Raw genomic sequence first — 111,385 nt, forward strand, 5'->3', positions numbered from 1 at the left:
GGGTTCCGGGCCGCGCCGGGGCATCGCTCCCGCTACGTCCCGCCGTCCTGCGCGTCGACCTCGCCGATGGCGAGTACGCGTACGGGGACACCGTCGAGCGTGTCCGGAACCACGTCTTCGTCACGGAGGCGGTCACGGGGCACCCGGTGGGTCACAAAGACGACGATCACGTCCTGACCCGAGTGCTCGTCCCTTCCGATGCCGACTCCGGTGACATTGGCCAGCCTCATCAGCCGGCTCTCATGGAGGCTGCGTGCCTGATGTGCGTCCACTCGGCTCGCCTCCCCGTGCGGGTGGTGCAGCTCTGCACGTGGTGATGTCTATTGCGGTGTGCATCGCGGGTCAAGGTGTTTCGCGGTGATTCTTCGCTTTGCGGGCGATCCGCCCCTGTTGACCTTGTCATGCAAGGAGGCAGGAAGGAGGCGCCTCGGCGTCGTGCGGTGTTCAACCGCCGTTTATGCGGGGGCGGGACGGTGGCGCCGACAGCAGCCCGGTCGTACGTACCGCCTTCGCGTCCTCAGGAGAAACGATGTCGCTCACCCGCAGGGATTTCGCCAGACGCTCCGCGCTCACCGGTGCGGGAGTCGCCCTGGCCGGCAGCGTCGGCGCGCTCGCCACCGCGCCCGGTGCCCTCGCCGCGACGGAGGTCGAGGAGGCGGACACCGCGGGCCACGGCCACGGCGGCCACCGCGGCCCCGGCTACGGCCCCCTCCTGCCCGACCCCGAGGGCCTCCTCGCGCTGCCCGCCGGATTCTCGTACCGCGTCCTCACCCACAGCGGGAAGACCAAGCTGGAGAGCGGAGAGTTCACGCCGTCGAACCACGACGGCACCGCCACCTTCCGCGGCCCGCGCGGCACGACGCTCCTCGTCAACAACCACGAGCTCGGCGGCCCCCGCAGCAAGTGGAAGCACCCCGTACCGCTCACCGAGGGCCTCGTCTACGACCCCGCGGCGGCCGGCGGCTGCACCGTCGTCGAGGTCCGCCCCGACGGGCGGGTCGCCGAGTGGGTCGGCATCGCGGGCACCGCCACCAACTGCGCGGGCGGCAGCACTCCTTGGGGCACCTGGCTCACCTGCGAGGAGACCGAGGACAGGGCCGGCCAGAACGGCATGACCAAGGACCACGGCTACGTCTTCGAGGTCGATCCCCTGGACCGGCGTGCCAACCGCGCCCCCAAGCCCATCAAGGCGCTGGGCCGCTACGCCCACGAGGCCGTCGTCGTCGACCCCAAGCGCGGCCACCTCTACCTCACCGAGGACGCCTCCAGGCCGAACGGCCTCCTCTACCGCTGGACCCCGCCGCACGGCTTCGTCCACGGCCGCGGCAGGCTGCGCACCCTCGCCGACGACGCGGGCGTCCTCAAGGCCCCCAAGTGCTACGACTCCGGCGGCCGCTTCGTCGACGACCTGTCCCGCGCCACGAAGATCGGCACGGTCTACGGCGTCGACTGGGTCGAGGTCCCCGACCGCGACGCGCGGACCGTGCCCGTGCGCGAGCAGTTCGACGACGGCGACATCACGCGCGCCCGTAAGCTCGAAGGCATGTGGTGGGGCGACGGCGGCGTCTACATCGTCGCCTCCTTCGCCCGCGACGAGAGCCCCGTCCCGCACGACGGACAGGTGTGGTTCTACCACCCCGGCCGCCGCACCCTGACCCTGAAGGTGCTGCTCGGCGTCAACAAGGACCCCGACAAGGACGGCGCCTTCGACGGCCCCGACAACATCACCGTCTCGCCCTACGGCGGCCTCGTCATCGCGGAGGACGGCGACGGCGTCCAGCATCTCTTCGGGGCGACGGAGAGCGGCCGCACGTACCCGATCGCCCGCAACGAACTCAACGCGGGCACCGAGGAGGAGCCGGAGTACAGCGAGTTCACCGGCGTCACGTTCTCGCCCGACGGCAGGACCCTGTACGCCAGCATCCAGACGCCCGGCATCCTGCTCGCCATCACGGGCCCGTGGAAGCGGCAGCGGCGCTGATGGCTCGTGCCATGACCGGCGTCACGCGTTCCGTGGCGCGTTGACCGCCCGGAGGGACGAGGTCCCGACCCTGGCGTACCAGCCGTCGGCGTCGGCCGCGAGCCAGGTGACGGCCTCGTCCACCGGCCACTCTGCCAGCGTCCTGCCCGTCCGCAGACTCAGCGCCCGGCACACCTGCCCGGCGGTCACATAGGCCGTGCCGCCGCCGATGGCGGGCGGGCAGCGCGCGATGGCGTCGAACGACGTCCGCCACAGCTGCCGCCCCCCACGGCCGTCACCACCACCGCTGCCACCGCCGTCGCCGTCGGTGAGGTCGATGGCCTGCAGGGTTCTGGCGTCCAGCCAGTTCAACAAGGTGCCGTCCCGGGCGACCGGGCCGCGCCGGCCGCCGCCGGGCAGCGTCGGCCAGCCGGTGTCGAGCCCGGCGGTGGGATGGCTCCACAGCCGCTTGCCGCTCTCGGGACTGAACCCGATCAGGTCCTCCCCCGCGGCGAGCAGCAGCCCCGTGCCGGAGGCGTACCCGAGGGCCGTGGCACCGCTCCCCGCGGTCAGCCCGAGCGGCTCCTTGCGCAGCCGCTCGCCGGTCCGTACGTCGATGAGGTGGAGCTCGTCCGTCTCGCTCAGCAGAGCGAAACGGTCGCCGGTGTGGCCGGTGTTGCCGCTGCGGTTGCCCGGCGCGGGCAGTGTGACCGGCGCCGTGCGCGCCTGCTCGTCCTTGCCGAACGCGGTGTACGTCCACGGTTCGCGGCCCGTCGCCGCGTCGAGGCAGAACACGCGGGGGTCCTGGGCGCCGGTGTCCGGTACGAGGAACACTCTGCCGCCCGAGACCGCGGGCGCCCGCCAGTCGCGGGTCTCTTCCTTCCCGCGCGTGCGAGGGGAGCCGCCCGAGGACAGCGCACGAACGTGCAACACCCGGTCCTGCGACGACCCGCCGCCGTCGTCCAGTGTGACGAGCCGCCCGTCCGCGACGGCGAACCACTTCACGGCACCGCGCCACGGCTGCTCGGGCCGCACGGGATCACCGGACCCCAACTCGTACACCTGCCCCATGAGTTCGGGGGCGATCACCCATCCGCTCACGACACCCCAGAGCGGTTCACGGGCGGCGCCCGCGGGAGCGTTGTCGTACTGCCAGCGGCTCGTCCCGTCAGCGGCGTCGACGGCGCGCACCAGCCCCTGCGTGGTATAGCCGCTCCTCGGCCCGTGCACCAGGACGGTGTCCCCGACGAGCAGGGCGGCCTCGATACCGCCCGAACCGCCCTCCGCACCACTCAACCGCCACCGCTCACGCCCGGCCCGCGCCGACCCCTCCCGCAACACGGGCCCGTCCTCCTCCGCGCCCTCACCCGGAGCCTTCGGCGCCCGGGCAGCGGCCCAGCCGGCGACCCCCGCGAGCCCGGCGCCGCCGGCGGTGAGGAGGGTGCGGCGGGCGAGGGTGCGGTGGCGTTCGGTGAAGGGGGACGCGGGTCGGGGTGCGGGGCGCCGAACGGGTTCGGTCCGGCGGCCGGTGCCGCTGCCGGTGCCGTTGCCGGCGGTGGTGCTGTCGCCGTCGGTGGTTGTGGTGTCGCGGCCGTTCCCGCTACCGGCGGGTGCACCGGCGCGGCCGTGCTCGCGCCGGCCGGCGGTCGGACCGGCGTCGTCGTCCCCGCCGTGACCGTCGGTCGGGCCGGTACGGCTGCCGTCGGCCTGGCCACCGGTTGCGCCGGCGCCGCCGTTCTCGCCGTCCTCGCCGGTCGCGGCGGCGGCGCTCCTGTCGCCCGCGATCAGGGAACGCAGTGGTTCCTCCCGCCACCACAGGGGCCCGTCCGGGGTGGTGGTGAGGGTCAGGATGTGGGGCGGGGACGGGCGGCGGTGGGGGGTTTTGTGCAGGCAGGCGGCGACGAGTGCGCGCAGGCCTGCCGACTCCGGGACACCGGCGAGCTGTGGCTCCTCGTGCGTGACGCGGTACAGCAGTACCGCGGCGGGGCCCGAGCCGAAGGGCTGCTCGCCCGTTGCGGCGAAGGCGAGCACCGCGCCCAGCGCGAACACGTCCGCGGCGGGCCCGACATCGCCCCCGGCGACCTGCTCCGGCGCCATGTACCCGGGCGTGCCGAGCATCGATCCGGCCCGGGTGAGACCGAGGTCCCCGGCGGCACGGGCGATGCCGAAGTCGATGACGCGCGGCCCGTCGGCGGTCACCAGCACGTTGGACGGCTTGAGGTCGCGGTGCACGATGCCCGCCGCGTGGATGCTCGCCAGGGCCTCGGCGAGGCACGCCCCGAGCGACCGCACGGCCGCCGCGCCCAACGGCCGGCCCGCGGCGACCGCGCGGCGCAGGGTGACCCCCGGCAGGAACGCCGTGGCGAGCCAGGGCACGGGGGAGTCCGGGTCGGCGTCGAGCACGGCGGCGGTGTGCGCGCCCGTGACGGCACGTGCCGCGGTCGCCTCGCGCCGGAACCGCTCGCGGTAGACCGGGTCGGCGGCGAGGTGCTCGTGCACGGTCTTGACGGCGACGAGCCGCCCACCGGGACTGCGCCCCAGATAGACCTGCCCCATCCCCCCGGCCCCGAGCCGCCGTACGATCCGGTGCCCGCCGAGCCGCCGGGGATCACCGTCGAGCAGCGGGGTGCCCGGCATGGGGGCCGCCCCGCTCATACGGCACCGCCGCTGTGGGGCGGGCGGGCCGTGGGGGCGGAGGACGGGACGACGCCGGGCGGGGTCATGTCCGGGTGGCCTTCGGGCCGCGGAGTGTGTGCAGGGTGCGGCCCGCGCAGACGTGGAACAGGCCGTCGTGCGCGGCCGCCAGCTTCATGTCGGACGCGGGGTCGACAGGCGCCGCCCAGGAGGCGTCCCCCGTCCGTACGTCCAGTGCGTACACCCCCCACACGGCATCGCCCGAGCTACCCGGCTCCGGCCCCGAGACCAGCACCAGGCCGTCCGACACCACCGGCACCCCCTCCTCGACGTCCCGGAACCCGGGACGCGACCACCGCCTCCGGCCCGTACGGGCGTCCAGCGCCTCGACGCCGTCCGACGACGAGGCGAGCACGAGACCGGCCGTGGCCCGCGCCGCGACATTCGTGACCGCACCCGCGGGCCGGTCCCACAGGGTGCGGCGGGTCGCCAGGTCGACCGCCTCGATCCGCTCCTCCGACACGAAGTAGCCGACCCCCTCGGCGCCGGGGTGGGCCTGCGGGCGGCGGGCGCCGTTCGTGACCTCCCGCTCCACCGTGCCGTCGGACGCCTTGAGGACGACCAACGGATCGTGCCGCGCGTACCGGTCCGTGCCGGGGGGACCCGAGCTCCGGGACGCCGTGGCCACCGCTATCCGGCCGCCCGCGTCGTCCACGCCGATCACCCCCGCCGCGCGCCCTTCGTGGAACCACAGCTCGTCCCCCGTACGCGCGTCGAACCCGTACGCCCGCCAGGGCCGTTCCAGCGTGCCGCGCCGCTCCTGCAGGGTGTCGTACGAGGCGTAGGTGAGGAGGCAGGCGACGTCGTCCGTGAGCGTGAACGCGCCGTTGGTGCCCTCCAGTTCGCTCGGGGGCGGGTCGAGAGGGCGGGGCGGCCGGTGCGGGTTGCGCATCAGGGTGCCCGAGGTCCACGCCTCCCGGCCGTCGGCGACGCGCAGCGCGATCAGATGGGGTTCGAAGAGGCTGTCCCGGAGTACGTAGACGAGGTCACCGCGCGTGTCGATGCTCCGCAGCTGCTCCTCCGGGTAGGTCCAGCGGAGCGTGTTGGTCTCCGCCTCCAGCCGGACGAGCCCTTTGTCGTCCAGTACGTAGAGATCCTTGCCGCTGCGCAACAGGGCGCCGCCGTACTCCACTTCACCGATCTCACGGCTCCAGACCACCTCGCCGGCAGCGGGGCGGGGCCCGCCGCGCCGCCCGCCACCGGCCGTGCCGCCGGCGCCACCCCCTTCGCCATTGAGCAGGACGGCCGCCGTCGTACCACCGACGGCCGCGACCACCCCACCACCCCAGACGAGAAACCGCCGCCGGGAGGTACGGCGCGGCGGCGGCGACGATTCGGTGGGGCCGGACCCGTCGCCGGGGTCAGGGGGCAGCGACTCGTCGCCGTCGCCGTCGGAAGGATCGGAAGGATCCGAAGGATCGGAAGGATCGGAAGGAGAAGAACCGTCACCCGCCGGGCCCACCAGCCCCGCGACCTCGTCCTCCTGGCGGCGGATCAGGCCGGCCACCGGTTCCTGTTCCCACCAGGGCTCGGCCGGGGCGCGGTCGGCGCACCAGGTGAGTATCTCCGCGACCGACGGGCGGTCCGCCGGGGTCCGGGTCAGGCAGCGGGCGAGGAAGGCCTCCCACTCCTCGTCCGGCACGCCCAGCAGGTCCGGGTCCTCGTGCAGCGTGCGGTGGAGGACCTCGGGGGCGCCGCCCGAACCGAAGGGGCCGCGACCGGTCGCCGCCACCGCGAGGACCGCGCCGAGTGCGAACACGTCGGCGGCGGGCCCCGGCGGCCGGGCGTCCGACGCAAGCTGCTCGGGGGCGATGAAGCCGGGCGAGCCGATGGCCTCGCCACTCGCGGTGAGGCTCTCCTCGGCCGCGCTCTTGGCGATGCCGAAGTCGATGACCTTGGGGCCGTCGCGCGTGACGACGACGTTGGACGGCTTCACGTCACGGTGCACGAGTCCCGCCGCGTGCACCGCCGCCAGCGCCTCGGCGAGGGCCGCGCCCAGCGCGGCGAGCTCGGCGGGCCCGAGCGGGCCGTGCGCGGCCACCGCCTTCGGCAGGGTGGGGCCCGCGCAGAACTCGATGGCGAGCCAGGGCTGTTCGGCGTCCGGGTCGGCGTCGAGCACCGCGGCGGTGTACGGACCGGTGACCGCACGCACGGCGGCCGTCTCACGGCGGAAGCGCTCGCGGAACTCCGGCTCCGCGGCGAGGTGCGCGTGGACCGTCTTGACGGCGACGGGCCGCCCGGACGCGGACCGCGCGAGGTGGACGCGGCCCATGCCGCCCTCGCCGAGCAGCGCGACGATCCTGTACCCGCCGACCTCCACGAACGCTCCTTCCGGCGGCCCCCGCGGGCCCTCGGCACGACAGGACGAGCTGACGGACTGTGCGACGCCTGTGAGGCATCGTACGGTTGCGGCCGCCGGGAGATCAGAGGGCGTGAAAAACCTTTGGCGCCCCGCCGGTTCACTCTCCTAAAGTGATGCACGTCCAGGTGCGAAGGCAGGACCTACTTCCACTCCTAATGGGGAGGCCGCGGGTTCGATTCCCGCCGCCGGCACCGACAGGCCGGCGTAGCTCAGTGGCAGAGCACCATCGTCGGTTCCGCCGAAATGAACTCTGGACATCACAATTTCATGCGTTTTCCTGCACCTCCCGGTGCGCAGGCAATGGCTACTTCCTTTCAAGAAATGACGCCACCGCCACTTCGATCTCGGGAGGCAGCAGCTGGTGTGTGCCCGGTGCGCAGGCAACGGTTACTTCATGGATCAGACGGTTGCGGGTTCGAGTCCCGTCATCGACTTCGGGTCGGTGTAGCTCAATCGGGTAGAGCATCCGACACAAGTCCGTCGCCGCTTCTGAACTCGGGCACACTCCTGCCGTCTGCCTCCCCCCTTCTCTTTGTGCGCACGCATGCATAAGCGTGCGCATGCGTACGCAATGAATTCGGGGGAATTCTCATGGCACGTTTCAACACCAAGTCCGTCAAGGCGGCGGTGACTTCTCCGGTGAAGTCGACCGGCCGCACCACCCGTACACACCAGGGCGGCCGCGGACATCTCCGCGACGCACGCTCCGAGCTTTTCCTGCTCGCGGTCGCGAACTTCGTCTCCCAGCAGACCTTCTACGAGACCGGCGACCGCCGTGACGACCGCTTCGCCGCGCTCGTCCGCCGCCTCGCCGTCGAGGACCCGCAGTGGACCGCGGGCCTGCTCGGCTGGCTGCGCGGCGACGGCAACATGCGGACGGCCTCGATCGTCGGTGCCGCCGAGTACGTGAAGGCGCGCCTCGACGCGCACGCCACCGACGGCCCCACGGGCCGCCAGGTCGTCGCGTCCGTCCTGCGCCGGCCCGACGAGCCCGGCGAGCTCCTCGGCTACTGGACGTCGACGTACGGCCGCGCGATCCCCAAGCCCGTCAAGCGCGGCATCGCCGACGCCGTGCGCCGCCTCTACAACGAGAAGGCCCTGCTGAAGTACGACACGGCGGCCAAGGGCTACCGCTTCGGCGACATCCTCAACCTCGTGCACGCGGCGCCCCACCCGGCCAAGCCCTGGCAGGGCCCCCTCTTCCGGTACGCGCTCGACCGCCGCCACCACCCGGAGACCGCGGTGCCGCCCGAGGGTGCGCGCGTCCTCGCCGCGCACCGCGAGCTGATGGCGCTGCCCGTCGCGGAGCGGCGCGCGGTGATCACCGGCGAAGGCGGCGCCGAGCGGCTCGCCGCCGCGGGCATCACCTGGGAGGCGCTCGCGGGATGGCTCCAGGGGCCCATGGACAAGGCGGCCTGGGAGGCCGTGATCCCGTCGATGGGCGCCATGGCCCTCGTCCGCAACCTGCGGAACTTCGACGAGGCGGGCGTCTCGGACGAGGTCGCGGCGACCGTCGCGGCGCGGCTCGCCGACCCGGAAGCCGTCGCGAAGTCGCGGCAGTTTCCCTTCCGCTACCTCGCGGCGTACCAGCACGCGCCGTCGCTGCGCTGGTCGTACCCGCTGGAGCAGGCCCTCGGCCACTCCCTCGGGAACGTGCCGTCGCTGCCGGGCCGGACGCTGATCCTGGTCGACCGGTCCGGTTCGATGTGGTCGCCGCTGTCCGACCGCTCGCAGCTCAACCGCGCCGACGCGGCCGCGATCTTCGGCACCGCGCTCGCGCTGCGCGCCGCCGACGCGGACCTGGTCCAGTTCGGCAGCAGCAGCGCACGGGTGAAGTACCGCGCGGGCGAGTCCGTCCTGAAGATCCTCGGCCGCTTCGGCGACCTCGGCGGCACGAACACCACCGAGGCGGTGCGCCGCTTCTACAAGAAGCACGACCGGGTGCTGATCGTCACCGACGAGCAGGCGGCGTACCACTACCACGGCGACCCGACCGAGCAGGTGCCGGCGGGCGTCCCCGTCTACACCTGGAACCTGGCGGGCTACCGCGCGGGCCACGGCGCCTCCGGAGAGGGCAACCGGCACGTCTTCGGCGGCCTCTCGGACGCGGCGTTCCGCACGGTGGGGCTGCTGGAGGCGGGAGCCGACGCCGACTGGCCGTGGGCGGCGGTCTGAAAGCGTCACCGTACGTTTCCGTAAGGGTGCGGGCCGTCACGACCGTACCCCGTTCGGGTCGTCCGTGGCCGGGCCTTGTGTGTCTGTTCCATACCGATGTGAAAGCGGTGTGAGCTCAGAGCATGGTGCGTCGGGTGTCCGGGGGCGCATACTTCAGATATGACGAGGCCCGCCGGCTCGCGCCGCCACCTGCCGAACAGTCCCTTCAATGTGCCCGCTCCGCCCGCCCCACCCGTTGAGCAGTTCGCCGTGGGTGACCGTGTCTCCCACGACCAGTACGGCCTCGGGAGGATCGTCGGCGTCGAGGGAGAGGACGCGGTCGTCATCGACTTCGCGGGCCGTCAGGGACGGTTCCTGAGTCCCTACCCGAAGCTGGCCAAGCTCTGACACCCGGCATCCTGACCTGACACAGCTGAGGGGCGGCGGACCGCACACGCGGTCCGCCGCCCCTCACTCATCCCTGCTCACTCCCGCTCAGCCCGCATCCGCCGCGCCTACAGCGCCTGCGCTGCGGGCTTCACCATGCCACGCACCGTCCGGGACTTGACGAACTGCCCCATTCCGGTCATTTCCCACTCGCCGGTGAACTGCTTGATCAGCTTCGCCATCATGACGCCGGTCTGCGCCTCGGCGTTGGTCAGGTCGAAGCGGACCAGCTCCTCGCCGGTCGCCGCGTCCATCAGGCGGCAGTAGGCCTTCGCGACCTCCGTGAACTTCTGGCCGGAGAACGAGTTCACCGTGAAGACCAGGCCCGTGACGTCCTGCGGGAGGCGGCCGAGGTCCACGACGATCACCTCGTCGTCACCGCCGCCCTCGCCCGTGAGGTTGTCGCCGGAGTGCTTGATCGCGCCGTTCACGATCGAGAGCTTGCCGAAGTAGCAGCTGTCGACGTGGTTGCGCTGCGGGCCGTACGCGATGACGGAGGCGTCCAGGTCGATGTCCTTGCCGCGGAACGCCGGCTCCCAGCCGAGACCCATCTTGACCTGCGAGAGCAGCGGCTTGCCGCCCTTGACCAGGGACACCGTCTGGTTCTTCTGGAGGCTGACGCGGCCCTTGTCCAGGTTGATCTTCCCGGCGCCGGGCGCGGGGGCGGCGGGCGCGGCCGGGGCGGCGGCCGGCGGGGGCGGACCCTGCACCGGCTGCCCCACCGGAGGCGCCATCGGAGCGGCAGGCGCCGCGGGGGCGACCGGACCCGCGGGGGCCGCTGCGGGCGCGGCAGGGGCCGGGGCGGGCTCCTCCACCGAGACGCCGAAGTCCGTTGCGATGCCCGCGAGGCCGTTGGAGTACCCCTGGCCGACCGCGCGGGCCTTCCAGGCGCCGTTGCGCAGATAGATCTCGACGATCACCAGGGCCGTCTCGGAGCCGAGCTGCGGGGGCGTGAAGGTGGCGAGGACCGAGCCGTCGTCGGCGTTGCGGATCGTGGCGGTGGGCTCGATGCCCTGGAAGGTCTGGCCCGCCGCGTCCGGGCTCGCGGTCACGACGATCTTCTCGATGCCGGGCGGCACGGCGGCCGTGTCGACGGTGACCTTGTCGGGGGTCGTACCGCCACCCGACTGATAGGTCACACCGGGGCCGGAGGGCTGGTTGAAGAAGATGAAGTCGTCGTCGGAGCGCACCTTGCCGTCGGCGGTGAGCAGCAGGCCCGATACGTCGAGCCGCACCGGTGCGGCGACGTCCACCGCCACGCGGGCGGCGGTCAGCGGGATGTTCGAGCCGGGGGTCATAGCTGTCATGCCAGGGGTAACGAACGATCCCGCTTTGCCGTTCCCTTACCCGGGCAGGGATTTTCCAGGTCCGCTGCGCGAGGGTGTCAGCCGCGGTTGCGCGGATGGGCGCGGGCGGCGCGTTCGTTGCCGCGCTTGTAGTTGCCGGTCCAGCGGGCCATCACCAGCTGCGGGTCGCCGCTCGCCACCTCGGCGAGGAACTGTTCGGCGCGGGCGGCGCGGAGCGTGCCCGCGGCGCGTCCGCCGTGGGTGATCACGAGGGTGCCGTCCGCGCGCTGTTCGTAGGTGAATCCATGAGGTCTCGGCATGGCCGGAGCGTACGTCCGGCCATGCCGCGCCGGTACCGAATTACGGCACCGCCGTCACGGCACCACGACGATCTTCCGGCCCTTCCCCGCGGCGAACCGGTCGAGCGCCTGCGGGTACTCCGCGAGCGGCAGCCGGTCGCTGATGAACACGTCCGGGTCGAGCACGCCGCCGGCGAACAGTTCCGCGGCCCGTTCGTAGCTGTGCAGGACCGCCATCGAACCGGTGATGGTGATCTCCTGGTTGTAGATCCGGTACGGGTCGATGTTCACGCGCGTGGCGTAGTCGGCGACGCCGAACTGGAGGAACGTGCCCGCCTTGGCGACCCGTTCGATGCCGTCCTGGATCGCCGCGGCGTTGCCCGTCGCGTCGATGACGACGTCCCAGCCCCGCGGCCGGTCCAGTTCGTCCGCGTTCGCCGCCGAACCGGAGACGCCGAGGAGCCGCGCGGTGGCGAGCCGGTCCGCGTTCAGGTCCACGACGTCGACGCTCGCCGCGCCGGTACGTTTGGCGAGCTCCAGCATCATCAGGCCCATCGTCCCCGAGCCGTAGATCAGCACGTGCGCGCCGAGCCGCGTCCGCAGCACGTCGTAGCCGCGCACGGCGCAGGACAGCGGTTCGATGAGTGCGGCGTCCTCGGTGCGTACGTGGTCGGGGAGGCGTACGCAGTTGGCGGCGGGCGCCACCGCGTACTGGGCGGCGCCGCCCGCGGTGGTCACGCCGATCGCCGCCCACCGTTCGCAGAGGTTGCCCCGGCCGTCGCGGCAGTAGCGGCACTCGTGGCAGTGCAGCGAGGGGTCGACGGCGACCCGGTCGCCGACGGCGAGCGTACGCACGTCACCGCCGAGCGCGACGACCTCACCGGCGAACTCGTGGCCCGGCACGACCGGCAGGGTCGGCGCGAACTCGCCCTGGAGGATGTGCAGATCGGTTCCGCACAGGCCGCACGCCGCGACCTCGACGACGACGTCGCGGGGGCCGGGGGCGGGGTCGGGCAGCTCCCCGACGACGGCCTTGCCGACGGACTCGATGATGGCGGCCTTCACTTGGTGGCTCCCTGGTTCATTTGACGGCTCCCAACGACAGGCCCTGGACCAGCTTGTCCTGGGCGGCGAACCCCGCGGCGAGCACCGGCAGGGAGATCACGAGCGACGCGGCGCACACCTTCGCCAGGAACAGGCCCTGGCTGGTGATGAAGCCGGTCAGGAAGACGGGCGCGGTCTGGGCGACGACGCCCGTGAGCACCCGCGCGAAGAGGAGTTCGTTCCAGCTGAAGATGAAGCAGATCAGGGAGGTCGCGGCGATCCCGGGAAGCGCGATCGGCGCCACCACGCGCGTGAGGATCGTCGGCAGCCGTGCCCCGTCGATCTGCGCGGCCTCGATGACCGGTTTCGGCACCTCGGCGAGGAACGACTGCATCATCCACACCGCGATCGGCAGGTTCATCGAGGTGTAGAGGAGGACGAGCAGCCAGATGTTGTCCAGGAGGCCGGTGTTCTTGGCGAAGAGGTAGATCGGGAGGAGACCCGCCACGACCGGCAGCATCTTCGTGGACAGAAAGAAGAAGAGCACATCCGTCCACTTCTTCACGGGCCTGATGGACAGGGCGTAGGCGGCCGGAAGCGCGAGGACCAGCACGCACAGGGTCGAGACGACCGACGCCACCGTCGAGTTGACGAGCGAGGGCCAGGGGCTGGCGCCGCCGCCGGAGCCGAAGAACTCGCGGTAGCCGTCGAGGGTGAGCGAGGCGGCGAGCGACGGCGGGTTGGTCGCCGCGTCCTCCTCCGAGTGGAAGGAGGTCAGCGCCATCCAGGCGATGGGCAGGAAGAACAGGATCCCGGCGAGCCAGGCGACGAGCCCCAGACCTATGCCCCTGGCTCCCTTGGCGGGCTTGGTGCGTACGGTGCTCATCAGCGGGACGCCTCCTCACGGAACAGGGACGAGACGACTCGCAGGGCGAAGGTCGCGATGACGAGCGAGCCGATGACGACGAGCACGCCCGCCGCGGAGGCCAGGCCGTTCTCGAGAAGCTCTGGTAGACGGTGTAGGGCAGGTTTGCCGTGCCGAGGCCGCCCGAGGTGATGGTGAAGACGGCGTCGAAGTTCTGCACGATGTAGATCGAGCCGAGCAGCGCGCCGAGTTCGAGGTAGCGGCGCAGGTGCGGCAGTGTCAGATGGCGGAAGACCTGCCAGTTGCTCGCGCCGTCCATGCGGGCCGCCTCGATCAGTTCGGGGTCGCGGCTCTGCAGCCCCGCGAGCAGGATCAGCATCATGAAGGGCGTCCACTGCCACACCAGGGAGGCCTCGATGGCGAGGAGCGGGGTGTTGGAGATCCAGTCCGGCTGCGCCGCGGAGTCCCCGCCGACCCAGTGCAGCAGGCCGTTGAAGAGGCCGTACTCGGGGTTGTAGAGCACGTGCTTCCACAGCAGCGCGGCGGCCACGGGGACGAGCAGGAACGGCGCGATGAGGAGGGTGCGGACGAGTCCGCGCCCCCGGAACTTCCGGTTCAGGAGCAGCGCGAGAGCAAGGCCCGCGACCAGGCTGGCGAGGACGACGGAGGCCGTCAGGAGGATCGTGGTCAGGACGGACTTGCGCAGGTCGGGGTCGGTGAGGACCTCGGTGTAGTTGGCGAAGCCGGTGAAGCTGCGGGCGTCCGGATAGAGGGCGTTCCAGTCGAAGAAGGAGATCACCAGGGTGGCCACGAAGGGCAGTTGGGTCACGGCGATCATGAAGATGAGGGCGGGCAGCAGGGGCGCCCTGGTCGCCCAGGCGCGCAGCCGTCCCGTTCCCGGTGGCTGTGCGGCGGGCACGCGCGTGTGCCCCACGGGTGTGGTGGTGCTCGCGGTGGCGGTCATCGTCCCTCGTACTCCTCGGAGATCTTCTCGGCGAGGTCCTGCGACGTGTCCAGGGCCGCGTCGACGGACTGGCGTCCTGCGATGGCCGCGCTGATCTCCTGGGAGACCTTGGTGCCGAGGTCGGTGAACTCGGGGATGCCGACGAACTGGATGCCGGGCGCGGGGCGGGGCTGCACGCCGGGGTCGCGGGGGCGCGCGCCCTCGATGGCGGCGCGGGTGACGTCCTGGAAGGCGGCGGCTTCCTTGCGGTAGGCGGGGTTCGCGTAGGTGGAGGCGCGCTTGCCCGCGGGCACGTTCGACCAGCCGATCTTCTCGCCGACGAGCTTCTCGTACTCCTTGCCCGACGCCCAGGAGATGAACTTCCAGGCCCGGTCGGGGTTGCGCGATGCCTTCTGCAGGCCCCAGGCCCACGTGTACAGCCACCCGGAGCTCTCCGTCCGCGCCACCGGGGCGGGTACGTAGCCGATCTTCCCCTTGACCGGGGACTTGGCGGACTCCAGTGAACCCGCCGCGGCCGTCGCGTCGTACCACATGGCGGTCTTGCCCTGGGTGAGGTTGTTGAGGCACTCGGCATAGCCGGACTGCGCGGCCCCCGACTGGCCGTGCTCGCGCACGAGGTCTACGTAGAAGCGGGTTGCCTTTTCGAACTCGGGGGAGTCCAGGCGGGCCTTCCAGTCCTTGTCGAACCAGGTGCCCCCGAAGGTGTTGACGACGGTCGTCAGCGGCGCCATCACCTCGCCCCAGCCGGGCAGTCCGCGCAGACAGATGCCCTTCATCCCGGACTCCGCGCCGTCCACACGGGCGGCGAGGTCCGCCACCTGCTGCCAGGTGGGGCGGTCGGGCATGGTCAGGCCGGCCTTCTTGAAGACGTCCTTGCGGTACATCAGGAAGGACGACTCTCCGTAGAAGGGCTGTCCGTAGAGCTTGCCGTCGTCGCCGGTGAGGGACTGGCGCATGGGCGGCAGGATGTCCTTCTCGTCGTACGCCGTGTCCTTGCGCGCGTACGAACCGACCTCGTGCAGCCAGCCGTTCCTTGCGTAGATCGGTATCTCGTAGTTGCTGAGCGTCGCGACGTCGTACTGGCCCGCCTGGTTGGCGAAGTCCTGGCTGATCTTGTCGCGGACGTCGTTCTCCGGCAGGACGGTGAAGTTCACCTCGATGCCGGTCTTCTTGGTGAAGTGGTCGGCGGTGAGCTTGCGCAACTCCACCATCTGCGGGTTGTTCACCATCAGGACGTTGATGGAGTCGCCGCCTGAACCGGCCCCGCCGGCACCGGCCCAGCAGCCGGCGAGCAGCGGGGCGAGCAGCGCCCCTGCGGCGGCCGCGGCGAGCGCGCGCGGCCTCGGCCTCCGTCGGCTCGGGGTTCGCATGAGAGCTCCTGGACGTAGAGGGTCATATCGGGGTGATTGGGGTGCCGCAGGGTGTGCGGAAGCCCGCGTCGGCCGTGCGCGGGGTGTGCCGCGGTGGGGAGGCGGTGGCCGTCAGACGCGGAGGACCTGTGGCCCCAGGAGGGAGTAGCGGTGTGCTTCGGACGCGGGCAGGCGGCTGCTCGTGACGATCGTGTCGAGGTCGCCGATCCCCGCGAACCGGCAGAAGCTCGTCGCCCCGAACTTGGTGTGCACGCCCGGGAACACCGTGCGCCGGGACGCCCTGATGGCCTGCGCCTTCACCTCGCTGACCGCGGGGTCGGGCGTCGTGAGGCCGTGTTCGCGGGAGATGCCGTTGGCGCCGATGTACGCCAGGTCGATGACGAACCCGGCCAGCATGCGGGTCGTCCAGTGGTCGACGGTGGCGAGGGTGCCGGGGCGCACCCGGCCGCCGAGCAGCAGGACGGTGACGTTCTCGGCCTCGGCGAGGGTGCCCGCGGTGGCCAGTGAGGCGGTGACGACGGTCAGCGGGCGGCCCGCCGCGGCCTCCGGCAGCGCCTCGGCGATCAGCTGGGGCGTGAAGCCCTCGTCGACGAAGACGGTCTCGGCGTCGCCGAGCAGTTCGGCGGCGGCGGCCGCGATGCGCCGCTTCTCGGGGACGTGCATGGTCGTGCGGAAGGCGAGGGTGGTCTCGAAGCCCGCGCTCTCCACGGGGTAGGCGCCGCCGTGGGTGCGGCGGACCAGGCCGTGGTCCTCCAGGGCGCGCAGGTCGCGGCGGACGGTCTCCTTGGCGACGCCGAGCTCGTCGGCGAGCGCCGTCACGTCGACGGAGCCGGCGTTGCGGGCCGCGTGGACGATCCGCCGCTGACGTTCCTCCGCGGTCATCGGCGTCACCTGCTTCCCCTGGGTCTGGCGGTGCCCGTTCGGGCCCTGTGGGGAAGTTCTACAGCGCGGGCAAGGGGGTGACCAGGGTGGCAGCGCGCGCGATGCTGCCCGTATGTGCCCGCTTGGCGGGGCGACGGCCTGTGCGGCGGGCCGCGGGCGTGCCCGTTTCGGGGGTCGGGGCCGCCCGTTCGGTGCCCGGTCGCGGTGGGCGGGAGGTCAGTACGGCCACACGGGCGGGTTCGTGCAGAAGTGGCCGCCCAGGTGCGCGTGGTCCGGGTTGGCCGGGTCCAGTTCGCCCTGTTCGGCGATCAGCTTCTCCGCGTACGCCTCGGAGTCGTCCCGTGGGTCGTAGCCGAGCGCCCGCGCCGACGAGAGGTCCCACCAGATGCGGGTGTTGGCGGACGAGCCGTAGACCACGGTGTGCCGCACGTCCTCGGCGGTGAGGGCGGCGTGGAAGAGCCGGGCCCCGTCGTCGGGGCTCATCCAGACCGACAGCATCCGCACGCTCGACGGTTCGGGGAAGCACGATCCGATGCGGACCGACACGGTCTCGACGCCGTGCTTGTCCCAGTAGAGCTGGGCGAGGTCCTCGCCGAAGGACTTCGAGAGCCCGTAGAAGGTGTCGGGGCGGCGCGGGGTGTCGACGGGGATCAACGGGTCGTCGCCCCGGGGGCGCGGGGTGAAGCCCACCGCGTGGTTGGAGGACGCGGAGACGATCCGCCGGACGCCTTCCTCGCGGGCCGCCTCGTAGAGGTTGTACGTCCCTTCGATGTTGGCCTTGAGGATCTTGTCGAAGGTGGACTCCAGGGAGATGCCCGCGAGATGGAGGACCGCGTCGACCCCGCGCACGGCCTCGCGCAGCGCGTCCCTGTCGGCGAGGTCGGCGGTGACGGCGTCCGGCTCGTCCGGGACCGGGCGCAGGTCGAGCAGGCGCAGGTCGTAGCCGTACGCGGGCAGGAGCCCGCGCATCAGCGTGCCGAGTCCGCCGGCGGCGCCGGTGAGCAGGACGGTGCGGGGAGCGGGCATGCGGGTCTCCTCGGGCGGGCGTATGCATCCACGTATCTGTATCTGTATCTGTCCACGTACAGGATTCACATCCGTGGAAACGCTAGGGATCACCGTCGCGTCGCGTCAAGCGTTCGGGAGGCGTGCGGACGCGGTAAATCCGCTCGTGGGCGGGGAGTTCGCGTGCTTGACCCGGCCCGAGAGGGCGCCTTAGCGTGGTCGCGTTCAGGGATATGGACATGGATCAGAAACGTGCACGCTTAGGGAGAGCCCGTGACGTCAGCCCCCCTCGCTTCCCGACTCCGCGTCCCCAGCGGGCCGCTGTTCTTCCCGGTCACGGCGTACGGGCCGGACGGCGCTCTCGACCTGGACACCTTCCGCGCCCATGTGCGCGGCGGCATCGAGGCGGGCGCGGCCGCGGTGTTCGCCTGCTGCGGCACGGGCGAGTTCCACGCCCTGACGCCCGAGGAGTTCCAGGAGTGCGTCGCCGCCGCGGTCGAGGAGACGGCGGGCCGGGTGCCGGTGGTCGCGGGCGCCGGATACGGCACCGCGCTCGCCGTGCGGTACGCGCGCCTCGCCGAGGAGGCGGGCGCCGACGGGCTGCTCGCCATGCCCCCCTACCTCGTCGTCGCCGAGCAGGAGGGACTGCTCAGGCACTACACCGAACTCGCCGCCGCCACCTCCCTGGACGTCATCGTCTACCAGCGCGACAACGCCGTCCTCACCCCCGAGACGGTCGTCGAACTCGCCCGCACGGAAGGCGTCATCGGCTTCAAGGACGGCCTCGGCGACATGGACCTGATGCAGCGCACCGTCAGCGCCGTGCGCGGCGGGGCGCCGGGCGACTTCCTGTACTTCAACGGTCTGCCGACCGCCGAGCTGACCGCTCTCGCCTACCGCGGCATCGGCGTGACCCTCTACTCCTCGGCGGTCTTCTGCTTCGCGCCCGACATCGCGCTCGCCTTCCACCGCGCGTTCAACTCCGGTACGCCGGAGGGAGACGCCACCGTCGACCGCCTCGTCGACGGCTTCTACCGGCCCTTCGTGGAGCTGCGCGCCCTCGGCCGGGGATACGCCGTCTCCCTCGTCAAGGCGGGCGTCCGGCTCGGCGGTCTGGACGTGGGCCCCGTGCGGCCGCCGCTGCACGAACCCGCGGGCGAACACGTCAAGCGGCTCGCCGAACTCGTCGAACGCGGGCGTGAGCTGATCGGCAGCGCGCACCCCGGAGCGGGCGCGTGAAGGCCGCCGCGTTCCTCTACCCCTGGGACGTCGTCGGCGACCCCGAGGCGCCCGCCCGCCTCGCCGCCCTCGGCATTCGCCAGGTCACCCTGGCCTCCGCCTACCACTCCACGCGCGCGCTGACCCCGCGCCACCCGCGCCACCGCGTCGTGACGGCCGCGCACGCCGCCGTGCTCTACCCGCCGGGCGACCACTGGCGGGGCCGCGAGCTGCGGCCGTACGCCGCCGGGGCGTGGGCGCCGGGCGATGCCTACGGAGAGGCGGCACAGGCCCTGACCGACGCCGGGCTCGAGGTGCACAGCTGGGTCGTCCTCGCCCACAACTCCCGGCTGGGCGACGACCACCCGGCGACCTCCGTGGTCAACGCCTACGGAGACCGCTACCCCTGGGCGCCCTGCATCGCACAGCCCGCCACGCGCGCGTACCTCACCGACCTGGCCGCGGAATCCGCCGTACGCCCAGGAACCGGGACACGCGGCACCGAACTGGAGTCCTGCGGCTGGTACGGCCTCGCGCACCTGCACGCCCACGACAAGATCGCGGGCGTCACGCCCGGCGAGGCCGGGCAGTACCTGATGTCGCTGTGCTTCTGCGCCTCCTGCCGGGAGGGGTACGCCGGACAGGGCCTCGACCCGGACGAGCTGGCGGCCGTCGTCCGCCGCGCACTGGAGCCCGTGTGGCGCGACGACGACACGGGCGAGGGCGGGGACGAGGTCGATGGCGAGGCCGCGGGCTGGGCGGGCGTCGAGAAGTTCATCGGCGCCGACCGGGCAGCCGCCACGCGCGCGTGGCGCGAGAAAACCGCCCGCACCCTCCAGGAGGCCACCGTCGACGCCGTCCGCGCGGCGGCGCCCACCGGATTCCAGGTGCTGCTCCACGCCGACCCGGTGACCTACCACTGCGGCGCGAACGCGGGCGTCGACCCGGCGCACATCCTCTCCGTGGCCGACGGCGTGGTCGTGCCCTGCACGGGCGGCGCCCACCTCCTGGAGCCGTTCGCCGCGCAGCGCAGGGACGGGGCGGTCCTCGCCGCCAACCTCACCGTGGTGAGCGGCATGGGCGGCAGCCCCGCCACCCTCGCCGCCGACGCGGCACGCGCCGCCCACCAGGGCGCCACCGAACTGCGGCTCTACCACGCGGGATTGGCCTCGGAAGCCGACCTCGCCCACGTCGCGGCAGCCCTGTCGCATCCGGAGTGATCACCGGTACGATCCGCGCACCACAACCGTCGCGCCCCTACCACGGACATCCCCTACCAGGGACACCCCCGGGCCAGGGGCAACAGACCCCCGAACCGGGGGACAGAGGGGGAACAAGGTGCGCCACAAGGGGATATCCGCGCTGGTCTGTGCCGGACTGATGGCGGGTGCCGCGGTGCTCGGCGGCGCGACGCCCGCCGCCGCGAGCGCGCCGGCCGGCGACGGCTCCGGGTCGGGACGACCGAGCGGAACGCCGTCCGACCTCCGCGAACGCCTGGAGCGAATACCGGGCATGACGGTGGTCTCCGTAGCGGACAAGGAGGGCCACCCCCTCTACACGCTGACGTACAAGCAGCCCGTCGACCACCGCAAGCCCCACGGCGCCACGTTCACGCAGCGCGCCACGCTCTGGCACAAGGCCACGGACAAGCCGACCGTCCTCTACACCAGCGGCTACACCCTCCCCGGCGGCACCGCCTCCCTCACCCGGCTGATCGACGCCAACCAGGTCGCCGTCGAGCACCGCTACTTCGCCGAGTCACGGCCCAAGGGCGCCGCGGGCGACGACTGGTCCAAGATGACCGTCCAGCAGGAGGCCGCCGACGAGCACCGCCTCACCCGCGCCCTGCGCACCGTCGAGAAGGGCAAGTGGCTGGGCACCGGCGCCAGCAAGGGCGGCATGACCGCGACGTACCACGAGCGCTTCTACCCCGACGACCTCGACGCCGTCGTCGCGTTCGTCGCGCCCAACGACGCGAACAACCGCGACGACTCCGGCTACGAACGCTTCTTCAAGACGGTCGGCACCAAGGAGTGCCGGACCGCGCTGAACGCCGTGCAGCGCGAGATGCTCGTACGCCGCGACGCGCTGCTCCCCAAGTTCGAGGCGGACGCGAAGGCCAACGGCGACACCTTCGAGGAGACCCTCGGCACCACCGACCGCGCCTACGAGTTCGCCGTCCTCGACCAGGTGTGGAACTTCTGGCAGTCCGGCACCGCCGCCGACTGCCCGACCGTGCCCGACGCGAAGAAGATCACCGACGACGAGCTCTACGACTGGTCGAAGAAGCACGGCTTCAGCGTCTACCAGGACGAGTCCCTCGGCACCAACGGCTCGGGCCCCTACTACCGCCAGGCCGCCACGCAACTCGGCTGGGCCGACCTCGAGTTCAAGCACCTCAAGGGCGTCCGCCACTACCCGGACATCTACCAGCCGAACTCGGTGCTGCCCGCCGCCATGCGCGGCACGTACGACAACAGCACCATCGCCGACGTCGACCGCTGGGTGAAGACCCGCGGCCGCCACATGATGTTCATCTACGGCGAGAACGACCCGTGGAGCGCCGAGAAGTTCACCCCCAGCCGCCACGACTCCTACCGCTACGTGGTCCCCGGCGCCAACCATGGCGCCTCGATCACGAAGCTGCCCGAACCCCAGCAGACACAGGCCGTCAAGACCATCAAGCGCTGGGCCGACGTGAAGTAACCCGCTCCCCGGACAGCGGACCCCCGGACCTCAGCAGGGGCGCGGCGATCAGGAGTCGTGCCCCTGCGAGGGCCGGGAGCAGCACGCGGAAGTCGACGCTCTCCACGAGCGCCGCGCCCGCCGCGATGCCGAGTGCTGTCGGCGTGAACATCAGGGTGTTGGCGGTGGCCGTCGCCCTGCCGACGAGTGCGTCGGGTGTTTCGCGCTGCACCGCCGTCAGCCCGGCGATCAGGGCACAGGGCAGGCCGATGCCGTTCGCGAGGCTTCCGGCGAGGACCGTGGCATCGTGTGGCAGTGCGGTCAGCGCGGCGGCTATCCCGGTCAGGGCGATGCCCGCGCCGGCGAACCGCCGTGCCCCGAACCGCCGCAGCAGTGTCCCCGATGCCACGCCCACCGCGACGGAACCGACGCCCTGTGCGACGTACAGCACCCCGGTGTACGCGGGGGAGCGGCCGAGTCCCTCGACGACCGCGTAGACCAGGGCGCCGCTGATCCCCGAGGTAAGCATCGTCAGTCCGGCCGCCAGCACTAGGGGCCGCAGCCGCTCGTGGCGCCACAGGTACCGCGCACCCTCCGCGGTCCGCTCCCGCAGTGGTGTGGGGTCGGGTGCCGGTGCGTTCTCCCGGACCCGCAGCAGCGCGAACATCCCGGCCGCCAGGACGAACGTCACCGCGTCCAGGAGTGCCACCCGCGCGCCCCCGTACGCGGCGAACAGGCCCGCCCCCGCGAGCGGCGCCACCAGCTTCATGCCCTCGTTCGCGGACATCCGCAGCCCGTTGAAGTCGCCCAGCAGGTCCTTGTCGACGGCCGTGGCGACCAGGGCGGCCTCCGCCGCGTCGGTGACGACGCCGCACGCCCCGTACACCAGGAGGACCGCGAAGAGGATCCACAGCCGTCCGGCGGTGTCGACGGTGAACAGGGACAGGAGGAGCGCGGCGAGCGCGAGGTTGGCGCTCACCAGGAGCGGTCTGCGGCGCGTGCGGTCGGCGAGCGTGCCGAGCAGCGGGCCGACGAGAGTGGGCCCCCAGAGCGCGAACTGGCAGAGCGCGGCGAGCCCGTCGGACCCGGTGAGCTCCTTCACCCAGATCCCGGAGACCAGCCACAGCGCGGAGCTCCCGAAGCCGGAGACCACCACTGCGCCCAGGAAGAGGCCCGCGTCGCGGTCCCGCAGGACACGCCCGATCGTCGATGTCATGCCTGGTGATGCTGGTTCCTGAGGCCCCCGCGCCGGTATCGGGCGCCTTCCCTATCGGCACGCGATGAGTTCGGGGCACGTGCGGAGTCCACAAGGGGAGACGTACCGACATCGCCCCCTCAGGAGGACCCCCATGACCGACATCCTCGACCTCGGCCCGCAGGCCCGGCTCGTGGCCCGGATCGCCGACCGCGTCACGGACGACCAGCTCGCGGCGCCCACGCCCTGCCCCGAGTACACGGTGCGCAACCTCCTGGGCCATGTGCTCGGCCTCTCCCTGGCCTTCGAACAGGCCGCGCGCAAGGAGTTCGGTCCCGGCCTCGACCAGGCGCCGGGAAGCGTCGTGCCGGACCTCGGGCCCGGCTGGCGCGGCGAGCTGCCGAAGGCGCTCGACGCCCTCGCCGAGGCCTGGCGCTCCCCGGCGGCCTGGCAGGGCATGACCCGGGCGGGCGGCGTCGACCTGCCGGGCGAGATCGCCGGCCTCGTCGCCCTCGACGAACTCGTCGTGCACGGCTGGGACCTGGCGCGCGCGACCGGTCAGGAGTACGCCCCCGACGAGGCGAGCCTGGAGGCCGCCAAGGCACTGCTCACGCCCGAGGGGGACGCCGACGAGGGTGCCGACGGCGACGGCGACGGCGACGGCGACGGTGACGGTGACGGTGACGGAGGTGGGGACGGGGGAGGGCTGTTCGGTGCGCCGGTGCCCGTGCCGGACGACGCGCCCCTCCTGGACCGGGTGATCGGCCTCAGCGGCCGTGACCCGGAATGGCGGGCGCAGGGTCAGAACTGAGCACCCCCCAGGCCGAGCCCGCCCTAGGGCCGAGCCCGCCCTAGGGCCGAGTCCGCCCCAGGGCCGAGTCCGCCCCAGGGCTGAGCCCGCCCCAGGTATGGATCAGGTAAAGGGTCGTCCCACAGTCTCCCCACACCCCGGTCGATGCGCGTAGACAGTCCTTGACCTGCCCGAACCCTGATGCGGAGACGCAACACATGCGGAAGTCCCTACGCGTGGCCGGCCTGGCCACCGCCTGCACCGTCGCCGGTGCCGCCCTCTACACCGCCGGTGCCGCCGGTGCCGACCAGGCCCCGCCGCGCGCCACCAAGGAGCCCCACAACATAGGTCTCCTCGTCGGCGAGATCGACGCCTACTACGGCGCGGCCAAGGGGGCGGACGGCGTGTGGAGGTCCTCGCCCGACAGCCCGTACGCCAAGGACCTGGCCCGCATCCAGGCCAAGGCGAAGAAGGACATCAGGAAGGCCGCGCACCACGCCCGGCACGGCAAGAAGCCGGCGATCGTCCTCGACGTCGACGACACGGCACTGCTCAGCTTCGACTACGAGAAGTCGACCAACTACACGTACGACAACGACAGTTGGTACGCCTACGTCAAGGAGGCCAAGCGCCCCGCCGTCTTCGGCATGCCGCAGCTCGTGAAGTACGCCAAGAGCAAGGGCGTCGAGGTCTTCTTCCTCACCGGCCTCGCCGAGTCGCTGCGCGAGGGCGCCGTCACCAACCTCGCCAGGGCGGGATACGACACGGCGCTCGACCGCACGCACGTCTTCACCAAGGACAAGACGAACCCGCCCGCCTACCTGAAGGACTGCGCGACGCCCGCCGCCTGGAACTGCACCACCGTCCAGTTCAAGGAAGGCACGCGCAAGTACATCGAGTCGACCGGCTACAACATCGTCGGCAGCTTCGGCGACCAGGTGAGCGACCTCGAAGGCGGCTACGCCGACAAGACGTACAAGCTCCCGAATCCGACGTACTACGTCGGATAGGGCAGGCCGACCAGGACCCCAGATGGCCAGCACCCCGATTGGTCAGCGCCCCGAGATAGGTTGCATTCCTGACTAGGTCGCCATACGGTCTAGGTAGCTCAGCCGCTCAGGGGTGGTGCGGCGTACGCCTGTGTGCGCCGCACCACCCCCTCGGGAAGGGGGATCCCATGACCATCACGACGGACTTCTCGCCGGACTTCTCGGCTCCGTCCACCGCCGTCGCCGCCGCGCTCGCCGCCTATCTGCTGCTCGGCGAGCCCTGGGTCGGCCGCCGCATGTACGCGTCGCTGGCCCGGCGCAGGGACACCGAACCCCGCGCCCTCGTCCGCTACTACGGCCTCGTGCTCGCCCTGTGGTGGGCGTTCGCCGCCCTCGCCGGCGCGGCCCTGCTCCTCTCGCCCGGCACCGCCGCCGCCGACCTCGGCCTCGCGCTGCCCGAGCGGCCCGCCTACACGATCGCCGCGATCCTCCTCACCGGCGCGGCCGCGGTCGCCTCCGGACGGAACTTCCGCGACCTCGCCGAGCGCGGCAGGAACGTGCCGGGGCTCGCCGCCATCGAGGCGATGCTGCCGCGCACACCCGTGGAGCGCAGGCTCGCGATCGCCGTCGCCGTGTCCGACGGCGTCTGCGCCGAACTGGTCTACCGCGGCCTGCTCATCGCCTTCGGCGTGGGAGCGCTCGGCCTCGACCTCTACGTGGCGGCGGCCCTGTCCGTCCTCGTCTTCGCGCTGGCCGGCTGGTACCAGGGCCGTCAGGGTGTCCTCGTCTTCGCCCTCTTCGGCGCGATGTTCACCGGGCTCTACCTCGCCACGGGCAGCCTGCTGCTCCCCGTCGCCCTGCACGTCTTCCTCTCCGTACGCGATCTGATGCTCCCCGCGCCCGAGAAGCCGCACCCGGCAACCGCCGTCTGAAAGGCAGACCCGCAGTGACGACCGACCGCCGCGCCAGCTGGTTCAAAGGCGTACTCGACCTCCTCGTGCTCGCCGGCCTCACCGACGGCGAGAGCTACGGCTACGAGATCGCCAAGATGCTCGGAGCCGCGGGCTTCGGCCAGATCAAGGGGGGCACGCTCTATCCGGTGCTGAACCGCCTGGAGGAGGCGGGCCTCGTCGCCGCGGAGTTCCGCGCCGCCGAGAAGGGGCCGGGGCGCCGCTACTACCGGCTCACCGACGCCGGCCGGGAAACCCTCGGCGAGCAGGGCGGGCTGTGGCTCGCCTTCGACGGATCCGTACGAGAAGTCCTCGCGAAGGCCGGAGTGGAAGCACGATGAAAGAACAGCACGCACAGCACGCACAGCATGCGGTGAACGCGCGGTACGGGCAGGACGGCTACCTCGCCGACCTCGCCGAGCGGCTGCGGGCACAGGGCCTGCCCGACGACCGCGTCGAGGCGACCGTCACGGACCTCGCCGCCCACCTGGAGGAGTCCGGGGCCGAGGACGCGGAGGCGGAGTTCGGGCCCGTCGAGGAGTTCGCCGCGCAGCTGGTGCCCGCCACGGGGGAGCGGGCACCGCAGGCGCCGGACGAGCGGGTGGAGACCTGGCGCTGGACCGCCGACACGTACGTCGACGAGGAGCTCCTGAACCGCTTCGGCGACGAGGGCTGGGAGGTCGAGCGGGTCGACGCCCTCGGCCGCTTCGTCAGCCACCGCGACATGACGCAGCCGCAGCGCTGGGAGTACCGGCGCGAGCTGGTCACGCGCGGCCGTGAGGGCCTGGACGAGCGGCTCGCCCCCGACGGCTGGGAGCTGTGCGGCGAGTGGATCGTCTACGCCTGGTACAAGCGCCCCAGGGCCGCGAGCATCGGCCCCGCCGCCCGGCTCACGGCCGCCCCGCCGGCCCCGGCCCGCTCCCGCTTCTTCAGCCGGAAGTTCTACGCCCTCCTTGCCGTCCTCGCGGTGGCCGTGGCGGTCGCGGGCGCGGCGGTGGCGGCCGACGAGAACGACGCGGCGTCCGGCGCGGGCTTCGCGGTGGGCCTGCTGACCGGCGCGGCGGCGGTCGTGGCGCTCGCGTGGGGAGTGTCGAGGTGGCGCGGGCGCCGGGGGTAGGACACGTCCGCCCCCGGGGCCGCCCGGCACCCGCCGTCAGCCCTTGAGCGCCGCCGCCATCATCGCCTTGGCGATGGGGGCCGCCAGGCCGTTGCCGCTGACCTCGTCGCGGGCCGCGCTCGACGACTCGATCATCACCGCGACCGCCACCTCCTTGCCGTCGCTGCCCTTGGCGTACGACGTGAACCAGGCGTACGGCGTCTTGCTGTTGTTCTCGCCGTGCTGGGCCGTGCCCGTCTTGCCGCCGACGGTGGCGCCGCTGATCTTCGCGTTCGAACCGGTGCCCTTCTCGACGACCGTCTGCATCGCGGACTGCAGGCCCTCGGCGGTGGACTCGTCCATGACGCGCTGGGAGTCGCCGTCGTCGTACTTCTCCAGGATGTTGCCGTCGGAGTCGCTGATCTGCGAGACCATGTGCGGCGCGGCGAGCACACCGCCGTTGGCGATGGCGGCCGACACCATCGACATCTGGAGCGGGGTCGCCGTCACGTCGAACTGGCCGATGCCGGTGAGCGCCGTCTGCGCCTTGTCCATGTCCGAGGGGTAGACGCTCTTCGCCGCGCGCACCGGCACGTCCAGCTTGTCGGCGTTGAAGCCCATCTTCTCCGCCATCGCCTTCACCTTGTCCTGGCCCAGGTCGACGGCCATCTTCGCGAAGACGTTGTTGCAGGAGTACTGGAGCGCCGTGCGGATGTCCGCGTTCTCGCAGGGGGCGGCCTGGTTCTCGTTCTTGAGGACTGTGCGCGTCCCGGGCAGCGTGTACGGATTCGGGCTGCTCGTCCGCGTGTCCACCGAGTCGTAGAGACCGTCCTCAAGGGCTGCCGCCGCCACGACCAGCTTGAACGTCGACCCGGGCGGCAGCGGCTGCCGCATCGCGCGGTTGACCATCGGCTTCTCCTTGTCGGTGGTCAGCTCCCGCCACGCCTTGGAGTCCGTGGAACCGCTGATCCTCGACGGGTCGTACGACGGCGTCGAGACCATGCCGAGGATCTTGCCGGTCTCGGGGTCGACGGCGACCGCCGCGCCCTTGGTGTCGCCCAGCGCCTTGTAGCCGGCCTTCTGCACCGCCGGGTCGATCGTCGTGACGACGTCGCCGGGGTCGGCCCGCTTGTTGGTGAGCGTGTCGAGGGGGTTCTTCAGACGGTTGTCGGTGCCGTCGAGCAGGTCTCCGTAGATCCCTTCGAGCTGGGTGGCGCCGTAGACCTGGGAGCTGTAGCCCGTGACGGGTGCGTAGAGGTCGCCGTTCTTGTAGGTCCGCTTGTACGCGAGGTCTCCCCCTGTCGTCCGCTCGGAGCCGGTGATGGCCTCACCGCCCACGATGATGTCGCCCAGCGGGGCCGCGTACTGCTCTATCGCGTTGCGCCGGTTGTGCTTGTCGTCCGCGAGCGCCTTCGAGTCGTGGAACTGCACCCATGTCGCCCGGACCAGCAGGGCGAGCACGAGCAGCAGTGCGAAGACCGAGGCGTGCCTGATCGTCTTGTTCATCCCGTGGGAGGACGAGCGGAGGGGAGGGTTTCGTTCCCTTGTGGCGTGCTTGCGACCGATTTCTCATCGAGCCTTCATGAAGCCCGCCTCGTACGCCGCGATCACCGCCTGCGTGCGGTCCCGCGCCCCCGTCTTGGCGAGGACCGACGCCACGTGCGTCTTCACCGTCGCCGCGCCCACCCCCATCCGCCCGGCGATCTCCGCGTTGGTCAGGCCCGCCGCCATCAGCCGCAGCACGTCGCTCTCCCGGCCGGTGAGCCGCGCCACCCAGGCGGGCGGCGCGGGCTCGGCGCGGCCGTACTCGGCGGCCAGGGCGCGGACGGCCGCGGGGAAGAGCAGCGATTCGCTGCGCGCCACGAGCCGGACCGCCTGGACGAGCTCGTCGGCGTCCGCCCGCTTGAGGAGGAACCCGGCGGCTCCGGCGCGCAGCGCCTCGTACACGTACGCGTCGTTCTCGAAGGTCGTCACGACGACGACGCGCGGCGGCCCGGACATCGTCCGCAGGATCTGCTCGGTCGCGCGTATCCCGTCGGTCTCCGGCATGCGCACGTCCATCAGGACGACGTCCGGCTTCAGATCGCGTACGACGGAGACCGCCTCGGCGCCCGTCGCCGCCTCGCCCACCACCTCGATGCCGGGCTCGGCGGAGAGGATCGCGCGCAGGGCGGTGCGCACCATGCGCTCGTCGTCCGCGAGGACGACCCGGATGTTGTCGTCGGCCGTCATGGCTGTCCCTTCGGGGGAAGTCGTACGTCAGGTCAGTTCAGGGGAAGGCGTACGTCGAGTCGCCACAGGCCGTCCGTGGGGCCGGCCTCGGCCGTGCCGCCGAGCAGCCTGGCCCGGTCCGCGATGCCGCGCAGGCCGTGGCCGCCGCCGGGCCGGGGCGCGGCGGGGGAGCGGTCCGGCAGCGGGTTCTCCGCGGTGACGGTGAGGTCGGGGCCGTCCAGGGCGACGCGGAGCGTCACGGAGGTGGCGTCGCCGCCGTGCCGCAGGGCGTTGCTCAGGGCCTCCTGCACGATGCGGTAGGCCTCGCGGGAGACCAGCGGCGGGAGGGACTCGGGGTCCGCGGCGACGGTGGCCGTCACCCGGAGTCCGGCCGCCCCGGTGCGGCGCAGCAGGCCGTCCAGGTCGGCGGCGAGCGTGGGCGCGGGAGCCGTCGGACCCGCGCTGTCGGCCTCCCGCAACACGCCCAGTACGGCGTCGAGTTCGCCTACCGTGCGGCGCGTGGTGTCCTCGATGGCGGCCAGCGCCTCACGGACGAACTCCGGGTCGTGGTCCAGGACGCGGCGGGCCGCGCTCGCCTGGAGGGTGACGGCGCTCAGGGCGTGTCCGACGGAGTCGTGCAGCTCGCGGGCGAGCCGGTTGCGCACGGCGAGGTCGGCGGCGCGCTGTTCGGCGGCGGCGAGCCGGTCGGCGGGCGTCGGCCCGAGCAGAGCGGGCGCCCGGCGCGCGAGCAGCCCGCCGGCCGTGGCGGCGCACGCCGCGAGCGCCACCAGCGACGCGCAGCCGATGACCGGGGAGAGGACCAACAGCCAGGGCTCGCCGAAGACTTCGGGCATCCCGATGCGGCTGTCCGCGAGGACGGCGCAGAAGGGCAGCGCGATCAGGACGCTCGCGAAGGGCGGCAGCGCGAGCGACATGCCGCTGATGACGCCGCCGAAGCCGAGGTGCAGCGTGAACCACGCGGCGGCGCGGGTGCGCGCGACCCGGGTGCGCGCGGGCCCCTCGGCGAGGGAGTCGGCCGGTACTCCGCACAGGGCCCGCACAGCGGCCACCGACATCGGCCGCGTCAGCGGGAACAGCGCGGTGACGGCGGCGAGCGGCAGCCCGACGGCGAACGCGCTGAGCTGGGCGCCGAGCGAGCCCAGGATCGCTTCGTCGTCGAAGAGCGGCCCGACGACGATGGAGCCGACGAGGACGTACGGCATGGCGAGGGCGCCGCCGAGGATCAGATGGACCCAGCGGCGGCGCGCCCGGCGCCCGAACAGGGTGGTGGCGAGTGTCTTCACGCGGTGACGCCGGTCCGCCGCGCGAGGAAGCAGCTCGTGTGGACGGCGACGATCCCCCCGATGATCATGCCGACAGCGTAGGTCGTGCGGGCGGGACGCGGAACGCGGCCCGGGGCGGACGGCGCCGGGGCGGGGGACGGTGTGTGCGGCATGTGTCCAAGATCGCGCCGGGGACGACGCGGCACCTCATACGCCGGGCCGATCCGCCTCCGCCGCACGGCGGAGACGGCGCCGAGCGGACTCAGTCCTCGCGCAGGACGAGGACCACCTCGTCGATCTCCTTGCCGCGCGCCGCGGCGTATCCCCGCTCGGTGACGGAGAGGCGGAAGCCGCACTTCTCCAGGACCCGGATCGAGCCCGCGTTGTCCGCCGTCGCCCGGGCGTAGAGCGGCCGGTCCGGTTCCAGTTCGAGCAGGCCGCGCAGGGCCGCGGTGGCCAGGCCCCGGCCCCAGTGGGCGCGGTCGATCCAGTACGTGACCTCCCGCTCGCCGGGGTCGCCGTACACCCCCGCGCTGCCCACCACGTCGCCGTCCGCGAGGACCGTGCGCACGGTGACGTCGGCGGAGCCGCGCAGTTTCGTCCAGTGCGCCTCGAAGGCGTCCCGGTCGGCCGGGTCCTCGGGGGTGAAGGCGGCCATGTGGCCGGCCACGGGATCGTTCATCTGCCGGTAGAAGACGGGCAGATCGCTGTCGTGGACTTCGCGCAGGCTGACATCCATGCGTCAGAGCCTACGAGTCGCCAGTGTCAGCCGGTCCCGGGCGTCGAAGAGGGCGTCCTTGACCATCTGTTCGTGCGCGGGCGTGAGCCGTGCCACCGGCACCGAGCAGCTGATCGCGTCGCGCGCGGGGGTGCGGTAGGGGATGGCGACGCCGAAGCAGCGCAGGCCGAGCGTGTTCTCCTCGCGGTCGACCGCGAAGCCCTGCTCGCGCACCGTGCGCAGCTCCTCGATGAGCTTCTCGCGGTCGGTGATGGTGTGCTCGGTGAGCGCGGGCAGCGTCTCCGGGAGCAGCGCGCGGACCTGCTCGTCGGTGTGCGTGGCGAGCAGCGCCTTGCCGAGCGAGGTGGAGTGTGCGGGGAGGCGGCGGCCCACGCGTGTGAACGGCCGGAGGTAGTGCTGCGACTGGCGGGTGGCGAGATAGACCACGTTCATCCCGTCGAGCCGGGCGAGGTGGATGGTCTCCGTGGTGTCGTCGGAGAGCCGGTCCAGGGTCTGGCGGGCGGCGGCCACGACCTCGTCGCCGTCGATGTACGAGGTGCCGACGAGCAGGGCGCGCACGCCGATGCCGTACCGCGTGCCGGTGGCGTCCGTCTCGACCCAGCCGAGCTCGACCAGGGTGCGGAGCAGCATGTACAGGCTCGACTTGGGATAGCCGACGGCCTCCTGGACCGCGGCCAGGGAGTGCATTCCGGGGCTGCCCGCGAAGTACTCGAGCAATTCCACCGTCCGCACCGCGGACTTGACCTGCGCACCGCCTCCGGTCTCGCCAGCCGACATCGCCCTTGACCCCTTTGAACGCCGAGAAATAGTCTCAAGTCCCCGCCGTTCATCAACGGAGACGGTGTTCAGCATATCGAACAGCCCTGGTGAGTGGCATACGTCTGGAAAGGGAATCCGCGGTGGCAGCAGCACCAGTCTGGAGTGTCGACCCCCGAACCGGGAAGCAGCGCGAGCAGGTTGCGGTGGAAGCCACAGCCGGGGAGGTCGACCGGGCGGTCCGCGCGGCCCGCGACGCGGCGCCCGCACTCGCCGACCGCGCGGTCCGCGCCGCCTTCCTGCGCACCGCGGCCGACCTCCTCGAAGAGGCGAAGGACGACCTCGTGGCGGCCGCGGACGCGGAGACCGCGCTCGGGCCCGTCCGGCTCACCGGTGAACTCGCCCGCACCTGCTACCAGTTGCGTTCCTTCGCGGACATCGTCGACGAGGGCGCCTTCCTCGGCGTCGTCATCGACCACCCCGACGCCACGGCGACCCCGCCCATACCGGACCTGCGCCGCTACAAGATCCCGCTCGGCGTCGTCGCGGTCTACTCCGCGTCCAACTTCCCCTTCGCCTTCTCCGTGCCCGGCGGCGACACCGCGAGCGCACTCGCCGCGGGCTGCCCGGTCGTGGTCAAGGCCCACCCGGACCACCCGGACACCTCCGAACGGGTCGCCGCCGTGCTGCGCAGGGCCGCCGCCGCGCACGACATCCCCGAGGGTGTCCTCGGCCTCCTGCACGGCTTCGAGGCGGGCGTCGAGCTGGTCAAGCACCCGCTGGTGTCCGGCGCCGGCTTCACCGGCTCCATCCGCGGCGGGCGCGCCCTCTTCGACGCGGCCGCCGCCCGGCCCGTCCCCATCCCCTTCCACGGCGAGCTCGGCTCCCTCAACCCCGTCGTCGTCACCGAGGCCGCCGCCGCCGAGCGCGGCGAGCAGATCGGCACCGGGCTCGCCGGGTCGATGACGCTCGGCGTCGGCCAGTTCTGCGTCAAGCCCGGCCTGGTCCTCGCCCCCGAGGGCGCGGGCGGCGACCGGCTCCTGAAGTCCCTGACCGAAGCGGTCGGCGCCACCGAGGACGGGGTGCTCCTGGACCACCGGATGCGGGACAACTTCGTCGCCGGGGTGCGCGAGCGCGCCGAACTGCCCGACGTCGAAGCCCCGGTGACCCCCGGTGCGGGTGGCGAGCACACCGTCAGCGCCGGCTTCCTGACCGTCCCGGCCGCGCGCCTCGCCGAAGAAGGGGCGTACGACCTGCTTCTGGAGGAGTGCTTCGGCCCGGTCACCGTCGTCGCGCGGTACACCGACGCGGCGGAGATCACCGCCGTCCTCTCCCGGCTGCCCGGCAACCTCACCGCCACCGTGCAGCTCTCCTCGGACGAGGCGGCGGGGGAGAGCGGCCGGGGCGCCGAGCTGCTCGCCGAGCTCACCCCGCTCGCGGGGCGCGTCCTCGTCGACGGCTGGCCCACCGGCGTCGCCGTCGCCCCCGCCCAGCACCACGGCGGCCCCTACCCCGCGACGACCTCGACCTCGACGTCCGTCGGCGGCACGGCCGTCGAGCGCTGGCTGCGCCCGGTCGCGTACCAGAACACCCCCGAGGCGCTGCTCCCGCCGGAGCTGCGCGACGACAACCCGCTGGGCCTGCCGCGGCGTTACGACGGGCGCCTGGAACACTGACCGCATGGACGTCACCATCGAGCAACTCCCGTTCTCCCTGCGCACGTACGGCCCCGACGGGCACTGGTCGTACGAGGACGGGGTGCTCACCGGCTGGGCGGGCGCCCGGCAGGACCGCTTCGTGCCGCCGACGGGCGAGGCGCTGGAGCCCGCCTCCGACGCGCCCCGCCTCCTCGGCGCCCCCGAGGGCGACTTCCAGCTGATCGCCCGCGTCACGGTCGGCTTCGCCGCCGCCTTCGACGCGGGCGTGCTGTATCTCCACGTGGGGGAGCGGGAGTGGGCCAAGCTGTGCCTGGAACGCTCCCCGGACGAGCCCACGATCTGCACGGTCGTCACCCGCGGCCGCTCCGACGACGCCAACGCCTTCGTGGTGGACGGCAGCAGCGCCTGGCTGCGCGTCAGCCGTACGGGGTCGGCGTTCGCGTTCCACGCGTCGACGGACGGCGAGCGGTGGACGTTCGTGCGGATCTTCTCGCTCGGCGACGAGGAGACGGCGGGCGCCGCACTCGTCGGCTTCATGGCGCAGTCACCCGTCGGCGAGGGCTGCGTGGTGACGTACGACCACATCGAGTTCCGCCCCAACTGGCCGCGGGGGCTGCGGGACGGCTCCTAGGTCCCGGGGCGGAGAGCGACGCGGGTGCCGGTGGCCGCCGCGTGTTCGATGGCGTCGAGCAGTCGCTGGCGCCGCACCGCGTGCGCGAAGTCCGGGACCGGGGCGCCGCCTTCGGCCGGGCCGGTGAGCATCCGGGCGTACTGCGCCCCTACGTTGTACGCGGGAAGTCCGCGCAGATCGTCCAGTTCGGGGACGTCGAAGTACCGTCCGGGCACGGGGAGTTCGCCGGCCGCCGGGTCCGTGCCGCGGGCGCCCCGCACGGTGAGCGCGGCCTGTTGCAGATGGCCGGAGTCGCCGGTGATCACCAGGTCGCCCTCCGTGCCGTTGATCTCCCAGTGGAAGTTCGTGCCACGGGACAGGCCGCCCCGGAAGTGCGCGGAGGCGACGGCCCCCGAGTCCAGCCGCCCGCTCACCGCGATCTGGTCGTCGACGGTCATGGCGGCCGGGCGGCCCGTGCCCTCCTCGCGCACGACGGGACGCCGGGTCGCCAGGGTCGCCGAGACCTCGGTGAACTCGCCGAGCACCATGGAGACGGCGTCGACGGTGTGCCCGAAGGGGATGGTCAGCATGGTCCCGCCGTTCCGCCTGTCCAGGAGGTACTCCCCGGACGGCTCGAAGACGGGACCCCAGCGCCGCCCCGACGCGACCAGGCTGGTCGACAGGACCTCGCCGACGTACCCGTCGGCGACGAGATCGCGGACGAACCGCACGGCGGGCGCCGAGCGCGCCTGCAGCCCCGCGAACGTCCGCACACCCGCCCGCTCCGCGGCCGCCGCCAGCTCCTCCGCCTCGGCGAGACCGTTGCCGAGCGGCCACTCCGACAGCACCGCCTTGCCCGCGCCGAGCGCGCCGAGGATGACCTCGCGGTGCAGCGGCACCCGCACGCTCACCACGACGAGGTCGACCTCGTCGCTGCGGACGAGCTCGGCGGCCGAGCCGAACGTCAGCGGCACCCCGTACTTCTCACCCGCGGCCCGCGCCGAGGCGTCGCTGGAGGCGGCGAGGGCGCGCAGTTCGTAGCCGTCGAGGCGGGCCAGCGCGGGGACGTGGGAGTGGGGGGCCCAGCCGCCGGTGGCGGAGAGACCGACGAGACCGACGCGGACGGGTGCGGTGGTGGATTCCATGAGCCGGACGCTAGGCGGGAGGCCCTGATCACCCGCAAGGGCCCCAACTATATTCTGGAAACCATGACTGGTCAGAGCCGTGAGGACACCCGCAGCCGGCACGACATCTACGGCCTGCTCTGCCCCGGCCGCGCGGTCTTCGAGCTGCTCGTCCACAAGTGGACGGGCCTCGCCATCACCGCCCTGGCGGACGGCCCGCGCCGCTTCGGGGAGCTGCGCCGCAAGCTGGAGGGCGTCAGCCCCAAGGTGCTCACCCAGACCCTGCGCCGCCTGGAGGAGAACGGCCTCGTGACGCGCACGGTCCACGCCGAGGTCCCGCCCCGCGTCGAGTACGAACTGACCGAGCTCGGCCGCGGCGCCCTGGAACCCCTCGCCCACCTGCGCACCTGGATCAGGGCGAACACGGGAAGGTTCGCGGCGGCGGAGTCCCTGGCAGGGGAGTGAGGTGTTTACCCTTGGCGGCGTTCATATGTACTCGAAAGGACGTGACACATGGCTAGGGCCACCGCGCGACACATCTTGGTCTCGACCGAGGCGGAAGCGCTTCAGCTGAAGCAGCAGATCGAGGGCGGAGCGGACTTCGCCGAGCTGGCCAAGCAGCACTCCTCGTGCCCCTCGTCGAGCGCCGGCGGCAACCTCGGCTCGTTCGGCCCGGGACAGATGGTCCCCGAGTTCGACCAGGTCGTCTTCTCGGCCCCGGTCGGCGAGGTCCAGGGCCCGGTGAAGACCCAGTTCGGGTCGCACCTCGTCGAGGTCACCAGCCGCCAGGACTGACGCGGCGCGCCGGGCCGTGCCGCTGAGGCACGGCCCGGTACCGGCGCGTCCGTGCCGGCACTTCCCCGTGGGGGAATGAGACGGTCTGCCCGTACGTTGACGGACTGAGCGGAGGCACCCTCCGCACCGACTGCTTCGTACCGTACGACCTGGAAAGAGCCACACATGCGCGTCGAGATCTGGAGCGACATCGCCTGCCCGTGAACCAACGCAACCACAGCTTAGCGCGGGGGTGTTGACCAGCGGGGATGGTCGCGAGAAGACCCCGCCCCACGCCTCGGGGGAGAGCGCAGAACGGGGCCCTTCTTCCTCGTGCCCGACCACGAGGGCTGATCCATCCTCAGCATGTCGCGGCGCCACGATCATGTTGAGGGTGGGACTAGGCATCCATGCCTCGGGCCACTATGAGCGCGACGACGACGACCCATGTGCACCATGCGAGCACGGCCAGCGCGCGGCTCATACGGGGCTCAAGTCGCCAGGGGCCGCTGTCCATTCGACGCCGCCGCCCTCGGGCCACACGAACGCGACCTTACGCGGTCGACGGTCGCCGGGCAGTTTGGTTGGGTCCTCCCACGCAGAGTCAATGGCCTTAAGGATGCCGACGCGGTAGCCGTCCGTGACCTTCGCACCAATGTCCTTCTGGGTGACCATCAGGCAAGCCACCCCATTTCTGCGGCAATTTGGTCCGCCTGAGCCTGCACGGCTACGTCCGCTGGGTCGGTGTACGCCCAGTCGCACTGTCCGGGATGGTCGTGGAAGATCAGGCACGACGTACCCAAAGGGCGGCCGAACGCCGGTTTGAGGCAAAGCACCACGTCTTCAATCCACTGAGTCGACGTGCCGTCTCGCCAACAGAGGAATACGTCACTGCACGGTTCCGCGCTGGCTCCGGTGCGGAGAAACGCCGTGTGGTGATCGTGCGGAACGTCGGCAACCTTGCATTGGAGGGCTTCTCCCAACGGCTCCGCGTACCACTCGATCTGGGGTACGGACTCGGGATCAACCGAGCCGATGCGAGGACATAGGCGTCCGGGACCGCCCGCGCCTCACAGCGGTACATCACGCCGACCCCTCCCGCTGTCGGCACAGCGCGCACGGAAACCGGCACGGGGGCGCGGCTCCAGGCGGAAACGCGATCACTCCGGACGCTGCGTCGCGGACTCCGCCGTACTCGACCCACCAGGGGGCCTGTACGTCCTTCTGCGGGTCCGTGGGGCCGTCCGCGAGGACGACTAGGTGCGGGGGCGGTAGAGGTCGCTGGCGACGAGTGTGCGGCTTTCTGGGGAAGTTCATGCGTGGCCTCCGCACCGATCAGTCCCCGATCCGAGCGCTGTTGCCATGTCAGATCCCCCAAAGAGAAGAGGCATTCGCCTTGGCTACATCGGCACTTATCGCGTCGGATTGCTGTGCGGGCTCGATGGTTTCCGGCTCTGCCTCCCATTCCTTTCCGCCATTCAGCGGGCGGAGCTGGTAGCGCGGCCCCTCGCGCCCCATCACTCGGCCTACGCGCCCCGTGCGGGTATCTCGGACGGTGTCGTTCGTCTGCGGCTCGTACGCAGGCTCTGGGGCCCGTTCGTGTGTCACTGCTCCGGTCACTCCCTCACCCCCATGGCGCTGGCGGTTCTGCAACAAGGCACAGCGAACCAACGGGAGTTGGAGCCGACCACGGCAGAAAGGCCGCAGTCCTGCCGCACCCTGGCCGCAGTGGCTACGCTGACCAGGGCAGACAGCGCAGAGCCAGAGAGGACCGGCCACGATGACCAGTAGGCGGCGGAGGTTCGCGGAGCGCCGGAAAGCATGTGGGCTCAATCAAGAGGAATTCGCGGAAGCAGTCGGCGTAGATCGTTCAACCGTCCAGCGGTGGGAGAACGGAAAGAACGATCCGCAACCCTGGCAACGGCCGAAGATCGCTAAAGCTCTTGGGGTGACGGCGAACGAGCTTGATGACTTGCTGATTCCGGACGCCTTCAAGCAGACTCCCCGCGAATGGATTGCCGTAGCCGAACCGGAGAGCGATGACGAATTCGATGCGCTGGAACTAGCTAGGCGCGTAGCGGCGAGCGATGTAGGAAAGGAGACATTGAGTCGACTCGAAAATGCCTTTGATGAGCTGGCCATGAAGTACCCAAAGTCTCCGCCGCAGGACTTGTTGGAGCGAGTTCGAAAGCACTCCGCCTACGTCGCACATCTCATGGATGCTCGGATGACCCTTGCGGAACAGCGACGCCTTTACGTGGTGGGCGGATGGTTTCAGCTATTGGGTGCCACGCTCCACATTGATCTCAATCAGGAACACGCCGCTACGGCCCGTTTGCAAACGGCCGCGACACTCGCCAAGCACGCGGAGCATCGAGAGATTGAGGCGTGGTGTTATGAGACTGACGCCTGGCGGGTTCTTACGGACGGCGAATATGGCCGCGCACTGGAACTCTCCCAGATCGCGCAGCGGCTAGCCCCCGGTGGAAGTTCGGTAGCCATTCAAGCCACAGCGCAAGAAGGCAGAGCGAGAGCGCGTCTCGGGGAAAGGAAGGAAACCTACGCGGCCATAGATCGCGTACAGCAAATGTCAGTGTCCCTCGTACCGCGAAAGGGAACCGAGCATCATTACCAGTACGACCCTGCAAAATCGCTGGCGTACACAGCGACCACGCTAGCTTGGGTGGGAGATCCCGCAGCCGAGGGGTACGCGCGAGAAGTGATTGCCCGACTGGCCCCGGCTGATGATGTTGAGAAATGGCCGCGCCGTGTGGCTTCCGCGAATATCGACCTAGCATTGGCGCTACTCGGTACCGACCGACTAGACGAAGCGTGCAACTCCGCACAGCGGGCCATACTGTCCGGCCGTATCGTCCCCTCGAATCACTGGCGCGCGCTGGAAGTCGTCGATGCCGTTGAAGCGCGACAGCTCCCGGAAGCCTCGGACCTTCGGGAGGCTTACCAAGGGCTGAAATCTTTGGAGGGCTGAGAGCAAACACGAAAGCCCCCGTGGTCAGCCCCAGCGAAGGAGCGGCCACGGGGGCTCGGGTTTGGGATCGAAGGCTGCGGAACCCTTGGGAATGCTGGGGCCAGGGTCGCAGCCGGCCGGGAAGTCGCCGAATTTCGAAGGCGGCCCGGCGAGACTGCGTGACAATCCGTGTTCAACTGCGGTCCAAGGGAGTTTGGGCGACGCCAAAACCTGTACACGGAGAGAGGTGCCAAGACCTTGCGGTGGGGAAAGGCTTAATTTCGGAGTACCTCCCCACCCCTACTGGCACAATGCGTGACCTTAGAAAGGCAGGGAAAGCACGAACCTGAAGCGAAACCAGAGATTTCGACGTGCGTTCACTATGCCGCCTCAACTGCCTCTCGGCGCTGCCGTCGTTCCTCGTTGAACTCCCGCTGAAAGTTCCTCAGTTGATCGGTCCCGCTGCCCTCTGTTGCGTTCCAGCGGACCAGGTACTCATCTCGCTTGGCCGCATCCTCGGCCGGTATCTCGACACCCCGGAACAGCGGGAGCGTCTGGCAGTGGCAACCCCGGTGGAATTGGTCGGGCTCCAAGTAATCGGAGTACGCGGCCCCTCGGCTGGCAATCATGGCGCAGAATCCGCACGGATCAGCGTCCGTCCTGCGGTACCAGCCGATCACCTCGGCGTCATTCTCTCGGGCCTCGGCCAGCGCATCACGACCGCCCGATTCAGAGAGTCGGCCAGCATCTAGCGCGAGGTTCCGTCCGGCGCTTTGCATCGTGCCCTCAAGGGACTTGAGGAATTCCGGGTCATCCAACCGGCCGCGCCGCATCTGCTCACGGAGCGGGGCAGTGTGCACGTAGTACGAGGTCTTGGCCTTACCGGCCTCGGCCGCTAGGTCTCGGCCGTCCCACACGGAATCCGGCGCAGGCTTACCGGTTGCCGCTTCCCGCGCTGCCTGGTGGTACCTCACGCCCTCGGCGTATGAGCGGCTACGCGAGGTACTGACGAGAGCCTGAAACTCCCGCACGACAGCGGACGATCCCTCGGCGGCTCGCTGCGGAGACAGGCCACGCCACCAGGACGCGACCCGCTCCAGTAGCGATTCGGAGATATCCACTTGCGCCAAGTAGTAAGCCTGTGCAGCCGAGTTGAATTCAGACTGCCGACTCACTAGAACTCCCGCGACTTCCGAAGAATCCGGCTAACGACTCCGTTGGAATTCTGGTCCGTCGGGTCAAGGCCACCAGCCCCCAGGGTCCCATAACTCGAACCAGCGAACTTGGACAGCGTGGCCGCTTCCGCCTCCAGGGCCTCAGCCGTCTCGCCTCGCAGGAACGCCATTAGCTCATCCGGCAGCCCATGACGACGGCCAACGCGTTCACGCTCTAGGGCGACCTCGGCGGCCTTCACGCGTGCCTCGGCATCGTCCAACTGCGCGTTGAGCTGGTGGCGTAGATCCTCGGACGTGCGGAGTGCCGTAGCGGCTTGGTCCACCTCGGCCCGCAGGTCGTCTAGGGACGGCTCAGAGACGGCCTGAGCGCCCGTGTCCGGCATGGAACCAGCCCCGGGGGACGCTTCCACCTCCGGGGCCTCAGAGACGCTTACAGCGGGCTCCTCCGGCGTCTCGGGCGCGTTCTCTACCGCAGCCACAATTGCCCCCTTACGCTCCGGCCGTCGCCAGCTTGAGGCCGATGGCGCGCTGTGCATCTAGAACCGTCGCGCCCACGAACGCTTCAACGACGCTCATCTCCGTACGGGTCTCCCCGTTGAAGGACACGAACCAAGTCATCGCATATCCCTGGCCGTCATCGTCCGTTGCCGATGCACCGGAAACCGATTCAGGCTTAGCAGGTGCCTTAATGGCCGCCGCGAACGCCTCACGGGTCATCGCGACAGCGCCATCCTTGATGAATGGCGACATGTAAACGTCGAACCCGTGCAAGCGACCCACAATTGCGTCCCGGAGTGCGGACGGGGAACCGGCCGAATCGACGTTGGACAGGTTGGGGTCCATGAGTAGCGCGCGCTTAACGTTCGGGCTCACCACCAGTGCGCGCGACTTAGCGCCCACCTTGCGGGAGTCAAGGATTTCGCCCGCCTTGGTAATCGCGTCACGGGGGTTGGCCGGATCAATCGTCAGCGTGGCAGCGGTAATAACCGGCTGCATCACGGTCCCGATCTCTGCCTCAATCATCTCCGCGACACCGGCAACCTGGGGCATGAGAACCTGCGCGCTGAAGTTCTCCACCTCTAGTGTCATGTCCTTAGCTGTCAGCTCTAGCGGCTGCATTGCGTGAGTGTTGAGCTTGACGGGAACCGTCTGCTCATTCAGCGGCGTACTGATAGCCGAGGTGGAGCCGGTGAACTTGGACGCCTGGAGAATGCGCGGAACGCGGACACTCACCGTGTCGCCCCGCCCGCCGATGAAATCGGACTCGGCGTCACGGAACACGAGACGACCTAGAACCAGCTCGGCCTTGAGTAGCGAAGCAGCGTTCTTGGCAACGACGTGACTTACGGCGAAGATGTTGGCCATTCTCAGACCTCCTCAGAAAGAACGGTGTTGATCGGGTGAGTCTTTCGGTAATCGGTCACGATGTTGAGCACAGCGATAAGGCCGTGAATCGATTCGCGCACGTCGTCGGCGGTTACCAGGCCATCGCAAAGCATCTCAACCGCGAATAGACGGTGAGCGTCGAGAACGGCGTAGGGGTCGGCCACGGCACCCGTGCGGTACTGGTTAAAGGCGAACTGCGCATCAGCCTTGAGGTCAGGAGACATAGTGAATTCCAATCAAAAGAGGACGCCCCCTAGCAGTCGAAATGACCGCCAGGGGGCGCAGAGGGAGAGGTCGAACTTTTCCGCTATCCGACAGGCCGGTTAACCACTCCCGGCCCGTATACGTAAGTAGCCGTCTACGCGGTCTTGGCGCGGTTGCGTCGTGCCCAATCCCGCTTACGGGCGCGCTCTCGCTCGACCTTGCAGCCGTCGCATATCTGCGGCCAGCGGCGAGACGAGACAGCGGGGCGAGTCACGCTGAACTCACGTGCGCACTCAAGGCAGTTGCCCATAAAGCGCTTCTGCCCGTGGCTCATCTCCACCCAACCGGCGGCCGTCGCCCATGACTTGGATATGGCAAGCGTCTGGGAGCGCTGCCGGACAGCGAGCCTCAGAAGGCGCTCAGCGCCCGCGTGAAGCTCCCACAGGGGCCGCCAAGGGTCATCCATCGCGTCACGCAGCGAACGGGCCGCAGAAGCCCGTACAGCGACCTCGGGGAACGGCTGCGGTATGTCAGCCTCACGACCCCGCGCACGATGCAACTCGGTCTCGGCCTCGGCGGTCAGGTCCCGAACGACGAATCCGGACTCCGCGATAGCGGCACGGGCCGACGTGGCCGACGGGTCATATTCGATGCCTAGCAGCGAAGCGGCGGCAGCCCAATCGTGGGCGCGGTGTAGAGACAAGAGAAACCCCCAAATGAGAAAACCCCCAGATTCCAGCCGGCTGGGGGGTAGTGGTTCGGATATTTGCGTCATCAGCGGGGCGTGTGTCGAGTGCTGTTCTTGAGGTCAACTTTCGGTCCCCTTGGAGTTTCCACGAGGTGACCTATTTCTATGTCGAGAATCAACACTCAACACAAAGAGAGAAAATCACTCCCCTCCCCGCTGTTCCTTTTCCCGCTTCTTTCGGTAGGCGGCCCGGTCGCGGCAACTCCGCCCGCAGTACGCGGCTGGACGGCCGGTGCCCTTGTACTCGATGGGGTTACGGCAGCTAGGCAGCGCGCATTCCTGCCCTGTGAGGACGGATTCCGCGATTTGCAGGGCGACTGTCACGTGATGATGTACGAGGGTGAGAGACCTAGCAGGGGTGCGCCTGCTATCCGGGTCTAGCCCGAAGTTCCCTTCCGTCTCGGCTGCGCGTAGGGCAGTGAGCAATTCAGTGAAGTTTGGTATTTCCATGAATTCTGTCTCCGTGTATCCGGTGCAACCCGCTTGGTGGGGTCCGTGTATCTGGTGTTAGTCGGCCTTGGCTACTCGTTCAGGTCCGCGTATCCGGTGCAACCTCTTGTGGGTGTGCGGCGTATCCGGTGAAACGAAGGCAGCAAAAAGGCCCGCCAGCGCCGACGGGCCCTCTCCTTCTACGAGTGCGCCGGTAAAGAGCCGCTGTGTGCCTGCGCGTGGGCATGAGAAAGCCCCGGCGGGGGGAAATCCCTCGCCGGGGCTCTCGATGGCTCTCAGGCGGCCCTACAGGGGCTTGCTGGCCGCTCGATCCTCTGCCTTCCTGCGCTGCCTACAGACCTTCACGAACTCAATCCCCGTGTCGATCGCTGTCAGCGCTTCCGGGTCCTTGGCGTCGCGCCAATCCACTACTAGCCGGTCAAGAATCGGGGTCCGGTCGCCTCGGTACTTGGCCGGTGCCAGCGTGATTCCCCTCGGGCCCAGCGTGGAGGCCAAAAGAGCGCGCTGTCCGCCGATGCCAGCGTTGACCCACAGTGTTGTAAGCGCCTCGGGGTCCATCAGCGGGGAAAGGTCCGCCTCGACAGAGAGAATGGCTAGCTCCTCCTTTAGTGCCTCAATCTGTGTGTTGAGTTGCCGCCAAAGGTATTCGTAGTCAGCCTCAGTCATGCGGCCAAGAACGAACCGTTCCTTCTTGAGGGACATTTCGCGACCGACCGCGTTTTCAAGTGCGGCGGCGACCTCGGCCTTACGTGCCTCTTTCTCGGGGTCCTTGTAGGAAAGCCAGTCCTTGGCGATTGCGTGCAGCGTGTCAGACTCGGGGGAGAGGGAGAGAACGTGATTGATCCACAGCGTTTCAACCGCAGCATCCGCGCGCTTACGGTCGGTCGAGACTCCCACGCAAACAGTCGGTCCCTCGTTCTGCCGGATGGAACAGCGGTAGTTGATTCCGCCGTTGGCTACTCCGGCACAGCAGTGAGGGCATCGCATAGCCCCGGAGAGCAGCGCGACGGTTTCCCGCTTGCCCCGGGTGCGGTCCCCGATGCTAGTCCCCTTCTGTGCGCGGCTGGCAAGAATGGCATTGATTTTGACGTGTTCCGCGAACGTGATAACGCCCTCGCCGCAGGAGACCGGGAATCCCTTCTTGTTGAGCAAAGGCTTACCGCCACGGTGGTATTTGCCGTTCCATCGCCCCTTGTCGTCCAAGATCCTGTCGCGCTGTGCCACGAGCCCCGCCCACGTGACAGCGTGAGCAAGGGCGATGATCCCGGTTGCCTGCCAGTTCTTACCCGTGCGGGTTTTCAGTCCCTCACTGTTCAGTTTGTTGGCAATCCAGTTGGGTGTTTTCCGGTCGAGGAGGTATACGGCGATTCGCCGCGCGAGAGGGTATTCCTTGGGGTTGCGGACCAGCCGCTTTCCGGCAGACATGAGGCCGAATGGTGCGACTCCACCCGTCCAACCTCCCTCGGCCTTATGGGCATCCATTCCCAGTTTCACGAACTCGGCGAGGTCTGAGACCTGTTCGCGTGCCTGTTCGCTGAGAATGGCGAGGAGCATACGGTTTCGGCGGGAGTCGATTCCCTCAGCGACCACGAGAATGCAGGCGGCCATTTCATCGAACGCGTCCAGCAGTAGACCGACCTGGCCCATACCTCGGCGGGAGAGTCGCGAGGTCTTGAAGACAAGCAGAGTCTTGGACAGAGCCAATTCCACGATTGCCGCACATGCCTTTTCGAACTCCTCGCGCCGCACATAGGACTTTGAGGCCGAACGCTGCTCGAACCATACGTGGCGAACAGCAAGTCCCTTGTCGCGTGACGCATTCGCCATGCGCCGGACCTGCTCCTTGAGCGCGCTGAGAGAGTCCTTTTTCTTGCTCCGCCGTACGTACATCTCGGCCAGGAATTCGGGGGCTATGCCCACCGGTGGAAGCCAAAGCCCAAGCTCTTTCAGTTCGTCATCATCGAACCCGAGAGCCTTGAGGGCGGGGTAGTCGTCTCGCTGCGTCATGGATCGTCCGTTCGCCGAAGGTTGCCGCTCCGGCGTGGGGGGCTCTACCGGTGTTCAGAGAGGGAGCCGGTAAAGCGAGAACCGAGGAAATCGGTGAAACCCCAGGTCAGAGCGGTATGGCTTCGTTGGTCCATGGCTGCCCCTGGTGCTATGTGGGCAAGGCCCGCTTCGAGAAGGCCCTCGCCGCCTTCCCGCACCGCGACGGCGTCGAGGTCGTGCACCGCTCCTTCGAGCTGGACCCCGGCCGCGCCAAGGGCGACACCGGCCTCGTGCTGCCGATGCTCATGGGCAAGTACGGCATGACCGAGGAGCAGGCCCGCGAGGGCGAGAGGCGGCTCGGGGAGAACGCGGCCGCCGAAGGCCTCGACTACCGCACCGAGGGCCGCGACCACGGCAACACCTTCGACATGCACCGCCTCCTGCACTTCGCCAAGGAGCAGGGCAGGCAGGACGAGCTGATCGGACTGCTGTACCGCGGGAACTTCGCCGAGGAGCGGTCCGTCTTCACGGACGACGAGCGCGTCGTCGAGCTCGCCGTCGAGGCGGGCCTGGACGAGGGAGAGGCGCGCGCCGTCCTCGCCGACCCCGAGCGGTACGCCGACGAGGTGCGCGCCGACGAGCGCGAGGCCGCCGAACTGGGCGCGAACGGCGTGCCGTTCTTCGTCCTCGACCGCAAGTACGGCATCTCCGGCGCCCAGCCCGCCGAGGTCTTCACCCAGGCCCTGGAGCAGGCGTGGGGCGAGCGCCCGCCGCTCACCACCCTGGCGCAGGCCGACGGCGGCGACGCGTGCGGACCTGACGGATGCGCGGTTCCGCAGGCCTGAGGCGCCGCATAGGTTGATCCCCATGGAGTCCCTGGGGATCAACAACGGCACCGAATTCGCTCCCACGTCGACCTACCTGAACACCGCGAGCTGCGGCCTGCTGCCCCGCCGCGCCGTCGAGGCGGTGTGCGCGCTCGCCGCCGAGAACGGCGCGGGGCGGCCGGGCGGCGCGGGTGACTTCGAGGTGGTGGACGAGGCGCGCGCCGCCTTCGCCCGGCTCGTCGGGGTCCCGGACGGCCGCGTCGCGACCGGCGGGTCCGTCGCGGTGCACGCGGGGCTGATCGCCGCCTCCCTGCCGTCCGGCGCCGAAGTCCTCGCTCCCGAGGGCGAGTTCGCGTCCATCGTGAACCCCTTCGTGCTGCGCGGCGACCTCAAGATGCGGTACGCGCCGCTGGACGGGCTCGCCGCGGCCGTCACCCCGACGACCGCGCTCGTCTCGTTCTCCGCCGTCCAGTCGGCCGACGGCCGCACCGCCGACCTGTCCGCGGTCTGCGAGGCGGCGGCCGCCCACGGCGCGCGCACCCTCGTCGACGCGACGCAGGCGGCGGGCTGGCTGCCGTTCGACGCGGGCGCGTACGACTACACCGTGACCGGCGCCTTCAAGTGGCTGCTGTGCCCGCGCGGCGTGTCGTTCCTGACGGTGCGGGAAGAGGCGCAGGAGTCCCTGCCACCGCTGCACGGCGGCTGGCTCGCGGCGGCCGACACCTGGAACTCCACCTACGGGCCGCTCGCCCAACTCGCCCCGGACGCCCGCAGGTTCGACGAACCCGCCGCCTTCCTCGCCTACCACGGGGCCGCCGCCGCGCTCACCCTCGTCGAGGAGACGGGGATCGACGCGATCCACGCCCACGACACGGCACTCGCCGCCCGCTACCGCGCCGGACTCGCCGCACTGGGCCACACCCCCGTGCCCGGCCGCTCGCCCATCGTCTCGGTGCCAGGACTCGCCGACCGTGCCCCCGGACTGACCCGCGCCGGCATCCTCACCTCGGCGCGGGCGGGGCACCTGCGCACCGCGTTCCACCTGTACAACACCGAGGCGGACGTGGACCGGATCCTCGACGTGCTGTCGGGCTGAGGCCTGGCGCGGCGGGCCGCGGGGCGCCAGGCTTGGCGGTACTACGTGGTCGCGCGGCCGCGCGAGGTGGTGGTGCCGGTGGAGCCGTCCTTCGAGAGGCCGGGCACGTCCGAACCGCCGCCCGGCCCCGGCCCCGGCCGCCCGCCCGCCGACGCCGCACTGCACCGGCGCCTCGTCCACGGCGATGAGGCGGCCCTCGCCGAGGTCCACGCCGCGTACGGCGTGCTCGTGCAGCGCGTGGCGATCCGTGTCACCCGCGACCGCGCCGCCGCGGAGGATGTGGCGCAGGAGGTCTTCGCCCAGCTGTGGACCAGGCCGTACGCGTTCGACGCGCGCCGCGGGAGCCTGCGCGGCTGGCTCTCGATGCTCGCCCACCGGCGCGCCGTGGACTGGGTGCGCGGCGAGGAACGGCACCGCAAGGCTGCCCACGCCGACGAGACGGCCATGCAGCCGGCCCCCGCGGCCGGGCCCGCCCCGGACGAGGCGATCCTGGAACAGGAGCGCTCGCTGCTCCTGCACTCCGCCCTCGCCCGGCTCCCGCTGCCCCAGCGGCAGGTGGTGCATCTCGCCTACTTCGCGGGCCGCACCTACCGGCAGGCCGCCGTCGAACTCGGCATCCCCGAAGGCACCGCGAAGACCCGCCTGCGAACGGCCCTCCGCACCCTGGCCGAGACCCTCGCGGACCCGCCCCCGCGAGGTGAACACCCTTGACCGGCCACCACGAAGCGGTACGCGAACTCCTGGGCGCCTGGGCCGTGGACGCCCTCATGCCGGGCGACGAGGCCGCCGTCGCCCGGCACCTGCGGGAGTGCGCGCCCTGTGCCGCGGAGGCCGCGCGGCTGCGCGCCACGGTGCGGCACCTGGACGGGCCCGCCCTGCCCGACCCGGTGCCGGACGAGACCCCCGTACGGCACGGGCTCTCCCTCGCCCTGCGGAGCCGCGCCCCCGCCCTGCGCACCGCCCCGCACGCCGCGCCCTACGCCGCCGCCGTCGCCGGGCTCCAGGCGCTCCTCGCGGAGTTGGACGAGCGGGCCGCCTGGGGGACACCGGTCGTGCACGACTGGGACGTCCACGACACCGTCGCCCACCTCATCGCCGCCGACGAGCCGCTCGCCCGGCATCTGGGCCTGCCCCCGCGCGAGCCCGTCCCGCGCGCGCCGGACGGCAGGCCGTGGCGCGCCGCGGGGGAGGCGCGCACCCGTGAGGTGATCCGCCGCGAACGCACCCGTACGCCCGCGCAGACCGTCTCCGCGTGGCGGGCCCAGGCCGCCGGGCTGCTCGCCTCCCGGGCCGCCCACGACCCCGAACTCGCCGCCCGCGCCACGGTGCTCGCCGGGGTGCGGCTGCCCGTCGCCGACCACTTCCTGTCCCGCGCCTTCGAAACCTGGGTGCACGCCGACGACATCGGCGTCGCCCTCGACCGCGCCGTGCCCCCGCCGCCCTCCCCGCACCTCTGGCAGCTGGTCCGACTCGCCGTCCGCATCCTCGGCCCGGCCTACGGCCCCCAGTCCCCACCCGTCGCCCTGACCATCACCGGGGACGGCGGCGAGACGGAGTGGATCCTGGGCAACTCCGACGACCCGATCCGCGCCGAACTGGTCCTGCACCCCATCGACTTCTGCCTCCTCATAGCCGGCCGCCGCCCCCCACCCCACCTCCCACACGGCACATCAGGCGACCCCGCCACAATCCACCACATCCTGACGAGAGCAGCTTCGCTGGCTTGGCTGTAACCCCGAGGCGAGTACTGGTGCGGCCGCGCCCCGCCAGAGTCGCGGGGAACTGCGCGCCCAGCCCCCACCGCCCCGCGGCCGGCCCTGAGACGGCAGGCCCTACGGCGCGGCGCCGGGGGTGGCTCCGGTGTGGCGGTGGCTGCGGTGTGGCAGGGGGCGAGTCGCGCCCCGTCAGGGGCGCGGGGAACTGCGCGCTCAACCCCCACCGGCCCGCAGCCGGCCTTGAGGCGGCAGACCCCACGGCGCGGCTCCGCTACGGCGCTGGCTGCGACCTGGCGGCGAGGGTGGGTCGTGCCCCCTCAGGGGCGCGGGGAACTGCGCGGCCAGCCCTCACCGGCCCGCGGCCGCCCTGAGGCGGCAGACCCCACGGCGCGGCGCCGGAGGTAGCTCCGGTGTGGCGGTGGTTACGGTGTGGCGGGGGTCGGGTCGTGCCCCGTCAGGGGCGCGGGGAACTGCGCGCTCAGCCCCCACCGGCCCGCAGCCGGCCTTGAGGCGGCAGGCCCCACGGCGCGGCTCCGCTACGGCGCTGGCTGCGACCGGGCGGCGAGGGTGGGTCGTGCCCCGTAAGGGGCGCGGGGAACTGCGCGGCCAGCCCCCACCGGCCCGCGGGAGACCCCACGATCCGGCCCGGTCAGGACGGGTGAGCCCAGCCCACCCTTGCCGGACGCCCCGGATATCGGGCGGGGCTAGCCCCGCCCCCTGCGCTCCGGGCACTCCTCCGTCTCCTTGCAGAGATTCGCCTCCACCTTGGAGAGCAAGCGAAGCAACTCCGCGCACTCCGCCTCCTCCAGCCCCCCCAGCGTGTGCCCCTCCAGCTCACCCCACGCCCGCTCCACCTGCGCAAGCAGCCCGCAGCTCGCCGCGCTCGCCTCGACGAGCACGGCCCGGCGGTCGGCGGGATCGGGGCGCCGCCGGACATGCCCCGCCTGCTCCAGGCGCTGCAGCATCTTCGTGACCGTCGACGGATCGAGGTCGACCGCCTTGATCAGCTCGGACTGCCGCACCGGACCCGCCTCCCACAGGTGCATCATCACGAACTCCTGCCCGGGGTAGAGCCCGAGCCCCTTGAGGGCCTTCCCCGCGGCGATGCGGTGCAGCCGGGCCACCCGGCTGACGGCGAGACTGACGGGCCCCGCGTCGGCGACGCCCGATGCCCCGGGCGTACAGACGGGGTCGGCCGAGGGGGCCTGCACGGTGTCGGCCTTCATCACGAGCTCCTGTTGTAGACGTCTTCGAAAACTTTACCTTGGTCGGCCAATAAATGGGCTACAGTGGCACTCGCCGCGAATGATTGGCCGACCACATAAACCACCCCGGGAGCTCCGATGACCACCGCATTCGACCCGATCGACCTGTCCGGCACCCAGCTCGCCAACCGCATCGCCATGGCCCCCATGACCCGCAGCCGCGCCGGTGAAGGCGGTGTCGCCACCGAGCTGACCGCCGAGTACTACGCCCAGCGCGCCTCCGCCGGCCTGATCATCACCGAGGGCATCCAGCCTTCTGTGGTCGGCCAGGGATATCCGGACACCCCGGGCCTGCACTCCACCGAGCAGGTCGCCGCCTGGCGCAAGGTGACCGACGCCGTGCACACGGCGGGCGGCACGATCTTCGCCCAGCTCATGCACACCGGCCGCGTCGGCCACCCCGTCCTGCTGCCCGACGGCCTGACCAACGTCGCCCCGTCACCCGTCGCAGCCGCGGGGCAGGTCTACACCGCCGAGGGCCCCAAGGACTTCATCACCCCGCGCGAACTGACCGGCGCCGAGATCCGCGCCACCATCGACGACTTCGTCACCGCCGCGCGCAACGCGATCGACGCGGGCTTCGACGGCGTCGAACTGCACGGCGCCAACGGCTATCTGATCCACCAGTTCCTCGCCCCCGGCTCCAACCGCCGCACCGACGAGTGGGGCGGCCCGGTCGAGAACCGCATCCGGTTCGCCGTCGAGGTCGCCTCGGCCGTCGCCGCCGAGATCGGCGCCGCCCGCACCGGCTTCCGCGTCTCGCCCGGCAACCCCTTCAACGACATCTCCGAGCCCGACCCGGAGCCGACGTACACCGCCCTGGCGAAGGAACTCGCCGCGCTCGACCTCGCGTATCTGCACGTCGCGGAGGTGGGCGACGTCCGCGACCTCTCCGTACGGCTGCGCAAGGACTTCGGCGGCACGTTCCTCCTGAACCCGCACACCGAAGGCCCCACCGGCCACGACGCGCTCGCCCTGATCGAGGACGGCACCACGGACCTCGTCACGTTCGGCGCGCTCTTCCTCGCCAACCCCGACCTGCCGGCCCGCCTGAGGACCGCCGGTCCGTACAACACCCCGGACCGGACCACCTTCTACGGCGGCGCCGAGAAGGGCTACACCGACTACCTGCCGCTGTAAGGCGTACGGCACAAGGCGCACGCGCAGCGAGCCGGCCCGGTACCCACGGGGGGTACCGGGCCGGCTCGTCGTCAGCGGCGGGTCACTTCACCGGCGTGAAGTCCCGCGCCCCGATGTACTCGGGCCGGCGCACCGGCGCCGAGAACGGCTCCACCGCCGTGTTCTCCACGCTGTTGAACACGATGAAGACGTTGCTGCGCGGATACGGGGTGATGTTGTCCCCCGAACCGTGCATGGCGTTGCAGTCGAACCACGTCGCCGAACCGGCCTCGCCCGTGAACAGGCGGATGCCGTGGTCGGACGCGAGGTGCGTGAGCGTCTCGTTCGACGGGATGCCCGCGTCCTGCATCTGCAGCGACCGCTTGTAGTTGTCCTTCGGCGTGGCGCCCGCGCAGCCGAGGAACGTCTTGTGCGACCCCGGCATGATCATGAGACCGCCGTTGGTGTCGTGGTTCTTCGTCAGCGCGATGGACACCGAGACGGTCCGCATGTTCGGCAGGCCGTCCTCCGCGTGCCAGGTCTCGAAGTCCGAGTGCCAGTAGAACCCCGAGGCACCGAAGCCCGGCTTCACATTGATCCGGGACTGGTGGACGTACACGTCCGAGCCGAGGATCTGCCGGGCCCTGCCGACGACCCGCGGGTCCGCCGCCAGCTTGCCGAAGAGCTCACTGATCTTGTGCACCTCGAAGATCGACCGGATCTCCTGGGAGCGCGGCTCGACGATGGAGCGCTCGTTCGCGCGCATCGCCGGGTCGTTCATCAGCCGCTCCAACTCGGCGTGGTACACGGCCACTTCGTCCGGGGTGATCAACTGGTCGATCGCCAGGAAACCGTCCCGCTCGAACCCCGCCAGGTCCCCGGGCGTGATCGGCCCTGCCGCACCCGGCTCGGACCACACCACGGGGTCCTTGCGTTCGATGAGCACCTCTTCGGCGCCTCGGGTCGGGTACAGGTCGCTGGTGCGTTCGGGTGCGGTGGTCATGGTGTTGCCTGCCTCTCCTCTCGTACGGCCCTGTTCGGGATGTAGGTCGTGGTCAGACCGGGTCCGGCTCCGTGAGCAGCGGGTACACGCCGTTCTCGTCGTGGTCCTCACGACCGGTGACGGGCGGGTTGAAGACACACAGGCAGTGGAAGTCCTCCTTGATCCGCATGGTGTGCTTCTCGTGCCCGTCGAGCAGGTACATGGTGCCCGGCGTGATCGTGTACTTCTCGCCGGTCGTGTCGTCGGTCAGCTCGGCCTCGCCCTTGGTGCAGACGACGGCCTCGATGTGGTTCGCGTACCACATCGACGTCTCCGTACCCGCGTACAGGATGGTCTCGTGCAGCGAGAAGCCGACGCGCTCCTTGGCGAGCACGATGCGCTTGCTCTCCCAGGTGCCCGAGGCGGCCTTCACATGGCGGTCGGTGCCTTCAATGTCCTTGAACGAACGGACGATCACGGTGAGTTGGTTCCTTTTCTCTTACGGTGCCGGGGCTCGGTAGCGCGCTCGCTCAGGCGGTCTCGCGGACCGCGCGGGCCAGCGTGCGCAGCCCCTCGTCCAGCTCGTCGGGGGTGATCGTCAGCGCCGGGAGGAGCTTGACGACCTCGCCCTCGGGGCCGGAGGTCTCGATGAGCAGGCCCAGTTCGAAGGCCCGCTTCGCCACGGCGCTCGCCCGGTCCTTGTCCAGGAACTCGATGCCCCAGACCAGACCGCGGCCGCGGAACTCCTTGATCTCGGCGCGGTTCTCGTCGACGATCGCGGTCAGCGCCTGCTCGACCTGCTCGCCGCGGGCGCGGGTCTGCTTCTCCATCGCCGGGCCGTCGGTCCAGTAGGCCTCGAGCGCGGCGGCGGCCGTCACGAACGCCGGGTTGTTGCCGCGGAACGTGCCGTTGTGCTCACCCGGCTCCCACACGTCGAGCTCCGGCTTGAACATGCAGAGCGACATCGGGAGGCCGTAACCGCTGATCGACTTCGACACGGTGACGATGTCCGGCGTGATGCCCGCCTCCTCGAAGGAGAAGAAGGCACCGGTGCGGCCGCAGCCCATCTGGATGTCGTCGACGATCAGGAGCATGTCCCAGCGCTCGCACACGTCGGCGAGCTTGCGCAGCCACTCGGCGCGGGCGACGTTGATGCCGCCCTCGCCCTGCACCGTCTCGACGATGACGGCGGCGGGCTGGTTGAGGCCGGAGCCCTGGTCCTCAAGGAGCCGCTCGAACCAGATGAAGTCGGGGGTCTGACCGTCGAGGTAGTTGTCGAACGGCATCGGCGTGCCGTGCACCAGCGGAATGCCGGCGCCCGCCCGCTTGAAGGCGTTGCCGGTCACGGCGAGCGAGCCGAGCGACATGCCGTGGAAGGCGTTCGTGAACGACACGATCGACTCGCGGCCCTTGACCTTGCGGGCCAGCTTCAGCGCCGACTCCACGGCGTTGGTGCCCGTCGGGCCCGGGAACATGACCTTGTACGGCAGGTCGCGCGGGCGCAGGATGATGTTCTGGAACGACTCAAGGAACGCGCGCTTCGCGGTCGTCGACATGTCGAGACCGTGCGTGACGCCGTCGCGCTCCAGGTAGTCGATGAGTGCGCGTTTCAGCACCGGGTTGTTGTGGCCGTAGTTGAGCGAACCGGCGCCGGCGAAGAAGTCGAGGTACTCGTGGCCGTCCTCGTCGTACATGCGGCTGCCCTGCGCGCGGTCGAAGACCGTAGGCCAACCGCGGCAGTAGCTGCGCACCTCCGACTCCAGGGTCTCGAAGACGCTCAGGTCGGGCTGGGTGATGGTCACAGCAGATCTCCTGGGAGATGGAAAGACGTGGGAGGTGGGGGGAGTTGCGGGTGGTGCGTGTCGCCGGGCGAACACGTGGGGGAGGCGAGGGGGCTCAGTAGCCGAGTGGACCGATGCGGTACAGGACCTCGGGCTCGTGCCCGCCGTCGGGGAACAGTCCCGCGTCGAACAGGACCGTCCGCTCCAGGGACGCGCCGTGGCGTGCCGCGTAGGAGGTGAAGAGCCGTTCGGACGCGGTGTTCCCGGGCGTGATGGTCGTCTCGACCGCGGTCAGCGCGCGTCCGGCGGCGACCTTCGAGGTGAGCCCGTCGAGCAGGGCGCCGGCCAGACCGCGGCCGCGCTGCGCGTGGTCGACGGCGACCTGCCACACCACCAGGGTGTTCGGCCGCTCCGGCCGGATGTACCCGGTGATGAAGCCGACCGGCTCCCCGGCGGCGTCCCGGGCCACGACGGACGTGGCGGCGAAGTCGCGGCACCAGAGCAGATAGCTGTACGACGAGTTGAGGTCGAGCACCTTGGAGTCGCGGGCGATCCGCCAGATCGTGGCGCCGTCGGCGACCACGGGACTGTCGAGACGCAACCCCTCCGGCATTTTCAGGAATTTCGCTTGCAGGTCGGTCGGTAGATCGGCTTGTGCAGCGGTCATGCGGATTGAATTTACCGAGCAATTTCTGGAATTGCATCGGGGGAAGGGGTTACATGAGAGCGCTTCATGTGTTATCACGCGTGGGCGTGCGCCCGCATGAGACGCCGCCGCTTTAGGGGGGTTTGGTCCGGATTTAATACGCAAAACGGACGCGTTGTGGAGTACGTCACACACCCGTAACCCCGTGGTGACGCGCCCGAATTACGCCGATTGGTACTGTCGAAACCTTAGTGTTTAGGTCTCCGGAAAGCGGGCAGAAGAATACGGGAAGCTGTGCTTGTCGAGTTTATAAATAATTCGTGAGAACGCACGCGGGAATTCAAAGAGAGCACCAAAGGAGCGGAGGCTTGGATTCACGATCCGGCGACCCCGTCGATGCGCTCCCTGAGGAGATCGGCGTGGCCGTTGTGCCGGGCGTACTCCTCGATGAGATGGACGAGGATCCAGCGCAGGCTGACGACGTCCTCGCCGCCCATGACGGCTGCCTCTTCCGCGCCGAGCCGCCCCGTGTCGTCGAGCGAGCGCCCCGCGCAGAGCTCCCGGGCCACGGCGACCTCGCGCTCCCACACTGCGAGCACCTCGGCGAACGTCCTGGACCGGTCCAGGACGAAACCACTGCGATCCCCGTAGAGCGGCTCCACGTCACGCTGCGCGAACACCCGCTGGAACCAGTTCCGTTCGACCTCGGCGAGGTGCTGCACGAGGCCGAACAGCGAGAGCGAGGACGGCTCGACGGAGGTGCGCAGCGCCTGCTCGTCGTCCAGCCCCGCGCACTTCAGCGCGAGGGTGGCGCGGTGGATGTCGAGCCAACTCGCCAGCATGGTGGGCTCGTCGGCGGTCAGGGGCGGGATGCGGCGGCCGTCCGGGAGCGTGGTCATGGGATGCACGGTGCCATGGGGTGCGTGCGTTTGGCCATGGGGCGGCGGACGGCCGCGGGCGGGGTTCCGTATGGGGCGGGAAGCGTCAGCTCCAGGCGTCCGTCACCGCGCGCCGGGCCCCCTCCAGGTCGACCACAAGGCCGCTCTCGGCCATCGCGGCACCCAGGGCGGCGACACAGGCGTGCACCACACCGCGGGTCGCCTCCGGGCCGTAGTGGTTGACCCGGACCATCTCCTTGGCCAGCGCCCCGCCGCCGGCGATCAGCGGAAGCGCCGGGTCCGCGGCGAGCGCCCTGGCCACCAGCTCCGAGGCGTCGACACCGGGCGGCGTACGCAGGGTGGTGGCGACCGGCGCCGCGTCCACGGCCTCGCGCACATACGGCTCCAGGCCTCCGCCGAGCGCGAGGGCACCGGCGCGGGTGGCGACCGCGGCGGTGGCGTGCCGCGCCATCAGGGCGTCGAGGCCCTCCGACTCGATGCGCTCCACACACGCCTCCAGAGCGAGCATCTCCAGCTGGGCCGGCGCGTGCAGCAGCGCCTTCCTGCCGCCGTCGATCCAGCGCTCCTTCCAGTCCAGGAGGGAGAGGTAGGAGCGGCGCGGCGCCTGCGGGTTGGCGGCGATGCGCTGCCAGGCCCGCTCGCTCACGGACACCGCGGAGACCCCCGCGGGACCGCCCATCGCCTTCTGCGCGCCGATCACGCACAGGTCCACGCCCCACGCGTCCGGAAGCAGCGGCTCGGCGGCCACCGAGGCGACCGCGTCCAGCATGAACAGCGCGCCGTGCTCGCGCACGACCTCGCCGATCTCCGCGACCGGGTTGGTGTTGCCGGTCGCCGCCTCGGCGTGCACCAGCGAGACGAAGTCGATCTCCGGGTGCTCGGCGAAGGCCCGCCGCACCTGCTCGGCCGTGACGGCGGTGTGGAACGGCACGGCGAGGTCGACGACCGTCGCGCCGCAGTCCCGCAGCCAGTTCCCGAAGGTCTGGCCGTACGGCCCGGTGATGATGTTCAGCGCGGTCGTGCCCGGCCGCGCGGCGCCGCGGATGCAGCCCTCCAGGGGCAGCAACGCCTCGCCCTGCATGATCACGACGTCCTGTTCGGTGTCGAGCAGGCGGGCCACCCGCGCCTCGATGGCGGCGAACTGCTCGGCGCTCAGCGGCGCCAGGTCCAGAAAGGGGTGCGTCACAGTACTGCTCACGTCAGTGCTCACTTCGCTCACGAGTTCGTTCGGGCTGCGGCACCGAGCGTACCGACCGGTCCCGCGTGGGGCGTTCCGAGTGCCCTGTCCGCCCTGTACCACTCGTCCGGGGCCCTCCTAAGCTGCTGGCATGAGCGATCACGCGGTGCTGCACGTGAAGGGGCGGGTGCTCGTCGGACCCGATGACGTACGGGACGAGCTGTGGGTGGTCGGGGGGCGGGTGACGTACGACCGGCCCGTCGGGACGGCGGCGGACGACGTCCGTACGGTCGAGGGCTGGACACTGCCCGGCCTGGTCGACGCGCACTGCCACGTCGGCCTCGACGCGCACGGACCCGTCGACGCGGACACCGCCGAGAAGCAGGCCCTCACCGACCGCGAGATCGGCGCCCTCCTGCTGCGCGACGCGGGCTCGCCCTCGGACACCCGCTGGATCGACGACCGCGAGGACCTCCCCAAGATCATCCGAGCGGGCCGCCACATCGCGCGCACGCGCCGCTACATCCGCAACTACGCCCACGAGATCGAGCCCGAGGACCTCGTCGAGTACGTCGCCGGGGAGGCGCGGCGCGGCGACGGCTGGGTCAAGCTCGTCGGCGACTGGATCGACCGCGAGGTCGGCGACCTGACGGCGTGCTGGCCCCGCGAGGCGGTGGAGGCGGCGATCGCTGAGGCGCACCGGCTCGGCGCCCGCGTCACGGCCCACTGCTTCGCCGAGGACTCCCTGCGCGATCTGGTCGAGGCGGGCATCGACTGCATCGAGCACGCCACCGGCCTGACCGAGGAGACCATCCCGCTCTTCGCCGAGCGCGGCGTCGCGATCGTTCCCACGCTCGTCAACATCGCCACGTTCCCGGACCTCGCCGCGGGCGGCGAGGCGAAGTTCCCGCGCTGGTCGGGGCATATGCGACGGCTGTACGAGCGGCGCTACGACACCGTGCGCGCGGCATACGACGCGGGCGTCCCGGTCTACGCGGGCACCGATGCCGGCGGCTCCCTGGCCCACGGTCTGGTGGCCGCGGAGATCGTCGAGCTGACCCGCGCGGGCATCCCGGCGGTCGACGCGCTCTCCGCGACGACGTGGGGCGCACGGGAGTGGCTGGGGCGCCCGGGGCTCGCGGAGGGCGCGCCGGCGGACCTCGTGGTGTACGAGGCGGATCCGCGGGCGGACGTGCGGGTGCTCGGGGCGCCGCGGAGGGTGGTGCTGAACGGGAGAGTGGTGGGCTGACCATGGGCGACCTGCCACCCACTGCCCGGGGCGGGCTGGTGCCGGGGTGACGCAGGGGAACGTGCGTGCCGGGAGATTCGAATACAGAGGCGGAAACCTCCCGTTGGAGTGAACTCACGCCTGGTTGCTGACCGTTCACTCTAAGTGCGTAAAGATTCCCGCGTCGTCCCCCGTCCCAGCGGGACGACGCCATCGGCGCGCACGTGATGTCCCCATGTGGCGTGCGCCGCCGGTGGCCCACTTCCTCTTGTGGGGGTTCCACCACCTTGAACAGCAACACCTTCCGCACGCCTGCCCGCCGCCTCTCCGTCGTCGCCGTCACCACCGCGCTCGCCGCCGGGCCCGCGGCGCTTGCCGGCGCGGGATCCGCACAGGCCACGGGCGGCGACAGTCACCGGGGCGGGCACGCCGACGCCGTCGTGCTGCGCACCGGCCTGAACATCTCGCTCCTCAACAAGACCCTGAACGTCCCGCTCAAGGTCGCCCTGAACGAGGTGCAGGCGCCCGCGAGCGCCGAGAAGACCACGCTCACCGCCCAGTTGGACGGCGTCGACGGCGGGCGCCCCTTCAGCGTGCTGCGCGCCGACGTGGCCACGGCGAAGGCGACCGTGCGGGGCGGCACGGCGGAGGGGTACAGCAACGTCGCGCGGGCCAAGATGCACGTACCTGGACTGCCGCTGCTCTCCCTCGTCGAGGTCGAGAAGGTCACGTCGAAGGCGGTCTGCGCGGCGGGGAAGAAGCCGGTCGCCGAATCGAATCTGCTGGGCGGTGTGACCGTGCTCGGCAAGAAGGTGACGCTGACGGCGCGGGGGACGACCGAGGTGAAGGTGCCGGGGGTCGGCGAGGTGCGACTCGACCTGTCCAGGACCCGCACGACATCACGGACCGCCGCGGCCTCCGCCCTGGAACTCACGGTCTCCGTGAACCCCCTGAAACTGAACGTCGCGGAGGTCACGGGCACGGTGCGGCTGGCCGGAGCCGGGTGCGAGACGCCGACGAGCACACCGCCGAAGGAGACCGAGGAGCAGCCGCAGGAGAAGCCGCAGGGCGAGCCGGGCGAGCGGGTGGAACCCACGAAGCCCAAAACGGAGGCGAACCTCGCGGAGACGGGCGGCAGTTCGATGACGCCGTATGTGGCGGGCGGGGCCGTGGTGCTGCTGATGGTGGGCGGCGGGGCAGTGGCGCTCGCCCGCCGCGCACGGGGCTGATTCCGGCCTCAGCGCCCCCGCTCACCCCGGGGTGAACCGCTCACCCCGGGGTGCCGAAGGCAGTGTCCGCGTGCTCGCCGCCCCAGCCGGCCGGGGTGCGCCAGATGACGTCGACATGGAAGACGTCGCGGATCGTGTCCGCGGACCAGTCCTCGGCAGGCGGTTCGGGGAGAACCAGATAGAGACCGTCGGCCGGCGCGGGCAGCGTGTGGTTGATCTCGAGCAGCCGGGTCGCGCCCGAGCGCAGGTCCGCGTAGGCGGAGCAGCCCGCGCCCAGGGCCTCGTAGAGGAAGAGACCGTGCTGGGTGACGCAGCTGACGTCGACGACCGCTGAGTCGGCCGGCTGGAGGTCCGCCCACAGAAGTGATGCCTTCAGCGCGTGCCGGACCGCTTCGTGCTTCTTGCACGCGCGGTCGGTGCCGGCGGCGGTCTCCAGCGCGCGGAGGAAGCCGTCCTTCGCGGTGGCGACCGGGGGTGCGGCTGTGTCCGCAGTGGTCATCTGTACGTCTTCTCTCTGATCGTGATCCGGATCGTGATCGTGGTCGGGAGCGGGAGCGGGATCGGGTTGCGTCGGGGTGACGACGGGAACGGCGCTGCTCGGGTCCGGGTCCGAGTCCGGGCTCGCATTCGGGTCCGGGCTCGGCGCCGGGGCGAAGCGCTCCTGGAGCTCTCGCCGCGCTTCGGCGAGGGGCTGTGCCCAGCCGGACTCCGCCAGCCCCGCTGCCAGCCGGCCCGCGTCGAAAGTCCCCTCCTTGAGCGCGCGGTTGGCCGTCGCCGCGAGATCGCGCAGGGCTCCGAGCCGTTCTCGGTCCGGATCGCCGAACAGGTGGAGCACACTGACCCAGTCGGCCTGGTCACGGCGGAGGACGCGGTTGGCCATGCCCTGGAGTTCGGAGAGACGGCTGCGGGCGTCGACGACGTCGCCGTCGCTGTCGGCCAGTTCGCCGAGCACGTCCAGTGCCGCGAGGTAGCGTCCCGCCATCCGCTCCGAGATGGGCGACCGGCCGCGCTGGTCGGCGGTGAGCACCGTCTGGGTCGTCTCGTTGGCGAACACCCAGCAGTCCAGCACCTCACCGCGCAGCGGGGGCACGGACCCATGGCGGACGGTGAGGACGAGCGGCCGGTCGAGCGCCGGCGACAACGGCTTGGCCTTGTAGCGACCGCCAGGGGCCCGGCCCACGACCTGGACCCGGACGTCGGTGCCGATCCGGGGAAGCCGTCCGGCTTCGCCGCCCTCGTGCCGGGCGCCGGGGACAGCCGGTGCCGGGGTGTCCTCGGCGGCGGTGAGCGCCGTCGGCAGCGGGGCGGTGTGCAGGACGGTCAGGCTCTGGGTGCTGCGGGTGAGGGCCACGTACAGCTGGCGCAGCCCTGCGGGACCGCGGCCGGCGATCGCGGCCGGTTCGACGACCAGGACGTGGTCGTACTCCATGCCCTTGACCTGAGCCGCGGCCAGCACGGACACGGCCGCACGGTGCTGCTCGCCGATGTCGCCGTCCTCGGCGATCCTGCGAGTGACGGCGTCCGGCAGGTCCGAGTCGTCGGGGACGATGACGGCGACGGAGCGGGGCGTGCTGCCGTCACTGGTGCCCGTGAGCCGGACCGCGTGGGCGACGGTGTCGTCGAGCAGCTTCCCCGGCTCGGTCGCCACGGTCCGTACCGCGTCGGCTCCCGCCTCCCTGACGGCCCGCGGGTAGGGCAGCGTCGGAGCGATCGTCCGGGCCAGCGGGGCGACGAACTCCATGATCTCGGCGGGGACGCGGTAGCTGGTGGTGAGCTCGGCCACGCTCCAGTCGCCGTGGTCGGAGAGCAGGGCGCCGAGCAGGTCCCAGCTCGTCGGGGTGTGGACGCCCGTCGCCTGCGCGAGGTCGCCCAGGACCGTCATGGAGCCGCCCGCGGCACAGCGCCGCCGCAGGGAGCGGGCCTGCATGGGCGTCAGGTCCTGCGCCTCGTCGACGACGATGTGGCCGTACCGCGGTGGGCCGTCACCGGTGATCAGCACCCGGAGCTCTTCGAGGCAGACCTGGTCGTCGAGGGTCCACGGATCGGCGTCGGCGCTGGTGGCGCGGGCCCGCAGCAGGGCCGTCCGCTCGTCCTCGTCGAGGATGCCGTCGGCGCACTCCCGCAGGAGGTCGGCCGAGTCGTAGAGGCCGCGCAGGGCCTCCCGGGGGCCGGGGGACGGCCAGACGCGTTCGACGAGGCGCTCGACCCGGCGGTTGCGTTCCAGGTCGCGGCGGATCGTGCCGGTCTGCCCGCGGCGCGGCGCGATGTCGGCGAGCTCCTGGAGAAGCCGGTCGACGAAGAGGCCGCGGAAGCGGTCGCGACGCTCCCGGAAGGGCCCGTCGCCGCTGTGGGCCCGGTCGAGGAGGTCGAGGACCTCGGACTTCGGCACGCGCAGGGTCGTACTGCCGGCGGTGACGACGATCCCTGGCTCGTCGCCCTCGAAGGAGGGGGCGGTGGTGAGGGCGTCGAGCGCCTCCGGGCGGTAGTCGCTCTCCACCCGGCGCCGCAACACGTCCGCCATGCGTTGGTCCGACTTCACCAGGCGCGCCTCCGGCGAGTCGGTGCCGAGGATCTCGCCCTCCCACAGGCGGTCCAGCTGGACGGCGTTGACATCCCGGGTGCCGAGGGTGGGGAGGACCTGCCCCACATAGTCGAGGAACCGCTGGTGGGGGCCGATGACGAGGATGTCCTGAGCTTTGAAGTGCTCGTTGTTGACGAGCCAGGTCACCCGGTGGAGACCGACCGCCGACTTGCCGGTGCCGGGGCCGCCCTGCACGACGAGGATGTCCGAGGGCGAGCCGGTGACCAGCTTCATCTGGTCACGGCGGATGGTCTCGACGATGTCCCGCATCCGGCCGCCGCGCGAACGCTGCAGCTCCCGCAGCAGGAACTCGTCCGGCTGGAGCACCTTCCGCCGCCGGCGTCGTACGACGTCTCCGGGGGTGGGGGCCGGCACAGGGGCGGGCTCCGGTGCAGGGGCGGGCTCGGGCACGGCCGCGGGTGCGGGAGCGGATGCGGGAGTGGCTGTCGACAGGGAGATGTCGTCGAAGTAGCTCTCGACGATCCGCTGTGCGCAGCGGAGTTGGCGGCGCAGGACCACCTCGCCCGGGTCCTCCGGCCGGGTCTCCAGCCACCTCTTCGCCAGGGGGCTGGTCCACAGCAGGACCACCGGCTCGTGCGAGGCGTCGTGCACTCCGCGGCGTCCGATGTACCAGGGCCGGGGGTCTCCTCCCGGGTCCTCCGGCGCGTCGACGCGGGAGAAGACCAGGGCCTCGCCGTTGAGCCCTCCGTAGGCCTCCGCGCGCGCCTGCGCCTCGGCACGGTTGGCGATCCCGTCCTTGCCGCTCGCCGACGCGGTGGCGGCCGAGGTGCCGCCCAGCTCGGCCAGCTTCATGGCGTAGCAGTCGTACGCGTGATTCACCGCCCGCTGCTCGCCCGTGAGGATCTCGTCCCGAGTGGTGGTGCTCATATATGTCCTCCCTGCGGTGCCGGGGGACACCGCCACGGGCATGTGCCCGTACCCCGCTGAAACAACTATCAGAGACGGGGCGGTGACGAACAGTCAGGGTCAACTGCGCCGGTGGGCGAGGCCGGTTGCCGGAGGCCTACGTGCGCAATGTCGTGGTGAGGGCGGCCAGGAAGCGGTCCGAGGTGGCCCGGTCCCTGACCGCCAGACGGATCCAGTCGGGCCCCAGGCCGGGGAACGTGTCGCCGCGCCGCACGGCGAACCCCAGCCCCCGGAGCCGCTCCCGCACCCCGCCCGCCCCGGGCACCCGGACCAGGAGGAAAGGCCCCTCCGCAGGGACCACCGCGCGGACCCCGAAGGGGGCCAACTCGGCCAGTCCTGCGAGGAGATGGGCCCGGTCCGCGGCGATGCGGTGCGCCGCATGGCCCGCCTCCGCCAGCGCCCTCGGCCCCACACACGCCCGCGCCGCCTCCAAGGCGGGCGACGAGACCGGCCACAGCGGCTGCGCCCCGGCGAGAGCGGAGATCACCTCCGGCGCGGAGAGGACGTAACCGATGCGGAGCCCCGCGAGCCCCCAGGTCTTCGTGAGGCTGCGCAGGACCACCAGGCCGGGGATGTCCGTGCGGCCCGCCAGCGCCTCCCGCTCACCCGGCACCGCGTCCATGAACGCCTCGTCGACCACCAGGATCCTCCCGGGGCGCGCCAGCGCGGCGACCGACGCCGCCGGGTGGAGGACGGACGTCGGGTTCGTGGGGTTGCCGACGACCACCAGGTCGGCCTCCTCGGGCACGGCGGAGGCGTCGAGCCGGAAGCCGTCCTCCTCCCGCAGCAGCACCCGCCCCACCTCGTGCCCCGCGTCCCGCAGCGCCGCCTCCGGCTCGGTGAACTGCGGATGCACCACATAGGGGTGACGGACCTTCAGGGCACGGGCGAGCAGGACGAAGGCCTCCGCCGCGCCCGCGGTGAGCAGCACCCGGTCGGGCGGCAGACCGTGCCGCGCCGCCACCGCCTCCCGCGCCGCCCGCCCGTCCGGGTAGGCCGCCAGACCGTCGAGGGACGCGGCGATCACCCCCTTGAGCCAGGCCGGGGGAGTGTCGGAGCGTACGTTCACGGCGAGGTCCGTGAGGTCCGCGCCGTCGTCCCGCACCTCCGCGTCCCCGTGGTGGCGCAGATCGACCGGCACGTCGGGCGTGCCGGGCCGGGCCGCGACCGCGCACGTCGCCATCGGCGGGCGCCCCACGGGCGCCGACTTCCGCTTCGGTACGAGGAGTTCACCGCCGCCCCGCAGCGCCGCCGCCTCCGCCACCGACGGCGTGCCCACCGCGGCGCGGGCCCTCGCGGTCGGATTCGGCACCGCGACGTCCGCCAGGTCCCGCGCCGCGTACGTCACGAGCGGCACGCCGAGCCGCGCGGCCGCCCCGACGATCCCCGGCTCCTCGCCCTTCACGTCCACCGTCGCCAGCTCGGCCACCGCCGACTCGGGGAAGCCCGCGTCACGGACCGCGTCCCGGACCAGGCCGAGCACCTCCTCCACCGGGGCGTCCTCACAGGCGCCGACGCCGACGACGAGCACGACGTCCTCGACGGGCGTCACCTTTCCGGCACCGGCCATGGGAAGTAGGTCCTTTCGTGTGGGGCGGGAGTGGTGGATGTGCGGGACAGGGGGTCAATCGGCTAGCAAGGGGCCATGGCGGTGCTCGTGGCGCTCGGCGCCTTCCTCATGACCCTGGTGGGCGGCTGGACGGCCCAGCGGGTCACCGACCGGCGCCATCTCGTGCTGGGCCTCGCGGGCGGGCTGATGCTCGGCGTCGTCGGCCTCGACCTGCTGCCGGAGGCGCTGGACGCCGCGGGCGGGCCCGTCTTCGGCGTACCTGCGGCGCTGCTCCTGTTCGTCGCCGGCTTCCTCGTCGCCCATCTGGTGGAACGCCTCCTCGCCGGCCGGCACGCCGCGCACGGCGCCGGGGAGGACGGGCACGGCCGCGTCCCTCAGGTCGGGCTCACGGCCGCCGCCGCGATGGTCGGGCACAGCGCGATGGACGGCGTCGCGATCGGCGCCGCCTTCCAGGTGGGCGGCGGCATGGGCGCGGCCGTGGCGCTGGCCGTCGTCGCCCACGACTTCGCGGACGGCTTCAACACGTACACGATCACCAGCCTGTACGGGAACGCCCGTCGCAAGGCCCTCGCCATGCTCTTCGCGGACGCGGCGGCCCCGGTGGTGGGCGCCGCGTCGACGCTGCTCCTCACCATCCCGGAGCAGCTGCTCGGCGGCTATCTGGGCTTCTTCGGCGGCGCGCTGCTGTACCTCGCGGCGGCCGAGATCCTGCCCGAGGCACACCACGACCACCCGGCCCGCTCGACGCTGCTGTGCACGGTGGCGGGCGCGGCGTTCATCTGGCTCGTGGTGGGCATCGCGGAGTGAGCGCCCCGGTCCGGTCACGGCGCGCATCGTCCGACGAACCGGCGCGCGACGCCCGGCTCCGCCGCCCAGTGCGTGTGCAGATAGCTGGCGTGCACGTTCCCCTGTACGAAGCCCTCGACGCGCCGCTCGGGCCGGTGCAGGCCCCACGCCGGGGTCGCCCCCGCACCCGGCTCGACGACCGTGCGGTGGAACTCGTGCCCCCGCATCCGCGTCCCGGCGGGCGCGAGCACGCTGTCCGACACGGCCGCCGCCTCCCGGTACCCGAGCGTCAGCCGCTCCGACATGCGCGCCGCGACGTCCAGGACCCCGCACATCGGCTTCCCGTCCAGCTCACGGGAGAGGTAGAGCAGGCCCGCGCACTCGGCGGCCACGGGCGCGCCGGAGAGCGCGAGTGCCGCCACGGCCTTCCGGAGCGGTTCGTTCGCGGACAGCTCGGGCGCGTACACCTCGGGGAAGCCGCCCCCGATGACCAACCCGGCCGTCCCGTCGGGCAGTCGCTCGTCGTGGAGGGGGTCGAAGGTGACGACGTCGGCTCCGGCGGCGGTGAGCAGCTCCGCGTGCTCGGCGTAGGAGAAGGTGAAGGCGGCCCCACCGGCGACGGCGACGACGGGGCGCTTCGCTTCGGGCCCGGCCGGGGGGAATCCAGCCTGTCCGGCGATTGAGGACGAACTCGGCGAAGCCGGTGACTCACCCAGCCCCGTCGCGGGGTCCCATGCCCCACCCGGCAGGGACGGCGCGCTGCGCGCCAGCGCGAGGAGGGCGTCCAGGTCGCAGCCCTCCCGTACCCGCGAGGCCAGCGCCGCGACGGACTCCACGGCGTCCGCCCGCCGCTCGGCCACCGGCACCAGCCCCAAGTGCCGTGACGGTGCGCTCACTTGCGCCACGCGGCGTAGTACGCCCAGCACCGGCACCCCGGACTCGTCGAGCGCCTCCCGCAACAGCGCCTCGTGCCGGTTCGAACCGACCTTGTTGAGGATCACGCCCGCGACCCGCACCTCCGGGTCCCAGGACGCGAAGCCGTGCACCAGTGCCGCCACCGACCGCGACTGCGACGACGCGTCGACGACCAGCACGACCGGGGCCCGCAGCAGCTTCGCGACGTGTGCGGTGGAGGCCAGCTCGCCCTGCCCGGCGGCCCCGTCGTACATCCCCATCACGCCTTCGACCACGGCGATGTCGCAGTCCGCCGACCCGTGCGCGAAGAGGGGTGCGATCAGGTCGGGCCCGCACAGGTACGCGTCGAGGTTGCGGCCGGGGCGGCCGGTGGCGAGCGCGTGGTAGCCGGGGTCGATGTAGTCGGGCCCGACCTTGTGCGGGGAGACGGCGAGCCCGGCCGCCGCGAAGGCGGCCATCAGGCCCGTCGCGACGGTCGTCTTGCCGCTGCCCGACGACGGCGCCGCGATGACGAGACGAGCTACCACTCGATGCCCCTCTGGCCCTTCTGGCCGGCGTCCATCGGGTGCTTGATCTTGGACATGTCGGTGACGAGGTCCGCGAAGTCGATCAGCTGCTGCGGGGCGTTGCGGCCGGTGATGACCACGTGCTGCGTGCCGGGGCGGTTCCGCAGCACCTCCACGACCTCGTCCGTGTCGATCCAGCCCCAGTGCATCGGATAGGCGAACTCATCGAGGACGTACAGCTTGTACGTCTCCTCGGCGAGGTCCCGCTTGACCTGCTCCCAGCCCTCGCGGGCCTTGTCCTCGTTGGTCAATTCCCCCTCGGCGGGGGCGCGCTGGATCCACGACCAGCCCTCGCCCATCTTGTGCCAGGCGACCGTGCCGCCCTCGCCCGAGGCGCCGAGGACCTTCAGCGCGTTCTCCTCGCCGACCTTCCACTTCGCCGACTTCACGAACTGGAAGACGCCGATCGGCCACCCCTGATTCCAGGCGCGCAGCGCGAGCCCGAACGCGGCGGTCGACTTGCCCTTCCCGATGCCCGTGTGGACGAACACCAGTGGACGGTTGCGGCGCTGACGTGTCGTCAGCCCGTCGTCCGGTACGACACTCGGCTGTCCCTGCGGCATTAAGCGGCCCTCCTAGAAGGCGAGTTCATTCCCTGTACGTCCTTGACGAGGCCGGCGATCGAGTCGGCCCGCAGCTCGTCGAGGGTCACGGCCGTCCCGCCGAGCTCGCCCGCCAACTGGCCCGCGAGACCGAGGCGTACGTAGCCCGACTCGCAGTCGACGACGACCGAGGCGACCCCGTCCGCCGCGAACAGCCGCGCCGCGCGCCCCGCGCGGGCCACCGGCTCCACACCGCCCGTCGCCCGCCCGTCCGTCACCACGACCACCAGCGGCCGCCGCGCCGCGTCCCGCAGCCGCTCCACGCGCAGCACGTCGTGCGCCTTCAGCAGGCCCGCGGCCAGCGGCGTGCGGCCGCCGGTCGGCAGCGTCTCGAGCCGGGCCGCGGCCGCGTCCACCGACGACGTCGGCGGCAGCGCCACCTCGGCGTCCTTGCCGCGGAACGTCACCAGACCCACCTTGTCGCGCCGCTGATAGGCGTCCAGGAGGAGCGAGAGCACGGCACCCTTCACGGCGCTCATGCGCTGCCGCGCCGCCATCGACCCGGAGGCGTCCACGACGAACAGCACGAGATTGCCCTCGCGCCCCTCCCGCGTCGCCTGCCGCAGATCGTCACGGCGTACGACGAGACCGGCGCCGGAGCGCCCGCGCGCCTTCTGGTGCGGCGCCGCGGCCTGCACCGTCGCCGCCAGGTGCAGCTTGGTCAGCGCGCCTTTCGGCCGCCGCGAACCGGTCGTACGGCCGTGCTCGGTCCGCGCCCGCGAGCGCCGTCCCGCCGCGCCCTCGCCGATGCCGGGCACGCTCAGCATCTTCGTGCGGAACGGCTCGGCGGCGCGCACGGCCTGCTGCTCGCCGGAGGCGCCGCCCGGGGCCGGTGCGGGCTCCTGCGGTGCGGGCTCCTCCTCGGTGTCCATGCCCTGGTTCTGCGCCGGAAGTTCGGGGGAGGGGGAGTCCGGTCCGTCGGCGGGAGGCTGTCCACCGCCCCCGCCGGGGCCGCCGTCCGGGCCACCGCCGTCGGGGTCGTCGTCGCCCTCGGGCGGCTCGGGCTCCTCGTCGGCCTCGTTCTCGCGTGCCTCGTCCAGCGTCTCGTCGAGCTTGTCCTCGTCGAGGCCCGGCGCGTCGAAGGGGTTGCGGCGCCTGCGGTGCGGCAGCGCGAGCAGCGCGGCCTGCCGCACGTCCTCGCTCTCCACGTCCGTACGCCCCGCCCAGGCGGCGAGCGCCGTCGCCGTGCGCGCCATCACGATGTCCGCGCGCATCCCGTCGACCTCGAACGCCGCGCAGGTCGCCGCGATCTGCCGCAGTGCCGCGTCGCCGAGCGTGACTTGGGGCAGGAGCGCGCGGGCCGCCACGACGCGGTCGCGCAGCGCGGCCTCGTCCTCGGCGAAGCGGGCGGCGAAGGCCTCGGGGTCGTCGTCGTACGCGAGCCGCCGCCGTACGACCTCGACGCGCTGGTCGGTCTCCCGGGACGCGGCCACCTCGACGGTGAGCCCGAACCGGTCGAGCAACTGCGGCCGCAGCTCGCCCTCTTCGGGGTTCATCGTGCCGACGAGCAGGAACCGCGCGGCATGCCGCACGGACACGCCTTCGCGCTCGACGTACGAGGCGCCCATCGCGGCGGCGTCCAGGAGCAGGTCGACCAGGTGGTCGTGGAGGAGGTTGACCTCGTCGACGTACAGGATGCCGCGGTGGGCGTCGGCGAGCAGTCCGGGCTCGAAGGCCTTCACGCCCTCGGCGAGCGCCCGCTCGATGTCGAGGGCGCCGACGAGCCGGTCCTCGGACGCGCCGACGGGCAGCTCGACCATGCGGGCGGGGCGCGCGGTGGCGCCGCCCGCCTCGTGCGGGCCGTCGGGGCAGTTCGGGTCGGGCGCGGCCGGGTCGCACGAGAAGCGGCACCCGGCGACGACCGGCACCTCCGGAAGCAGCGCGGAGAGCGCGCGCACGGCGGTGGACTTGGCGGTGCCCTTCTCCCCCCGCACGAGTACGCCGCCGACGGCGGGCGATACGGCGTTCAGCAACAGCGCGAGCCGCAGGTCGTCCTGCCCGACGAGAGCGGTGAACGGATACGGGGTACTCACAGAGCCTCCTTGATGCGGTGGTGCGTGGCGGCGCTTACGAGAGCCGTTGCGCGGGCGCTCATGACGGCGCACCCGGCGCGATGAACGGCAGGCCTGCCGGCGCGCCGTTCTCGATCAGGCCCCACAGTGCGTCCGTGTCCGCGTGTTCTTCGATCAGGTCGCCGAGCAGGTCGAGCTGTTCCTCCCGCAGCGTGCCGAAACTGGTGTCGGGGGCGGGCACGAAGCGGCGGCCCGCCGCGCGGGCGACCTCGGTGAGGAACCGGCGGCGGAACGCGTCGCTCTCCAGCGACCCGTGCCAGTGCGTGCCCCACACCTCGCCGACCCGGCAGCCGTCCAGGAACGGCTCCCCGCCCGCCACCTCGGCCACGCCGTGATGGATCTCGTACCCCTCGACCGCCTCCCCGAGGGCCTCGCCCACCGGCCGCGCGAGCGTCTTCTCACGGGCGAACCGCACCCGCACCGGCAGCAGCCCGAGCCCGTCGACGGACCCGGCCCGCGACTCCACGTCGTCCTCGATGTGCTCGCCGAGGACCTGGAAGCCGCCGCAGATGCCGAGCACCGGCCGCCCCTCGGCGGCCCGCCGCGCGAGGGCGTCCGCGAGGCCGCGCTCACGCAGCCACCGCAGCGCCTTCACCGTGCCGCGCGTGCCCGGTACGACCACGAGGTCCGCGTCGACGAGCTCCTCCGCCCGGTCCACGAACCGCACGACGACGCCCGGCTCGGCGGCCAGCGCGTCCACATCCGTGAAGTTGGACATCAGCGGCACCGCGCACACGGCGACCCGCAGCACGTCCTCGCCGACCGGCGGCGCCACCACGGACTCCCGCACCGCGCCCCGCAGGGAGACCCGCAGGCCGTCCTCCTCGTCGATGCCGAGCCCGTGCTGGAACGGCAGCACGCCGTACGTGCGCCGCCCGGTCAGACCGAGCAGCATGTCGAGCCCCGGTTCGAGGAGGGAGACGTCCCCGCGGAACTTGTTCACCAGATACCCGGCGACGAGCTCCTGGTCCGCCGCGCTCAGCAGCGCCGTCGTCCCGAAGAACGACGCGAACACCCCGCCCCGGTCGATGTCACCGACCACCAGGACGGGGAAGCGGGCGGCGCGCGCGATGCCCATGTTCACGATGTCGGTGCGCCGCAGATTGATCTCGGCGGGACTGCCCGCGCCCTCACAGATCACGGCGTCATAGCTGCCCCGCAGCTCCTCCAGGCATCCCACGACGGTGTCGAGCAGCGCGGCCTGCCGCCCCCCGTGGTAGCCACGCGCACTCATCTCACCCACCGGCTTGCCCATGAGCACGACCTGGCTGGAGCGATCGCCGCCCGGCTTGAGCAGCACCGGGTTCATCAGCGCGCTCGGCTCGACGCGGGCGGCCTGCGCCTGCATGGCCTGCGCGCGCCCGATCTCGGCACCCTCGCGCGTGACGAAGGAGTTCAGGGACATGTTCTGCGCCTTGAACGGCGCGACGGACACGCCCTTGCGGGTCAGCCACCGGCAGATGCCGGCGGTGACGACGCTCTTCCCCGCGTCCGATGTGGTCCCCGCGACGAGCAACCCGCCACTCATACGTCTCTCCTCGACTTCGCCGACCGCAGCGCCCGGCGGGCCGTCACCGCGACTCCCAGTGCCAGCCAGCTCACGCGCCGGGACAGCTTCACGGCCCGCTCGATGTCCGCCACCCGCACGTCCCGCCCCGACCCGTTCAGGACGGGCCGGTGCTCGACCCGCCCCGCGTACGAGAGGGTCCCCCCGAGCCGCACGCCCAACGCCCCCGCGAAGGCGGCCTCGACGGGCCCCGCGTTGGGACTGGGGTGCTGCGCGGCGTCGGAACGCCACGCCTTGACCGCCCCCGACGGCGAGTCCCCCGCCAGCACGGCCAGCGCGGCGGTGAGCCGCGCCCCCGGCCACCCGAAGACGTCGTCGAGACGGGCCGAGGCCCACCCGTAACGCCGGTACCTCGACGACTTGTGGCCGACCATCGCGTCCAGCGTGTTCACGGCGCGGAAGGCGACGAGCCCCGGCACCCCGCCGATGGCGCCCCACACGAGCGCCCCCACCACCGCGTCGGACGTGTTCTCGGCAACGGACTCCACGACGGCCCGTGCGACGCCGTCGGCGTCCAGCGCCTGCGGGTCGCGCCCGCACAGATGCGGCAGCCGCTCCCGCGCGACCTCGATGTCGTCGGCCTCCAGCGCCCCGCCGACGGCCCGCGCCTCACGGCCGAGGGAGGTGCCGCCGACCACGGCCCAGGTCGCGGCGGCGGTCAGCGCCACCGAACCGGCGCGTGACCGGCGTACGAGAGAAGAGGCGAGGGCTGCGGCGCCCGCCGCGCCCCCGGCGCACACCACGGCGTGCAGCGCGCCCCACCCGCGGTGGTCACGCCACAGCATCCGCTCGACGGCGCCCGCGGCACGTCCGAACGCGGCGACCGGATGGCCCCGGCGCGGATCGCCGAGCAGCAGGTCACCGAGGAGTCCGGCGGCGGCGCCGTACGCGAAGTCGCGATCGGCACTCATGGGCTCAGCCCGTCGCTGCACTGAGGAGGGAACTCGTACTCAGGGAAGGAACCGGCAACGGGCGGCCGCGCATGGCGATATGTCCTCACTCAGGGTGTCCGCGCCCTGGTTCGACGTGATCGGCGGCGAGAGTTCCTGGCTCACGGGGAGCGTCGCTCCCCGGTGACAGTGGCGGGACCGCGCCGGATTCGCACCGGCTTCCTCTTCTGCCGCCGTAGTTGGCCCCGGCAGTCCACCACGCCCCGCGAATGCCCGTCAACTCGCCGTTGACCTGCGGCGGGAGAGTGTGTTGGGGCCCACACACGCCGGTGGGGCGCGAAGCGTTCCGCACGCTCCGCGCCCCACCGGGGAACTCCGCTGTCAGGCGACGATCAGATAGATCCCGTACGCCACGGCCGCCGCGCACAGCGCGAAGCAGGCGTACGCGCCGGTGCGCGCCATGGCCGCGGAACCGCCGTCCGATGCGGCCGCCGTCTCCTGCTTGGAGAGGCCGACGACGCCGAGGGTGAACAGGCCCACCAGGGCCACCGTCACCGCGAGGCTGACTCCGAAGACGGAGCCGAGAGCTGCCCAGTCGATGCTCATGGTGATCTGTCCTTATACCGTCGCGGTCCTGGCGGGTTCCGCCATGGCACCGGTCGTGGTGGTGGTCGGGGCCGTGACGGTGGCCTTGACGGCCTCGTCGGGGCCGGTCGAGGCGGCCATCGCGCCCGTCGGGGGCGGGGTGACGGCGGCGATCGCGGTGGTCACGACGCCCGCGGGCTCGGCACCGGTGGCGCCGTCGTGACGGATCTCGTCGTCGGTGACGTTGGTGTGGTCGACGGCGTTGCGCCGCGAGAGCGCCCAGATGACGGCCGAGCCGGCGACCAGGAGCGCGGCGGTGACCGCGACGCCCCAGGGGCCCTGCTTGGTGAGGAACTCGGCGCCCGCGCCGACCAGGCCGGCGGCCGGCAGCGTCAGACCCCAGGCGACGAACATCCGGGTCGCGGTCGACCAGCGGACCACGCCGCCCTTGCGGCCGAGGCCCGCGCCCATCACGGCGCCGGAGCAGGACTGGGTGGTGGAGAGCGAGAAGCCCAGGTGGGAGGAGGCCAGGATGACCGTCGCGGCGCTGGTCTGGGCGGCGAAGCCCTGCTGCGGCTGGAGGTCGGTGAGGCCCTTGCCCATGGTGCGGATGATGCGCCAGCCGCCGAGGTACGTACCGAGGGCGATGGCCACACCGGCCGAGACGATGACCCACATCGGGGGGTTCGCGCCGGGGTTCAGGACGCCGCCGGTGACCAGGGCGAGCGTGATGATGCCCATGGTCTTCTGCGCGTCGTTCGTGCCGTGGGCCAGCGAGACCAGGCCCGCGGAGGCGATCTGGCCCGCGCGGTAGCCCTTCGCGGTGGCCTTGGTGTCGGTGTTGCGGCCGATCCGGTACGTCAGGCGCGTGGCCAGCGTCGCGGCGAGACCCGCCACGAGCGGCGCGGCGAGGGCCGGGATCAGGATCTTGGTGACGACGGTGCCGCCGTCGATCGACGACCAGCCCATCGACATGACCGCGGCGCCGATGAGGCCGCCGAAGAGGGCGTGGGAGGAGCTGGAGGGCAGGCCCACCAGCCAGGTCAGGAGATTCCAGAGAATCGCGCCGACGAGCGCGGCGAAGATGACCTCGGTTTTCAGGCCGTCCTCGTTGACGATGCCGCCGGAGATCGTCTTGGCGACTTCGACGGAGAGGAAGGCTCCGACGAGGTTGAGCACGGCGGACATGGCCACCGCCGTCTTGGGCTTGAGAGCGCCGGTCGAGATGGTCGTCGCCATCGCGTTGGCAGTGTCGTGGAAACCGTTCGTGAAATCGAACACGAGAGCGGTGACGATCACGATCCCGAGGAGAAGCGTGATGTGTTCCATTTACCCAGGCTTCTGTTGGACGTCAGTGGCATGTGGAACGTAGGCAACCTGGGTGAACGGAAAGTGAACTGGGACGGGCGGTGCGGTGACCCGAAGTGGAGTGCCATCGCTCCGTATCGACCAGGTGTCCGATGACGATCGTACGGATCGGGGGCAGGAAGCCCGCAAACTGGGCGGAGTGTTGCGCTCCGCCATCCGGCGGCGACCCCCGCGCGACCCGCCCCCACCGGCCCCGCGACCTCCCGAAGAGATCCTGATCACGCCGAGGGCCGCCGGTAACCGGAATCGCCCGGCTGGCAGGATCGCCGCATGACTGAGCAGCGGCACGACGAGGGTGGGGACGCGGCGCGCGACGCCGTCCGGAAAGCCTGGGCCGAGCTGGTCCTCACGGCCCGCAGGACGGTGGAGGACGGCCTGGTCGTCGGCACCTCGGGCAACGTCTCCGTACGCGTCGGCGGGACCGTCCTCGTCACCCCGAGCGGGGTCCCGTACGACCGGCTGCGGCCCGAGGACGCGGTCGGCGTCGACCTCGAAGGACGGCAAGTCCTCGGCGATCTCGCGCCGACCAGCGAACTCCCCATGCACCTCGCGATCTACCGCGACACCGACGCGGGCGCCGTCGTCCACACCCACGCGGTGCACGCCACGGCCGTCTCGATGCTGGTCCCCGAGCTCCCGGCGGTCCACTACATGACCGGCGCACTCGGCGGCCCCGTCCGCGTCGCGCCCTACGCCCTGTACGGCACCGACGAGCTGGCCGGGCACATGCTCCGCGCCCTGCGCGACCGCACGGGCTGCCTCCTCCAGAACCACGGAACGGTCACCTACGGAGACGACCTCTCCCAGGCGTACGACCGCACCGCCCAGCTGGAGTGGATGTCCCGCCTCTGGCTCACGGCCGCCGCGGTCCCCGGCCACACACCGACGCTCCTCTCCCCGGACCAGCTGCGCGCAGCACAGGACAAACTGCGGGGCTACGGTCAGCCCGGGGACTGACCGGGCACGTCACTCCGGAGGCATCGCCCACTGGCCCCGGAGCCCTCGGCCCCGGACACTGGACCCGTGCGCCCAGCCAAAGCGACGGCAGCGGCCGTCACCGCAGTAACAGCCGCCCTGGGGGCGGCCGCGGCCGCCATCGCGGCGGGCCGTTTCGCCAGCGACGCCGCCCTCAAGGCGCCCCCGGGCCGCCCTCTGCCGACCGAGCCCCGCCTCACCGTGCACGCCACGGCCGCAGGCCAGGTCGGCCTGACCCGCGCCCTCGCCAGCCGCCGCCCCGGCACGTACGGCCTGAGCGGCCCCGGCACCCACGCGATCGTCGGCCCCGTCCTGGAGTCCGCCCCCCACGAGGCCGACACGGTCGTACGCCGCCTCGAAGCCGTCACCCGCGGCTCCCTGGAACCCGGCGACCGCGTCTGGCTCACCCCGCAGGTCCACATCGGGGACCCGCGCACCGCGCTCGGCCTCGACCACACGGACGTCGACATCGCCGGCGAGCTCGGCGCCCTGCCCGCCTGGTTCGTGTCCGGCGCCCGGGACACCTGGGTCATCACCGTCCACGGCCTCGGCACCACCCGCGAACACCCCATGGTCGTCATGGACTTCCTGCACCGCCTGCGGGTCCCCGTCCTCGACCTCGCCTACCGCGGCGACCCCGGCGCGCCCCGCTCCCCGGACGGCCTCGGCCACCTCGGCGAGACGGAGTGGCGCGACCTGGACGCCGCCATCCGCCACGCCGTGCGCCACGGCGCCGAGCGGGTCGTCCTGCACGGCTGGTCCACCGGCGCCGCCATGTGCCTGCACGCCGCGGGGCACTCGGCGCTGCGCGACCGCGTCGGCGGCCTCGTCCTCGACTCACCGGTACTGAACTGGGAAACCACCCTGCGCGCCCTCGCCGGCGCCCGGCGCACCCCCGGGCCCCTCCTTCCGCTTGCGGTCCGTGCGGCCCAAGGCCGCACGGGGCTGCGCGGCGACCGGCTGCCCGCCGCTGCGGACCCCGCGGCGCTGCGGGTGCCGACCCTGGTCGTGCACGGCCCCGACGACGCCGTCGCACCCTGGGCCTTCTCCCGCAGGCTGGCCGAACAGCGCCCGGACCTGGTCACGTTGCACCCGGTTCCCGACGCGCCGCACGGCGCCATGTGGAATGCCGACCCCGTGGGCTACGAAGAGGTGCTGCGCCGCTTCCTCACCCCCCTGCTGTGACGCTGCGCCGTCATTCCGTTTGGGTTTTCGGACCGTCAACAGGAAGACTGCACCCGTGACGTCCCGTACCCCGCGCGACTCCAGGCTCCGACTTGTCCGCGCGCCCCGCCCGAGGGCCGAAGAGCGAGGAGAGGCCCGGCGCGACGCGACACGACCCCTCTCCGCCGCGCCCGGCGCGATGAGCAACCGCCGCACGCGCCGCCCCGCGCCCCGGCCCCCCGAGGGCACGCCCGCCCCCGCCGAGCTGGCCCGCAGCGCCCGCGCCGGCCTCGCCGACGCCGCCCGGGTCGCCCGCTGGGCCGACGCCGCCCTCCGTCCGGGACCCGGCCGCACCGGCGCGGCGCCCGACGGCAAGGGCACGCTCTCCGACGCCACCGCCGAACGGGCCGCCGCCGACCTGGGACTGACCCCCGGTCAGGTCCGCGCCGACTGGGACACCGCTCGCCTCGCGGGCCTCATCGAGGTGCACGGCGACAGCGCACGCCCCGGCTGGCGCCTGCGGGCCTGGAACCGCGACGACACCGCCGTGCTGCGCGGCTGGGTCGCCCTCTTCGACGCCTGGTCGCTGGCCCACCCGGCACCGGACGACCTGCCCCCCGCGGCCGTCGCCGAGACCGTCGAGGCCATGCCGCAGGTCCTCTCCTTCCTCCAGCTGTCCGCGGGCCCCGTCCCCGTGCCGCAACTCCTCGACCTCCTGGACCAGCGGGTCACCGAACTGCGCACCGAACGCTGCGAGATCCCGTACGGACCCCAGCCGCAGCCCGAGACCGCAGCCCCGGCCGAGAGCCCCGAGGACGAGGCCCCGCTGCCTGCTCTCCTCGACTGGGCGCTGCACGGCCTCGCCGCCGTCGGCGCGCTCACCTACGCCGACGGGCAGGCCACGCTCACCCCGCTCGGCAGCTGGGCGGTCTGGGTCAAGCTGGAGCAGATCTGCGTCGCCGCGCAGAGCCCGGCCGGGCACATCGAACAGTCCGCCGAGGACATGCTGCGCGGCTGCGCGCGCCTGCGCCCCAACGCGGCCCGCGCCGAGTACCGCGCCTGGCTGGCCGCCCGCACCGTCGGCAGCGCCGTCACCGACCTCCTCACCGCGGCCCGCGGCGAGGACGCCCTGCTGCGCGGCCTCGCCTTCGAGGCGCTCCGCGTGGTCGGCGCCCCGGCCGAGGCGGAGGTCAGGGCCGTCGTCGACGAGACCCCGTTGCGGCCCTACGCCCTGCTCTGGCTCGCCGAGCAGGAGGGCGCCGACCCCGAGGACGTCCACCTCGTGCTGACCCGCGAGGAGACCACCTGGCTGTGGGTCGACACCGCGGCGGCCGTCGCGGACCACGGCGAGGCCCAACTCCTCGTCCGCCACCTGGAGTCGGCCGTCCAGCCCACCGTGCCCGCACTCCTCGACGAGGTGCGCCGCGTCGGACACCCCCGCACCGTGCAGGTCCTGGTCGCCCTCGCCGCCGCCCACCCCGACCCGGCCCTCGCCAAGGCCGTCCGCCGCGCCGCCTTCCAGGTGCACACGGGCGGGGAGTAGCCCGCGAAGACAGGCTCAGGCACTCGCCCCGGGCTCCGTCCGCGGGGCGTACGTGCCGAAGCTCCACACGTTGCCCTCGGCGTCCCGGGCCATGTAGTCCCGCGAGCCGTAGTCCTGGTCGGTCGGGGGCAGCAGGATCTCCGCGCCGTGCTCACGGGCCCGCCGGTGGTGGGCGTCGACATCGGCCACGACGACGTACACGCCGCAGGGCCCCGCGCCCCTCATCGCCCGGTCGAAGGCGCTGTCCGTGCCCTTGGAGCCCACCATCACCACACCGTTGCCCTGGGCCAGCTCGGCGTGCGCGACGCTGCCGTCCTCGCCCTCGTACACCTGCACCTCGGTGAAGCCGAAGGCCTCCGTCAGCTGCCGGATCGCGGCTTTCGCGTCGGCGTAGAGCAGGGTGGGGCAGATGCTCGGCCGCCCGCTGTCGCCGTCCGCCATGTCGATCACTCCTCATCGGTGTGCTGCCGGGGCCGCCGGGTCAGCGGAAGGTGTCGCACCGGCCCATGTCGCCGGTGCGGTAGCCCTCGTAGAACCACTGCTGGCGCTGCTCGGCCGAGCCGTGCGTCCAGGACTCGGGGGTGACCCGGCCCTGGAACTTCTCCTGGATGCGGTCGTCGCCCACCGCGGCCGCCGCGTCCAGGCCGTCGCGGATGTCGTTCTCGTCGAGGCTGCTGATCAGCGGCCTGCCCGTGCGGTCGTCGGGGCTGCGCGTCGCGTGCCGCGCCCAGACCCCGGCGTAGCAGTCGGCCTGCAGCTCGACCTTCACGGCGTTGCTGTCGCGGCCCGTGCGCCCGTCCTGGGAGCGCTGGAGGATCCCCGTCAGGTTCTGCACGTGGTGCCCGTACTCGTGGGCCACGACGTACGCCTGCGCGAACGGCCCGCCGGTGGAGCCGAACTTGGTCCGCAGCTCGTCGAAGAAGCCCAGGTCCAGATAGACCTTCCGGTCGCCGGGGCAGTAGAACGGGCCGACCGCCGATGACGCGGAGCCGCAGGCGGTGCCCACGCGGCTGGTGAACAGGACGGTCTGCGCGGGGGAGTAGGCGGCCCTGCGGCGCTGGAACTCGGGGCGCCAGTAGTCCTGGAGGCTGTTGACCACCGCCACGATGCGGCAGTCCTCCTTGCTGTTCGCGTCCCGTCCCGTGCGGCAGTTCTGCTGCACCTGCGCGACGGAGGACGACGAGGCCTCGGGCTCCTCGTCGCCCGAGGAGAGCCCCAGCTGGTCGGGGCCCACTCCGAAGAAGAGCCCCAGGAGCAGGGCGATGAGCCCGGCGACGCCGCCGCCCACCGTCGCCCGGCCGCCGGGGATCCGACTGCCGCGCACATCCCGCACCTCCGAGGTGTCCAGGTTGGCGTCGTCGTCGAACTGCATGGGCGCACCCCTCTGCCGCATCCGGAGCGGCCTGCGCCGCCCCGCGCCGGACCACCGGCCACTTCATCCTGATACGCCGGCCCCCACCCGGCGCCGGACGGAGGGCCGAACGGGCGACACGGACCACATCCCGCCCCGTGTCGCCCCGCCACACGGCGCCTGCCCCGCCCCCTCGCGGCTACGCTCTGCGCCTGATCCGTGAGCAGTGGTACCGAAGGGGGCGACATGTCCGCTCCACCGCTCGACTCACCCGTCCCGCCGCACGAGCGGCCCGCCCCCGGCCTGCGGGACGAGCCCCTCGCCCCCGGCCGTCGCGGCACGCGCATCGCCCTGCCCGTGGCCCTCGCCCTGCTGGCCCTGCCGCTCATCACAGCCGCCCATCACTCGCGGCCCGTCCCCTTCGGAGACCACCTCACCGTCCACGCGCGCGTGACGGACGCCGCACCCGCCTCCGCCGACGAACCCGGACTGCGGACGCGGGGAGCGGCCGTCGAGGCGTACGACACGGACAGCGGCGACCTCCGGTGGTCGTACACGCGTACGGGGCGCCGGCCCGTCACGCTCCTGCCCGCGCCGGGGCACGCCTTCACGCTCTGGAACGACGGTCTCGTCACCGACACCGCACGCGCCGACGGCAGCTCCGTGCGCTGGCACCGCGCCATCCCCGCCGCCGCCGACTGGCTGCGCACCCCGGACGCCCGCGGCGGCGCCGGCGTCCTGCGGCCCCTCACTCCCGGCGCCCGCATGCTGGCCGTCGTCACCCCGCACCGCATCGCCGCCTACCGCACCACGGACGGCGACCTGCGCTGGGTGCTGCCCGCCCGCCCCGGCTGCGCCTTCGAACCGGCCCGCTCCGTGCACCGCGGCAAGGCGATCCTGATCGCCCAGCCCTGCGCGAGCCCGGCCGCCCCCTGGACCGCCCAGGTCATGGCGGTGGACGACTACGGCAGGATCGTCCCCGGCCGCACCCCGCTGGGCAACGGCGATCTCGGCCGGGGCCCCGGCGGCGACCGCGGCCCGGAAAACTAGTTGCGACGGCCCGTTAGACTTGCTGCCATGGCAGCTCCTCTCCTCAGTTGGACGGCATAGACACCGGTCCCGAGCACCTCAGTCGTCCCACTCGCCGTCCACTCTGTTCAGGAGTACCCCCGTGATCACCGCTTCCGGCATCGAGCTGCGCGCCGGCGCCCGCATCCTCATCGAGAACGCCTCCTTCCGTATCGCGAAGGGCGACCGCATCGGCCTCGTCGGCCGCAATGGAGCGGGCAAGACCACCCTCACCAAGTGTCTGGCGGGCGAGGGCGTCCCCGCGGGCGGCACGATCTCCCGCTCCGGAGAGGTCGGCTATCTCCCCCAGGACCCCCGCACCGGCGACCTCGACGTGCTGGCCCGCGACCGGATCCTCTCCGCCCGCGGCCTCGACGTACTGATCCGCAAGATGCGCGAGAACGAACAGCGCATCGCGAACGGCCAGGGCTCCACCCGCGACAAGGCCATGAAGCAGTACGAGCGCCAGGAGACGGAGTTCCTCACCAAGGGCGGGTACGCCGCCGAGGCCGAGGCCGCCACCATCGCCGCCGCGCTCAACCTCCCGGACCGCGTGCTCGGCCAGCCCCTGCACACGCTCTCCGGTGGTCAGCGCCGCCGCATCGAGCTGGCCCGCATCCTCTTCTCGGACGCCGACACGCTCCTCCTCGACGAGCCGACCAACCACCTCGACGCCGACTCGATCGTCTGGCTGCGCGACTACCTGAAGACGTACCGCGGCGGCTTCATCGTGATCTCCCACGACGTCGACCTAGTCGAGACGGTCGTCAACAAGGTCTTCTACCTGGACGCCAACCGCTCCGCGATCGACGTCTACAACATGGGCTGGAAGCTCTACCAGCAGCAGCGCGAGTCCGACGAGAAGCGCCGCAAGCGCGAGCGGCAGAACGCCGAGAAGAAGGCCGCCGCCCTGCACTCGCAGGCCGACAAGATGCGCGCGAAGGCCACCAAGACCGTCGCCGCGCAGAACATGGCGCGCCGCGCCGACAAGCTCCTCGCGGGCCTCGACGAGGTCCGCCAGAGCGACAAGGTCGCCAAGCTCCGCTTCCCCGAGCCCGCGCCGTGCGGCAAGACGCCGCTCATGGCGGAGGGCCTCTCGAAGTCGTACGGCTCGCTGGAGATCTTCACCGACGTCGACCTCGCCATCGACAAGGGCTCGCGCGTCGTCATCCTCGGCCTCAACGGCGCGGGCAAGACGACCCTGCTGCGGCTCCTCGGCGGCGCCGAGAAGCCCGACACCGGGCAGGTCATCGAGGGCCACGGCCTCAAGCTCGGCTATTACGCGCAGGAGCACGAGACCCTGGACCCGGAGCGCACGGTCCTGGAGAACATGCGCTCGGCCGCCCCCGACCTCGACCTGGTCGAGGTCCGCAAGACGCTCGGCTCGTTCCTCTTCTCCGGAGACGACGTCGACAAGCCCGCCGGTGTGCTCTCCGGTGGTGAGAAGACCCGGCTCGCCCTCGCGACCCTGGTCGTCTCCTCGGCCAACGTCCTCCTCCTGGACGAGCCCACCAACAACCTCGACCCGGCGAGCCGCGCGGAGATCCTCGGCGCGCTGCGCACCTACAAGGGCGCGGTCGTCCTCGTCACGCACGACGAGGGCGCCGTCGAGGCGCTGCAGCCGGAGCGGATCATCCTGCTGCCGGACGGCGTCGAGGACCTGTGGGGCCAGGACTACGCGGACCTCGTCGCCCTCGCCTGAGCCGTCCACTTCGCGTGATCGAACCACTGATCCACTGCGTATGGATCATTCGGCCGATCGGTGATCCCTCATCTGTGTGAGCCGTCCTCGTACCGAGGTGTGTCATACACGGATTTCGCCGCCGTCCGGGCATGGTGCCGGGCATCCCACCCGGCACCCCGCTGACCTGGCGATTCATCGTCCGGCTCGGCCGGGCGCAGCGAATCCAGCACCCGGAATGCTGGATTCCGCTCGTGGCGGGCCCTTCCCTAGCGGCAAACCTCGCCGTACCGACCTTGTCGAATGGGTGGCCAGGAAGCCCGGAAGGGGTGATCATGAGAAGTCCAGAGCGCACTTCCCATGAGGAGGCACGGGTGGCCGAGACTCTGAAGAAGGGCAGCCGGGTTACCGGCGCCGCGCGCGACAAGCTCGCGGCAGACCTGAAGAAGAAGTACGACGGCGGTGCGAGCATCCGGGCGTTGGCCGAAGAGACCGGCCGCTCGTACGGGTTCGTGCACCGCATGCTCAGCGAGTCCGGCGTCACGCTGCGGGGACGCGGCGGGGCGACGCGAGGCAAGAAGGCCGCCGCCGGCTGACGGCAGGCGCGGCCCGCTGTACCCATGGTCCGACGGTGGCCACCCGGTCGATCGCGTGATCGACCGGGTGGTTACTGTGCAGTCACTTACGGGCGCTCCCGAGCGTCCGGACCGACCGCACCCCATCGGAGGCACCCATGGCTTCGTCCGACAGCGAGCTCGCACCGGTTCTCGACAAGGACGGCGTACGCCTCACCATCGACGAGGCCGTCGCCACGGTGACGCTGACCAATCCGGCCAAGCGCAACGCCCAATCTCCCGCGCTGTGGAGGGCGTTGACGGAGGCAGGTCAGCTGCTGCCCGGCAGTGTCCGCGTCGTGGTGCTGCGCGGTGAGGGCAAGTCCTTCTCCGCGGGCCTCGACCGGCAGGCGTTCACGCCCGAGGGCTTCGACGGCGAACCGTCCTTCATCGATCTCGCACGCGGTGAGGACGGCGTCCTCGACGCCACGATCAGTGAGTACCAAGAGGCCTTCACCTGGTGGCGGCGGAGCGACATCGTGTCCATCGCCGCCGTCCAGGGCCACGCCATCGGCGCCGGCTTCCAGCTCGCGCTCGCCTGCGACCTGCGGATCGCGGCGGACGACGTGCAGTTCGCCATGCGCGAGACCAGCCTGGGCCTCGTCCCCGACCTCACCGGCACCCACCCGCTCGTGGGTCTCGTCGGCTATGCCCGCGCCCTGGAGATCTGCGCCACCGGCCGTTTCGTCCACGCGGACGAGGCCGAGCGGGTGGGCCTCGCCAACCTCGTCGTGCCCGCCGACCAGCTCGACGCCGCCGCCAAGGACCTGGCCGCCGCGCTCGTCGCCGCGCCGCGTGACGCCGTCATCGAGACCAAGGCGCTGCTGCAGGGCGCGACCGGCCGCTCCTACGAAGAGCAGCGCGTCGCCGAGCGTGCCGCGCAGGGGCGTCGGCTGCGCGACCTCGCGGGCCTCGGCGACTGACGCCGCGCTCCCTCATGTCCTGACCCAGCTCGCTGCTGAGCTGTCCTAATCCACCCCGGTGACGAGCACTGCCACCGAAGGGTGGTCCGGCAGGGCGGCACCGACCGCCGCGCGGACCGCGAGCGCCACGTCCAGAGCGCGGTGGTCGCGGTCCGTCGCGAGCTCCACGCGCGCGTGGCGGCGCGGCAGCGTGTCCGTCGCCGGGCGCTGCTCCAGGTGCACGGCCCCGCCGAGCATGCCGGTCAGCCGGGCCACCCCGGGCACCGCCAGGGCGGCCCGCTCGGCACGCGCCTCGTCACCGCCGTCGGCCTCATCGCCCTGCCGCTGCGGTTCCTTCTCAGGGCGTACGTCGTCGAAGCCCCTGCCCTTGTCCCCGAAATCCGTGCCCTCGTCGAGCAGGGCCACCACCTTCAGGTCCACCTCCTCGACCAGGAGGCCGAGCCGGTCCGCCGCCGCCTCCGACAGCGCGGCGCGCAGCCGGTCCGCCGCCGCGGGCAGCGGCTCGCCCGCGACGGCCGCGAACTCCGCGGTGATCCGCAGCGGCCCGGGCGGCAGCGCGCTCGGCGGCGCGGGCACGGCCGCCACATACGTCCTGTCCGGATCGGCCGACGCGACACGGACCGTGCCGAGACGCACCCCGGCGACCCGGTCAGCCATCTGGCGCAACGCGCCCTCCGCCGCGGATTCCGCCACCCACGCGCCGTCCGCCGCACCGCCGAGCGGCAGTACCCGGCCGAGCCGCAGCTGTCGTCGTACCGCCTGGGTCCAACCCTCACCCGTCATGGCTCCACCCTGCCGCATCCCGGGCGCGCGGGCGCGGGGCCGCGCTTAATGTGAGCTGAGAAGCAGCAATCCACGGAGCAGATCCCCTTTCGAAAGGAACGGGACGACGATGAGCGACACCGGACAGCGGAACGCGTCTCAGACGCTGGAGAAGGACTCCCCGAAGCAGAGCGCGGCGAAGTCCGCGACCGGCCGGGGCGGCGGTGACCCGGGCGGCCGGGGCCGCACCACCATCGCGGACGGCGTCGTCGAGAAGATCGCCGGGCTCGCCGCGCGCGACGTGGACGGCGTGCACGCGATGGGCGGTGGCCTCGCGCGGACCTTCGGCGCCGTGCGCGACCGGGTGCCCGGCGGCTCGAAGTCCGTGTCGCGCGGTGTGAAGGCCGAGGTCGGCGAGGTGCAGACCGCGCTCGACCTGGAGATCGTCGTCGAGTACGGCGTATCCATCGCGGACGTCGCGCAGGACGTGCGGGAGAACGTGATCGCGGCCGTCGAGCGCATGACCGGGCTCGAGGTCGTCGAGGTCAACATCGCGGTGAGCGATGTGAAGCTGCCGGACGAGGAAGACGAAGAGCCGCAGGGACGCCTGCAGTAGGCACGTCCCGCCAAGCGACCCAAAGGAGCGCACGATGAGCATGGCCGTGATCGGCATGGTGGCCGGAATGGCTCTTGGCTTCGCCGGATACTTCGGCGGATTCGGGGCGTTCCTTCTGGTGGCCGCCCTGGGCGCCATCGGCTTCGTGGCCGGGCGGTTCCTCGAGGGGGACCTGGAGCCCGGCGACTTCCTCCGCGGCCGCGGCGACCGGCGGCGGTGAGCGGTGGCGGCACAGGTCGCACCCGGCGAGCGCGGCGCGACCCGGATCGCCGACCGCGTCGTCGCGAAGATCGCCGCGCGGGCGGCGCGCGAGGCGGTGGACGCGGTACCGGCCGACGGCTCGCCGCCGCGCGCCACGGTCTCCGTCCGCCATGAGTCCGCCCGCGTCCGCGTCAGCGTCGAGCTGGACTACCCCTGCGACATCGGCGCCCAGTGCGGTGCGGTGCGTCGCCAAGTCGCCGAGCGGGTAAGGGAGTTGGCGGGGATGGAGGTGCCCGAGGTGGCCGTCCAGGTGGAGCGGCTGCACTCGGCGCAGGTACGCGCGGCGGCACAGGGGAGGATCCGATGAGCGAACCCCAAGGGGGCGGCACCCGGCCCACGCCGGTCCTCGAACAGTCGGAGGGCGAGCTCGACCAGACGGCCTCCGCGACCGCCTATGAGCCGCCGCCCACGTTCTCCGGCGACGAGAAGGCCTCCCGGTTCTGGTCGCGCCGACGGGTGCCCGCGGCCCTCCTCGCCCTGCTGGCCGTCGGCGGCACCGGGCTGCTCCTCTACGACGTCGTCGCCGTCCGGGCCGACCACCCCGCGATGCACTGGCGCCGCGAACTGGCCCACCAGCTCGGCCGGCGGCCGCTCGACGACACCGCCGTGCTCGCCGGGGCCGCCGTGGCCGCCCTCGTCGGGCTCTGGCTCCTCGTGCTCGCCGTGACGCCCGGACAGCGCGGCCTCCTGCCGATGCGGCGCACCCATGCGGACGTGCGCGCGGGCCTGTACCGCGGCGCCGCCGCCACGGCGCTGCGCGACCGCGCCATGGACGTGCCCGGCGTGCAGTCCGTGCGGGTCCGCATGAAGCGCTCCAAGGTGGACGTGCGCGCGGTGTCGCACTTCCGCGAACTCGACGACGTGCGCGGCGACCTGGACGCCACGATGGCCGACGGCATCCGCGAGCTGGGCCTCGCGCGCACTCCCGGCCTCTCCGTCCGTGTGGCCCGGCCCGGCAGAAAGGCGTGAGCGCGATGCTGCGCACGGTCAACCGCGTACTCCTCGCCCTCGCCGGGCTCGTGCTGCTCGTCCTCGGCGGCTCCGTGCTCGCCGTCGGGCTCGGCGCGTCGCCGCCGTCGTGGTGGATCCACGACGGCCGGCACGACGTGCTGGTCAGCGCCGCCGACCGGGCACGGTGGCGGGACGAAGGATGGTTCTGGCCCGTGGTCATCGCCGCCCTCGCCGTGCTGCTCCTGCTCTCGCTGTGGTGGCTCTCCGCACAGCTGCGCAGGCGCCGCCTCGCGGAGGTCCTGGTGGATACCGGGGACGGCGAGGGCGCGCTGCTGCGCGGCCGCGCCATGGAGAACGTGCTGGCCGCCGAGGCCGAGACGCTGGACGGGGTCGAGCGCGCCCGCGCCCTCCTGACCGGCCGGCGCAGCGCCCCGCAGGCCCGTGTGGACGCGGTCCTCGCCCCCCACGCCGCCCCGGCCGACGTCCTCCACGACCTCTCCACCCGGCCCCTGGCCCACGCCCGCGACTCGGCAGGCCTGAAGAGCCTGCCCACGACGGTGCGCCTGCGGACCCTCAAACACCACGCGGAGCGCGTGAACTGACCGGCCCCGGGTCAGAAGCCCGCCCGGGCACCGCCGTCCACCGGGACCATGATGCCCGTCAGGTAGGACGCGGCGGGGGAGAGCAGGAAGGCGGCAGTGCGGCCGAACTCCTCAGGGGTGCCGTAGCGGCGCAGGGGGATGGTCGACTCGTTCGCGGCGCGGGTGGCCGCCGGGTCGGGGGAGAGGCCGTCGAGCTGGCGCATGCGGTCGGTGCCGATCCGGCCCGGGAGCACGCCGACGACGCGGATGCCCCGCGGACCGAGCTCGTCCGCGAGGGACTTGGCGAACCCGGCGAGCCCGGGCCGCAGACCGTTCGAGATCGTCAGGCCCGCGATCGGCTCGTACACCGAACCGGAGAGCACGAAGCCGATGACGCCGCCCTCGCCGAGCCGCGCGGCCGCAGCGCGGGCGAGCCGCACGGCGCCGAGGAAGACCGCCTCGAACGCCGCCTGCCACTGCTCGTCGGTGTTGTCCGCGACGAAGCCCGGCGCGGGCCCGCCGACGCTGATCAGCACGCCGTCGAAGCCGCCGAAGTGCTCACGGGCCGCGGCGATCAGCGTGTCCGCTGCGGAGGGGTCGGCGTTGTCGGCGGCCACGCCCACCGCGTTCGGGCCGAGCTCGGCGGCCGCCTCGGCGACCGTCTTCTCGTCGCGGCCGGTGACGACGACCTTCGCGCCGTCCGCGACCAGTTCGCGGGCGGTGGCGTTGCCGAGGCCACGGGTGGCGCCGGTGACTACGTAGACACGGTCCTTCAGTCCAAGATCCATGGCCCCTATCCTCCCGCGTCCGCCCCGTAGAGCGCGAGGGCTGTATTGACCAGGCCGATGTGGCTGAATGCCTGCGGGAAGTTGCCCAGCTGCCGGCCGGAAGCGGGGTCGTACTCCTCCGCGAGCAGCCCCACGTCGTTGCGGAGCGCGAGCAGGCGGTCGAACAGCGCGCGCGCCTCCTTGGTGCGGCCCGTCATGTGCAGCGCGTCGGCGAGCCAGAACGAGCAGGCGAGGAAGGTGGCCTCGCCGCCCGGCAGCCCGTCGATGCGGCGCTCGTCCGAGCTGTAGCGCCGTACGAACCCGTCGCCGCCCAGCTCCCGGTGGATCGCGTCCACCGTGCCGGCGACGCGCGGATCGTCCGGCGGCAGGAACCCCACGCGCGGGATGAGCAGCAGGGAGGCGTCCAGCTCGGCGGAGCCGTAGAACTGCGTGAACGTGTTCCGCTCGGCGTCGTACCCGCGCTCGCACACCTCCCGGTGCACCTCGTCGCGCATCTTGCGCCAGCGCTCGACGTCTCCGAGATTCTCGGCAAGGCCGGGGTCCTCCTCCAAGGCGTGCACGGTCCGGTCGGCGGCGACCCACGCCATCACCTTCGAGTGCACGAAGTGCCGCCGCGGGCCGCGGACCTCCCACAGGCCCTCGTCCGGTTCGCGCCACTTCTCCTCGAGGAACTCCAGCATGCAGCGCTGGAGGTTCCAGGCGTGCGGACGAGGGGCGAGGCCCTTCGCGCGGGCCATCGTGAGGGAGTCGATGACCTCGCCGTACACGTCGAGCTGCAGCTGGTTCACGGCGTCGTTGCCGATGCGCACCGGGGCCGAGCCCTCGTACCCGGGCAGCCATGGGATCTCGTGCTCCGGAAGCCGCCGCTCACCGCATATCCCGTACATGATCTGGAGGTCGGCGGTGTTGCCCGCGACCGCGCGCAGCAGCCAGTCGCGCCACGCCTCGGCCTCCTCCAGATAGCCGGCCGCGACCAGGGCGCCCAGGGTGAGGGTGGAGTCGCGCAGCCAGGAGTAGCGGTAGTCCCAGTTGCGCACGCCGCCGATCTCCTCGGGCAGGGATGTGGTGGGGGCGGCCACGATGCCGCCGGTCGGGGCGTAGGTGAGTGCCTTGAGGGTGATGAGGGAGCGTACGACCGCGTCGCGGTGCGGCCCGTCGTAGCGGCAGCGGGCGGTCCACTCCCGCCAGTCGGCGAGGCTGTCGCGCAGCGCCTCATGGGGCTCGACGAGGGTGGGGCGCGGCTCGTGCGAGGGATGCCAGGTGAGGACGAAGGCCACCTTCTCGCCCGCCTCCACCGTGAACTCGGAGTGCGTGCTGAACCCCTCGCCCCAGGTGCGGACCTGGGGTTCGCTGCGCAGCCACACCGCGTCGGGGCCGGCGACGGCCACGCGGAGCCCGTCGATCCTGCGCATCCACGGCACGACCGAGCCGTAGTCGAAACGGAGGCGGAGCGTACTGCGGACCGTCACCTTGCCCGTCAACCCCTCGACGATGCGTACGACATCGGGGGCGCGGTCGCGCTGCGGCATGAAGTCGGTGACGCGGACGGTGCCGTCCGGGGTCTCCCACTCCGAGTCGAGCACGAGGGTGCCCGGCCGGTAGGCGCGCCGGGTGCAGGGGCCTGCGTCCTTCGGCGCGATGCGCCAGTGGCCGTTCTCCTCGTCGCCGAGCAGCGCGGCGAAGCAGGCGGCCGAGTCGAACCGGGGCAGGCAGAGCCAGTCCACCGAGCCGTCCCTGCCGACCAGGGCGGCGGTCTGGAGATCGCCGATGAGCGCGTAGTCCTCTATGGGGTGATGCACGCAGAACGGCTTCCCGGGATGAGGCCCCGTCAATCGGACCTCGTGCCACGTGGCCGCGCGGGGTTCCGGCTCAGGCGTTCGCCGGTGCCGCCTCGGGTGCGGGGGCCGCCGCGGCCGCCGCGCGGTCGCGCCGCTCCCTGCGCACCAGCACCACCCAGCCGACGGGGACGCCCGAGGCGAACAGCCACCACTGGACCGCGTACGCCATGTGCGCGCCGATGCTGCTGTGGTCGGGCTCACCGATCAGTTCGGGGGAGCCGTCGGCCGGCTCGGGCGAGGTCTGCTCGACGTAACCGCCGAGGACCTGCTTGCCGAGGCTGTCGGCCTGCTGCCCGCTGCTGATCAGCATGATCTGACGGTCCGGGAGGCCGCGGACGTTCTTGATGCCGCTGGCCGCGGACGTCTCGTCGGCCTTCAGGCGGCCGGTGATGGTGAGCTCGCCCTTCGGCGGGGCGGGAATCCTGGGGAAGGCGGTCTGCGGTCCGTCGGCCGGGATCCAGCCGCGGTTGACGAGCAGGACCTTGCCGTCCGCGAGGACGAAGGGCGTCAGGACGTGGAAGCCGACCTCGTCGTCGGAGTTGGTGCGGCGCCGCACGACGACCTCGTGCTCCGTGTCGTACGTCCCCTTGGCGCTCACCCGGCGGTACAGGTCCTTCTTGGGCACCTCGTGGCCGGGGGAGGTGATCTTCTCCGCCGGGACCGGGGCGGCGGCCAGCGCGTCGGAGACCCGCTGGTTCTGCGCGACCCGGTTCTGGTGACGGTGCAGCTGCCAGAAACCCAGCTCGACCATCACGGGGATGAGGACGAGGGCGATGAGGGTGAGGATCACCCACTGCCGGGTCAGGAGGAAGCGGTACACCCCACGACCGTACCTCTAGGCCTGTGGGGTGCCTGCCCGGGGGTGGGGTCGGTGCCCGCCCGGAGGCGGGCCCGGTTCAGACCCGGTCGATGATGCCCACCCGCCCCTCCGCGCGCGAGCAGTGGGCGCCGCAGTACCAGTGCCCCTCCACCTCGACGCCCTGGCCGATGATGCGGCACCGGCAGTGCTCGCAGATGGGCGCCATGCGGTGGATGGCGCAGGAGAAGCAGTCGAAGACGTGCACCGCGCCCTGCGCGTGCACTTCAAAGGACATGCCGTAGTCGTTTCCGCAGACCTCGCAACGTGCCATGCGCCACAGGGTGGGACGCCGCGGCGGTGCGGGGCGAGCGGTCGGCGGGCGAGTCGCCCGCAATCACCCGTCTGACGCCTGCTCGGTTACGACTCCGCGGCGGGTGCCACGTCCTGGAGGAGCTGTCCGAAGGCCGCCTCGTCGATCACCGGCGTGCCGAACGAGCGCGCCTTGACGGTCTTGGAGGTGCCGGAATCCGGGTCGTTCGTGACGAGGAGGCTGGTGAGGCGGGACACACTCGTCGCGATGTGCAGCCCGGCCTCGACCGCCCGGTCCTCCAGGAGTTCGCGCTCCACGGAGGTGTCTCCGGAGAACGCCACCCGCATGCCCTGCTTGAGTGGTTTGCCCGGTTCGTAACGCCCCGGGTTCGGATACGGGCACGGCGGGCGCTTGCGCGAGGGGCGCCAACTGCCCGGCCGGTACGAGGAGGACGGCACGGGCCCCGTCGACTGGCGCACGACGCGCGGCACGCCGTCGGACCACTCGGTCAGCGGACGGCACTCCAGGAGCGGCAGACGGACATTGCCGCCCGCCGCGGCGTGCAGGCTCGGGCGGAACGCCTCGGCGAGCACGCGGGCGTCGTCGAGGGCGTTGTGCGCGTGGCGCTGCTCGACGCCGAAGTGCGCGGCCAGGGACTCCAGCTTGTGGTTGGGCAGCGGGAGCGCCAGCTCCTTGGAGAGGGCGATGGTGCACAGGCGTTGGCGCACGGGGGCGAGGCGCTCCGCGCGCGCGTACTCCCGGGCGATCATCGACCAGTCGAAGACCGCGTTGTGCGCGACGAGGACGCGGCCGTCGAGGCGGCCCGCGAACTCCTCGGCGATGTCCTTGAAGAGCGGCGCGTCCGCGAGCATCTCGCTGGTGAGCCCGTGGATCCAGACCGGGCCGGGATCGCGCTGGGGGTTGACCAGCGTGTACCAGTGGTCCTCGATCTCGCCCTGGGCGTCCACGCGGTAGACGGCGGCCGACACTATGCGGTCGTCGCGGGCCAGGCCGGTGGTCTCCACGTCGACGACCGCGTATCCCGTTGGATACGCGGCCGGCCAGGGCACTGCGGACGCTGCGGTCGTGCGGTCTTCGAGCATGGTCCATGAGGATACGGGCCGCGACTGACAGTCAGGGCCCCGGTCCGAGAAGCCCGGCCACCAGAGCCCTGACGGAGGTGGCGAAGAGCGCCTCCGCGTCGACGGGTCCGGCCAGCGCGCGGGCGAGCGCGCCGTCCTGCTCGGCCGCCTGCGCCGTCCACAGCTCGTCCTCGCCGGGGTGCTGCTCGGGGGCGCGTTCGCGGTAGCGCTCGACCAGGACGTGACCGACGACGTGGACCTGGACGGCGCGCACGGCCTCGGCGGCGCGGACGCCGCGCAGGCCCGCCCGGTGGACCTCGTGGACGAGGGCGCGCTGGGCGGGCAGGAACATCCGTTCCGTCAGGCCCCGTTCGTGGACCATCGCGACGAGGTGCGGGTGGTCGAGGAGCTGGTGGCGCAGGGCGCGGGCCACGGAGGCGACGCGCTGCGCGGGGGTGCGGCCGGTGGCGCGGACCTCGCCGAGGTCGGCGAGGGTGCGCTCGACGAGGGCGTCCAGGAGCGACTCGCGGTTGCCGACGTGCCAGTAGATCGAGGTGACGGCGGTGCCGAGCTCGGCGGCGAGCGCCCGCATCGTCAGGGCGCGCGGGCCGTGCCGCTTGACGAGGCGCGCGGCCGTGTCGAGAACCTGCTCCCGGTCCAGATGCGCACCGGACTTCTCTTTACCCTTCACGAGTCCTGTTGTAACTGTGTTACAGAACCGCCGCAAGTCCCGGCCGCGGGCCCGAGTCCGCGCTGACGAAGGGTGGTACGACATGGCACGCATTCGCTACGGGGCGCGTGACGAGGCGGAGATCGCCGCCTCGCGCACCGCGAGCTCCAAGCTCCCCGACATCTGGTCCACGGGCGTGGTGGCCGTCTGGGAGAGCGACCCGGACACGGTCGCGGCGGTTCTGCCGCCGCCGCTGAAGCCCACCGGGCGGCCCCTGGTGCGGGCGAACATCAGCAAGGTCGACCTGCCGGGCTACCCGCTGGGCGCGGGCTCCGTCGCCGTCGCAGCCGAGCACGCGGGAGTGGCCGGCTGGTATCCGCTGGTGATGCCGATGACCCACGAGCGGGCCCTGATCGGCGGCCGCGAGGTCTTCGGCGAGCCGAAGAAGCTCGGCGAGGTCGAGGTCGAGCGCGACGGCCTGGTCGTACGGGCCCGGCTCGCCCGGCACGGCATCGCGTTCGTGGAGGTGCGCGGCGCGGTCAGCGGCGCCCTGCCACTGCCGGAGCCGACGCGGAAGACCGACTTCTACTTCAAGTTCCTGCCCGCGGTAGACGGTTCGGGCTTCGACGCCGACCCCGTGCTCGTGCACTGCGTACGGAACGAGAAGGTCCGCAAGCTGGAGGCCGTCACCGGGGACGTCGTCCTGCGCGAGTCGATGTACGACCCGGTGGCCGATCTGCCGGTGCGCGCGCTCGTCGAGATCACCATCGGCGAGAAGACCACCGACCAGCGGGGCCGCGTCGTCGAGCGCGTCAGCGCCCAGGCCCTGCTGCCCTACATCCACCAGCGCTACGACGACCCGGCGCAGATCCTCGACGGGCCGCCCGAGGGGAGCGTCTGAGATGGAGCTGCGTGCGGGGCAGGTCGCCGTCGTCACGGGCGCGGCGAGCGGCGTCGGGCTCGCCATGGCGCGGCGGTTCGCGGCGGACGGCCTGACGGTGGTCCTCGCGGACGTCGAGCCCGGCGCTCTGGAGAAGGCCGCGGCGGAGCTGCGCGAGGACGGCAGGGCCGTGCACGCGCGCGTGGTCGACGTCGGGGTGCGCGACCAGGTCCTCGCCCTCGCCGACGAGGCGTACGACAGGTTCGGCGCCGTCCATGTGCTGTGCAACAACGCGGGGGTCGGCTCGGGCGCCGAGGGCCGCATGTGGGAGCACGAGCCGAACGACTGGAAGTGGGCCTTCGAAGTCAACGTCTGGGGTGTCTTCCACGGCATCCAGGCCTTCGTGCCCCGGATGATCGCCGGCGGCGAACCGGGCCACGTCGTCAACACCTCCTCCAGCGACGGCGGCATCGCGCCGCTGCCCACCGCCTCCGTGTACGCCGTCACCAAGGCCGCCGTGGTGACGATGACCGAGTCGCTGTACGCCCATCTGAAGGCGGAGCACGCGCGCGTGGGCGCCTCCGTGCTCTTCCCCGGACCCCACATGCTCCGCACCGGCCTGTGGGAGTCGCACCGCAACCGGCCCGACCGGTACGCCAAGTCCCGCCCCCGCAGGACCCCTTACCGCAGCCTCGACCAGTGGGAGGCCGCGATGCGGGAGGCGGGCGAGGAGGTGGAGTTCACCCCCGTCGAGGAGGTCGCGGACTTCGTGGCCGAGGGCATCGCCGCAGGCCGCTTCTGGCTGCTCCCGGCGAGCGAGCACAGCGACCGGCAGATCCGGGCGCGGTCGAGGTCGATGCTCGACCGGTCCGACCCGGCCTACCTGGAGCACTTCGTCCTGGACTGAAGGGAGCGCCACCCATGAGCGACCAGGGTCACCGGAATCCGCAGGACCCGTACCTGATCATCTCCTCCGACTGCCACGCCGGACTCCCCACCGAGGAGTACCGGCCCTACCTCGACAGCCGCTTCCACCGGGACTTCGACGCCTTCCTCGGCGAGCGCGGCGCCCGCCGCGAGGAGGCGACCCGGCTCGGCATCCGCAACGACGCGTTCGCCGCCAAGTGGTTCCAGGACAACGAAGAGGGCCTGCGCGGCGGCTGGGACAGCGCGCAGCGCCTCAAGGAACTCGACGGCGACGGAGTGGCCGCCGAGGTCGTCTTCCCCGACGCGGACGCCGTCGACAGCCAGACGGCCGCGCCCTTCGGAGTGGGCCTCGGCCTCTCCGGAGACCAGGATCCCGAGCTCGGCATGGCGGGCGCCCAGGCGCACAACCGCTGGCTTGCCGACTTCGTGTCCGAGCACCCCGAACGGCACTGCGGAGTCGCCCTGCTGCCCATCACCGGAGAGGTCGACCGCGTCGTCGCCGAGGTGCGCCGCGCCAAGGAGTCCGGGCTCGGCGCCCTGATGATCCCCTCCATGTGGGTCGACAAGGCGCCCTACCACGACCGGCGCTACGACCCCGTGTGGGCCGCGGCCGCCGAGTGCGCGATGCCCGTGGTCACCCACTCCGGAGCGGCACCCCGGCACGAGTACGGGGACCACCTCGGGATCTACGTCTCCGAAGTGACCTGGTGGCCCGCGCGGCCGCTGTGGTTCATGCTCTGGTCCGGCGTCTTCGAACGCCATCCCGGGCTGCGGTTCGGCGTCGCGGAGTCCGGCTGCTGGTGGCTGCCGAACCTGCTGTGGTTCATGGACCGTCTCTACCTGGGCGCGCACGGCGGAAAGAAGCTCTCCCCGTTCGCGGAGCTGAAGCGCCCGCCGCACGAGTACCTGGACCGGCAGATCTTCGTCTGCGCCACCAACACCAAGCGCCGCGAGCTCGCCCAGCGGTACGAGATCGGCGTCGACAACATCCTCTGGGGCAGCGACTTTCCGCACCCCGAGGGCACCTGGCCCGACACGCGCGCGTGGCTGCGGAAGACCTTCCATGACATCCCGGTGGCGGAGACCCGCCGCATGCTGGGCCTCGCCGCCGCGGAGGTCTTCGGCTTCGACACGGAGAAGCTCGCGCCGCTGGCGCGCCGCATCGGCCCGACACCCGCCGAGCTCGGCCAGGCCGACGACCAGGAAGCCGTGGCCGCATCCTGGGCGCGCTCGCGCGAGGTGGGCCGCCACTGGCTGACCGACCACGACTTCCCGACTCTGGGGGTGACCCGATGACCGGGGACCGCTACACCGTCATCTCCGCGGACTGCCACGCGGGCGCCGATCTCCTCGACTACCGGCCCTACTTGGAGCCGCGCCACCACGACGCGTTCGACGCGTGGGCGGCCACCTACGTCAATCCGTACGAGGACCTCCTCGCGGACACCGCCGACCGCAACTGGAACTCGGACCGCCGCGTCGCCGAGCTCGAGACGGACGGCATCGTCGCCGAGGTCGTCTTCCCGAACACCATCCCGCCGTTCTTCCCCTCGGCGTCCCTGATGGCCCCCGCGCCGACCCGGGAGGAGTTCGAGCAGCGCTGGGCCGGTCTGCGCGCCCACAACCGCTGGCTCGCGGACTTCTGCGCCGCCGCCCCGGGACGCAGGGCGGGCGTCTTCCAGATCCTCCTGAACGACGTCGACCGGGCCGTCGAGGAGATCCACCGGTCGGTGGACGCGGGCCTGACGGGCGGCCTCATGCTGCCCGGCACACCACCCGGCTCGGGCCTGCCCGAGCTCTACTCCTCGACCTACGACCCGATCTGGGCGGCCTGCGCCGAACTGGGCGTGCCGGTCAACCACCACGCGGGCTCGGCCTCGCCGCCGCTCGGCGAGGAGCCGGCCGCTCGCGCGGTTTTCATGGTCGAGACGACGTGGTTCTCGCACCGCGCGCTGTGGCACCTCGTCTTCGGCGGGGCCTTCCGCCGCCACCCGGACCTCAAGCTGGTCCTCACCGAGCAGGGCTCGGGCTGGGTCCCCGGAGTGCTCGACATGCTGGACTACTACCACGGGCGGCTCGTCGCGGCGGCGAGGCGGGCCGGCGGCGCGGGGACGGCCGAGGCGAAGTTCGGCGCGGGCCTCGCCGACGCGATGGGCAAGGGCCCCTCCGAAGTGTGGCGCGACAACTGTTTCGTGGGCGCCAGCTTCATGCGCCCCCACGAGGCGGCGCTGCGCGAGCGGATCGGCCTCGACAAGATCATGTGGGGCAGCGACTACCCGCACGACGAGGGCACGTACCCCTACTCGCGCGAAGGCCTCCGCACCGCCTACGCCGGCCTCCCCAGGGAAGAGATAGCGGCCATGGTCGGCGGCAACGCGGCCCGCGTCTACGGCTTCGACCTGGACCGCCTCGACCGGATCGCCGCACGCGTGGGCCCCACGGTCGAAGAACTGGACGAACCCCTCAAGGAGGCCCCGACCGACGCGACGAGCCCTGTGTTCGCGGCGGGGGCGTCGGTACGGGTCTGGTGAGCGGACGAGCAGGGGGGCCGGGAGCCCCCCTGCCGTTTGAAGTCGGATCTTTGGTGAGGATCACCAACAACCGCTCCCGTACCGCCGGTAATACTTGTCGGTAACAACCCCTAGTCGTGGGCCGACAGCCGTTCTACGGTGCACGCATGTCCCCGAACCTGCCCGATGTCGTGCTGTGGTCCATCCCGGCTTTCGTGCTGCTCACCGTCGTCGAGATCGTGAGCCACCGGATCCATCCCGACGAGGACGCCGCCGGGTACGAGACGAAGGACGCCGCCACCAGCATCACCATGGGGCTCGGCAGCCTCGTCTTCGACCTGCTGTGGAAGATCCCGATCGTCGCGATCTACTCGGGCGTCTACGCGCTGACACCGCTGCGCGTGCCCGTCCTGTGGTGGACCATCCCGCTGATGCTCCTCGCCCAGGACTTCTTCTACTACTGCTCGCACCGGGGCCACCACGTCATCCGCATCCTGTGGGCCTGCCACGTCGTGCACCACTCCAGCCGCAAGTTCAACCTCACGACGGCACTGCGCCAGCCCTGGACGAGCCTCACGGTGTGGCCGTTCTACCTGCCGCTCATCGCCTGCGGCGTCCACCCGGCGGCGCTCGCGTTCTGCTCGTCGGCCAACCTGGTCTACCAGTTCTGGATCCACACCGAGCGCATCGGGAAACTGCCCCGCCCCATCGAGTACGTCTTCAACACGCCCTCGCACCACCGCGTGCACCACGCGTCCCAGGGCGGCTACCTGGACCGCAACTTCGGCGGCATCCTCATCGTCTGGGACCGGCTCTTCGGCTCCTGGGTCGCCGAGACCGACCGTCCCGTGTACGGACTGACGAAGAACATCGACACGTACAACCCCCTGCGCGTGGCGACCCACGAGTACGCCGCCATCGCCAAGGACCTGCGGGCTGCGGCAGGTTGGCGGGAGCGGGCCGGGCGGATCTTCCGCGGTCCCGGCTGGCAGCCGCAGGCCCCCGAGGCGTCCCCGGCGCCGCTGCCCACCGCCTCCGACGCGCCGGTCCCGGAGCGGGCGGCGTGACGGGGCGGCCGCCGTCGGGGCTGCTTCTCGGCGCCTTCGGCGTCGCCGCGCTCGGTGACCTCGTCGCGCTCCTCGCCGACTCCGACACCGGCCACGCCGTCTTCAAGCCGCTGCTCATGCCTCTCCTCGCGGCGTACGTCGCCACACGGAAGGGGCCCCCGCTGCTGATCGCCGCCCTCCTCTTCGGCTGGGGCGGCGACACCCTCCTGCTCTTCGACGCCGAGCCCGCGTTCCTCGCCGGGATGGGGTCCTTCGCCGCCGGACACGTCTGCTATCTCGTGCTCTTCAAGCGGTACGGCGACACCGGCGGTTACGCGCGCGGTGGCGGGTCGCCCCGCGTGCCGGGTGCGGTACTCGTGGCCGCGTACGCCCTCGCACTCGCCGGCACCGTGGCGCTGCTCTGGCCGGACCTGCCGGCCGACATGCGCGGGCCCGTCGCGGGCTACAGCCTGCTGCTCACCGCCATGGCGCTCGGCGCGACCACGCTCGGCGTCACGGCGGCCGCGGGCGGGGCGCTGTTCCTGCTCTCGGACACCCTGATCGCGACCGGCGTCGCCGACTGGCCGCAGCTGCCGAGGCCCGACTTCGCGATCATGCTCACCTACCTGGCGGCTCAGGCCCTGCTGACCAGCGGAGTGCTGAGGGCCGGGCGGCTCACGAGTCGCCCGGCCCTCTCCACCGCGAAGCGGTGATGTGGTGCCACCTGCCTGCTGGTTGCGTGCTACTTAGGTGCCGCTACCTGCGCACGGCGTCCAGCGCGTCGGCCATGCCCACGCCGTAGAAGCCGTTCTTGTTCCTGCTGCCCTCGCAGACCGCGTCCACCTTGCCGTCACCGTCGAAGTCGTACGGGTCGGTGCAGGCCATCGGGTCGGCCTGGCGGTGGAGCAGTTCCTTGATCCGCTTGGCCGAGGCGTGCGGATGCGTCGACTTGAGCAGCGCGGCCACGCCCGCGGCGTGCGGCGACGCCATCGACGTACCGCCCTTGTAGCCGAACTTGCCGCCCGGCAGCGTCGACAGGATCCGGCCGTCGACGGCCGGCGGGTTCGGCGCCTGGTACTTGGTGGAGTCGCCGCCCGGCGCCGTGATGTCGATGACGCCGTGGCCGTAGTTCGAGTACGACGCCTTGATGCCCTTCGCACCGGTGGCGGAGACCGTCACGACCCCCGGAAGCTGCGACGGGAGGTCGAAGCAGTCCTTGGTCTTGATGGTCCGCGGCACCGGAGTGGTGTCGTTGGGGCTCGACTTGTCGATGATCTCGTCCTGGGCGAGGTCGGTCTTCGAGTTGCCCGCGGCCGCGACGTTCACCGCGCCCTTGCGCTCCGCGTACCGCGCGGCCCGCCCGACCGCGTCGACCAGCGCCTTCTGGTCGTCGTCCGTCGTGCAGTTGAACAGCCACGGGTCGGTGTAATAGCTGTTGTTGGTGACGTCGACGCCATGGTCGGCCGCCCACACGAAGCCGCAGACCACGGCCTCCGTGTAGTACATGCCGGTCTTGGGCTCCGCCACCTTCAGGCTCGCGACCTTCACGCCCGGCGCGACGCCGGTGACACCGGTGCCGTTCTTCGCGGCGGCGACCGTGCCCGCCACATGCATGCCGTGGTCGCTCTCACCGGCCACCGGACGCCACGCGCTGTCCTTCTGGACGGGCACGCCGCCCAGGCAGCTCGCCGACGCCCCGCGGTCGAAGTTCGGCGCGATGTCGGGGTGCGTGTCGTCGACGCCGGAGTCGAGCACGCCGACCGTGACCTTGCGGCTGCCGAGGGAGATCTCGTGCGCCTTGTCCGCCTTCATGGCGGGCAGGTCCCACTGCAGCGGCTCCAGCGCGTCCTGGCCCGCCGAGGCCTTCCCGGCCGCCGCCTTCGCCTCCGCGGCGGTCAGCGGCCGCTCCGACTCGAGGGCGTTGTCCGACTGGGCGGACAGCGGGGCCGTCCGCGTCGCGCCCGCGGAGTCGACGCCCTTCACCTTGCGGATCGTCTTCGCGAAGTCGGGGTCCGCCGAGTGGACGACGATGACGCCGATCTTGTCGTACGCGATGACGACGTCGCCGCCGGCCTTCGCGATGGCCTTCTTGGCGCGCTCCGAACTCCCCTTGCCGGGGCGGACGTTCACGACGTAACTCATGGACGAGGCGTCCGAAGCCGACGCTGTGGCCGAAGCCGGCGCGTCCGGTATCGCGGCGGGCCGCGCGGACGCCGTCCCCGGCAGGAACGCGACGGCCGACACCATCGCGACGCCGAGCGGCAGGGCCAGCGCGCGGCGGGAGCGCAGGAAGGCGGCAGCGGATATGTGGGCCTTGGAGGACCTGGAGGATTTGGAGGACCCGGAGGACTTGGTGGACTCGCTCACGTTCAGTCTCCCCGTCACTTCTTCTTCACGGCGTCGAGCGCGTCGACGAGCCCGCTGCCGTAGAAGCCGTTCTTGTGCGCGCCACCGCTCTCGCAGACCGCGTCGACGTCACCGTCGCCGTCGGGGTCGTACGGCGTGGTCGGGCACTCCAGACGGTCGGCCTGCTTCTTCAGGATCCGCTGCAGCTCGGCCGGGCCCGCCTTGGGGTGCGTCGACTTGATCAGCGCGGCGACACCCGAGGCGTGCGGCGCCGCCATCGACGTGCCGCGCAGCCAGCCGTACTCGCCGCCCGGCATGGTCGAGAGGATGTTGCCGTTCTTCGACGGGGTGTCGGTCGGCAGCTGGTACCGGTCGCCGCCCGGGGCCGTCACGTCGACGACGCCCTTGCCGTAGCTGGAGTACGACGACTTGAGGTTCTTGACGCCCGTCGCGCTGGTCGTGACGACGCCCGGCAGCTGGGTCGGCACGTCGAGGCACTCGTGCGGGTCGATGGTGCGGGTCACCGGAGTGGAGTCGTCCGGGCTGGAGTCGTCGACGATCGCGTCCGCGTCCAGGTCGTGGTTGGAGTTGCCCGCGGAGGCGACGTTGAGGGTGCCCTTCTTCTGCGCGTACAGCTGCGCGCGGTTGACCGCGTCGAGGATCGCCTTCTGGTCCGGGTCGTCCTTGCAGTTGTACAGCCACGGGTCCACGTAGTAGCTGTTGTTGGTGATCTCGACGCTGTGCTCGGCGGCGAACACGAAGGCGCAGACCACGTTCTCCGGGTAGAACAGCTCGTCGACCGGGTCGGCCACCTTGATGCCCGCGATCTTCACGCCGGGCGCCACACCCGCGACGCCCACGCCGTTGCGCGCGGCGCCGATCTCACCGGCCACGTGCGTGCCGTGGTAGTGCTCCTTCTTCGCCGGACGCCAGGCCCCGGGCGAGGTGTCGAGCCTGCCGCCGACACAGCTCGCGGACTGCGCGGCCGAGAAGTTGGGGGCGAGGTCCGGGTGGGTGTCGTCGACGCCGGTGTCGATCACGGCGACGGTGACCTTCTTGCTGCCCGGGTTGATCTTCGCGGCCTTGTCGGCGCCGATCGCCCGCAGGTCCCACTGGTCGGCTTCCATCGGCTCGGTGCCCGGAGCAGCGCTCTTCTTCAGGGCCTTGGCCTCGGCGGCGGACAGCACCTTCGCCTTGCCGTCGTCCGTGGTGGCGGCCGACTTCAGCGGCGCGGTGTGGGTCGCGCCCGCGGACTGGACGCCGCGCACGTCGCGTATTCGTCTGCCGAAGTCCTGGTCCGTCGAGTGGACGACGATGACGCCGATCTTCTCGTGCGTGACAACGACGGAGCCGCCGGCCCTGGCTATCGCCTTCTTGACGTACGCGAGCGTCTTGCGGTCCGTGCGGGTGTTGACGACGTACGCGAAGACGGGGGCGTCCTTCGCGGTCTGCGCCGACACGGGGGCGGGGGACTCGTTCGGGGCCGCGGTCGCGGCGCCGGGCACGAAGCCGACCGAGGCGGCGAGCGCGAGGCCGAGCGGCACGGTGAGCGCCGTACGACGTCTTGAACGCAGATGAGCCATGGGATCTCCACATCATCCGGATACGGAACTGCCCGAACACAGCTGGTGCTCGGGCAGGTACATGACGGGCGTGCAGGGTGAAGCTATCCCCCGAACTCCCAGGCCAGCAATGCCTCCTGGCCGCCTTCTGACCGTCTTCCGGCTGCGTTCCGGCAGAAACCGGGCAGCAGGGGCGCGTCGTGCGCCGCCCGGCGACGTTGAGCAGACAACGGAAGCAACATCAACCCCTGTCGGATCACGTCCCGTGGCCTTAGCATCGCCATCCGTGGCTCACGTGATCCGCGTCACGCCGGACGTGAGGCCAGAGAACCCATGGAACAACTGTCCGTCCCCACCCCACCCGCACCACGAGGAGACTCCGTGGCCACCGACGCACCGCCCCCTTCGAAGGGTGGCGCAGGAAAAGAACCCGCTCCCCACGCGCCCTCCACGGAGGAGTTCATCGAGGTGCAGGGGAGCTCGGAATTCGGTGAACTGCGCCGCTCGCACCGCTCGTTCGCCTTTCCGCTCACCATCGCCTTCATCGCCTGGTACCTCGTGTACGTCCTGCTCTCCAACTACGCGGGCGACTTCATGGGCACCAAGCTCTTCGGCAACATCAACGTGGCCCTCATCCTCGGCCTCGGGCAGTTCCTGACCACCTTCCTCATCGCCTGGTTCTACTCGCGCCACGCGGCGGCGCAGCTCGACCCGAAGGCCGAGAGGATCAAGTCCCGCATGGAGTCCCGCATGGAGACCCGCACGGAGGGCGACGCATGAGCCCCGCGCACACCGCCGTCATCGACCTGGCGGCCGCGTCCGACGCCTCCGAGCACCGGCCGCTGATCATCAGCCTCTTCGCCGCCTTCGTCGTCGCCACCCTCTTCATCACCGTGTGGGCCGGCCGGCAGACCAAGAGCGCCGCCGACTTCTACGCGGGCGGCCGCCAGTTCACCGGCTTCCAGAACGGCCTGGCGATCTCCGGCGACTACATGTCCGCCGCCTCCTTCCTCGGCATCGCCGGCGCCATCGCCCTCTTCGGATACGACGGCTTCCTCTACTCCATCGGGTTCCTGGTCGCCTGGCTCGTGGCGCTCCTCCTGGTCGCCGAGCCGCTGCGCAACTCCGGGCGCTACACGATGGGCGACGTCCTCGCGTACCGCATGCGCCAGCGCCCGGTCCGCACCGCCGCGGGCACCTCCACGATCGTCGTCTCGATCTTCTACCTGCTCGCGCAGATGGCGGGCGCGGGCGTCCTGGTCTCGCTGCTGCTCGGCATCACCAGCGACGCGGGCAAGGTCCTCATCGTCGCCCTGGTCGGCGTCCTGATGATCGTCTACGTCACCATCGGCGGCATGAAGGGCACCACCTGGGTGCAGATGGTCAAGGCCGTCCTGCTCATCACCGGCACCGTCCTCATCACCTTCCTGATCCTCCTGAAGTTCAACTTCAACGTCTCCGACCTGCTCGGCACGGCCGCCTCCAACAGCGGCAAGGGCTCGGCCTTCCTGGAGCCGGGCCTCAAGTACGGCGTCTCCGGCACCTCGAAGCTGGACTTCATCTCGCTCGGCATCGCCCTGGTCCTCGGCACCGCCGGCCTGCCGCACATCCTGATCCGTTTCTACACCGTGCCCACGTCCAAGGCCGCCCGTAAGTCCGTGAACTGGGCGATCGGCATCATCGGCGCGTTCTACCTGATGACCATCGTCCTCGGCTTCGGCGCCGCCGCCCTGCTCAAGCCCGGCGAGATCATCGCCTCGAACAAGGCGGGCAACACTGCGGCACCGCTCGCCGCCCTGGAGATCGGCGGCGGTGGCGACTCGACCGGCGGCGCGATCCTGCTCGCCGTGATCTCCGCGGTCGCCTTCGCCACGATCCTCGCGGTCGTCGCGGGCCTCACCCTCGCCTCGTCGTCCTCCTTCGCACACGACATCTACGCGAACGTCATCCGCAAGGGCAAGGCCACCGAGAAGGAGGAGATGAAGGCGGCCCGCTGGTCGACCGTCTTCATCGGCATCGTCTCCATCGCGCTCGGGGCCCTGGCCCGCGATCTGAACGTGGCGGGCCTCGTCGCCCTCGCCTTCGCGGTCGCCGCCTCCGCGAACCTGCCGACGATCCTCTACAGCCTCTTCTGGAAGAGGTTCACCACGCAGGGCGCGCTCTGGTCGATCTACGGAGGGCTCGTCGCCGCCGTCGGCCTTGTGCTGTTCTCACCGGTCGTCTCGGGCAAGCCCAGCTCGATGTTCCCCGACGCGAACTTCGACTTCTTCCCGCTGGAGAACCCGGGCCTGATCTCCATCCCGCTGGGCTTCCTGCTCGGCTGGCTCGGCTCGCTCCTCTCCAAGGAGGAGCCGGACAAGGGCAAGTACGCCGAGCTGGAGGTCAAGTCCCTCACCGGCGTCGGCGCCCACTGACGGGCGTTTGTTCACACGTTCGTAGCGGCCGCGTCGTAGAGTCCTACGACGCGGCCGTACCGTTCCTCGTGGCAAATGGCCCATGGCGTTGTCAGAGGTGTCGCGTAAGGTCGAAGGCAGTGGGACCCATGGGGCCCATCAGTAACCGACCGCCGGGGAGGGGGCCGCAGTGCTCATCGACACGTTTGGCCGCGTAGCCACTGACCTGCGCGTATCGCTGACAGACCGCTGCAATCTGCGGTGCACCTACTGCATGCCGGAAGAGGGCCTGCAGTGGCTGGCCAAGCCGGACCTGCTCACCGACGACGAGATCGTCCGCCTCATCCGCATCGCCGTCACCAAGCTCGGCATCACCGAGGTCCGCTTCACCGGCGGCGAGCCCCTGCTCCGCCCCGGCCTCGTCGGCATCGTCGAGCGCTGCGCCCAGCTTGAGCCCCGCCCGAAGATGTCCCTGACGACGAACGGCATCGGCCTCAAGCGCACCGCCAAGGCCCTCAAGGCCGCCGGCCTCGACCGGGTCAATGTCTCCCTGGACACCCTGCGCCCCGACGTCTTCAAGACGCTCACCCGGCGCGACCGCCACAAGGACGTCCTCGAAGGCCTCGAAGCGGCCCGCGACGCCGGCCTCACCCCGGTCAAGGTCAACACCGTCCTGATGCCCGGGCTGAACGACGACGAGGCCCCCGACCTCCTCGCCTGGGCCGTCGAGAACGACTACGAGCTCCGCTTCATCGAGCAGATGCCCCTCGACGCCCAGCACGGCTGGAAGCGCGACGGCATGATCACCGCGGGTGACATCCTGGAGTCCCTGCGCACCCGCTTCGAGCTCACCGAAGAGGGCTCGGGGGAGCGCGGTTCCGCACCCGCCGAGCGCTGGCTCGTGGACGGCGGCCCGCACCGCGTCGGCGTCATCGCCTCCGTCACCCGCCCGTTCTGCTCGGCCTGCGACCGCACCCGGCTGACGGCCGACGGCCAGGTGCGCACCTGCCTCTTCGCCACGGAGGAAACGGACCTCCGCGCGGCCCTGCGCGCCGCCCCCGAAGACACGGCGGACGGCTCGGACGACGCGATCGCCGACATATGGAAGCTAGCGATGTGGGGCAAGAAGGCCGGCTCGGGCCTGGACGACCCGTCCTTCCTCCAGCCGGACCGCCCGATGTCCGCGATCGGCGGCTAGCTGCCCCCGTCGGCGCCCTCGCGCGCCTGCCACTCGTCGAGCGGTACGACATCCTTCAGCATGCCGCGTACGCCGAGGAACTGGGCGAGGTGTTCGCGGTGCTCCTCGCACGCGAGCCACGTCTTGCGGCGCTCCGGGGTGTGAATCTTGGGGTTGTTCCAGGCCAGTACCCAGACCGCTGAGACGCGGCAGCCCTTGGCGGAACAGATCGGGTTTTCGTCACTCACAGTCGCATCCAAGTGCTGCAAACAAGGCGACGCCGAGCAGCCACGGGGGGAGCTGCCCGGCGTCGGTCTGTCGCTCCGACGGGGGATGCGGAGCGCGTACGAAGTATGTCATGGGGGACCCGCGGACCGGCACCGGAACTACACGATTGATCTGAGCTTTTCTTGAGCTTGGCGCAACGTCGACGGTCAGTTCGGCTCGTGCGCGGCACCGCGCCGCTGGTCGTGCGCGGGGCCCAGGGGATCTTCCGGGACGGATTCCGCGGCGGCCGCCGCGACGGGCGGCGCGAGCATTGGCCGAGATGGGGCGGGCACGAACGTCGACGGCAGTGAAGGCGGCGACTCCCGCCCCGCGTTGGCGATCACGACGGAGATGTACGGCAGGAGAATTCCGAGCACCAGTGCGACGAGCGCGACGTGCCGCTCGACGTTCCACAGCACGGCGGCGGCCACCACCGACACCGTACGGACCGACATCGAGATCACATACCGTCGCTGCCTGCCGCGCACGTCCTCCGCGAGACCCTGCCGGGCCCCCGTGATCCGGAAGACCTGGCCGCTGCTCTGCTTCCGCATCACATTCCACCGCCCTGTCCGCTGTGCCGGACTCTCCGCGGTACCTGCCCCGGTCCGGCCCCTCAACGTTACGCCGCGGCTGCGCAGCCTACGAGACCGGGGCGGGCCTCATCCCGGTGCCCCTCCTGCGCCGCGCCACGTATGGCCGAGCCCGACATGCGCCGTATGGCGGACGGGTCGAGACTGGCCGTAATGCTCATCTGAGCCGACTAGGAGGCAGCTATGGGCTGGTTGTGGGCCATCATCGTGGGTTTCGTGCTGGGGCTGATTGCCAAGGCGATCCTCCCCGGGAAGCAGCACAGTCCTCTCTGGCTGACCACGGTGTTCGGCATCATCGGAGCCGTTCTGGGCAACTGGCTCGCGACTCAGTTCGGCATCAACGAGACCAAGGGCATCGACTGGGGCCGGCACGCGCTCCAGCTGGTCGCGGCTCTCGTGGTCGTCGGCCTCGGTGACGCGGCGTACACGATGCTCCGCGGCAACAAACGGCGGGCTTAGCCGCACACGGAGGGGCCGGTCCACGCGGACCGGCCCCTCTCGCGCTCGCGTGGTGCGGGCATGCGGGCGTGGTGCGGGCGGGTCAGCCCGCCGTGACCTCCACCGCGGCCAGGTTCTTCTTGCCGCGGCGCAGGACCAGCCACCGCCCGTGCAGCAGATCCTCGCGGGCCGGCACGGCGTCCTCGGCGGTGACCTTCACGTTGTTCACGTAGGCCCCGCCCTCCTTCACCGTGCGCCGGGCGGCGGACTTGCTCGCCACCAGACCGACCTCGGCGAGCAGGTCCACGACCGGACCGAGCTCGGCGACCTCGACGCGCGGCAGCTCGGAGAGGGCCGCGGCCAGCGTCGCCTCGTCCAGCTCCGCGAGCTCGCCCTGGCCGAAGAGCGCCTTGGACGCGGCGATGACCGCGGCGCACTGGTCCGCGCCGTGCACCAGCGTGGTCAGCTCCTCGGCGAGCGCACGCTGCGCGGCGCGCGCCTGCGGCCGCTCCTCGGTCTGCTTCTCGATCTCCTCGATCTCCTCGCGGGACTTGAAGGACAGGATCCGCGTGTACGTCGAGATGTCCCGGTCGTCCGTGTTCAGCCAGAACTGGTAGAACGCGTACGGCGTGGTCAGCGCCGGGTCGAGCCAGACCGCGCCGCCCTCGGACTTGCCGAACTTGGTGCCGTCCGACTTGAGCATCAGCGGCGTGCCCATGGCGTGCACCGCGGCGTCCGGCTCCAGGCGGTGGATCAGGTCGATGCCCGCCGTGAGGTTGCCCCACTGGTCGCTGCCGCCGGTCTGGAGCGTGCAGCCGTACCGCCGGTAGAGCTCCAGGAAGTCCATGCCCTGGAGGAGCTGGTAGCTGAACTCCGTGTACGAGATGCCTTCCTGGGACTCCAGGCGGCGGGCCACGGAGTCCTTGGTCAGCATCTTGTTCACCCGGAAGTGCTTGCCGATGTCGCGCAGGAACTCGATCGCGGACATGCCCGCGGTCCAGTCGAGGTTGTTGACCATCGTCGCGGCGTTCTCGCCCTCGAAGGACAGGTACGGCTCGATCTGCGAGCGCAGCCGGGCCACCCAGTTCGCGACCGTCTCCGGGTCGTTCAGGGTGCGCTCGGCGGTCGGCCGCGGGTCGCCGATCTGGCCCGTGGCGCCTCCGACGAGCGCCAGCGGACGGTGCCCCGCCTGCTGGAGCCGCCGGACGGTGAGGACCTGTACGAGGTGTCCCACGTGCAGGCTCGCCGCGGTCGGGTCGAAGCCGCAATAGAACGTGACGGGACCGTCCGCGAGCGCCTTGCGCAGTGCGTCTTCATCGGTGGACAGGGCGAAAAGCCCCCGCCACTTCAGCTCGTCGACGATGTCCGTCACGGGTCTCGCGTCTCCTTGGATTTCGCTGATGGGATGCACTGAGTGCTGATGGGACGCACTGAGTGCAGTCCCCGAGGTTATACGCCCTGGCTGACCGAACTCATATTGAAATCCGGGACGCGCAGCGCGGGCATCGCGGCCCGGGTGAAGTAGTCGCCCCACTCGCGCGGCAGCGTCTTCTCCGTGCGGCCCGCCTCGGTCGCCCGGCCGAGGAGGCCCACGGGCGACTCGTTGAACCGGAAGTTGTTCACCTCGCCCACCACCTCGCCGTTCTCGACGAGGTACACACCGTCCCTGGTCAGCCCCGTGAGCAGCAGCGTCGCCGGGTCCACCTCGCGGATGTACCAGAGGCAGGTCAGCAGCAGCCCGCGCTCGGTGGCCGCGACCATCTCGTCCAGCGAGCGGTCGCCGCCCCCGTCAAGGACGAGGTTGTCGACGGCCGGCGTCACCGGCAGCCCGGTCAGGCCCGCGCTGTGCCGGCTGGTCGTGAGGTGAGCGAGCTCACCGGCGCGGATCCAGTCGGTGGCGGCCAGCGGCAGACCGTTGTCGAAGACGGAGGCGTCACCGCCCGAGGAGTGCGCGAGCACGAAGGGCGCCGACTCCAGACCCGGCTCGTACGGGTCGCTGCGCAGCGTCAGCGGCAGCTCGGTGACGCGTTCGCCGAGGCGCGTGGCGCCGCCCGGCTGGGAGAACACCGTGCGGCCCTCGGCGGCGTCGCGGGCCGACGACGACCAGTACTGGTAGATCAGCAGGTCCGCGACGGCGGTCGGCGGCAGCAGCGTCTCGTACCGCCCGGCGGGCAGGTCGACGCGCCGCCGGGCCCAGCCGAGGCGCTGCGCGAGCTCCGCGTCGAGCTCCGCCGGGTCGACGTCCTTGAAGTCACGGGTCGACCGCCCCGCCCACGCCGACTTGGTGCGGTCCGGCGACTTGGCGTTCAGCTCCAGCGTGCCGTTGGGCTGGTCGTGCCGCAGCCGCAGCCCCGTCGACGTGCCGAGATAGCTCGACACGAACTCGTGGTTCGCGAAGCCGTACAGCTCGCGACCGCCCGCGCGGGCCCGTGCGAACGCCTCACCGAGCGCGGGAGCGAAGTCCGCGAAGACCGCGGACGTGGTCTCCACGGGCGCCTCGGTGAAATCGGGGGACGCGGCGGTGCCGGTCACCAGCGGCTGCGCGTCCTCGGCGGGGGCCGCCCCGCGCGCCGCCTCCTCGGCGGCCCGCACCAGCGGCTCCAGGTCGTCGGCGGTCACGGCCGAGCGCGTCATGACGCCGGAGGCGGTGCCCTCCTTGCCGTCGACGGTCGCGATGACGGTGAGGGTGCGGCCTCGGGTGACGCCGTTGGTGGTCAGGGCGTTGCCCGCCCAGCGCAGGTTCGCCGTCGACTCCTCGTCGGCGATCACGACGCAGCCGTCGGCGGTGGACAGTTCGAGGGCGCGCTCGACGATCTCGTGCGGCTTGGTGGCGCTGCGGCTCATCGACCGGCCTCCTGCGTGGTGTTCAGAATGTTCACGCCCCGGAAGAGGGCGGACGGGCAGCCGTGCGACACCGCGGCGACCTGGCCGGGCTGGGCCTTGCCGCAGTTGAAGGCGCCACCGAGGACGTACGTCTGCGGGCCGCCGACCGCGGCCATCGAGCCCCAGAAGTCGGTGGTCGTGGCCTGGTAGGCGACGTCCCGCAGCTGCCCGGCGAGCCGCCCGTTCTCGATCTTGTAGAAGCGCTGCCCGGTAAATTGAAAGTTGTACCTTTGCATGTCAATGGACCACGACCGGTCGCCGACCACGTAGATGCCGCGGTCGACACCCGCGATCAGGTCCTCCGTGGAGAGCCCGCCCGGGTCCGGCTGGAGCGACACGTTCGCCATGCGCTGCACCGGCACATGGCCGGGGGAGTCGGCGTACGCGCAGCCGTTGGACCGCTCGAAGCCGGTGAGCCTCGCGATCCGCCGGTCCAGCTGGTAGCCGACCAGCGTGCCGTCCTTGACCAGGTCCCAGGACTGCGCGGCCACGCCCTCGTCGTCGTACCCGACGGTCGCGAGCCCGTGCTCGGCGGTCCTGTCACCCGTCACGTTCATCAGCGACGAGCCGTACGCGAGCTTGCCGAGCTGGTCGAAGGTGGCGAACGACGTGCCCGCGTACGCCGCCTCGTAGCCGAGCGCGCGGTCCAGCTCGGTGGCGTGGCCGATGGACTCGTGGATCGTCAGCCAGAGGTTGGACGGGTCGACGACGAGGTCGTACGAACCCGCCCGGACGCTCGGCGCCCGCATCTTCTCCGCCAATTGCTCGGGGATGCGCTCCAGCTCGCCCTGCCAGTCCCAGCCGGTCCCCGTGAGGTACTCCCAGCCCCGCCCGACCGGCGGCGCGATCGTCCGCATCGAGTCGAACTCGCCGGTCGCCCCGTCCACGGCCACCGCGGTCAGCTGCGGGTGCAGCCGCACGCGCTGCTGCGTGGTCACCGTCCCCGCCGTATCCGCGTAGAACTTGTTCTCGTGCACGGCGAGCAGCGAGGCGTCGACGTGCGCGACCCCGTCGGCGGCGAGCAGCCGCGCGCTCCAGTCGGCGAGCAGCCCCGCCTTCTCCTCGTCGGGCACGGAGAACGGATCGATCTCGTACGAGGACACCCACGTCCTGTCCTCGTGCACGGGCTCGTCCGCGAGCTCCACTCGCTCGTCGGACCCGGCGGCCTTGATGACCTGCGCCGACAGCTTGGCCATCGCCACGGCCCGCGACGCGACCCGCGCCGCCGCGTCCATCGTCATGTCCACACCCGAGGCGAAGCCCCACGTGCCGCCGTGCACCACACGGACCGCGTACCCGAGGTCCGTCGAGTCGGAGGTGCCGGACGGCCTGGCGTCGCGCAGCTGCCAGGACGCGCTGCGCACCCGCTCCAGGCGGAAGTCCGCGTGGTCGGCGCCCAGCGCCCGCGCACGGGCGAGCGCGGCGTCGGCGAGAGCCCGCAGCGGCAGCGCCGTGAAGGCTTCATCGATGGAATGGGGCACGGATGTCTCCCTGTTGTCGGCACCGGTCAGGTCCGATCATGTCGCGCACCCCGGCTCGAGGGCCAGGTTTTTCTGTAGGGACCCGACAGTGACTCCTCCGAGCCACTGTCGGTCGTCGATTCTCCGTATCGCGGGAGGTACCGATAGGTTTTCGAGGTACCAGACCGCTATCGAAAGGGTGATCCGTTGAGCCGCTCGGTTCTCGTCACCGGAGGAAACCGGGGCATCGGCCTCGCCATCGCCAGCGCCTTCGCCGAGGCCGGCGACAAGGTCGCGATCACCTACCGCTCGGGCGAGCCGCCGAAGGTCCTCACCGACGCCGGTGTCCTCGCCGTCAAGTGCGACATCACCGACGCCGAGCAGGTGGAGCAGGCCTACAAGGAGATCGAGGAGAAGCACGGGAACGTCGAGGTCCTGGTCGCCAACGCCGGCATCACCAAGGACCAGCTCCTGATGCGCATGTCCGAGGACGACTTCACGTCCGTCCTCGACACCAACCTCACCGGCACCTTCCGCGTCGTCAAGCGTGCCAACCGCGGCATGCTGCGCGCCAAGAAGGGCCGCGTCGTCCTCATCTCCTCCGTCGTCGGCCTGCTGGGTGGCGCGGGGCAGGCGAACTACGCCGCCTCCAAGGCGGGTCTGGTCGGTTTTGCCCGCTCGCTCGCCCGCGAGCTCGGTTCGCGCAACCTCACCTTCAACGTCGTCGCCCCCGGTTTTGTCGACACCGACATGACCAAGGTGCTGACGGACGAGCAGCGCGAGGGCATCGTCTCTCAGGTGCCGCTCGGCCGTTACGCGCAGCCCGAGGAGATCGCCGCCGCGGTGAAGTTCCTCGCGTCCGACGACGCCTCGTACATCACTGGAGCCGTCATCCCCGTTGACGGCGGATTGGGCATGGGTCACTGATCACATGAGCGGAATTCTCGACGGCAAGCGCATCCTCATCACGGGTGTGCTGATGGAGTCCTCCATCGCCTTCCACGCGGCGAAGGTCGCTCAGGAGCAGGGCGCGGAGGTCATCCTGACCGCCTTCCCGCGGCCCACCCTGACCGAGCGCATCGCCAAGAAGCTCCCCAAGTCCGCCAAGGTCATCGAGCTCGACGTGACCAACCAGGAGCACCTGGACCGCCTCGAGGGCATCGTCCGCGAGGAGCTCGGCGGCCTGGACGGCGTCGTCCACTCCATCGGCTTCGCCCCGCAGGACGCCCTCGGCGGCAACTTCCTGAACACGCCGTTCGAGTCGGTGGCCACGGCCATGCACGTGTCGGCGTACTCCCTGAAGTCGCTGACCATGGCCTGCCTGCCGCTCATGCCGGAGGAGGGCGGCTCGGTCGTCGGTCTGACCTTCGACGCGCAGTTCGCCTGGCCGCAGTACGACTGGATGGGCCCGGCCAAGGCCGCCCTTGAGGCCACCAGCCGCTACCTCGCGCGTGACCTCGGCTCCCGCGACATCCGCTGCAACCTGATCTCCGCGGGCCCGCTCGGCTCCATGGCCGCGAAGTCCATCCCGGGCTTCTCGGACCTCGCGAAGGTCTGGGACACCCGCTCCCCGCTGAACTGGGACATGGCCGACCCGGAGCCCGCGGGCCGCGGCATCGTCGCCCTGCTCTCGGACTTCTTCCCGAAGACCACCGGCGAGATCATCCACGTCGACGGCGGCGTGCACATGATGGGCGCCTGACCAGGTCGTACGTTCCGTCGTACGTCTTTGTTGTACGTCTTTGAGGCCCCGTCTCCCGCAGCGCGCGGGAGGCGGGGCCTCGGCGTGTGTGCCATCACCCGTTCGGCCCCCCGACCGGGCGGCGGCGGGGGAGTGTCACGCACTCTGAAGTGTGCGTCTCTCCGGTGCGGTGCCCCTGGCTCTCGCTCTTGTGGTCGTCGCGCCGAGCGCCGCGCCGCAAGAACCTCCCCACGCGCGCGTGGGGGAGGACGCGCGGGCGGAGAAGCCGCGGCCCCGGCCCTTCGGCTCGGAGTGCCGCACCGGTGTCGTCGGCTCCCACGTCGTCGCGTACTGCCACAACCCCTACCCCGAGACCGACCGGGTCCGCCTCCACGTGGAGTGCTACCGGTGGTGGGACATCGACACCGACTCGCGCCCCGTCGAGGCGGGACCCGCGATGACGGTGCGCCTGACCGGACGGTGCTGGAAAGAGGTCCGCTCGGTCTGGGTCAGCCACGAGAAGTG

Annotated in this window: 104 protein-coding genes, 1 pseudogene and 1 riboswitch (1 of these 106 only partly in view); of the genes and pseudogenes, 49 read left to right on the forward strand and 56 right to left on the reverse strand. The window is 71.5% G+C overall.

Going from position 1 to position 111,385, the window contains the following annotated elements:
- Positions 1 to 32 precede the first annotated feature (32 nt).
- Complete coding sequence (locus ACZ56E_RS30880) at positions 33 to 230, reverse strand: hypothetical protein (RefSeq protein ID WP_471219148.1); 198 nt, start codon at positions 228 to 230, stop codon at positions 33 to 35.
- A 299-nt stretch (positions 231 to 529) separates the two neighbouring features.
- Between ACZ56E_RS30880 and ACZ56E_RS30885 the strand changes: the two genes are divergently transcribed.
- Complete coding sequence (locus tag ACZ56E_RS30885; RefSeq protein ID WP_471219150.1) at positions 530 to 1,981, forward strand: alkaline phosphatase PhoX; 1,452 nt, start codon at positions 530 to 532, stop codon at positions 1,979 to 1,981.
- A 21-nt stretch (positions 1,982 to 2,002) separates the two neighbouring features.
- Here ACZ56E_RS30885 and ACZ56E_RS30890 read toward each other — a convergent pair whose 3' ends face one another.
- Positions 2,003 to 4,597, reverse strand: coding sequence for a protein kinase domain-containing protein (locus ACZ56E_RS30890; RefSeq protein ID WP_471219152.1), 2,595 nt, complete (start codon positions 4,595 to 4,597; stop codon positions 2,003 to 2,005).
- Positions 4,598 to 4,679: 82 nt separating this feature from the next.
- A complete protein-coding gene (locus ACZ56E_RS30895; RefSeq protein WP_471219154.1) occupies positions 4,680 to 6,974 on the reverse strand; it encodes a protein kinase domain-containing protein in 2,295 nt (764 codons plus the stop codon).
- Positions 6,975 to 7,607: 633 nt separating this feature from the next.
- On the opposite strand from ACZ56E_RS30895, the gene ACZ56E_RS30900 reads away from it, so the two are divergent.
- Together ACZ56E_RS30900 and ACZ56E_RS30905 are read left to right on the forward strand one after the other, a co-directional pair.
- Positions 7,608 to 9,191, forward strand: a complete 1,584-nt coding sequence (locus ACZ56E_RS30900) for a TROVE domain-containing protein (RefSeq protein ID WP_471219156.1) — start codon at positions 7,608 to 7,610, stop codon at positions 9,189 to 9,191.
- 159 nt (positions 9,192 to 9,350) lie between these two features.
- Positions 9,351 to 9,578: a CarD family transcriptional regulator gene (locus tag ACZ56E_RS30905; protein WP_030784272.1), complete on the forward strand. Its 228-nt coding sequence runs from the start codon at positions 9,351 to 9,353 to the stop codon at positions 9,576 to 9,578.
- Between the two features lie 107 nt (positions 9,579 to 9,685).
- Here the strand turns inward: ACZ56E_RS30905 and ACZ56E_RS30910 are convergent, their stop codons facing one another.
- From ACZ56E_RS30910 to ACZ56E_RS30945, 8 genes and pseudogenes are all read right to left on the reverse strand, one after another.
- Entirely contained in the window at positions 9,686 to 10,915 is a 1,230-nt protein-coding gene (locus ACZ56E_RS30910; RefSeq protein WP_471219352.1) for a TerD family protein, read from the reverse strand.
- Positions 10,916 to 11,001: 86 nt separating this feature from the next.
- Positions 11,002 to 11,223, reverse strand: coding sequence for a hypothetical protein (locus ACZ56E_RS30915; RefSeq protein WP_398307596.1), 222 nt, complete (start codon positions 11,221 to 11,223; stop codon positions 11,002 to 11,004).
- 54 nt (positions 11,224 to 11,277) lie between these two features.
- Complete coding sequence (locus tag ACZ56E_RS30920) at positions 11,278 to 12,267, reverse strand: zinc-dependent alcohol dehydrogenase family protein (protein WP_471219158.1); 990 nt, start codon at positions 12,265 to 12,267, stop codon at positions 11,278 to 11,280.
- A 16-nt stretch (positions 12,268 to 12,283) separates the two neighbouring features.
- Positions 12,284 to 13,132 carry a carbohydrate ABC transporter permease gene (locus ACZ56E_RS30925; protein ID WP_471219160.1) on the reverse strand — a complete coding sequence of 283 codons (849 nt, stop codon included), beginning with the start codon at positions 13,130 to 13,132 and terminating at the stop codon, positions 12,284 to 12,286.
- Positions 13,132 to 14,075, reverse strand: a pseudogene (locus ACZ56E_RS30930) (carbohydrate ABC transporter permease). The gene ACZ56E_RS30925 and the pseudogene ACZ56E_RS30930 overlap by 1 nt, the downstream one beginning before the upstream one ends.
- Positions 14,072 to 15,445 (reverse strand): ABC transporter substrate-binding protein, encoded by a 1,374-nt coding sequence (locus ACZ56E_RS30935; RefSeq protein ID WP_471219162.1) that lies wholly within the window; start codon positions 15,443 to 15,445, stop codon positions 14,072 to 14,074. Before ACZ56E_RS30935 ends, ACZ56E_RS30930 begins: the two are co-directional and overlap by 4 nt.
- A gap of 111 nt (positions 15,446 to 15,556) precedes the next feature.
- On the reverse strand, positions 15,557 to 16,327 hold the full coding sequence (locus ACZ56E_RS30940) for a DeoR/GlpR family DNA-binding transcription regulator (protein ID WP_468092887.1): 771 nt from the start codon (positions 16,325 to 16,327) through the stop codon (positions 15,557 to 15,559).
- A gap of 216 nt (positions 16,328 to 16,543) precedes the next feature.
- Entirely contained in the window at positions 16,544 to 17,353 is an 810-nt protein-coding gene (locus ACZ56E_RS30945; RefSeq protein WP_471219164.1) for an NAD-dependent epimerase/dehydratase family protein, read from the reverse strand.
- Positions 17,354 to 17,605: 252 nt separating this feature from the next.
- On the opposite strand from ACZ56E_RS30945, the gene ACZ56E_RS30950 reads away from it, so the two are divergent.
- The 3 genes from ACZ56E_RS30950 (at position 17,606) to ACZ56E_RS30960 (ending at position 21,256) form a co-directional block, all read left to right on the forward strand.
- Positions 17,606 to 18,571 carry a 5-dehydro-4-deoxyglucarate dehydratase gene (locus tag ACZ56E_RS30950; protein WP_471219166.1) on the forward strand — a complete coding sequence of 322 codons (966 nt, stop codon included), beginning with the start codon at positions 17,606 to 17,608 and terminating at the stop codon, positions 18,569 to 18,571.
- Positions 18,568 to 19,770 (forward strand): hypothetical protein, encoded by a 1,203-nt coding sequence (locus ACZ56E_RS30955; RefSeq protein ID WP_471219168.1) that lies wholly within the window; start codon positions 18,568 to 18,570, stop codon positions 19,768 to 19,770. Before ACZ56E_RS30950 ends, ACZ56E_RS30955 begins: the two co-directional genes overlap by 4 nt.
- Before the next feature lie 118 nt (positions 19,771 to 19,888).
- Positions 19,889 to 21,256, forward strand: coding sequence for a S28 family serine protease (locus tag ACZ56E_RS30960; RefSeq protein WP_471219171.1), 1,368 nt, complete (start codon positions 19,889 to 19,891; stop codon positions 21,254 to 21,256).
- Here the strand turns inward: ACZ56E_RS30960 and ACZ56E_RS30965 are convergent.
- A complete protein-coding gene (locus ACZ56E_RS30965; protein ID WP_471219172.1) occupies positions 21,231 to 22,451 on the reverse strand; it encodes an MFS transporter in 1,221 nt (406 codons plus the stop codon). The two genes, ACZ56E_RS30960 and ACZ56E_RS30965, sit on opposite strands and share 26 nt — an antisense overlap.
- 133 nt (positions 22,452 to 22,584) lie before the next feature.
- Between ACZ56E_RS30965 and ACZ56E_RS30970 the strand changes: the two genes are divergently transcribed.
- From ACZ56E_RS30970 to ACZ56E_RS30990, 5 genes are all read left to right on the forward strand, one after another.
- On the forward strand, positions 22,585 to 23,241 hold the full coding sequence (locus tag ACZ56E_RS30970; RefSeq protein ID WP_471219175.1) for a TIGR03086 family metal-binding protein: 657 nt from the start codon (positions 22,585 to 22,587) through the stop codon (positions 23,239 to 23,241).
- Between the two features lie 197 nt (positions 23,242 to 23,438).
- Entirely contained in the window at positions 23,439 to 24,230 is a 792-nt protein-coding gene (locus ACZ56E_RS30975; protein WP_471219177.1) for an HAD family acid phosphatase, read from the forward strand.
- A 167-nt stretch (positions 24,231 to 24,397) separates the two neighbouring features.
- A complete protein-coding gene (locus tag ACZ56E_RS30980) occupies positions 24,398 to 25,141 on the forward strand; it encodes a CPBP family intramembrane glutamic endopeptidase (RefSeq protein ID WP_471219179.1) in 744 nt (247 codons plus the stop codon).
- 14 nt (positions 25,142 to 25,155) lie between these two features.
- Positions 25,156 to 25,500, forward strand: coding sequence for a PadR family transcriptional regulator (locus ACZ56E_RS30985; protein WP_398307624.1), 345 nt, complete (start codon positions 25,156 to 25,158; stop codon positions 25,498 to 25,500).
- On the forward strand, positions 25,497 to 26,276 hold the full coding sequence (locus tag ACZ56E_RS30990) for an HAAS signaling domain-containing protein (protein ID WP_471219181.1): 780 nt from the start codon (positions 25,497 to 25,499) through the stop codon (positions 26,274 to 26,276). Before ACZ56E_RS30985 ends, ACZ56E_RS30990 begins: the two co-directional genes overlap by 4 nt.
- A 36-nt stretch (positions 26,277 to 26,312) precedes the next feature.
- On the opposite strand, the gene ACZ56E_RS30995 is transcribed toward ACZ56E_RS30990, so the two are convergent.
- The 6 genes from ACZ56E_RS30995 to ACZ56E_RS31020 all read right to left on the reverse strand — a co-directional run bounded on the left by ACZ56E_RS30995 (position 26,313) and on the right by ACZ56E_RS31020 (position 31,265).
- Positions 26,313 to 27,761 (reverse strand): peptidoglycan D,D-transpeptidase FtsI family protein, encoded by a 1,449-nt coding sequence (locus ACZ56E_RS30995; protein ID WP_471219183.1) that lies wholly within the window; start codon positions 27,759 to 27,761, stop codon positions 26,313 to 26,315.
- 63 nt (positions 27,762 to 27,824) lie between these two features.
- Positions 27,825 to 28,487 carry a response regulator transcription factor gene (locus ACZ56E_RS31000; protein ID WP_471219185.1) on the reverse strand — a complete coding sequence of 221 codons (663 nt, stop codon included), beginning with the start codon at positions 28,485 to 28,487 and terminating at the stop codon, positions 27,825 to 27,827.
- Positions 28,488 to 28,519: 32 nt separating this feature from the next.
- Positions 28,520 to 29,770 (reverse strand): sensor histidine kinase, encoded by a 1,251-nt coding sequence (locus ACZ56E_RS31005; protein WP_471219187.1) that lies wholly within the window; start codon positions 29,768 to 29,770, stop codon positions 28,520 to 28,522.
- Positions 29,767 to 29,922, reverse strand: coding sequence for a hypothetical protein (locus tag ACZ56E_RS31010; protein WP_471219189.1), 156 nt, complete (start codon positions 29,920 to 29,922; stop codon positions 29,767 to 29,769). The genes ACZ56E_RS31005 and ACZ56E_RS31010 overlap by 4 nt, the downstream gene beginning before the upstream one ends.
- 89 nt (positions 29,923 to 30,011) lie before the next feature.
- Entirely contained in the window at positions 30,012 to 30,488 is a 477-nt protein-coding gene (locus ACZ56E_RS31015) for a GNAT family N-acetyltransferase (RefSeq protein WP_471219191.1), read from the reverse strand.
- Between the two features lie 3 nt (positions 30,489 to 30,491).
- On the reverse strand, positions 30,492 to 31,265 hold the full coding sequence (locus tag ACZ56E_RS31020; protein ID WP_471219193.1) for an IclR family transcriptional regulator: 774 nt from the start codon (positions 31,263 to 31,265) through the stop codon (positions 30,492 to 30,494).
- Positions 31,266 to 31,387: 122 nt separating this feature from the next.
- Here ACZ56E_RS31020 and ACZ56E_RS31025 point away from each other — a divergent pair, with 122 nt between their 5' ends.
- The gene (locus ACZ56E_RS31025; RefSeq protein ID WP_471219195.1) at positions 31,388 to 32,920 is read left to right on the forward strand and encodes an aldehyde dehydrogenase (NADP(+)); all 1,533 of its coding nucleotides are present in this window, start codon (positions 31,388 to 31,390) and stop codon (positions 32,918 to 32,920) included.
- A gap of 4 nt (positions 32,921 to 32,924) precedes the next feature.
- Complete coding sequence (locus tag ACZ56E_RS31030) at positions 32,925 to 33,533, forward strand: DUF1349 domain-containing protein (protein ID WP_468609483.1); 609 nt, start codon at positions 32,925 to 32,927, stop codon at positions 33,531 to 33,533.
- On the opposite strand, the gene ACZ56E_RS31035 is transcribed toward ACZ56E_RS31030, so the two are convergent.
- Complete coding sequence (locus ACZ56E_RS31035) at positions 33,530 to 34,657, reverse strand: Gfo/Idh/MocA family protein (RefSeq protein ID WP_471219198.1); 1,128 nt, start codon at positions 34,655 to 34,657, stop codon at positions 33,530 to 33,532. The genes ACZ56E_RS31030 and ACZ56E_RS31035 overlap by 4 nt on opposite strands.
- 63 nt (positions 34,658 to 34,720) lie before the next feature.
- Between ACZ56E_RS31035 and ACZ56E_RS31040 the strand changes: the two genes are divergently transcribed.
- From ACZ56E_RS31040 to ACZ56E_RS31050, 3 genes are all read left to right on the forward strand, one after another.
- A complete protein-coding gene (locus ACZ56E_RS31040; protein WP_471219199.1) occupies positions 34,721 to 35,101 on the forward strand; it encodes a winged helix-turn-helix transcriptional regulator in 381 nt (126 codons plus the stop codon).
- Positions 35,102 to 35,149: 48 nt separating this feature from the next.
- The gene (locus ACZ56E_RS31045; protein ID WP_471219201.1) at positions 35,150 to 35,431 is read left to right on the forward strand and encodes a peptidylprolyl isomerase; all 282 of its coding nucleotides are present in this window, start codon (positions 35,150 to 35,152) and stop codon (positions 35,429 to 35,431) included.
- Between the two features lie 1,759 nt (positions 35,432 to 37,190).
- Complete coding sequence (locus tag ACZ56E_RS31050; protein ID WP_471219203.1) at positions 37,191 to 38,399, forward strand: helix-turn-helix transcriptional regulator; 1,209 nt, start codon at positions 37,191 to 37,193, stop codon at positions 38,397 to 38,399.
- A 359-nt stretch (positions 38,400 to 38,758) separates the two neighbouring features.
- Here ACZ56E_RS31050 and ACZ56E_RS31055 read toward each other — a convergent pair whose 3' ends face one another.
- The 5 genes from ACZ56E_RS31055 to ACZ56E_RS31075 all read right to left on the reverse strand — a co-directional run bounded on the left by ACZ56E_RS31055 (position 38,759) and on the right by ACZ56E_RS31075 (position 44,348).
- Entirely contained in the window at positions 38,759 to 39,553 is a 795-nt protein-coding gene (locus ACZ56E_RS31055; RefSeq protein WP_471219205.1) for a VG15 protein, read from the reverse strand.
- Positions 39,553 to 40,032: a hypothetical protein gene (locus ACZ56E_RS31060; protein WP_471219208.1), complete on the reverse strand. Its 480-nt coding sequence runs from the start codon at positions 40,030 to 40,032 to the stop codon at positions 39,553 to 39,555. The genes ACZ56E_RS31055 and ACZ56E_RS31060 overlap by 1 nt, the downstream gene beginning before the upstream one ends.
- A 10-nt stretch (positions 40,033 to 40,042) precedes the next feature.
- The gene (locus tag ACZ56E_RS31065; protein WP_471219210.1) at positions 40,043 to 40,918 is read right to left on the reverse strand and encodes a major capsid protein; all 876 of its coding nucleotides are present in this window, start codon (positions 40,916 to 40,918) and stop codon (positions 40,043 to 40,045) included.
- A gap of 2 nt (positions 40,919 to 40,920) precedes the next feature.
- A complete protein-coding gene (locus ACZ56E_RS31070; protein ID WP_471219212.1) occupies positions 40,921 to 41,163 on the reverse strand; it encodes a hypothetical protein in 243 nt (80 codons plus the stop codon).
- 1,463 nt (positions 41,164 to 42,626) lie between these two features.
- The gene (locus tag ACZ56E_RS31075) at positions 42,627 to 44,348 is read right to left on the reverse strand and encodes a recombinase family protein (RefSeq protein ID WP_471219214.1); all 1,722 of its coding nucleotides are present in this window, start codon (positions 44,346 to 44,348) and stop codon (positions 42,627 to 42,629) included.
- Between the two features lie 116 nt (positions 44,349 to 44,464).
- Here ACZ56E_RS31075 and ACZ56E_RS31080 point away from each other — a divergent pair, with 116 nt between their 5' ends.
- From ACZ56E_RS31080 to ACZ56E_RS31095, 4 genes are all read left to right on the forward strand, one after another.
- Positions 44,465 to 45,172, forward strand: a complete 708-nt coding sequence (locus ACZ56E_RS31080; RefSeq protein ID WP_471219216.1) for a DsbA family oxidoreductase — start codon at positions 44,465 to 44,467, stop codon at positions 45,170 to 45,172.
- 22 nt (positions 45,173 to 45,194) lie between these two features.
- Positions 45,195 to 46,250 carry an aminotransferase class V-fold PLP-dependent enzyme gene (locus ACZ56E_RS31085; protein ID WP_471219219.1) on the forward strand — a complete coding sequence of 352 codons (1,056 nt, stop codon included), beginning with the start codon at positions 45,195 to 45,197 and terminating at the stop codon, positions 46,248 to 46,250.
- 66 nt (positions 46,251 to 46,316) lie between these two features.
- The gene (locus ACZ56E_RS31090; protein ID WP_471219354.1) at positions 46,317 to 46,961 is read left to right on the forward strand and encodes an RNA polymerase sigma factor; all 645 of its coding nucleotides are present in this window, start codon (positions 46,317 to 46,319) and stop codon (positions 46,959 to 46,961) included.
- Positions 46,958 to 47,983: a maleylpyruvate isomerase family mycothiol-dependent enzyme gene (locus ACZ56E_RS31095; RefSeq protein WP_471219221.1), complete on the forward strand. Its 1,026-nt coding sequence runs from the start codon at positions 46,958 to 46,960 to the stop codon at positions 47,981 to 47,983. The genes ACZ56E_RS31090 and ACZ56E_RS31095 overlap by 4 nt, the downstream gene beginning before the upstream one ends.
- A 686-nt stretch (positions 47,984 to 48,669) precedes the next feature.
- Here the strand turns inward: ACZ56E_RS31095 and ACZ56E_RS31100 are convergent.
- Positions 48,670 to 49,191: a MarR family winged helix-turn-helix transcriptional regulator gene (locus ACZ56E_RS31100; protein WP_471219223.1), complete on the reverse strand. Its 522-nt coding sequence runs from the start codon at positions 49,189 to 49,191 to the stop codon at positions 48,670 to 48,672.
- Positions 49,192 to 49,308: 117 nt separating this feature from the next.
- On the opposite strand from ACZ56E_RS31100, the gene ACZ56E_RS31105 reads away from it, so the two are divergent.
- Positions 49,309 to 50,370 (forward strand): alkene reductase, encoded by a 1,062-nt coding sequence (locus tag ACZ56E_RS31105; RefSeq protein ID WP_471219225.1) that lies wholly within the window; start codon positions 49,309 to 49,311, stop codon positions 50,368 to 50,370.
- 82 nt (positions 50,371 to 50,452) lie between these two features.
- Here the strand turns inward: ACZ56E_RS31105 and thpD are convergent, their stop codons facing one another.
- From thpD to ACZ56E_RS31135, 6 genes are all read right to left on the reverse strand, one after another.
- Positions 50,453 to 51,352 (reverse strand): ectoine hydroxylase, encoded by a 900-nt coding sequence (gene thpD / locus ACZ56E_RS31110; protein WP_468609465.1) that lies wholly within the window; start codon positions 51,350 to 51,352, stop codon positions 50,453 to 50,455.
- A gap of 52 nt (positions 51,353 to 51,404) precedes the next feature.
- Positions 51,405 to 51,809, reverse strand: coding sequence for an ectoine synthase (locus tag ACZ56E_RS31115; RefSeq protein ID WP_125511962.1), 405 nt, complete (start codon positions 51,807 to 51,809; stop codon positions 51,405 to 51,407).
- Between the two features lie 52 nt (positions 51,810 to 51,861).
- A complete protein-coding gene (ectB, locus tag ACZ56E_RS31120; RefSeq protein ID WP_398307664.1) occupies positions 51,862 to 53,133 on the reverse strand; it encodes a diaminobutyrate--2-oxoglutarate transaminase in 1,272 nt (423 codons plus the stop codon).
- 94 nt (positions 53,134 to 53,227) lie between these two features.
- Complete coding sequence (gene ectA, locus ACZ56E_RS31125; protein ID WP_471219227.1) at positions 53,228 to 53,779, reverse strand: diaminobutyrate acetyltransferase; 552 nt, start codon at positions 53,777 to 53,779, stop codon at positions 53,228 to 53,230.
- 353 nt (positions 53,780 to 54,132) lie between these two features.
- Positions 54,133 to 54,657 carry a DinB family protein gene (locus tag ACZ56E_RS31130; protein ID WP_471219229.1) on the reverse strand — a complete coding sequence of 175 codons (525 nt, stop codon included), beginning with the start codon at positions 54,655 to 54,657 and terminating at the stop codon, positions 54,133 to 54,135.
- 85 nt (positions 54,658 to 54,742) lie between these two features.
- A complete protein-coding gene (locus tag ACZ56E_RS31135) occupies positions 54,743 to 55,843 on the reverse strand; it encodes a pyridoxal-phosphate-dependent aminotransferase family protein (RefSeq protein WP_471219355.1) in 1,101 nt (366 codons plus the stop codon).
- Positions 55,844 to 55,985: 142 nt separating this feature from the next.
- Between ACZ56E_RS31135 and ACZ56E_RS31140 the strand changes: the two genes are divergently transcribed.
- Together ACZ56E_RS31140 and ACZ56E_RS31145 are read left to right on the forward strand one after the other, a co-directional pair.
- Positions 55,986 to 57,083: an amidohydrolase family protein gene (locus ACZ56E_RS31140; protein ID WP_398307670.1), complete on the forward strand. Its 1,098-nt coding sequence runs from the start codon at positions 55,986 to 55,988 to the stop codon at positions 57,081 to 57,083.
- A 266-nt stretch (positions 57,084 to 57,349) separates the two neighbouring features.
- Complete coding sequence (locus ACZ56E_RS31145; protein ID WP_471219231.1) at positions 57,350 to 58,291, forward strand: SCO1860 family LAETG-anchored protein; 942 nt, start codon at positions 57,350 to 57,352, stop codon at positions 58,289 to 58,291.
- Positions 58,292 to 58,331: 40 nt separating this feature from the next.
- Here the strand turns inward: ACZ56E_RS31145 and ACZ56E_RS31150 are convergent, their stop codons facing one another.
- Together ACZ56E_RS31150 and cobC are read right to left on the reverse strand one after the other, a co-directional pair.
- A complete protein-coding gene (locus ACZ56E_RS31150; RefSeq protein ID WP_471219234.1) occupies positions 58,332 to 61,760 on the reverse strand; it encodes a HelD family protein in 3,429 nt (1,142 codons plus the stop codon).
- A gap of 136 nt (positions 61,761 to 61,896) precedes the next feature.
- Positions 61,897 to 63,369: an Rv2231c family pyridoxal phosphate-dependent protein CobC gene (cobC, locus tag ACZ56E_RS31155; RefSeq protein WP_471219236.1), complete on the reverse strand. Its 1,473-nt coding sequence runs from the start codon at positions 63,367 to 63,369 to the stop codon at positions 61,897 to 61,899.
- Between the two features lie 75 nt (positions 63,370 to 63,444).
- On the opposite strand from cobC, the gene ACZ56E_RS31160 reads away from it, so the two are divergent.
- Positions 63,445 to 64,176, forward strand: coding sequence for a ZIP family metal transporter (locus ACZ56E_RS31160; RefSeq protein WP_471219237.1), 732 nt, complete (start codon positions 63,445 to 63,447; stop codon positions 64,174 to 64,176).
- Between the two features lie 14 nt (positions 64,177 to 64,190).
- On the opposite strand, the gene ACZ56E_RS31165 is transcribed toward ACZ56E_RS31160, so the two are convergent.
- The 7 genes from ACZ56E_RS31165 to ACZ56E_RS31195 form a co-directional block, all read right to left on the reverse strand.
- Positions 64,191 to 65,597, reverse strand: a complete 1,407-nt coding sequence (locus ACZ56E_RS31165) for a cobyrinate a,c-diamide synthase (RefSeq protein WP_471219239.1) — start codon at positions 65,595 to 65,597, stop codon at positions 64,191 to 64,193.
- A complete protein-coding gene (gene cobO, locus ACZ56E_RS31170) occupies positions 65,591 to 66,199 on the reverse strand; it encodes a cob(I)yrinic acid a,c-diamide adenosyltransferase (RefSeq protein ID WP_362996962.1) in 609 nt (202 codons plus the stop codon). Before cobO ends, ACZ56E_RS31165 begins: the two co-directional genes overlap by 7 nt.
- Positions 66,199 to 68,271, reverse strand: coding sequence for a putative cobaltochelatase (locus ACZ56E_RS31175; RefSeq protein ID WP_471219241.1), 2,073 nt, complete (start codon positions 68,269 to 68,271; stop codon positions 66,199 to 66,201). Before ACZ56E_RS31175 ends, cobO begins: the two co-directional genes overlap by 1 nt.
- Before the next feature lie 58 nt (positions 68,272 to 68,329).
- Positions 68,330 to 69,838, reverse strand: a complete 1,509-nt coding sequence (locus ACZ56E_RS31180) for a cobyric acid synthase (RefSeq protein WP_471219243.1) — start codon at positions 69,836 to 69,838, stop codon at positions 68,330 to 68,332.
- The gene (locus tag ACZ56E_RS31185) at positions 69,835 to 70,788 is read right to left on the reverse strand and encodes a cobalamin biosynthesis protein (protein ID WP_471219245.1); all 954 of its coding nucleotides are present in this window, start codon (positions 70,786 to 70,788) and stop codon (positions 69,835 to 69,837) included. Before ACZ56E_RS31185 ends, ACZ56E_RS31180 begins: the two co-directional genes overlap by 4 nt.
- A gap of 107 nt (positions 70,789 to 70,895) precedes the next feature.
- Positions 70,896 to 71,040: riboswitch (cobalamin riboswitch) on the reverse strand.
- A gap of 108 nt (positions 71,041 to 71,148) precedes the next feature.
- Positions 71,149 to 71,373, reverse strand: coding sequence for a hypothetical protein (locus tag ACZ56E_RS31190; RefSeq protein ID WP_398307685.1), 225 nt, complete (start codon positions 71,371 to 71,373; stop codon positions 71,149 to 71,151).
- A gap of 12 nt (positions 71,374 to 71,385) precedes the next feature.
- Entirely contained in the window at positions 71,386 to 72,681 is a 1,296-nt protein-coding gene (locus ACZ56E_RS31195) for an inorganic phosphate transporter (RefSeq protein WP_471219247.1), read from the reverse strand.
- Positions 72,682 to 72,990: 309 nt separating this feature from the next.
- Between ACZ56E_RS31195 and ACZ56E_RS31200 the strand changes: the two genes are divergently transcribed.
- From ACZ56E_RS31200 to ACZ56E_RS31210, 3 genes are all read left to right on the forward strand, one after another.
- Positions 72,991 to 73,677, forward strand: a complete 687-nt coding sequence (locus ACZ56E_RS31200) for a class II aldolase/adducin family protein (protein WP_471219249.1) — start codon at positions 72,991 to 72,993, stop codon at positions 73,675 to 73,677.
- A gap of 66 nt (positions 73,678 to 73,743) precedes the next feature.
- Complete coding sequence (locus ACZ56E_RS31205; protein WP_471219251.1) at positions 73,744 to 74,880, forward strand: alpha/beta hydrolase family protein; 1,137 nt, start codon at positions 73,744 to 73,746, stop codon at positions 74,878 to 74,880.
- Between the two features lie 55 nt (positions 74,881 to 74,935).
- On the forward strand, positions 74,936 to 76,402 hold the full coding sequence (locus ACZ56E_RS31210) for a hypothetical protein (protein WP_471219253.1): 1,467 nt from the start codon (positions 74,936 to 74,938) through the stop codon (positions 76,400 to 76,402).
- Between the two features lie 15 nt (positions 76,403 to 76,417).
- Here the strand turns inward: ACZ56E_RS31210 and ACZ56E_RS31215 are convergent, their stop codons facing one another.
- A complete protein-coding gene (locus ACZ56E_RS31215) occupies positions 76,418 to 76,843 on the reverse strand; it encodes a VOC family protein (protein WP_468609432.1) in 426 nt (141 codons plus the stop codon).
- Positions 76,844 to 76,883: 40 nt separating this feature from the next.
- Positions 76,884 to 77,774 carry a KPN_02809 family neutral zinc metallopeptidase gene (ypfJ, locus tag ACZ56E_RS31220; RefSeq protein WP_471219256.1) on the reverse strand — a complete coding sequence of 297 codons (891 nt, stop codon included), beginning with the start codon at positions 77,772 to 77,774 and terminating at the stop codon, positions 76,884 to 76,886.
- A 225-nt stretch (positions 77,775 to 77,999) separates the two neighbouring features.
- Between ypfJ and ACZ56E_RS31225 the strand changes: the two genes are divergently transcribed.
- From ACZ56E_RS31225 to ACZ56E_RS31240, 4 genes are all read left to right on the forward strand, one after another.
- Positions 78,000 to 78,803 carry a PQQ-binding-like beta-propeller repeat protein gene (locus ACZ56E_RS31225; protein WP_471219258.1) on the forward strand — a complete coding sequence of 268 codons (804 nt, stop codon included), beginning with the start codon at positions 78,000 to 78,002 and terminating at the stop codon, positions 78,801 to 78,803.
- A gap of 121 nt (positions 78,804 to 78,924) precedes the next feature.
- A complete protein-coding gene (locus tag ACZ56E_RS31230; protein ID WP_398307699.1) occupies positions 78,925 to 80,523 on the forward strand; it encodes an ABC-F family ATP-binding cassette domain-containing protein in 1,599 nt (532 codons plus the stop codon).
- Positions 80,524 to 80,876: 353 nt separating this feature from the next.
- Positions 80,877 to 81,098, forward strand: coding sequence for a helix-turn-helix domain-containing protein (locus tag ACZ56E_RS31235; protein WP_055550175.1), 222 nt, complete (start codon positions 80,877 to 80,879; stop codon positions 81,096 to 81,098).
- A 137-nt stretch (positions 81,099 to 81,235) separates the two neighbouring features.
- Entirely contained in the window at positions 81,236 to 82,039 is an 804-nt protein-coding gene (locus ACZ56E_RS31240) for an enoyl-CoA hydratase/isomerase family protein (protein WP_468327806.1), read from the forward strand.
- Positions 82,040 to 82,084: 45 nt separating this feature from the next.
- Here ACZ56E_RS31240 and ACZ56E_RS31245 read toward each other — a convergent pair whose 3' ends face one another.
- Positions 82,085 to 82,822, reverse strand: coding sequence for a nucleopolyhedrovirus P10 family protein (locus ACZ56E_RS31245; RefSeq protein ID WP_471219260.1), 738 nt, complete (start codon positions 82,820 to 82,822; stop codon positions 82,085 to 82,087).
- A gap of 109 nt (positions 82,823 to 82,931) precedes the next feature.
- Between ACZ56E_RS31245 and ACZ56E_RS31250 the strand changes: the two genes are divergently transcribed.
- From ACZ56E_RS31250 to amaP, 5 genes are read left to right on the forward strand one after another with little or no spacing between them, the layout of a single operon-like run.
- Positions 82,932 to 83,417, forward strand: coding sequence for an Asp23/Gls24 family envelope stress response protein (locus tag ACZ56E_RS31250; protein WP_468609422.1), 486 nt, complete (start codon positions 82,932 to 82,934; stop codon positions 83,415 to 83,417).
- Positions 83,418 to 83,451: 34 nt separating this feature from the next.
- On the forward strand, positions 83,452 to 83,637 hold the full coding sequence (locus ACZ56E_RS31255; protein WP_468609420.1) for a hypothetical protein: 186 nt from the start codon (positions 83,452 to 83,454) through the stop codon (positions 83,635 to 83,637).
- A gap of 3 nt (positions 83,638 to 83,640) precedes the next feature.
- Positions 83,641 to 83,985, forward strand: coding sequence for an Asp23/Gls24 family envelope stress response protein (locus tag ACZ56E_RS31260; RefSeq protein WP_468609418.1), 345 nt, complete (start codon positions 83,641 to 83,643; stop codon positions 83,983 to 83,985).
- Complete coding sequence (locus tag ACZ56E_RS31265) at positions 83,982 to 84,647, forward strand: DUF6286 domain-containing protein (RefSeq protein WP_471219262.1); 666 nt, start codon at positions 83,982 to 83,984, stop codon at positions 84,645 to 84,647. The genes ACZ56E_RS31260 and ACZ56E_RS31265 overlap by 4 nt, the downstream gene beginning before the upstream one ends.
- Positions 84,644 to 85,231: an alkaline shock response membrane anchor protein AmaP gene (amaP, locus tag ACZ56E_RS31270; protein WP_468609414.1), complete on the forward strand. Its 588-nt coding sequence runs from the start codon at positions 84,644 to 84,646 to the stop codon at positions 85,229 to 85,231. The genes ACZ56E_RS31265 and amaP overlap by 4 nt, the downstream gene beginning before the upstream one ends.
- Before the next feature lie 11 nt (positions 85,232 to 85,242).
- Here the strand turns inward: amaP and ACZ56E_RS31275 are convergent, their stop codons facing one another.
- The 6 genes from ACZ56E_RS31275 to ACZ56E_RS31300 all read right to left on the reverse strand — a co-directional run bounded on the left by ACZ56E_RS31275 (position 85,243) and on the right by ACZ56E_RS31300 (position 90,718).
- A complete protein-coding gene (locus ACZ56E_RS31275) occupies positions 85,243 to 85,998 on the reverse strand; it encodes an SDR family oxidoreductase (protein ID WP_471219264.1) in 756 nt (251 codons plus the stop codon).
- Between the two features lie 5 nt (positions 85,999 to 86,003).
- Positions 86,004 to 87,797 (reverse strand): glycoside hydrolase family 15 protein, encoded by a 1,794-nt coding sequence (locus tag ACZ56E_RS31280; protein ID WP_471219266.1) that lies wholly within the window; start codon positions 87,795 to 87,797, stop codon positions 86,004 to 86,006.
- 70 nt (positions 87,798 to 87,867) lie between these two features.
- Positions 87,868 to 88,656 (reverse strand): SURF1 family cytochrome oxidase biogenesis protein, encoded by a 789-nt coding sequence (locus ACZ56E_RS31285; protein ID WP_471219268.1) that lies wholly within the window; start codon positions 88,654 to 88,656, stop codon positions 87,868 to 87,870.
- Between the two features lie 76 nt (positions 88,657 to 88,732).
- A complete protein-coding gene (locus ACZ56E_RS31290; protein ID WP_468609406.1) occupies positions 88,733 to 88,966 on the reverse strand; it encodes a hypothetical protein in 234 nt (77 codons plus the stop codon).
- An 86-nt stretch (positions 88,967 to 89,052) separates the two neighbouring features.
- Positions 89,053 to 90,048, reverse strand: coding sequence for a DEDDh family exonuclease (locus ACZ56E_RS31295; protein ID WP_471219270.1), 996 nt, complete (start codon positions 90,046 to 90,048; stop codon positions 89,053 to 89,055).
- Positions 90,049 to 90,079: 31 nt separating this feature from the next.
- Complete coding sequence (locus tag ACZ56E_RS31300) at positions 90,080 to 90,718, reverse strand: TetR/AcrR family transcriptional regulator (protein WP_471219271.1); 639 nt, start codon at positions 90,716 to 90,718, stop codon at positions 90,080 to 90,082.
- 82 nt (positions 90,719 to 90,800) lie between these two features.
- Between ACZ56E_RS31300 and ACZ56E_RS31305 the strand changes: the two genes are divergently transcribed.
- The 6 genes from ACZ56E_RS31305 to ACZ56E_RS31330 all read left to right on the forward strand — a co-directional run bounded on the left by ACZ56E_RS31305 (position 90,801) and on the right by ACZ56E_RS31330 (position 96,773).
- Entirely contained in the window at positions 90,801 to 91,598 is a 798-nt protein-coding gene (locus ACZ56E_RS31305) for an acetoacetate decarboxylase family protein (RefSeq protein ID WP_468609400.1), read from the forward strand.
- Between the two features lies 1 nt (position 91,599).
- The gene (locus ACZ56E_RS31310; protein WP_471219274.1) at positions 91,600 to 92,484 is read left to right on the forward strand and encodes an SDR family NAD(P)-dependent oxidoreductase; all 885 of its coding nucleotides are present in this window, start codon (positions 91,600 to 91,602) and stop codon (positions 92,482 to 92,484) included.
- A gap of 14 nt (positions 92,485 to 92,498) precedes the next feature.
- Complete coding sequence (locus ACZ56E_RS31315; protein ID WP_471219275.1) at positions 92,499 to 93,800, forward strand: amidohydrolase family protein; 1,302 nt, start codon at positions 92,499 to 92,501, stop codon at positions 93,798 to 93,800.
- A complete protein-coding gene (locus ACZ56E_RS31320) occupies positions 93,797 to 95,035 on the forward strand; it encodes an amidohydrolase family protein (RefSeq protein ID WP_471219277.1) in 1,239 nt (412 codons plus the stop codon). The genes ACZ56E_RS31315 and ACZ56E_RS31320 overlap by 4 nt, the downstream gene beginning before the upstream one ends.
- A gap of 146 nt (positions 95,036 to 95,181) precedes the next feature.
- Positions 95,182 to 96,081, forward strand: coding sequence for a sterol desaturase family protein (locus tag ACZ56E_RS31325; protein WP_471219279.1), 900 nt, complete (start codon positions 95,182 to 95,184; stop codon positions 96,079 to 96,081).
- The gene (locus ACZ56E_RS31330) at positions 96,078 to 96,773 is read left to right on the forward strand and encodes a lysoplasmalogenase (protein WP_471219281.1); all 696 of its coding nucleotides are present in this window, start codon (positions 96,078 to 96,080) and stop codon (positions 96,771 to 96,773) included. The genes ACZ56E_RS31325 and ACZ56E_RS31330 overlap by 4 nt, the downstream gene beginning before the upstream one ends.
- Before the next feature lie 43 nt (positions 96,774 to 96,816).
- On the opposite strand, the gene ACZ56E_RS31335 is transcribed toward ACZ56E_RS31330, so the two are convergent.
- Complete coding sequence (locus ACZ56E_RS31335; protein WP_471219357.1) at positions 96,817 to 98,307, reverse strand: S8 family peptidase; 1,491 nt, start codon at positions 98,305 to 98,307, stop codon at positions 96,817 to 96,819.
- 134 nt (positions 98,308 to 98,441) lie between these two features.
- On the reverse strand, positions 98,442 to 99,989 hold the full coding sequence (locus ACZ56E_RS31340; protein ID WP_471219282.1) for a S8 family peptidase: 1,548 nt from the start codon (positions 99,987 to 99,989) through the stop codon (positions 98,442 to 98,444).
- Between the two features lie 360 nt (positions 99,990 to 100,349).
- Here ACZ56E_RS31340 and ACZ56E_RS31345 point away from each other — a divergent pair, with 360 nt between their 5' ends.
- The 3 genes from ACZ56E_RS31345 (at position 100,350) to moaA (ending at position 103,559) form a co-directional block, all read left to right on the forward strand.
- The gene (locus tag ACZ56E_RS31345) at positions 100,350 to 100,748 is read left to right on the forward strand and encodes a DUF485 domain-containing protein (protein ID WP_468609387.1); all 399 of its coding nucleotides are present in this window, start codon (positions 100,350 to 100,352) and stop codon (positions 100,746 to 100,748) included.
- Positions 100,745 to 102,382: a solute symporter family protein gene (locus ACZ56E_RS31350; RefSeq protein ID WP_471219284.1), complete on the forward strand. Its 1,638-nt coding sequence runs from the start codon at positions 100,745 to 100,747 to the stop codon at positions 102,380 to 102,382. Before ACZ56E_RS31345 ends, ACZ56E_RS31350 begins: the two co-directional genes overlap by 4 nt.
- A 169-nt stretch (positions 102,383 to 102,551) precedes the next feature.
- A complete protein-coding gene (moaA, locus tag ACZ56E_RS31355; RefSeq protein WP_471219286.1) occupies positions 102,552 to 103,559 on the forward strand; it encodes a GTP 3',8-cyclase MoaA in 1,008 nt (335 codons plus the stop codon).
- Here the strand turns inward: moaA and ACZ56E_RS31360 are convergent.
- Positions 103,556 to 103,786, reverse strand: coding sequence for a hypothetical protein (locus ACZ56E_RS31360; RefSeq protein ID WP_471219288.1), 231 nt, complete (start codon positions 103,784 to 103,786; stop codon positions 103,556 to 103,558). The genes moaA and ACZ56E_RS31360 overlap by 4 nt on opposite strands.
- A gap of 186 nt (positions 103,787 to 103,972) precedes the next feature.
- A complete protein-coding gene (locus ACZ56E_RS31365) occupies positions 103,973 to 104,359 on the reverse strand; it encodes a DUF3099 domain-containing protein (RefSeq protein ID WP_471219289.1) in 387 nt (128 codons plus the stop codon).
- Positions 104,360 to 104,581: 222 nt separating this feature from the next.
- Between ACZ56E_RS31365 and ACZ56E_RS31370 the strand changes: the two genes are divergently transcribed.
- Complete coding sequence (locus tag ACZ56E_RS31370) at positions 104,582 to 104,857, forward strand: GlsB/YeaQ/YmgE family stress response membrane protein (protein WP_150183375.1); 276 nt, start codon at positions 104,582 to 104,584, stop codon at positions 104,855 to 104,857.
- A gap of 82 nt (positions 104,858 to 104,939) precedes the next feature.
- Here ACZ56E_RS31370 and tyrS read toward each other — a convergent pair whose 3' ends face one another.
- From tyrS to ACZ56E_RS31385, 3 genes are all read right to left on the reverse strand, one after another.
- Complete coding sequence (gene tyrS / locus ACZ56E_RS31375; RefSeq protein WP_471219290.1) at positions 104,940 to 106,208, reverse strand: tyrosine--tRNA ligase; 1,269 nt, start codon at positions 106,206 to 106,208, stop codon at positions 104,940 to 104,942.
- Between the two features lie 77 nt (positions 106,209 to 106,285).
- Positions 106,286 to 107,680 (reverse strand): metallopeptidase TldD-related protein, encoded by a 1,395-nt coding sequence (locus ACZ56E_RS31380; RefSeq protein WP_471219292.1) that lies wholly within the window; start codon positions 107,678 to 107,680, stop codon positions 106,286 to 106,288.
- Positions 107,677 to 109,200, reverse strand: a complete 1,524-nt coding sequence (locus tag ACZ56E_RS31385) for a TldD/PmbA family protein (protein ID WP_471219293.1) — start codon at positions 109,198 to 109,200, stop codon at positions 107,677 to 107,679. The genes ACZ56E_RS31380 and ACZ56E_RS31385 overlap by 4 nt, the downstream gene beginning before the upstream one ends.
- 186 nt (positions 109,201 to 109,386) lie before the next feature.
- On the opposite strand from ACZ56E_RS31385, the gene fabG reads away from it, so the two are divergent.
- The 3 genes from fabG to ACZ56E_RS31400 form a co-directional block, all read left to right on the forward strand.
- A complete protein-coding gene (fabG, locus tag ACZ56E_RS31390) occupies positions 109,387 to 110,106 on the forward strand; it encodes a 3-oxoacyl-[acyl-carrier-protein] reductase (RefSeq protein WP_468609371.1) in 720 nt (239 codons plus the stop codon).
- Positions 110,107 to 110,110: 4 nt separating this feature from the next.
- Positions 110,111 to 110,881 (forward strand): enoyl-ACP reductase FabI, encoded by a 771-nt coding sequence (gene fabI, locus ACZ56E_RS31395; protein ID WP_471219294.1) that lies wholly within the window; start codon positions 110,111 to 110,113, stop codon positions 110,879 to 110,881.
- 151 nt (positions 110,882 to 111,032) lie between these two features.
- Positions 111,033 to 111,385: the 5' portion of a hypothetical protein gene (locus ACZ56E_RS31400; RefSeq protein WP_471219296.1), read on the forward strand. 1 nt of this gene lie beyond the right edge of the window; the window shows 353 of its 354 coding nt (coding positions 1–353); the start codon lies at positions 111,033 to 111,035; its stop codon straddles the right edge of the window (only 2 of its three bases are visible, at positions 111,384 to 111,385).

Source organism: Streptomyces sp. NPDC039480 (assembly GCF_055597165.1).

What these genes read in the sequence shown, in the direction of transcription:
- ACZ56E_RS30880 (WP_471219148.1), bottom strand. Translation starts at nt 230, where the DNA reads ATGAGGCTGGCCAATGTCACCGGAGTCGGCATCGGAAGGGACGAGCAC.
- ACZ56E_RS30885 (WP_471219150.1), top strand. Translation starts at nt 530, where the DNA reads ATGTCGCTCACCCGCAGGGATTTCGCCAGACGCTCCGCGCTCACCGGT.
- ACZ56E_RS30890 (WP_471219152.1), bottom strand. Translation starts at nt 4,597, where the DNA reads ATGCCGGGCACCCCGCTGCTCGACGGTGATCCCCGGCGGCTCGGCGGG.
- ACZ56E_RS30900 (WP_471219156.1), top strand. Translation starts at nt 7,608, where the DNA reads ATGGCACGTTTCAACACCAAGTCCGTCAAGGCGGCGGTGACTTCTCCG.
- ACZ56E_RS30905 (WP_030784272.1), top strand. Translation starts at nt 9,351, where the DNA reads ATGACGAGGCCCGCCGGCTCGCGCCGCCACCTGCCGAACAGTCCCTTC.
- ACZ56E_RS30910 (WP_471219352.1), bottom strand. Translation starts at nt 10,915, where the DNA reads ATGACCCCCGGCTCGAACATCCCGCTGACCGCCGCCCGCGTGGCGGTG.
- ACZ56E_RS30915 (WP_398307596.1), bottom strand. Translation starts at nt 11,223, where the DNA reads ATGCCGAGACCTCATGGATTCACCTACGAACAGCGCGCGGACGGCACC.
- ACZ56E_RS30925 (WP_471219160.1), bottom strand. Translation starts at nt 13,132, where the DNA reads ATGAGCACCGTACGCACCAAGCCCGCCAAGGGAGCCAGGGGCATAGGT.
- ACZ56E_RS30935 (WP_471219162.1), bottom strand. Translation starts at nt 15,445, where the DNA reads ATGCGAACCCCGAGCCGACGGAGGCCGAGGCCGCGCGCGCTCGCCGCG.
- ACZ56E_RS30940 (WP_468092887.1), bottom strand. Translation starts at nt 16,327, where the DNA reads ATGACCGCGGAGGAACGTCAGCGGCGGATCGTCCACGCGGCCCGCAAC.
- ACZ56E_RS30945 (WP_471219164.1), bottom strand. Translation starts at nt 17,353, where the DNA reads ATGCCCGCTCCCCGCACCGTCCTGCTCACCGGCGCCGCCGGCGGACTC.
- ACZ56E_RS30965 (WP_471219172.1), bottom strand. Translation starts at nt 22,451, where the DNA reads ATGACATCGACGATCGGGCGTGTCCTGCGGGACCGCGACGCGGGCCTC.
- ACZ56E_RS30970 (WP_471219175.1), top strand. Translation starts at nt 22,585, where the DNA reads ATGACCGACATCCTCGACCTCGGCCCGCAGGCCCGGCTCGTGGCCCGG.
- ACZ56E_RS30975 (WP_471219177.1), top strand. Translation starts at nt 23,439, where the DNA reads ATGCGGAAGTCCCTACGCGTGGCCGGCCTGGCCACCGCCTGCACCGTC.
- ACZ56E_RS30980 (WP_471219179.1), top strand. Translation starts at nt 24,398, where the DNA reads ATGACCATCACGACGGACTTCTCGCCGGACTTCTCGGCTCCGTCCACC.
- ACZ56E_RS30990 (WP_471219181.1), top strand. Translation starts at nt 25,497, where the DNA reads ATGAAAGAACAGCACGCACAGCACGCACAGCATGCGGTGAACGCGCGG.
- ACZ56E_RS30995 (WP_471219183.1), bottom strand. Translation starts at nt 27,761, where the DNA reads ATGAACAAGACGATCAGGCACGCCTCGGTCTTCGCACTGCTGCTCGTG.
- ACZ56E_RS31000 (WP_471219185.1), bottom strand. Translation starts at nt 28,487, where the DNA reads ATGACGGCCGACGACAACATCCGGGTCGTCCTCGCGGACGACGAGCGC.
- ACZ56E_RS31010 (WP_471219189.1), bottom strand. Translation starts at nt 29,922, where the DNA reads ATGCCGCACACACCGTCCCCCGCCCCGGCGCCGTCCGCCCCGGGCCGC.
- ACZ56E_RS31015 (WP_471219191.1), bottom strand. Translation starts at nt 30,488, where the DNA reads ATGGATGTCAGCCTGCGCGAAGTCCACGACAGCGATCTGCCCGTCTTC.
- ACZ56E_RS31020 (WP_471219193.1), bottom strand. Translation starts at nt 31,265, where the DNA reads ATGTCGGCTGGCGAGACCGGAGGCGGTGCGCAGGTCAAGTCCGCGGTG.
- ACZ56E_RS31030 (WP_468609483.1), top strand. Translation starts at nt 32,925, where the DNA reads ATGGACGTCACCATCGAGCAACTCCCGTTCTCCCTGCGCACGTACGGC.
- ACZ56E_RS31035 (WP_471219198.1), bottom strand. Translation starts at nt 34,657, where the DNA reads ATGGAATCCACCACCGCACCCGTCCGCGTCGGTCTCGTCGGTCTCTCC.
- ACZ56E_RS31040 (WP_471219199.1), top strand. Translation starts at nt 34,721, where the DNA reads ATGACTGGTCAGAGCCGTGAGGACACCCGCAGCCGGCACGACATCTAC.
- ACZ56E_RS31045 (WP_471219201.1), top strand. Translation starts at nt 35,150, where the DNA reads ATGGCTAGGGCCACCGCGCGACACATCTTGGTCTCGACCGAGGCGGAA.
- ACZ56E_RS31050 (WP_471219203.1), top strand. Translation starts at nt 37,191, where the DNA reads ATGACCAGTAGGCGGCGGAGGTTCGCGGAGCGCCGGAAAGCATGTGGG.
- ACZ56E_RS31065 (WP_471219210.1), bottom strand. Translation starts at nt 40,918, where the DNA reads ATGGCCAACATCTTCGCCGTAAGTCACGTCGTTGCCAAGAACGCTGCT.
- ACZ56E_RS31070 (WP_471219212.1), bottom strand. Translation starts at nt 41,163, where the DNA reads ATGTCTCCTGACCTCAAGGCTGATGCGCAGTTCGCCTTTAACCAGTAC.
- ACZ56E_RS31075 (WP_471219214.1), bottom strand. Translation starts at nt 44,348, where the DNA reads ATGACGCAGCGAGACGACTACCCCGCCCTCAAGGCTCTCGGGTTCGAT.
- ACZ56E_RS31080 (WP_471219216.1), top strand. Translation starts at nt 44,465, where the DNA reads ATGGCTTCGTTGGTCCATGGCTGCCCCTGGTGCTATGTGGGCAAGGCC.
- ACZ56E_RS31085 (WP_471219219.1), top strand. Translation starts at nt 45,195, where the DNA reads ATGGAGTCCCTGGGGATCAACAACGGCACCGAATTCGCTCCCACGTCG.
- ACZ56E_RS31100 (WP_471219223.1), bottom strand. Translation starts at nt 49,191, where the DNA reads ATGAAGGCCGACACCGTGCAGGCCCCCTCGGCCGACCCCGTCTGTACG.
- ACZ56E_RS31105 (WP_471219225.1), top strand. Translation starts at nt 49,309, where the DNA reads ATGACCACCGCATTCGACCCGATCGACCTGTCCGGCACCCAGCTCGCC.
- thpD (WP_468609465.1), bottom strand. Translation starts at nt 51,352, where the DNA reads ATGACCACCGCACCCGAACGCACCAGCGACCTGTACCCGACCCGAGGC.
- ectA (WP_471219227.1), bottom strand. Translation starts at nt 53,779, where the DNA reads ATGACCGCTGCACAAGCCGATCTACCGACCGACCTGCAAGCGAAATTC.
- ACZ56E_RS31130 (WP_471219229.1), bottom strand. Translation starts at nt 54,657, where the DNA reads ATGACCACGCTCCCGGACGGCCGCCGCATCCCGCCCCTGACCGCCGAC.
- ACZ56E_RS31140 (WP_398307670.1), top strand. Translation starts at nt 55,986, where the DNA reads ATGAGCGATCACGCGGTGCTGCACGTGAAGGGGCGGGTGCTCGTCGGA.
- ACZ56E_RS31150 (WP_471219234.1), bottom strand. Translation starts at nt 61,760, where the DNA reads ATGAGCACCACCACTCGGGACGAGATCCTCACGGGCGAGCAGCGGGCG.
- cobC (WP_471219236.1), bottom strand. Translation starts at nt 63,369, where the DNA reads ATGGCCGGTGCCGGAAAGGTGACGCCCGTCGAGGACGTCGTGCTCGTC.
- ACZ56E_RS31160 (WP_471219237.1), top strand. Translation starts at nt 63,445, where the DNA reads ATGGCGGTGCTCGTGGCGCTCGGCGCCTTCCTCATGACCCTGGTGGGC.
- cobO (WP_362996962.1), bottom strand. Translation starts at nt 66,199, where the DNA reads ATGCCGCAGGGACAGCCGAGTGTCGTACCGGACGACGGGCTGACGACA.
- ACZ56E_RS31180 (WP_471219243.1), bottom strand. Translation starts at nt 69,838, where the DNA reads ATGAGTGGCGGGTTGCTCGTCGCGGGGACCACATCGGACGCGGGGAAG.
- ACZ56E_RS31185 (WP_471219245.1), bottom strand. Translation starts at nt 70,788, where the DNA reads ATGAGTGCCGATCGCGACTTCGCGTACGGCGCCGCCGCCGGACTCCTC.
- ACZ56E_RS31190 (WP_398307685.1), bottom strand. Translation starts at nt 71,373, where the DNA reads ATGAGCATCGACTGGGCAGCTCTCGGCTCCGTCTTCGGAGTCAGCCTC.
- ACZ56E_RS31195 (WP_471219247.1), bottom strand. Translation starts at nt 72,681, where the DNA reads ATGGAACACATCACGCTTCTCCTCGGGATCGTGATCGTCACCGCTCTC.
- ACZ56E_RS31200 (WP_471219249.1), top strand. Translation starts at nt 72,991, where the DNA reads ATGACTGAGCAGCGGCACGACGAGGGTGGGGACGCGGCGCGCGACGCC.
- ACZ56E_RS31215 (WP_468609432.1), bottom strand. Translation starts at nt 76,843, where the DNA reads ATGGCGGACGGCGACAGCGGGCGGCCGAGCATCTGCCCCACCCTGCTC.
- ypfJ (WP_471219256.1), bottom strand. Translation starts at nt 77,774, where the DNA reads ATGCAGTTCGACGACGACGCCAACCTGGACACCTCGGAGGTGCGGGAT.
- ACZ56E_RS31225 (WP_471219258.1), top strand. Translation starts at nt 78,000, where the DNA reads ATGTCCGCTCCACCGCTCGACTCACCCGTCCCGCCGCACGAGCGGCCC.
- ACZ56E_RS31240 (WP_468327806.1), top strand. Translation starts at nt 81,236, where the DNA reads ATGGCTTCGTCCGACAGCGAGCTCGCACCGGTTCTCGACAAGGACGGC.
- ACZ56E_RS31245 (WP_471219260.1), bottom strand. Translation starts at nt 82,822, where the DNA reads ATGACGGGTGAGGGTTGGACCCAGGCGGTACGACGACAGCTGCGGCTC.
- ACZ56E_RS31250 (WP_468609422.1), top strand. Translation starts at nt 82,932, where the DNA reads ATGAGCGACACCGGACAGCGGAACGCGTCTCAGACGCTGGAGAAGGAC.
- ACZ56E_RS31255 (WP_468609420.1), top strand. Translation starts at nt 83,452, where the DNA reads ATGAGCATGGCCGTGATCGGCATGGTGGCCGGAATGGCTCTTGGCTTC.
- ACZ56E_RS31265 (WP_471219262.1), top strand. Translation starts at nt 83,982, where the DNA reads ATGAGCGAACCCCAAGGGGGCGGCACCCGGCCCACGCCGGTCCTCGAA.
- ACZ56E_RS31275 (WP_471219264.1), bottom strand. Translation starts at nt 85,998, where the DNA reads ATGGATCTTGGACTGAAGGACCGTGTCTACGTAGTCACCGGCGCCACC.
- ACZ56E_RS31290 (WP_468609406.1), bottom strand. Translation starts at nt 88,966, where the DNA reads ATGGCACGTTGCGAGGTCTGCGGAAACGACTACGGCATGTCCTTTGAA.
- ACZ56E_RS31295 (WP_471219270.1), bottom strand. Translation starts at nt 90,048, where the DNA reads ATGCTCGAAGACCGCACGACCGCAGCGTCCGCAGTGCCCTGGCCGGCC.
- ACZ56E_RS31305 (WP_468609400.1), top strand. Translation starts at nt 90,801, where the DNA reads ATGGCACGCATTCGCTACGGGGCGCGTGACGAGGCGGAGATCGCCGCC.
- ACZ56E_RS31310 (WP_471219274.1), top strand. Translation starts at nt 91,600, where the DNA reads ATGGAGCTGCGTGCGGGGCAGGTCGCCGTCGTCACGGGCGCGGCGAGC.
- ACZ56E_RS31315 (WP_471219275.1), top strand. Translation starts at nt 92,499, where the DNA reads ATGAGCGACCAGGGTCACCGGAATCCGCAGGACCCGTACCTGATCATC.
- ACZ56E_RS31320 (WP_471219277.1), top strand. Translation starts at nt 93,797, where the DNA reads ATGACCGGGGACCGCTACACCGTCATCTCCGCGGACTGCCACGCGGGC.
- ACZ56E_RS31325 (WP_471219279.1), top strand. Translation starts at nt 95,182, where the DNA reads ATGTCCCCGAACCTGCCCGATGTCGTGCTGTGGTCCATCCCGGCTTTC.
- ACZ56E_RS31335 (WP_471219357.1), bottom strand. Translation starts at nt 98,307, where the DNA reads ATGGTGTCGGCCGTCGCGTTCCTGCCGGGGACGGCGTCCGCGCGGCCC.
- ACZ56E_RS31340 (WP_471219282.1), bottom strand. Translation starts at nt 99,989, where the DNA reads ATGGCTCATCTGCGTTCAAGACGTCGTACGGCGCTCACCGTGCCGCTC.
- ACZ56E_RS31350 (WP_471219284.1), top strand. Translation starts at nt 100,745, where the DNA reads ATGAGCCCCGCGCACACCGCCGTCATCGACCTGGCGGCCGCGTCCGAC.
- ACZ56E_RS31365 (WP_471219289.1), bottom strand. Translation starts at nt 104,359, where the DNA reads ATGCGGAAGCAGAGCAGCGGCCAGGTCTTCCGGATCACGGGGGCCCGG.
- ACZ56E_RS31370 (WP_150183375.1), top strand. Translation starts at nt 104,582, where the DNA reads ATGGGCTGGTTGTGGGCCATCATCGTGGGTTTCGTGCTGGGGCTGATT.
- ACZ56E_RS31380 (WP_471219292.1), bottom strand. Translation starts at nt 107,680, where the DNA reads ATGAGCCGCAGCGCCACCAAGCCGCACGAGATCGTCGAGCGCGCCCTC.
- fabI (WP_471219294.1), top strand. Translation starts at nt 110,111, where the DNA reads ATGAGCGGAATTCTCGACGGCAAGCGCATCCTCATCACGGGTGTGCTG.